Origin of the sequence: Paenibacillus sp. p3-SID867, assembly GCF_025142895.1 — a bacterium.
Classification (GTDB): domain Bacteria; phylum Bacillota; class Bacilli; order Paenibacillales; family Paenibacillaceae; genus Paenibacillus_AQ.
This window is the reverse complement of the sequence record NZ_JAMBDM010000005.1, coordinates 288,164-403,506: the sequence shown is the minus strand read 5'-3', so window position 1 is coordinate 403,506 and position 115,343 is coordinate 288,164. Positions and strand designations below refer to the sequence as shown.

Below are 115,343 nucleotides of genomic sequence, written 5' to 3'. Positions count from 1 at the left end.
GATGGAGAACCAAGAAATCGATCGACTGGCAAACTTCAAAATCGCACTGCATCTGGATCAGTTTCTTAAGGATCAAGGAGAGGCAAATCGCCTCAAATTGCTGGAGGATTTCAGTCTCCTCTATGATGTAGACAAACACTACAGCCGCAAAGAAAATTTGCTGTTTCCTTTTCTTGAGAAATACGGAATTTATGGACCGACCAAGGTGATGTGGGCAGTAGATGACGGTATCCGAATGGGCATAAAAGAAGTGAAATCCAAACTTACTCATTTTGATGGGCATGCCGAGATCGTAGTGGATCTGGCCAGACGCGTCTTAAACGAAGTTACAGAAATGATCTATAAAGAGGAACATATCTTATTACCTATGGCTCTGGAAAAGTTAACGGAGGATGAATGGCTTCAAATTGCTGCCCAAAGCGAAGAGGTCGGTTATTGCTTGATTGCGCCCGATCAACAATGGAATCCTGAAAGAGCAGCTGAGCCTGGCGCAGATCAGGGATTGGCGTCTTCTCCGCTGCAAGAGGGATATATCCGAATGAGTACAGGCATTTTATCGGTCAAACAGATGGAATCCATTTTAAATCATTTACCGGTCGACCTAACCTTTATCGATGAACATGATATCGTTCGATATTTTTCCCAGGGCAAAGAACGAATCTTCGTTCGTACCAAAGCGGTGATCGGCCGAAGTGTTCAGAACTGCCATCCTCCGCAAAGCGTTCACGTCGTCAATCAGCTGCTTGCTGATTTCAAAGCAGGTGTCAAAGATGCAGAGGATTTCTGGATTCCGGTTAAAGATAAATTTGTCTACATTCGCTATTTTGCCGTAAGGGATGAAGAAGGGAACTATTTAGGCACGCTGGAATTCACTCAAAACATTAAACCGATTCAGGAGCTCACCGGTCAAAAACGGATTCTCTCTCCGTAAGTGTATAGAAAACATCTTGACTAACGCGATCCGGCGAATTGTGGTTTCAAGCAGCCACGCTTCGCCATCATACATACTAAAGGGGCTGTCCCGAATGTCATTGTAAATGACGGAGACACGGCCCCTTTTTTCATTTAGTCAAACATAAAGAAACCGCTCTTTGATAAAATGGAGGTACCACCCAACCATAAACCAAAACGAGACGGTTTCTTGGTACATTCATCGCGCCGTTGTACGGTTGGAGCCTTTGTTGGTGATGGCGCAGCTAAAGTGGTCAAAAATAGAGTTCGCTGGATTCGCGGACTATTCAAATAATTTCAGAAAGGCGCTAAATCATGAACGCGATATCTTATCGGAAATCCGTAGCATGGGGCAAAGCACTTGGCAGTTTACTGTTTGTGCTGGCCTGCCTGTTTCTGTTGTACGCGGCTTTTTTTATGGATACTTCCTTTATTCGTAAGTTTTTTTGTATCACATCAGCCATAATAGGGATTCCGTTTTTTGGAGGATATTTGCTTGTCAGCTTGCCAAAGGCACTGAATTCAGACACGCAGCTGCTCACCTACGATCAAAATTCCATTTCAGATGGAATGCGGACCGTGGCCTGGACGGAGATTACAAGTATCAGCTACAGCGGACCATCCATTCGGAAGTGGCTGCTTCCGAAATTTCCTGTGCTTATTTTTCATTTGAAAAACAGAGAGACCTGGACCGTGAATACGTATTATTTGTTAACCGATACTGAAATTCAGTCTGTCATGAAGCGCCTGCGGGGGCTAATCAGCCGTAACGGAAAGGAAACGTAATAGATCGGATCGAATCAGACTAAAAGCGCACCGAATCGGTGTTCTTTTTTGTTTTCCTCACAGACTTACCAAGCATCTTCCAAATCAACCCAGCGATGTCTTATCTTGAACTTTGCGTAGTACTAGAATCTCCTCTATAATAATAGGCTAATCTTAAACTGCATTCAGGAGGAAACAATGGACTTTATCAAAAATCAACTAGACGGATATGGCATGAGCGAACAAACCATTGGATATCTTTCGAATATGATCATGGTCGTATTTATCGCGGTGATCTCCATACTGGCTAATTTCATAGCCAAAAAAATCGTGCTGAAGACGATTATTCATATCGTCAACAACAATCGGTACACGTGGGACAATATCATCGTAGAGAAAAAAGTGTTCCACAAGCTGTCGCATCTCGTACCGGCAATCATTATTTATTTTTCGGCGTCCATCTTTCCGGCTTATCAAGTTTTGATTGAAAAAGCTGCAGCAACGTACATGATTATCGTCACCATCACGGTGTTGAATGCGCTGCTTAATGCTTTTGATGACATTTATCGTTCGTTTGAGGTCTCCAAGATCAGACCGATTAAGGGATACATTCAGGTGGTGAAGATCGTTCTCTTCATCATCGGTGGCATCGTGGTCATCTCGAACCTCATCGGGCAGAATCCTTTGATCATTCTCAGCGGGCTTGGTGCTTTATCGGCTGTTCTGATGTTGGTTTTCAAGGACTCCATATTGGGCCTGGTAGCAGGCGTTCAATTATCATCGAATGATATGGTGCGCGTTGGCGACTGGATTGAGATGCCGAAATATCATGCGGACGGCGACGTCATCGATATTACATTGAATACGGTAAAAGTAATGAATTTTGATAAAACGATCACGATGATTCCAAGCTACGCCCTCATCTCGGACTCGTTCAAGAATTGGAGAGGCATGCAGGTATCCGGCGGCAGAAGAATTAAGCGAAGCTTCTATGTCGATACGAGCAGTATCTGCTTTTGCACCAGGGAAATGATTGAGGAATTTCAGAAGATTCACTATCTTACCGATTATGTCACGACAAGAGTAAATGAAATTAACGCCTACAACATCGAACACCAGATTAATACGGAAAGTAAAGTGAACGGCAGACAGCTTACGAATGTGGGCGTATTCAGGGAATATATCCATCAATATCTGCGGAATCATCCGAAAATTCATAAGGATATGACGCTGATTGTCAGACAATTAGCGCCGGGAGATAACGGACTTCCATTGGAAATCTACGCTTTCAGCAATGACACCAACTGGGGAGTATATGAATCGATTCAAGCAGATATTTTTGATCATATCTTTGCCGTTGCGCCAACCTTCGGGCTTCGTGCCTTCCAGAATCCAACCGGCCATGATATCGTCCATCTCAAAGAAAGCCCGGAGTATTCGCGAGGGTATTAGATCAGCTTTAAGGAATGTATATTACAAATAGGTACCCGTAGTCCGCACCTTTTAAAGTGTTCAGACCATGGGTACCTTTCTAATAAGAGTCCCCTCAGATCAAGTCGTGAAGTCTGCTCGTGTCGACTACTTGAGCAAAGGTATCTTGTAGCGATGCCATAAATGTATCATGGACGGTTTTTGCAGGAATTACTGTATCATTCCATACTAAATCTCGGGTGGTGCACGCATCACTGAGCAATAGAACTTCATAGCCGAGGCGACTTGCCGTTCTCACGGTCGAATCGATACAGATGTGGCTCATCATGCCGCCAATGACCAACCGCGTGACTTCAATGGATTCGAGATATTCTTGCAGTTCCGTTTGAAAAAAGCTGTCTGGCGTGTGCTTAACGATGACTTGTTCGTTGGATTGGGGTTGTACGCCTTCATGAATGTTGATCCCTTCGGTATCGGGGAGAAAAAATGCAGCGTTATCCTCCAGAAGAATACACTGAATGTGGACAATAGGTAAATTCTTTTCCCGGAATAGCGACAATGCTTCTTGAGCATGGGTTAACGCTTGATCGGGATGGAATAATTCATTTCTACCTCCTGGAAAGTAATCATTCTGAATGTCTACTAATAGTAACGCAGTATTCATGGTTCATGGCTCCTTTACTCGTAGTAAAATCGGTTTCTACAAGTATTATAATTTTGGACCCGTAAACGGTGAATTACCCACTTTTTTGTGGGTATGGTGATCATGATTTCATAACTTATAACGAATGCCTTTGCGGTCGAGAAGCTCGGTTTGACCCCGCTCCACCATATATTCAATGCCGATCTCTTGCATAATCAGTACCGCCTCTAACAGCTTCCTCCCGCGTTCCGTAAGATAGTATTCTACGTGTAACGGATACCCTTCCGTTTTGATTTTATCAACGATCCCGCAGGATATAAGTTCTCTTAAATGCTGTAGCAACATCTTTTGGGTGATCTGATCAATATCTCGCTCCAGTTGGGCTAAGGACGTGTTCCCATTTTTTAATTGATATATGATCATGGTTTTCCATTTGCCTTTTATTATGTCATGAGCAATCTCCAATGGGCAGGTACATATCTCTCGAATTATCATCGAACTCACCTCTATGACATCATAACAAAAGTAATAAAATCGTGACACTTGAACATAAAAAAGTAGCATGTACACCATAAGAAAAGCGACCGCTAAGGGTCGCTTTTTTACGTTTTCTCAAGGAATGAGGCTAGTCACTGACGCTCCTAATGATAGTTCTTGGATTCATTTTCTTTGTATTTGTCATCGCTGTTATGCAGCGCTTGTTTCCGGCGATCGTTGCGGGCTTGTTGCTGTTGCTGGGCCTCTTGACTGTTTACAGGTGTTTCTGCCAGTTGTTCCACCGTGTTGACCAGGTTCTTGTCCGGTTGGTTCGTGCTCAATGGAAAGCACCTCCTTGTTTACTTTTTTTCGGTTATGAAGTTTATTATGTGCTGGCATAGGAAGGGCTATTCGTAGGCCGCATAAAGGTATTCACGGTTTCAAACGAACGTTAACGACGGCTGATGGAGGCAGACAGAAGCTTGTCAAAGTGGGGCTGAAATCGGGTTATTATGAGATGAACCTGTTTTATGGTGTGAAGAGCGTGCATGACTGGAATATAACGGCGAGGAAGAGCTAGCGCGAATTACGGAATATGTAAAACAAACGTTTGACAAAGAGCTGCTGGACGTATTTTTCACAGCTATTGAGTGCATGCCGCTGGACGACTAAATCGTGCATGATACATACACCTCCACACGAGGCTTTGACTTGTTGATGAGCTGTGGAATAGTGAAATGATCCCCAAACGACAGGTTTGGGGATTCTTAATAGAGGGGACATATGGTATCGAGGGTGTCTGAGGGCTGAAGGATATGATTCAAGAAAAGACTCATGAAGTTCATGTGTTTATTCACTTATGGCATCTACAACCATGGCCGTTAGCTCGTGCACGGTATGTTCGTTTAATGGACGCTGAATCTGGTACATAGCCATACTCCCGGACATACGCGCTGTGATGTCAAAATGCCACTTCGTTAATCCGCTGCCGGATAAAAGTTGGTTTCGATAGGTATGACGATGCAGCAGCGGCAGCTTCTCTAATTTATCAATCTCACGTATATGTAGTTGACTGCAATCCGTCTTCACGAGCTCAAAAATGCCAGCCAGCGGCAGGGGATTATTGGAGAATTGGGATGTGACGGGGACGGCGTACTTGGTTTCACGCTCGAACAAAGGTCGAAATTGCCTGGAATCCATACCGAAGACTTCAAGGCTTTCCTGCCAAAGCTTTTGTTGAGGATAAGCTGGCGTTGCGTAAGGAATATTTTGTTGGTCCAGCGTCACAGCGATAATGTCATCCGTTAATAATTGGTATCCTTTCTGCAGAAAGGCAGAGGCCAGCGTCGACTTCCCGTGTCCAGAATGGCCGATGAAGGCATAGGCTTTATGGTCAATGACTACCGCACTGCCGTGCAGGGGGAGTATTCTACGCTGCAATAGAAGGGCACCCATACAAGATCCCAGCACGTACAGCCGGATTTTATCCTCCGCTGCCCCCTTCTCTGGAGAGACAGAGATGGTCGACCCGTTCTCTATTGCAAAAACAGCGAGTTCAGGTACTCTGAACATGACCATATCTTCAGTACATACCCATGTTTTATTCGATGTATCAGATCTTCCAAGCCATCTTTCAGTCAGATCAGCATAACGGACGACAATATCGGCATAATCGTCCGGGAGGACGACGGGCTGTAACTCAGGCAGGGGAATGTCACTATGAATGGAAAACCCGAAGGCCTTATATGCGGTTGGCTTAAACGTTTGAAGCATGGTCCTCACTCCAATGATTAATATGCGAATACAAAAAGATAGCCCTTATACCCGATCAGGCGTATAGGGGCTCTTTTTATCAGAAAAAATGATGACTTTATATGTTAGCTGGTGTGAACCATTTCGTCCGGATCGGGTTGCACTCCATCCGGAATTGCACTACCAGGACCAGCCATGGTCATTTTGATGTCAAGAACCTCCAAAGCAGGTACGCTCCATTCCTTTTTCATATAGATTCACCTCCTTTCAAAAGTTTTTTTGAAGAAATCGGTACAGAATGAGGCTGCGCATTAGGAGTTTGATCGAGGAATTATAGGCTTGATTCGGGCTAATTCCCTGGTGGGCTTCCGCTAAGGCCTCGTGTATGACAGGCATGTTGATGATCTGCTGCATTCGGGAATCTCGGTATACATGATCCAGTTCGTTTAAAAACAAAGGCCAGTCATTTAGCATTCGATGGATTGAATCTGCCGCTTGGATTCCTCTCGTTCGATGATTAAGACGGATGGAATCAGGGAGCCAGCCTTTTGTGGAACGGCGGATTAACGCACGGTCCATCCCTTTCTGAACGAATTGTTCCATTGGTGTTGATAGGCAGAAACGAATGACCCTTAGATCATTGGAGGGATCATGGCTCCACAGGGAGTAGCGAAGAGAGAGTTTACAATTACTTGTGCCGGTTGCGCTCCACATGTTGACTCTTTCGTAATGCACTCTTCTCGCTTCTAACGGGTCATCAGGTAAATCGTCAGTAGAACCGATTCCAGTAAATGCAGGGTCATTGAGCTTTTCATAAATACCCACTCGTTTAGCGTAGTCGGAATTAATTAATTGTGGGAAATCGTAGGAAGCGATTGGGGAACCGAACCGTTTCAGTAACGGAATGGCTTTACGGCTGACAATGGAATATAACCGTCTGCGACTCACTCCAACGTTCCTGCTGTATCGTTTGATTTCCTGACTCAATTGAAGCCAATTAAGGTTTTTCATGAGTTTGGTGTAATGTTCGACCGCAGGACCCCAAGAGATGCTGTAATTTCCTCGGGCGCCATTGAGCAGAATACCGATATCTCGTTGTTCAGCATGTTCGTAAATGCCTCGAAGCCAAAACGAATTATCAAAAAACTTATATGGAGACTCCAGGATGTCAAGCCAATCATCGATTTCCGTGAAAGCACTTCTTCCGGAGAAATCCAAATAATGGTCGTTAATGTTCCCCACGAATTGCACCGTTTGCTTAATGAGAGGTCTCTCGTCTGCAAGTCTGTGCTTCGGCGTCCAATCCACAAATCCGGTTTCTGGCACGTAACTGAAGGTATGTAGCGAACGGTTTTCATGCTCTAACGCTCTGGCCGCAAAACTAACCACCGAACCTGAATCCAATCCTCCGCTAAGATGAGCTCCGACATTCCGTTTCGTTCGCCGAAGCCGTGCGGTTACGGCTTTGTTGAATACTTCCCGGAAAGCCTCCTCATACTCTTCTGATGAAGCCAATTGCAAAGGAATGACATCCGAGAGGCTATGGTATCGGCTAACCGATACGTTATCATTCTTAATGATGATTTTATGAGATGGCGGCAGTTGAAGGATGTTTTTGTAAATCGTAGTGGATACGTCCGGCGGTTCAAAAACGCCACTGATTGCCAGAAACTCAGCCAGCCATGTTTCGTTGATCTCTTTATGTACGAAAGGTAATGAAAATAATGGATTGATGGCCGTACAGAAGCAGATCTGCTGCTCATTATGATGGTAATAGAGCGTTCTTGTGCCGGAAAAGTCTCTAGCTCCGAAAAGGAGCTGCTTTCTCTCGTCCCAAATGATGAAAGCAAAGTCCCCGACTAACCGTTCCGGCATTCGTTCGGACCATTTCTCATAGGCAAGGAGCAGAACTTCACTGTCTGTCATATGCTGTCGTGAGTGATGCGGTACTTGCAATTGATCCATTAATTCATCGCGATTGTCGATAATGGCGTCAGCCGTTATGGCAAGCCCCCGGTTCAAATCGTAGGAAGGTAAACGTTCATGGACGGATTGCTCCGTAATCCACTGTGCATGACAACCTAACATGATGTGATTCATGTTCCATAACCTACTTTGGTTGGCCGGATATTGCCTCAAAGCCTCCATGATAAGTCCGCCATGCTCCGACTGGACCACTTCCCCATTAAAACGATAAATACCGGCGATAGCACTCATTTGAATTTCCTCCAATTGGACCAGAACAATCACTACTCGATACCTATTGTATCGTTGTTATTATATAATACGATACAAAACGTATCAATGTTTTTTTTCTTCTTGTTTTGGATGATTTGAATTGGTTGAAATAACAAGATTAGCGTTTCGTTTATGCCTGGAGCTTTTACGGAACAGGATGAGACAGCAAAAATAAGCTAGGAGAACACCGAGGGAGTCGTTAATCACATCATAGATCCGGCCACCCCGGAAGAAGAAGAGCTGGAGGATCTCCGTTAAAGCGGCGTAGATGATACACAAATAAAAAGCCGATTTATATTTCCCGAAATTTGAAGCGAGCAAGGCAAGAATAAAGAAACCGATGAAATGACCTATTTTCCGCAAAATCCAGTCGTTACTAGCCCATTGGAAGTCAAGTTTTAGCAATTCCGACCAATCGGGATTTGGATTGAGCTGGAAATCAATAATATGATATTGGATCAGCAGATTGAAGTTAACGGAGCAAGTGAAGATGAATAGGGCAAGAGCCCAGATAATCGTAAGAACGATACGCATAGAAAAGCTCCTTTTGGATAGCGCTTCATTTATATAGGTATATTAATTTAAAATTTAGGAACCAGAATGGTTATTGATACATAATGTATCTAACCAAGATTGTATATTATAGCAGCTGTAGACATATTTCAAGTTAAAATAAATGGCGTTTGAATGAAAACAGGCATGGAGGAGATCAAAATGACCAACGAACATACGAATTACATGAAGATGAATAAATGGTCTCCAAACGATAAGTTGCTACTGGAAGACCTAAGTTTCAACTTCGAATTGTTAGATGAGGAAATGAAGAGCCGCGGAATTAATGTCAAATGGTTCGGAGCCGTTGGTGATGGTAAGACTGATGACACAATGGCATTCCAGGCAGCGATGGCAATGTGCGATATGCGTTACAAGCTGTTTGTCCCTGCAGGTGCTTATCGAATCAGACAAACGATCGAGAACAATAGCCGCGGGATTTATGGAATTGGCTCTTATGTGGATAGTGGACAAATGGGCACTAGGATCATTTGGGATCCCCTCGACACTACAACAGATTTGCTCCCTTGTATTAGAATCCGAAACGCTGGGGTAAAAGCTGTGTTCGAAGATTTTGGAGTTTACGGAATCGTCCAATATAGTTCTAGAAGACTCTCCACTTGGGTTAACAAGCAACTATTTGAAGAAAGCTTATATGATATGTTTTCTAAGGGGACTGTAGCAATCGAAGTGGCGGGTTCCGCAACACCAATATTCAGGAATATTACAACATCCGGTGTAAAGGTAGGGCAGTTGCTTAACAGTACCCATGGGCATGTATCCTCATATGATTGTTCTTGGAACGGATTAATTGGTGTTTATTGTCGTATAAATTCTGTTGATTACTTTTACCAAGGTGGTGGTATATCTGGAGCGTTTTGCGGGATTATGCTGGGCACTACATTAACAGCAGGCCATCGTGGGGGCTTTGATGCTACTATTCATAGAACACATCTTGGATTTTCACCTTACGCAATTTATCAGTGCATTGATAGTGGACTTGATGATTATAACAAAGCATCTTCAGTTATGGGGTTAGGCGGTATATACACAAATGCACCGTTCGAACAATGTGGAGAAGCAGCAATTAAATTATTGACCAAATCAACCACATCTAACTTGAGGATGTTCGGTTTCGGTTTTACCTGGTCGGCACCTAATTATTCTTCAAATTCCTCTAATTGGGAGTACCCACTTCCAGATGATTTGAAAAGACCAGATGAGAAACAGCAGTTTGCGGTATGGTTTGGAACCATTACAGGTACTACATCATTTAATGATAGTTTAGGTAGATTGAGGAAATCAAATGCTGTGGGCGCGGTCGGAACTGCGTTTATAGAGACTTTAACCGGTGATAAAGAGCCAGATTTGTCTGGATTAACGATTGCAGATACGGTTATTCGCAGGAAAGTCTCACCGTTATACAAATCCATGGATTTACAGGCTCGCATGCAGGAAAGAGAACATAGAACACTTATGCCGGTTTCATCACCGAACTTATTAAGAAATCCAGAGGTGCTATCGAATTGGTCGATACTGAATGGGGGAGGATTAAGTCTCGTGACTGCAAGTCAAGTCCCAATACCCATCACAAATGAGATGAAGCAGGTTATTGGAAGTAATCCAGTTATACTAAAGGTGTCTCCGGATGGGATCAATTCACCAAGTATTAGAATAAAATTTAATGCACAGAATTTACCATATCAAGGGGATGCAAATAGAAACTTGGCGATGCAATATTTCATTCTGGAAACGGAATATGAAAGTTCATCGATATTTAAATCGATGGGAAATATTATAGCGCAGAATGCAGAGTATATTTTTAATGATGCGATAACGTGGACAACGAAAGGCTGGAAACATATTCGGGGGAGAGAGTTAGCAAGTAAAACGGGTCTGTTGCATGAATTCAATATAGGGTTTATACCAAGAGTAGGTGATACCTACATTACAGGAGTGATGGTCACATGGGATCACATTGGCTCCTATTCACCATATTCCCATAGTTTTATGACAAGTACTTTAGAAATCGGTGGATCAGGAAATGGAATAATATTAACCGATCCAGCTACAGGCAGTAGATATCAAATATCTATTCTCAATGGCAATTTGAATATTACACCAGTAATCTGATCGATCAATATTTATAGTTACCAGTAAAAAATCGGAATCATTGATACTTCAATATCAATGATTCCGATTTTTTGCTGGTGCGGTACTTTAAGACTAGAACAGAAATGTAAGCGTTTTTAGCAAATGCGCCATTATTTTTGGGATACAAAACGTCACAAAATCCTTGACATGATACAAATTGTATCGTAGATTATGGAATATGAACTACACAAATCGTAGCACTGATCTTAGATCATGCACATATTTGAATCTAAATATACACTTCAATACTATCCCAGATTTTATGCAGGAGGTTACAAAGCGAAATGGAACTTAAACAAATTTTTAGAATTGTTCAGAAGAAATGGTGGTTGATAGCGACAATAGTAATTATTTCGATTGTAGCGACTGGAGTGAAAAGCTTCTACTTCACAACGCCGATATACGCAGCAAATGCAAAGCTTATAGTAAACCAGTCTTCGGGGGATGGAGGGGCTAGTCTCAATGCAAGCACGATCCAGACAAGTATCTTTCTAATTAACTCATATAAGGAGATCATAAAGTCTTCTGCCATTATGAATAAGGTAGTAGAGGAATATCCTGATCTGGGTTTGAATGCGTGGCAATTGTCAGCGAAGATATCTGTCACATCAGCTAACAATTCACAAGTTATGAATCTGATCTATGAGGATACATCCTATGCCAGAGCTGCCGAAATTGTAAATGCGGTTTCCACAGTGTTCAAGGAGCAAATCCCTCACATTATGAATGTTGACAACATCACGATCTTGAGTGAGGCGGACATGACAGCATCCCCTGTACCAATTAATGTAAACCCCATTATGAACTTGTTAATAAGTTTCGTTGTTTCGCTCATGCTGGCTACCGGACTTGTATTTATCCTCGATTATTTAGATGACACTTTAAAAACAGAAGATCAAGTTTCTGAAACGTTGGATGTTCCGGTACTGGCCGTTGTGGGTACGATCTCGAAAAGTGACCTGAAGAAATCGGCAAGAATGAAGTCTAAAGTAAAAACGAAAGTCGGTGAGAGTCCATATGCGACGATCAATCAATGATAGCAGCCTTATAGCATACACGAATCCTAAATCGCCTATATCAGAAGTGTATCGGCTGCTTCGCACTAAGATTCATTTCTCGTTAAAGGATCAGGAATCGAAGGCGATTGTGGTCACATCTTCTCAAGCAGGAGAAGGCAAAACTACAACGATCAGCAATCTAGCAATCACTTACGCACAAGAAGGTAAAAAGGTGATTCTAATTGATGCGGATCTGCGTAAACCTTCGCTTCACCGTGTTTTCTCCATGCCTAATCACCAAGGCTTAAGTACATTGTTGACCGGACTCACTAATATGCAAGATACGATTCAGGAAACGATTATTAGCCATCTTTCACTGTTGACTTCCGGGCCAATACATTCCAATCCTTCTGACCTTATAGATTCTTCAGTGATGAAGGAATTACTGAAGGATTTAAAGGAACAATATGATGTTATTCTCATCGATACACCATCGGTGCTTGCTGTAACAGACAGTGTTATTGTTAGCGCTTTGTGTGATGGCGTAATTATGGTGGTTGCTTCAGGTAAGGTGAAGAAAGATCATCTAAAGAAAGCTAAAGAACAGTTGGATCATGTGAATGCTCAAATGCTGGGTGTTGTGCTTAATAAGGAAGCTAGATGATCCTTAACCAATGATAGATGGGTTATCAGATTTCAAGCTGCAGAATTAAAGCGAGGGTATAAAGGTAATGTCTACTGCACCTTTTTCACTGTAGACACTCGGTCACGCTGTGGGTCTTATGACCTTAGACATTATTGTCGAGGGTGTGATGTGAGGGTGGGTTGAATGCCCTTATTTGGGAAATCGAGCTATGTATTTTTTCGGGTGAAATAGCACATAGCTGGGTTTTCTATCATCACAAAGCAGTACTAAGAAAAAAACGGATGGGTAGTGAGAGAAGGATGAAAAAAGTAAAAAAGGCAATTATCCCTGCAGCGGGTCTGGGGACTCGTTTTTTACCCGCAACTAAAGCGATGCCAAAAGAGATGCTTCCAATTGTGGATAAGCCAACTATTCAATACATTGTTGAAGAAGCGGTGGCATCAGGCATTGAGGATATTATTATTGTTACTGGGAAAGGCAAGCGCTCAATTGAAGATCATTTTGATCATGCATTTGAGTTGGAAAACAATTTGTTTAGCAAAGGAAAGTTTGATTTACTTGACGAAGTTCGGCGATCTTCTAATGTAGATATTCACTATATACGCCAGAAGGAAGCGAAGGGACTAGGCCATGCAGTATGGTGTGCCCGAAACTTTATTGGAAACGAACCATTCGCTGTTCTTCTTGGGGATGATATTGTGCAATCCCAGACACCTTGCATCGGGCAACTGGCGGATCAATTCAAACAATTACAAAAATCAATAATTGGTGTTCAAGTTGTCCCTTATGACCAAACATCTCGTTATGGCATAATAGCCCCCATGAATAAATCCGGACGAATGTATGAAGTTGAATATCTTAAGGAGAAACCACCTGTAGGTAATGCTCCATCTAGATTAGCCATTATGGGAAGATACATTTTGACTCCGGAGATATTTACATATTTGGAACACCAGGAGGAAGGTGCTGGTGGTGAGATTCAACTGACGGATGCTATACAGAAACTGAATGAGAACCATGGTGTATATGCATATGAATTCGAAGGAATTCGTTATGATGTAGGCGAGAAACTGGGATTTATAATGACTACACTTGATTTCGCATTGCAGAATAAGGAACTTCGAATGCCTCTTCTACAAGGGTTGGAAACCATTCTAGAAAGAGAGCATCTGGGTAAAATTAATAGCTAATGAGGTGAAGGTTAAGTGTCTCTCACACCGCAACGAAATGACGTAGAAGCTGTTCTTGATAAAAATACTATTTATACTAAGTTTGCTCCTGATGAAAAATCTAAATTGGTGTATCTCATGATTAAACGAACAATTGATATCATCTGCGCACTCGTTGGTCTTCTTGTGTTAGCCCCTTTCTTTCTAATTGTAGCTATTCTAATTAAGCTGGAAGACCCGAAAGGGTCTATTTTTTTTTATCAGACACGCATCGGTAAGAACGAAAAACCATTCCGGATGTATAAGTTTCGCTCTATGGTTTCAAATGCCGAAGAACTTCTAGAGAACCTGCTTGATCAAAATGAGATCAGAGGAGCAATGTTTAAGATGAGAGATGATCCTCGGATCACAAGGATTGGTAAATTTATTCGAAAGACGAGTTTTGATGAATTGCCCCAGCTATGGAATGTTATTCGCGGAGAGATGTCGCTTGTAGGACCAAGACCGCCTTTACCAAGAGAAGTTGCGGAATACAGTAACTATGATAAGCTACGGCTGCAGGTTACACCTGGTTGCACTGGATTGTGGCAGGTAAGTGGCCGTAATAACTTAAACTTCGACGAAATGTTGAAATTAGATTTGGAGTATATTGAGCATAGAAGTTTATGGCTTGATATAAAGGTCATGCTTAAAACAGTGAAAATAATGATACTCCCGAATTCAGCATACTAAATCATACTTGCATGATAAAAGGGGAGAAAACGTAAAGTGGAGAAGGTAAACAGAATAAATACCATGAACTCCAGTTTTAGAAATATTATCCCAATTTCCTTAACACTCTCAGGAGCAATAATTTTAGGATTAATAATTGGGGTTTTATGTTCAGTTAGTTCATTACATATGAATCTGCTGCAGTTCACAATTCTGCTCTTTATGATTTTAATTTCGCTTTATCTTAGTATCTATAGACAGAATCAGTTATTGCCTTTTATAGTTTTGGTTTGGGCGCTGAGTCCAGAGGTTAGGCGGATTATCGATTGGTTGTTTAGCACTTATAGTGAAGTTTCAATTATTTCGATTCTTCCCCATTGTGTCAGTTTAACTCTTTTAATTCCAATTATAAAAAATATTAGATCGATAAATAAAAGAGTTAAAGTTATAGCTATTATTATGGGGGTAACACTGGTCTATGGGTTTATCATCGGATTCCCAAGATACGGCATGTCATCCTTGTTTGAATTACTAAACTATGCTGTTCCTTTTCTTACTTTCATTTATATAAGTGTTTGTAATTTAAATATTGATGTGCGCTATAGATGGTTACGAAGCCTATCTTTTATAGGAGTATTTGTATCGGTATACGGAATATATCAATACCTCATTCTTCCTGAGTGGGATCAATTTTGGATGCTAAACGCAGGAATGAAATCTATAGGGGCACCCGAGCCACAAAACTTTCGATTGTTTTCAACAATAAACTCTCCTGGACCAACAGGGGTATTTCTTGGGATTACGTTAGCTATAATGACAGTAAATTCTAGATGGAGAGCGTTTGGTTTAATAGGAACGATGCTAGTTGGCTTTGCATTACTCCTTACTCTGGTTCGTAGTGGTTGGATTGCATATATCGTTATCATTTTAGCCTATTTATTTCGATCGCAATTGAAAAATAAAATGATGTTAATCGCTGTTCTTGCAGTCATTGGCTTGGCTTACCAATTTTTACTCCCGTTATTACCTGGAGCTTCGAGTATAACTTCACGTGTCTCAACATTAAGTTCATTAGAAGACGATCATTCCTTTAATGAACGAATTAGCTTCGCAAGCAACGTCCTTTCTAGTATTAAGGAAAACCCAATTGGGAGGGGATTAGGAAGTACTGGGATTTCATCAAAAATTAGCAACAATTCTGATGCGGTTACTTCCTTTGATAATGGTTTTTTAAACATATTTTATACATTCGGCCTACCCTTAGGCTTAGCATTGATAGTGACCTTGTTTTATTTGGCGGTTTACTTTTTTAAGTTAAGTCGAATTGAAAAAGAATTTTCTTCATTGTCTTTTGCAATTATTGTAGCAATCTTGTTTCTATTAACAGGCAGCAACATTATTCCAGGTATTGCAGGAGTTTTACTTTGGCTTATTATAGGACTTACATTTATTTCAACCACCAAGCTGACAGGAAAACTGAGTTAAGGAGGACTCGTTAATTGAGAATAAGTGTAATTATTCCAACCTATAGAAGGGTTGAAGATCTTAAACGTTGTTTAAGATCTCTAAATGATCAGATTAGAAAAGCAGATGAAATCATTGTGGTGGTTAGAGATATCGATAGAGAAACACAACTATTTCTGGAAAACTTCGAATATATTTATGGTGTCTATAACACCATTATTGTTAATATACCAGGGCAAGTGCATGCTTTAAATCAAGGTATTGAACAAGCGACCGGCGATATTATTTCAATAACGGATGATGATGGCGCTCCATGGCCAGATTGGTTGAAAAATGTTGAGGAACATTTTATTCGAGATGCCCGAGTAGGTGGAGTAGGTGGAAAGGATTGGCTTCACAATAACTTTGTATTAGAAACTGGAAAAAGGGACATAGTGGGCAAGATTCAATGGTTTGGAAGAGTTATTGGGAACCATCATCTCGGTCACGGAACATTTAGAGAAGTTGATTTATTAAAGGGTGTCAACATGAGCTTTCGAGCAAGTGCAATAAAGAACATCAGATTTGACGAAAGGCTTATGGGCAAGGGTGCACAAGTTCATAACGATATGGCTTTCTGTTTAGAAGTAAAAAGAGCGGGTTGGAAATTGATTTATGATCCAAATGTAGCATTGAATCATTATTTAGCGGAACGCCATGATGAAGACAAGAGGAATCAAAGTTTTAATTATGATGCGAACTGTAATGCCGTTCATAACGAAACGCTTGTTTTGCTAGAGCACCTTTCAAAAAACGTAAGGGTGTTTTTTTTAGTATGGGCTGTATTAATTGGTACAAGATCCTCATGGGGTGTGGCTCAACTTGTTCGATTCTATTCGAAGGAGAAAAAGCTTGCTATTATAAAATTTAACTCCAGTATAAAAGGACGGAGGAATGGCTGGAGAACTTGGAAAAACTCCAATATGCTCAATAAGCGAGGTGTGATTTCAGAGAATGTCAATATCAACAATTAAAATCTCTGTCGTAATTATTACTCAAAATGAAGAAGATAAAATAAGAAATGCAATAAATTCTTCAATTAAAATTGCTGATGAAATAGTAGTAATTGACGGAGGCAGTACTGATAACACGATAACAATCGCAAAGGATCTGGGATGTAAAGTATTCTGTAATCCATGGCCCGGTTATGCAAAGCAGCGTAATTTTGGAGCTAATGTGGCTGAGAATAATTGGATATTCTTTATAGATTCAGATGAAGAAATTGATGAAGGGCTGCAAACTTCATTATTAAAATGGAAGAGTACTAATGAAGGTGATGCCAAAGCTTATTCTGTATATCGAATAGGCGATTTCCTAGGAAAATGGATGGGGAACGGCGAGTATTTAGTAAGGCTTTACAAAAAAAGTGAAGTTAGAATTAAAGATGTATTGGTTCATGAAGGTCCAGATGTAGAGGCAAATGAGGTGACTGCCTTAGAAGGGATCCTATGGCATCATGGTTTTAGAAGCATCAATGATCATGTTCAACGCTTTAATAAATATACAGATTTAGAAGCGGAGAAGGATTACATTAATAATAAACGATTTAATATATTTAGATTATTTTTTAGACCGCCAGCGAAGTTAGTATATGTATTATTTATTCGCGGCTTGATAACCAAGGGTATAGCAGGTATTAGTGTGTCCTTCTTTTGGATGTTTTATGAGTTTCTCAGAGAGATAAAGCTTTATGAAATTTCAAAATATAAAAACAATAAAAAGGCCTTGACTAGGAGCTTTCAGGATGGGAAAAGTGTTATCTAGGAGAGATAAATGGACTCGGAATTTTATGCAAACCTTTTCGAGTCAACTGGTTATAATGTGTGTTAATTTGTTGTCGGGTGTCATATTATCTCGTGGGATGGGTGCTGAAGGCAGAGGACAATTCATTTCAATAACAATGTGGTCAAATCTTCTTTACTGGGCGTTGAGCTTTGGAGTTTATCAAGCAGTATTGTACTTCATGAAGCAACACAATGGTCAAAAGAACGACATATTTAGAACTTTCCTGGTCTATACATTAATTACTTGTATAATTGCAATTGCAGTTGCGGAGACAATTATTGTTCCTTTAGTTACTGATGGATACGATACTGGAGTGATAATAGCCGCAAGAATATATTTTATAGGAATTGTTTTTGCTGGATTTGCCGATATTCTCATGGCGACTTTAGCAAGTGAAGAGAAGTTCGGTTACTCCAATATTCTTCGTATGTTGATTCCAGGATTCACAACATTAGTTATGTTAGTTTTATTTTTTTTAGATATTCTTACTTCTCAAACGGCCCTGTATACATCATTCATTACATCAAGTTGTTTATTTCTTGTAAATGTATTTAAGATGATAAATTTGAAGTATATCGGTGGTAAAGTAGACTGGCCACTCATGTGGCAAGCTTTTAAGTATGGGGCTAAATCACATGGGGGCAGTGTGGCCGGATTAGCATCTAATAACTCAAGCCAAATGACTATATCTGTATTCTTGTCTTCTGCGTCACTTGGTTTATATTCAACCGCACAAAGTTCAGTTAGCCCTCTAAATACTATAACTTCGACTATAGGCATAACAGCACAGCCTATGTTAACAGCAGAGGAAAAAAACAAAGTTCATTTGCGAGTCGTTGAGATCATTCGAAAAACAGCCTTTGTAATTGGTATATGCTCATTTGTATTAGCATTACTTCTTCCTCTAGCTATCCCGATCGTCTATGGTCAAGAATTCACAGCCGCTATTATTCCAGCATTAATTATATTACCGAGTGTTATGTTTAATAGTATTTCGAATACATATAGGAATGCCTTGAACGGTGCAGGAATGACATTTATTAATACAAAAGCAGAGATTATCGTTCTGGTTTTCACTGCTGTATTTCTTTTTGTATTTTTGAGCAGTTGGCAGCTGGAAGGAGCAGCAATTGCAACGACTTTATCTAGCGTTGTAAGATGTATTGTTTTCTACAATGAGTATAGGAGGCGTATATATAGTATTTCGGTGTTAGAGATGATACCAACTTGGAAAGATGCGAAAGGTATTTATGCATCGTGGGTTAATCTCTGGAACAAGAGATTAAATAAAGCAACCGCAAGCAAGGGATAATATCAGAGAATTTTTGAGGTGTTAAATGAAAATTCAAATTTCCGTATGTATATGTACTCGCAACCGGCCGGAGGAACTTGTAAAGGCGATTCAATCAATACAGAAATCAACGTACCCAGTGCATGAAATAATTGTTTCGGACGATAGTACAGATTCAAGAACAAAAGATATCCTTGTGGATTTTCCAGATGTTATCTATGTTCAAGGACCGAGAAAAGGCTTGTGCGCTAATCGGAACAATTCGCTGAACCAAGCCACGGGGACTTACGTAATGTTTATGGATGACGATGTAATAATGAGGGAAAATTTTATTGAAAGCATCACTGGTGCGCTATCCCACGACATGCATAATCAAAATCTTATTATCAGTGGAATTGAATTTAATAACGGAGAACATGTGTATCCCAAAGAGCAAACATTTTTAGGTTTTCAACAGAAACCGTACAAAGATGAGGAATTAATGACTATTGTAATAAATAGCACTATATTTCCAAGAACATTATTTAATGTAATAAGATTCGACGAACAATTAATATACGGGTATGATGAAGTGGATTTAACTACTCGAGCCACGGGTTGTGGATTTAAAATAATCCTTTGTAAAGAAGCAGTGAATAATCATTACCCATCTATTCAAAACCGAGACTATTACAAGCCTGTTAAAGAAGCTTCCCGCATTTATGTAACCTATAAACGATACAAGAAAACAGAGAAAGCTAATCTAAAAGCATACACTTTCATTTTGTTTGCAAGCTGCCATGTAATATTAAGTAAATTGAAAGCAAGTGGCTTCAGAGGGTTGAAGGATGCATTCAATACTATTCAGATTTCTCGTCAATACATTCGGAATATGAATAATTTATAATATTGAGTACTGAACGAGGTGATCGATTGAATATTCTCCATATAGCCAATCATGTCAAACAGTCGGGTAACGGAATCGTCAATGTCATGATTGACTTAGCTTGTGAGCAGGCTAAATTAGGTCATAATGTGGCGGTTGCATCGGAAGGCGGGAAGTATGTAGATCTGCTGCAAAAGAATAGTATTCAACACTATAAACTGGATCAGACCAGAAGGCCGGCACAGATGATGCAGGCCTTTTTTAATTTCCGAAAAGTAGTCAAACAATTTAAGCCAGATATTATCCATGCACATATGATGACTGGAGCATTGCTATCACGGGTCGCAAGGGGGTTTCGGAATTATAAAATTGTAACCCATATTCACAATGAATTTCAGAAGAGTGCGGATATTATGAAGGTTGGTGATTCGGTAATAGCAGTAAGCCAGGCGGTTGCGACAGCGATGTTAAACCGTGGTGTTCAGGAGCAGAAACTGCACATCGTACTAAACGGAACTGTCGGAAGTTCCCGAAAGGAAGCAGCCGAAGAGGTATTACTCGAAGGGCTATCTATTGTAACTGTAGCTGGTCTTTACGAACGGAAAGGAATAAATGATTTGCTTGAAGCTTTCGAAATCGTTTCTTCTGGATATCCTGAGGCAAATCTATATCTTCTAGGAGATGGCCCGGACAGATCAAAGTTTGAATTGAAAGCTAAACAATCTATTGCGAGAAATAATATCCACTTCTTGGGATTTAAATCTAATCCGCAAAATTACATGAGGGCTGCTGATATTTTTGTATTGCCTTCGCATAAAGAATCGTTCGGCCTAGTATTAATCGAAGCCCGGGAAGCAGGCTGCGCCATTGTCGCAACGAATGTTGATGGAATTCCAGAAGCTCTTGATTTTGGTGAATCAGGTATGCTGGTGCCACCCAAATCACCAGATAAATTGGCAGAAGCCATCATGACAATGATTCAGGATTCCGGAATGAGAAACCAATACCGCAAGAGAGCAATGACAGGGCTGGAGTATTATTCTGTAGAGAGAGTAGCGAAAGATACATTAAAGATCTACGAAGGAGTACTCATTAGTTAAATCATACAGAAGAAAAGAGAGATAATCATGAATGTGCTATCGACTGGAATGGGCTGGATAGATATCCAGTACGGAGGGCTGAACCGTTATTTTGCCGATTACTCTAGTGCCATGAAAGAACATGGGCATTCTGAACTCGGCTTTATCGTTGCACCACAGGGATCACAATTAAGCACGGATCTCAATATCAAAAATGTTACAAATGAAGTGGAGATAAAGCATTATTTGCCTCGAATGAGATTAATTCAAAAGCATACGAACCAAGCGGTGAGATCTTTTCAACCGGATGTGTTTAATCCTCATTTTGCCTTTTATACTACGATGGTTACGAGGAGAGCAATCCCCCCCCATGTACCAATCGTAACACATTTCCACGGCCCTTGGGCGTTGGAAACAGAAGTACAACAGACGAAGACGGCAACGAACGCCATCAAAGAAACCAAGTTCTGGATCAAAAAGCAAGTAGAGCAATTGACCTACCGCCGTTCCGACAGTTTTATCGTACTTAGTGAGTATTTCCGTGATGTATTGACCGAAACCTACGGCGTAGATGAGCGGAAAATACATATCATACCCGGTGCAGTGGATCATAATCGCTTCCGGCCGCATCCAGATCGTAATGAATTGAGACTGCAATTAGGCATCTCCTCCTATCAACCTTTACTCTTCTGTATCAGAAGATTGGTTCGCAGGATGGGGATCGACCGACTGATTCATGCCATGGTGGATGTGGTCCGAGTATTCCCTGAGGTCCGATTGTTCATTGGCGGAGACGGGCCGATGCGGGCGGAGTATGAAGCGCTGATCCTTCGCCTTGGACTTTCTCCCAATGTGAAACTGCTTGGCAGAATATCCAATGAGGAGCTTGTTGAGTACTATCAGGCTGCGGATATCAGTTTGGTGCCGACACTGACTTTGGAGGGATTCGGCCTTATAACTATTGAGTCGCTCGCTTGTGGCACGCCGGTACTAGGAACTCCTTATGGGGGAACAAAAGAAATCCTGCATCAGATATCGGATGATTTGATGTTTAATGACGGTACTGCTGAATCGATTAGCAACAAAATCATTGATGTTCTGAATAAAGATTCATTCCTTCCTTCGCGGGAAGCGTGCAGGGATCATGTATTGAATCGGTATACATGGAGTCGAGTGGCAGAATCGGTGACCGAAGTATTTACCGAAGAAGTCGAGAAAAGAAAGGTATTCAGAACATGAAAATCGCCTTTTATAACCATACAAGCACGGTAAGCGGGGCGGAAATCAGTCTCCTGTTGACCGCAAAATATTTAACGGAGGCGTATCCGATTATATTTGCCCCGGAAGGGGAGCTGCTGCAGAAGGCACGCCATATAGGGATCGAGGTTGTTGCTCTGCCAAGCTATCGGGCGAGAATGACCAGAAATCCATTTCTGCTTATAGTCTATATGATAGGGATGCTGTGGGCAGGATGGAAGCTTGCTCTTCTCATGAAAAAAAGCCGAGTGGATCTCATCCATGCAAATTCCATAAGAGCAGGTATCATGGCCGGACTATTCAGATGGTACCATCGACTACCCGTTGTATGGCACATTCGAGACATGCCTCCCCAAGGTAATATTGGCAAGCTTATCAAAAGGTTTGCAGGGAGTACGGCTAAAGCGCTGATCTGTATTTCAGAATCTGTCTTACAGAGTATGGAGCATCCTTCCGTAGCTGGGCGTTGTCGCCTTGTGCATAACGGTGTGGAGCTGAAGATTTTTCATAAAGAAGAGAAACAAAGGATTAAAAACCGAATCCGTTCGGAATTACAAACTTCCCAAGAAGCACGAGTGTTGGCCATTATCGGTCAAATTGCTCCCTGGAAGAGGCAAGAAGATGCCATAGAAGCATTCGCCAGTCTTATTCATGAAGAACGGGATGCAGTTTTATGGATCGTCGGGGAAGCCAAGTTCAGGCATGAGAACGAACGTTATCTGGAAAGATTGCAAGAGATGGTTAAGGATTTTGGTCTTGAAGACAAAATCATATTTACCGGGTTCCGGGAAGATGTATTGGAGATCTGCTGTGCTGCGGATCTCCTTTTATTATGTTCGGATCATGAACCTTTCGGCAGAGTCATCATTGAAGCCATGTCACAAGGTACTCCTGTTGTGGGAACCAGAGGCGGCGGTGTGCCTGAGATCATTGAACATGGGATGAGCGGGTTCATGTACGAAATCGGAAACATAGATGAACTCGGTCATTATATCCGTCAAGTACTCGATGATCAGGTCATATGGTCTTTATTTAGTCAAAATGGGCAGGAAAGAGCAAGGGAGATGTTTTCCATTAAGCAGACATCTCATAAAGTTCAACAGATTTATAAGGAGCTCTTGGCGAGACCCGGCGTCGAGTTTATAGAACGCCAGCAGGCGAAGGAGATTGTATAATGCGGAATTTGAAAGTGGCTATCGTACATGATTACCTCAATCAGATGGGAGGAGCCGAACGGGTTGTGGCTGTATTCCACAAGATGTTTCCCGATGCTCCAATTTATACGACGATCGTCGATCAGAATAAACTGCTTCCCGAATTGAAAGACGCTGTGATTCATACCACGTGGATGCAGCGCATACCTGGGATATTGAGCAAATTCAAACTCTTCTTCTGGCTGTATCCTTTCGCGGTTCGATCTATGAACGTAAAAGATTACGATCTTATTCTAAGCTCCAGCAGTGCTTATGCTAAAGGCGTGAGGAAGGGAAATCAGAGTGTGCACGTTTGTTATTGCCATGCTCCCATGCGCTTTGCGTGGAATTTTGAAGCCTATATGGACAGTGTGCAAGTGCCGAATCTTGTGAAGCGAATTGCCAAATGGTTTACCTACCCCCTTCAGGCATGGGATAAGAACAACTCCAAGCAGGTGGATTACCTCATTGCCAACTCCACCATCGTGAAACAGAGGATCAGGCAATGGTATGGATTAAATGCGTCCATTATATTTCCTCCTGTAGAAGTTAGCCGGTTTAGCATCAATGAAGAGAAGCCGGAAGATTATTTCCTGGTTGTTTCCAGACTAGTATCTTACAAAAGAATTGACCTCGCCGTAGAGGCCTGTACCCGGTTGGGCAGACGGCTGCTCGTGGTTGGGGATGGACCGGATCGACAGAGGCTTGAGCAGTTAGCAGGTGATAACATCACTTTTCTCGGCAGAAAAAGTGATGCAGAGGTTGTCCGCTATATGCAGCGTTGCCAAGCGCTCATTTTTCCGGGGATTGAGGATTTCGGGATTACACCGCTTGAAGTGAATGCATGCGGTCGCCCGATCATTGCTTACCATGAGGGTGGAGCTTTGGACACGGTTGTAGCGGAGAAGACGGGGCTGTTTTTCAATGAACAGTCGATAGACTCGCTTTCCGAAATAATTAGACGCTTTGATCAATATGATTGGAATCCGGAATGGATTCGGCAGCATGCTGAGAAATTTAGCGAGGATGTATTCGTCAAACGGCTGCAGTCCAGCATCGACGGCCTGATCAGAGCAAGAGAGATTAACGCTAAGCTTATGGAAGTTGAAGGGAGCTATTAATCATGCATATTGTTCTATTGTCTGGGGGCAGCGGCAACCGATTATGGCCGTTATCCAATGAGACACGTTCCAAGCAGTTTCTGAAAATATTGGACGGGGAGTCGGGACGACGCCAGTCGATGGTTCAGAGAGTATGGAGTCAGTTAGGACAAATGGACCTTCAACAATCCGCGGTTGTGGCAACGGGAAAATCGCAGGTAGAGCTGCTCCAAAATCAGCTCGGTTATGAAGTGGAAATTATCGTTGAACCGGAACGGAGGGATACTTTTCCGGCAATCGCTTTATCGGCGGGCTATTTGTATTCCGTTAAAGGTATCAGTCTTAATGAGGTTGTCGTCGTACTTCCGGTAGATCCGTTCGTTGAGGATCATTTCTTCGAGAAGGTGAAGGCATTAGAAGCGTTAATGCTGGAAACAGATGCTGATCTAGGGCTGATGGGGGTTTCACCTGATCATCCATCTTCCAAGTTTGGTTATATTGTACCTCAATCAGCATCGATTTTAGAGGATGTTACGGAGTTCTACAAGGTAAGCCATTTTGTAGAGAAGCCTAACGCAGAACATGCGCTTCAGCTGTTAGAGCAGAAGGCGCTTTGGAACTGTGGCGTGTTTGCTTTTCGGCTGGAATTTCTCATTCATTATTTAATGGACCATTCGCTTCCTATTCAATACGATGAACTTCTTCATCAATATCGACGCATCGAAAAAACAAGCTTTGATTACGCCGTGGTTGAGAAAGCGAAGGACATTGTTGTTATGCCTTATAAAGGAATGTGGAAGGATTTGGGCACTTGGGATGCGTTGACCGAAGAAATTCATACCCCTTTGATTGGAAAAGGAACCTTAACCGATGATTCCTCCAATACCCATGTCATAAATGAGCTGGATATTCCCATAACGGTCATAGGTGCGCCTAATTTGATTGTTGCCGCTAGTCCCGATGGTATTCTGGTCTCTGAGAAGAGCGCCAGTATGCGAATAAAGGAAGTGCTCCAATTCGGAGAACAACGGCCTATGTATGAAGAGCGCCGCTGGGGACGATATCGCGTACTTGATTATATCAAGTATCCAAACGGTAACGAAGTATTGACAAAACGGATATGCGTTTTAGAAGGGAAGAATTTAAGTTATCAGTATCATTTGCTGCGCAGTGAGGTGTGGACGGTCATTTCCGGTCATGGCGAAATGGTATTAGATGGTAACGTTCGAATGATCGCAAAGGGGGATGTTATCGTCATCTCGGCTGAAGCAAGGCATAGTTTACGCGCGATCACGGATATTGAAATCATTGAAGTACAAACAGGTAGCGAATTGATTGAGGACGATATTGTAAGACTGGCGATGAATTGGGATGAGATCAAGATTAGTGTTTTGAATTAGCATGTAAAATTAATGAAATCCACTCTTAGAGGAGTGAAATAGGATGAAAATCACAGTCATTGGCACTGGGTACGTTGGGCTGGTATCAGGCGTATGCTTTTCAGAGCTTGGAAACGAGGTCATCTGCGTAGATAAAATTGAGGCTAAGATAGAACAGCTTCAGCGTGGAGAGATTCCCATTTACGAGCCTGGCCTCCAGTCATTATTAACGGTTAATATGGAAGCAGGCAATTTAAGTTTTACCACCGATATGACTGCTTCAGTAAAGCAATCAGACATTATCATTATAGCTGTAGGTACACCATCCATGCCGAACGGGCAAGCGAATTTGAGTTATATCGAGATGGCAGCCCAAGAGATCGGGCAGGCGATGAACGGTTATAAGATTATAGTAACGAAGAGTACGGTTCCAGTTGGAACGAATGAGAAAATCAGAGAAATCATTGCACAGCATACGCATGAAACCTTTGATATTGCTTCGGTGCCTGAGTTCCTGCGGGAAGGTACGGCGGTTCAAGACACCATGAATCCTGACCGAATCATTATTGGAACGGACAGCAAGAGAGCAGAGGAGCAGCTTATTGAGTTGCATAAACCTTTGACGGAAAATATGATCATAACGGACGTTCGCAGTGCTGAAATGATTAAATATGCCTCTAATGCTTTTCTTGCTACAAAGATTTCCTTTATCAATGAAATTGCGAATATATGTGAGCGAGTCGGAGCCGATGTGACGAAAGTAGCCCATGGCATGGGTTATGACAAGCGCATTGGCTCTTCTTTTCTGAGAGCGGGTATCGGATACGGCGGTTCCTGCTTCCCTAAGGACACGCAAGCCCTTATTCAAATTGCCGGACAGATGGATTATGATTTTAAGCTTTTGAAATCCGTCGTTGAAGTCAATCGAGACCAACGCCTTAACATTATTCGCAAATTGGTGTCCTTGATGGGTGATCTGGCGAACAGAACGATTGGAATTTGGGGATTGGCTTTTAAGCCTGAAACCGATGATGTCCGTGATTCGCCGGCATACGAAATTATTACGGAACTAATGGAGCGAGGAGCAAAGGTGAAGGTATACGATCCTGTTGCCACTGATAATTTCAAGAGAAATTATGATATCGACGGGATTACTTACTGCCGAAATGCCCGGGAAGCGGTTTGGCAAGCGGATGCTCTTTGTATTTTAACGGAATGGAATGAATTTCAGAAGGTTTCGTTATCCGATATCGAGAGTTGGCTGAAATCGCCGTACCTGATCGACGGCCGCAATATATATAATGAAGAACAATTGGCTAGAACGAAGCTTGTCTATTACTCGATCGGTCGGCCAGGCATGAATAAAGGCGTGAGAGAGCAAGTGCCTGCACTCTTGCTATGATCAATTATTTTGGAGTGAGTGACTTGAATCTTCAAGAGGACGTTAAGCTGGACCTGAGCGATATCTCAAAGGAACTATCTTTTTTACTCTATCTTCTCCGCAATAACGCCTATGATGAAATACTCGTTAAGCAATATGCATCGGATATCGATTGGAAAATGTTCATGAGACTCGCGCTGCACCACCGCGTTTATCCGCTTGTATATCTGCAACTTAAAGGGATGGATGCATCACTAATTCCTCCCGAGATTATGGCATCCCTCCAGCAGCATTATCATAACAACGTGATGAAAATGCTGCATTTAAGCAGGGGAATGAGTCAGCTTTGTGAGGCGCTCAAGGATCATGGGGTGCGTACACTTCTGCTTAAGGGCCCTATACTAGCTACGCAGCTCTACGGGGACTTGGCACACAGGACTTCGAAGGATTTGGATATCTTGGTGGATGCGGATGACGTGGAGAAGGTGGAGCGGGTATTGGTACAGCTTGGGTACGAATTGCAGGATGAACGTATCTTGGAAAATTGGAAAAAAACAAGCCATCACTTGTCCTATGAGCATAAAAACCATTCGACACAGATCGAAGTTCACTGGCGATTAAATCCTCATTATGACAAGTCATTTTCTTTTGATTTATTGTGGGAGCGCAGGAATGATGTAATGCTGTCGCATCAGATTTATCATTATCTGGGCAATGAGGATTTGCTAAGCTATCTGGCCGACCATGGTGCCAGGCATGGTTGGTTCCGGCTGCGTTGGCTGATGGATATTACAAGGCTGCTTCCGATCATAAGCAGCAACGATATGAGAGCTCACTTTGAGCGATATGGGGGACAGCAATATGTAGGGCAGGCTTTCGTTCTCTTGTCGCGATTGTTCTCAGTTGACATTCCGCACGATCTGACTGTGTTGACTATGAACTCAAAGGCCCATCGTCTTGCAGAAAGCGCACTCTACTTTATTAAAAGAATCGTGAAATTGAACCCGGTACCAGAGAAAAGCGTGGCATGGCGCTATAACCGTTACCTTTTCTCATTAATGACGGGTAAACAGAAAGCCCTGTATATATTGAATAAGTTTCTGCCCAATTCGCGGGATGCTTCAGTGCTGCCATTACCCAAATCACTGCATTTTCTGTATTTTCCGCTTCGGCCATTTCTCTGGTTCTGGCGGCGTATGAAACAACCTTCGATTTAAGGGTGCATTATCGCTTTTATCATTGGATCGCAGTCCATTTCGTAAAAGCGGGTATCATCAGAATATTTCTCAAACCAGCTTATATAGCTGAAAAAAGGGGGTTCTATCCATGAGTACGGAATTAATCACGACGGACGCGCTCGTTGTGCAATCCGAAGGTTTCCTGGTCAGTGATATGGATGGCGAAAAGGTGATGCTGAGCATCGAAAACGGCAAGTATTATAATCTGGGGCGGATTGGCGGGCGGATATGGGAACTTATTTCGTCTCCCATCACAATCTCCAATATGGTGGATCAATTGGTATTGGAGTATGAAATCGAACCGGAGCTCTGTGAGCAGCAGGTCCGATTATTCCTCAAGCAGTTAGCCACTGAAGGCCTTGTTCAGGTGGATAAATAGCAATGAGCCTTTACCGGAAAGCACGCCGATTCATGTCTTATCCTGTTAGCATGAAGCTGATGTTGGCAGAAGCTTATGTTTATCTGGCCTGGGGGAGAGTGTTTAAGCTGTTTCCTTTTCAAAAGGTATCTCCTTCTCTGGGAGAACATATGAAGGAGACGCCGTATGTGGGCTATACGGAGCAGGAGCTTTCGCTTGTCCGCCAAATCTCAAGAGCCGTACATACCATGAGCCGTGTCACATGGTGGGAAAGCCAGTGCCTGGTTAAAGCCGTCGCAGCGATGAAGATGCTGGAGCGAAGAGGGATTCCGAGTACGCTTTATTTGGGGAGCGGTCGGGACGATAAAGGAATGATGGTGGCCCATGCCTGGCTCCGCTGCGGCTCTTATATTGTAACGGGGAGAGAAGGGCACGAACGATATGCCGTCGTCGGGATATTCGGTATGGATACGAGGGCCGGAGATTTGAACTTGAAGCGGTCATCCGATAAGGAGTTTTTACATTGAAGGATCTCTTATATTTTATCCGTAAAATGCATGGGATGGCCGGGTTTAAGCTCTACCTCAATATGAGTATGATCCTGGTCATCAGTGTTCTAGACGGCATCGGCATCTATTTGATCGTCCCGCTACTCGGGGTCATTGGCGTATTCGAGACTGATTTGAGCGGGGTGCCGCTCGTCTCAACCTTGATGGACCTTGCAGGTTCATGGTCATTGCAGCTCAATTTGCCGATGGTGCTGGCCCTCTATGTTGTGATTGTTGGCGGGCAGGCCTTGCTGCAGCGCAGCCAGAATCTGTTAAATGCAAAAATACTGCAGCGATTCATTCGCAAACTGCGCATGGAAACGTATCAAGGGCTGCTGCATGCCAAATGGGAATTTTTCCTGCGCCACCGCAGGTCGGATTTCAATCATGTCATGACTAATGAGCTCGGGCGCGTGAATCAGGGCACGTTTCTGTTCTTGCAGATGGTCTCGTCTTTCTTGTTCACGGCTATTCAGATCGGCCTTGCCCTATGGCTGGCTCCGCTGCTGACTCTCATCGTTCTGATGAGCGGAGGGCTACTTGCCCTGTTCGGACGCAGATTCATCCGGCGATCAAAGCGGATCGGCGAGCAGACGACAGAGTTATCAAAATATTATTTTGCAGGCATCAGCGAACATTTCAACGGCATCAAGGATATCAAGAGCAACCGGTTGGAGCCGTTTCATATGAACTGGTTTGACAGGCTGTCGCGAAAGATGGAGCATAACTTCATCCAATTTGGCAAAATCAATTCTTTGTCCCAGCTGATCTATCGGCTCTCGTCCGTCTTGCTGGTTGCCGGATTTGTGTATTTGGCGCTGGAAGTGCTGCGTACGCCTGCCGAGCAGCTGCTGATGATCGTTCTCATCTTTTCGCGCCTATGGCCTAGATTTATCAGCATTCAATCGAGCACAGAGCAGCTCGTGTCCAATTTCCCGGCCTTCCGGGCGATACGTGAGCTGCAAGCGGAATACGAGGCAGACCGAGAGATCGTCGGATCGATTCCAGTTGCAGACGGCGAGCGACTTCAGCTGCAGCATGGAATCGATTGTCATCATGTGGACTACCGGTACGATGCATCTTCCCCCCTCTATGCTTTGCGAGATATCAACTTACATATTCCGGCCAATCGCATGACGGCCATCGTCGGCAAATCAGGCGCGGGCAAGAGCACGCTTATCGATCTTCTTATGGGACTGATCCAACCGGAGAGCGGGCAGGTTCTTGTGGACGGCGTTTCCATGGAGGACGAACGTCAGCTGATGTCGCTCCGAGGGGGGATCGGATATGTGGCGCAGGATCCTTTTCTCTTCAATGAGAGTATCCGGGATAACCTGAAGCTGGTCGCTCCTGATGCCTCGGATAACGAGCTGTGGGTAGCGCTGAGGTTTTCAGCCTCCGATGAATTCGTGCACGGGCTTCCGCTAGGTCTTGATACCGTCATTGGTGATCGCGGTATTCGCCTGTCCGGGGGAGAGCGTCAGCGGATCGTGCTGGCAAGGGCCATCTTGAAGCGGCCTTCGATTCTTGTGCTGGATGAAGCGACAAGCGCGCTCGACAGTGAGAACGAGCAGCGAATTCAGGAAGCGTTGGAGCAGCTGAAAGGGAGCATGACGATCATCGTCATTGCCCACCGACTGTCCACTATCCGCCATGCCGATCAGGTTATTGTGATGGAGCAAGGGCGGGTTATCCAGCAGGGAGGTTATCAGCAACTGTCCCAGGATCACAAAGGCACCTTCCGGCAGCTGCTCAGTTATCAGACAGGTGCTCAGATGTAACCTCTGATGGGACCGCATAACAATGCTGGATTCACAATACGTGTTAGAAGCTGCAATCTTTGGCCATTTCCCGGTATTCTGCCGGGGAATGGCCTTTTTTTGCGTCGACATGTCTCTAGCTAGCAGATTAAACTGACTACCGGCCTTCTCATCAATCTCCCCATTAGCTTGGTAGCGTTTAAGTTTATTTTATCCATGTCTTTTTTTGGATTGCGCCCTTAGAAATAAGACGTTTGCTATTTTAGATCGGTTGGGGTATAATAAGTTTATTGGGATTTTGACCTGAGATTCACATATTGCAGAGGGTTATTATTTTGATTAGGAACCTTGTGCAATATGTGAATTTTTTGTTTTTTAACCAAAAATGAGAAAATCATATAAATTTAGGAGGTGTTTCTATGCAAACAGGAACAGTAAAATGGTTTAACGCAGAAAAAGGCTTTGGTTTCATCGAGGTTGAAGGTGGCGAAGACGTATTCGTACACTTTAGTGCAATCACTGGTGACGGCTTCAAGTCGCTTGATGAAGGACAACGTGTTGAATTTAACGTAGTTCAAGGCAACCGCGGACAGCAAGCTGAGAACGTTGTAAAACTGTAGATTCGTGAAAAGATCCCCAAACGTACCGTTTGGGGTTTTTTTTATAATAGAGCTCAAGCAGCATGAAGGCGTTAAAAATGTAGCTAAAGGGGGAAGTTCATTGTCTTATTCTTGGAATAAACCACTGGAAAATCTGCCGGAAGAGATGACCGCGATCTGGTCTTGTACGAAGGAAGGGTGTAACGGTTGGATTCGAGATAGCTTCTCGTTCAAGGAAGTTCCCATTTGTTCACAGTGCGCGTCGTCCATGGTCAGCAGCAATAAAATTCTACCGATCCTTGTTTCGTCGGATCAGCAGATCAAGCTTTATCGTAAGAATCAGCGCAAGGATACCAAATCGTAGGGAGCAGCTCTTACGGCTCCTTAACCATTTTGTTTTATTCGTTGCGTTAAAGAAAGGTTGAGATCTCATGCAGGTGTTCGAAGATTGGAATTTAAAGGTGAAAAAAACGTTTAATGCAACCAGTAATGAAGAAGTATTAACCGTTTCTGAGGCAGGTCAATTATTAGGTTTGTCCAAAGATCAAATGAAAAGCTATGTCGATCAGAATAAGCTGACCAAAGTTCCAATCATGAGAAGCGTGCATCGATACCTTTTGTTGAAAAGTGAAATCGATCATATTGTGAATAAACGGTAACCTCAGCTGTTTGCTGGTCTTGCAAAAGACGGTGTCGAGGCACTTTCATGACGTATCGACTTTCCTCAGTCTCCCATATATATAATGTGAAGGCACCCCTTAGGGTGCCTTTTTCATGACCCCATGATTCGCCAAAATCCGGGATGCTTGATGCCGGTAGAAACAATACAGTCTAAAGGTCAAAAAAGGTCAAATCGAAAGATCGAAACCCCTTCATTCAAAAAATCGGCTGAAAATACGCTATTTTAGTCCTGATTTCTTCATAATCGGTTTTGGCATTAATGCGTGCAAGGCATATAATAAAGGCGTAAGGTCAAACAAGGTCAAATAAGAAAGGGGAAATCTATGATGTTTGATTTGATGCCATTTGGAAAGCGCAGAGAGGATGCCTTCGGACAGTTGGTGAAGTCATTTCGCGATGTCTTTAACGATGCGTTTCAAGATGAGGCGTTTGCACCGTTCAAAGGTTCGATGATGTCTTTCAAAACAGACGTTAAAGAGACGGAGCACACTTATCTGGTTGAGGCGGAACTTCCAGGCTTTCAAAAGGACGACATCGAAATCAGCTACGCTGACCCTTACTTAACGATCAAAGCCGTTCGCAAGGAGGACCACAGCGTAGAGGATACGAAGCAGCAAATCGTCCGGAAGGAACGCGTCCGGAAGGAACGCCGTTATGGCGAGTATGTGCGCAGATTTTACGTGCAGAACATCGCCGAGGATCAAATTGTCGCTTCCCTGAAGGATGGAGTCCTTAAGCTTGAAATACCGAAGCAGCCGAATCCCGGTAAGAAGCGTATCCAGATTCGGGATGATATCTAATATATACACCCTCCGATCATTGGGTCGGAGGGTATTTTTTTGTTTTTTTCATAGCAATAAATTTACATATATTCCATCGAATTTCGGCAATTGAAACCTTTTGTCGGTATATAGGGTATTATAGTTTAAATGTAAACTTTTCGAGGGGGACACTCATGGTGGGAATCTTATCGAGGTTTAAGGATGTTATGAAGGTGAATGTGATCGCGCTGTTGGATCGGACGGAAGATCCGGAGAAAACAGTTGATACTTATATGCGCAGCTTGAATACGGACTTGGGTAAGGTGAAAGCGGAGACGGCTTCCGTGCTCTCGGATGAGCGAAGAGCGAAGCGGGCGCTTGATGAGTGCAGTAGCGAGATCAAGAAGCTGCAGCGATATGCGGAGAAGGCCGTGGAAGCGGGAAACGAAGGCGATGCCCTGAAGTTCCTGGAACGAAAAGCGGCTCAGGCCGAGAAGCTGAGCGAACTGCAGGCAGCCTACGAATCGGCTTCCGCAAACGCCGTCAGGATGAAACAAATGCAGGATAAACTGGTGTCGGACATGAGTCAGCTGGAAGCTCGCTATGCGGAGTTGAAAGGGAAGATGGCGGCTGCCAAAGTCCAGCAGAATATAAACGCTGGCCATGCATCCTCGGGCGGTGCGAATGCGGCATTCAACACGATGGATGAGAAGGCAAACCGTGCCTTGGATGAAGCGCTGGCCCTGGCCGAGCTTCGCGCCGGAGCGAAGGAAGACGATCTGGACGACCTGATCGCTGAATTGGAGAAGAATATGGAGAAGGAAGGAACTGCTCCAATGGAGACTCCCTCTGCCCAGGATGAACTGGAAGCAATCAAAGACAAGCTGAAAAAGAAAGAATAATCATTTCATTGTTATCGAGGTGAGGAAATGCCGGTTATCGAATACAAATGCCCGAACTGCGGCAGCAGCATGGTTTTTGACGGCGATACAGGAATGTTGTCTTGCCCGAGCTGCGGAAGAAAGGATAATATCGAGGAAATTCCCGACCCGCTGAAAAAGCAGGTTTTCGTCGAGAACGAAGTGAAGGAGTATCACTGCAACAGCTGCGGGGCCATCATCGTGACAGAGCCCGAAACCAGCGCCACGACCTGCAGCTTCTGCGGATCCGCCGTTGTACTCAGCGACCGGCTGAGCGGCGAGTTGGCTCCGGTCATGGTCATCCCGTTTTCGATTACCAAGGAAGAAGCGATGAAGGCTTTCAAGAAATGGTGCAGGAATGGCCTTTTGACGCCAAGCGGATTTATGACAGCGAACCGGATCAAGGAAATTACCGGGATCTATGTGCCCTTTTGGCTATATGAGTTACATAATCGGGTTGAAGTTCATGGCCACGGCACCAAGGTGAGAACCTACACACAAGGTGATTACCAGTACACGGAGACCCAGCATTTCGATATCTACCGGAAGATTCGCTTGAACTATGTGAAGGTGCCGATCGATGCTTCGGAGAAAATGAACGATGAACTGATGGATAAGCTGGAGCCTTTCCCCTACCAGCAGCTGAAGGAATTCAAGACGCCTTATCTTGCCGGGTATATTGCCGAAAAATACAGCCATGATGAAGAGCAGCTGCTTCCGCGGGCCAAGGATAAGATCAGCTCCTACATTGATTCGTATATTTCGTCCGCGGTGTCAGGATATACAACCGTGAATTATACCAACAAGCGAATCGATACCACCTTGAAACAGGCCGATTATGTCCTCCTTCCGGTATGGATGGTGCACTATGATTACAATAAATCGGAGCATACGTTTGCGATGAACGGCCAGACAGGCAAGGTGGTCGGCAAGCCGCCGATCAGCAAAGCGAAGGTGGCCGGGTGGTTCGCGGGCATTTCGGGCGTCTCCTTGCTATCCTTGAAACTGATCTCCTGGGCAATGGGAGGAGGGTTCCTGTGAGAAGACGATATGCGTTATGGACGGTCTTATTTTTACTAACGGTAAATTTGATAGCGCCCTCCGGGATCGTTAAAGCTGCGGATGATAAGCCTTTGATCTTTGATGAAGCGAATCTGCTTAGTCCTGAAGAACGGAATGAGCTGAATGCGATGGCGAATGAGTACGGCGCCGAACGTGAGACGGACTTTATGATCCTAACTGCTAACCGTGTAGAAAATGATGAAGTTGAGGCATGGACGGAAAACTTTTACGATGAGTACGCACCTGGGTATGACAGGCGGCACGGCAATACCGTCATTTTGACCATCGTATTGGATACCCACGATGTGCATTTGGAAGGTTATTATAAGGCTGAGAAGTATCTCGACTCCGGGAGACTGACCAAAATACGCAGCAAAATTACTCCGGATTTGTCGAGCGGCAATTACAAGCAGGCTTTTGAAAAATACATCAAAACCGCTCATCGGTACATGGGCTTTGAGCCGGACGTTAACCCGGATAATATTATATTTAATCTCTGGTTTCAGCTGGGAACTGCCGCTGCCATCGGTGCAATCGCTGTGGGAATCATGGCTTACCGCTCCGGCGGTCGGGTGACGGTCAACAGCCGAACCTATGAGGATGCCAGCACATCGGGGATCTTGAATCAGCAGGACCGATATATTAGAACGACCGTGACAAAGCGGAAAATAGAGCGCAACACGAGCAGCGGCTCGGGTGGCGGAGGCGGCGGCGGCGTCACCGGCGGCGGCCATTCGCACAGCAGCAGCAGCGGGAAATTTTAATGGGAAGGGATGGAAGCAGCAATGGGATTTTTCAAGAACCAATTCTCCAACGTAGTGGAATGGGAAGAGTTTAGAGATGACATGATTTTCTGGAAATGGCGCAATCGGGAGATCAAAAAAGGAAGCAAGCTGGTCATTCGCTCCGGCCAGGATGCGATATTCATCAATAACGGCAAAATCGAAGGGATTTTCGAGGATGAAGGCGTATATAATATCGATTCGGATATCATCCCGTTCCTTTCTACTTTAAAGGGATTTAAATTCGGCTTTAACAGCGGCATGCGCGTGGAAGTGCTGTTCGTGAACACCAAGGAGTTCACCGTCCGATGGGGGACGCAGAACCCGGTTCTGATTCCGACGCCGCAGCTGCCGGGCGGCATGCCGATCCGTGCCAACGGCACGTTTAATTTTAAAGTGAACGATTACGTAACGCTGATCGACAAAATAGCCGGGATGAAAGAAAGCTACTTAGTTGAGGACGTTAAGATCCGGATCACTTCGGTGCTCGATCAATTGTTGATGAAATGGATCAGCCGCGAAGGCAAGGACATGTTCAATCTGCAGGCGAACGCCTCCGATATCGCGAGAGGGATTCAAGAAGACCTTGACATGGAAGTGATGGACAACGGGATCACGATCACCGGCTTCCAGGTGATGAGCTTCAACTATCCGAAGGAAATTCAGGATATGATCACCAAGACGGCTTCCCATGAAATGATCGGCAATCTGCAAAAATACCAGCAGGTGAGCATGACGGATGGGATCGCATCCGGCCAGGTGCAAGGCGGCGGCGCGGCTTCGGATATGGCCGGCATGATGATGGGGATGAACATGGCCAATGAAATGATGAAAAACATGAATCAGAACCAGAATCAAAATAATTCAAACCAGAACAATCAGACCCGGAACAACCCGAATCAAGGCCAACAACATCCGGCCGGGAAGGAGCCGTCCGCGGCGGCATCCTCTTCCTCATCCGAAGGTAACAAGAAGCCCAACTTCTGCCCGAACTGCGGCGCAAAGAATGAGGGGGCGAACTTCTGTCCGAATTGTGGGCAGAAGCTGAGTTGAATTGAGTCCAGCAGCATGAATAGATAGATGCGCAACTTTGGGATTTGACCCATAAAGTTAGACGTCACGGTTAAAATGATGCAAATGGTAGGTTTCTTCTATTGAATGTGAATGACCATCAAGACAGCACCCCTCGCTCATAAAGCGGAGGGTGCTGTTCTGCTATGTGTGCATATGAGTGGACGGCACTTCAAGGCCCAGTTTGTGAGTACCTTATGCGAGTTGGCGGACATCAGATCCCTTATTCCTTGGGTTGAAAAAGTAGGTGCTGCAGCGCGAATCCGGAGAAATAGAACTTGACGGACAAATGAGAACTAGGCAAACGGAAAAGGGGTGCATTATGATAGGACATATTGGTCGTAAGAGAACTCCTAAAGACGAAGGGGGACAAGGGGATACTATGTTCAGATCTACATCCTGGCGCATTTTTGTGATAAGCGGCATCTTTTTTGCAATTACAATCATACCGTTCTCGTTGTTTCTAGCCAACCGATTTTCTCATTTCGCTTACTCCCAGGTGGGGACGTTCAATCAGGACCGCATCGACGAAATGGCAGAGCGGGTCGAGTACATCCTGGCTAAGTTAAAATGGTACAGTCTGACCATGTACGAAGACCGAACCGTGCAGAATTGGATGTATGCTTCCGCCGACAATCTGCTGCAAAATGCCAGCACAATGAGGGTGTTGACGAAATATCTATCTAATGAACCTTATATTGAAACCGCTTACTTATTTAGCTTCCGTAAACATGAGGTGATCGACTCCAAAGTCGGATTGCTTTCGTTCGAGGAATTTGCCGATCAGCCGATGCTGAAGCGGATTAAGCGTACGCCAGGGACCTTCCTTCGTTATTTTGATCATCAGATAGGAAACGACACGTATTTGGCGCTTCAGCTTCCTTCGGCTCCTGTGCAGAAAAACCGTGACGGGTATCTTGTCGTCCTGTTTGACAAGAAAGAGCTGCAGAAGCATTTGATTTCAGGCGACGGAAGGGCGGATACACTGCTTTCCATTGTGGATGATCGAGGAAGGTTGATTCTGGGGGAACGGGATGAGCATCTCGAGGAGACCATGGATAGCATCCAGCCGGGACGGAAGGGGGGGTCATTTGAGCTGAGCCGTACGGGAGGGAAAGCATTCGTCAATTATGCACGGATGGAATCGCCGGAGTGGACCATTATATCTGTCACTGAAATGAAGCAATTCCGCGAAAAGGCCGGGGCGTTCAAAACAGTCATCATCGTCTGCTCGCTCCTGCTGCTCGCGGCGCTGCTTCTGGTCGCCTATTGGAATTCGCGTCGTTTCGTCGGGCCATTTCGCCGGCTGGCGGATCAACTGCAGCGGAAGCTTGGCGTGAAGGGGGAGAATGATTACGGTGTCATTGAGCAGGGCGTTGTTATGCTTCGCGATCATTATCCAGTGATCAAGACCGAATATTTGCGGCAATGGCTGCTGCAGGGCAGGCTGAGCGACGGCGCCAGAGCGGCGGTTGCGCGCGAATCATGCCTGCTTGACTATGAGTGGCTTCGGTTGGCTGTGATCAAGATTGATTCCTATTACGAAATATCCGAGCAGTACGATTTTGTCTCTCGCAAGCTGCTCAAGTATGCAATCGGTAATATCGCAGAGGAGCTGCTCGGCACAGCTGAACGGCCGATCGAGGTGGTCGATTTTGGCACGGACCATCTGGTCGTGCTGGTTGGCACGGCCAGTTCCCTCCCTGATCCCGAGTTGACCAAAGAGCTCAAGGAGCTTAGCCGTCAAGTCAGCCGTTACGTAAAGCTGGACGTGACGATCGCCGAAAGCGAAGCGCGGCGCGTACATGACGATTTACGCAAAGTATACGACGATATGAACGAACTGACATTATTCAAGTTTGTCAGCGGTGATGACAAAATCTACGTCGAACAAGACTTTGAACGGTATGCCGATTTACAGGCGCCGATCGACTCCGCCGTGCATGAAAGCTTGATCCAGACGATTCGCAGCGGCAAAGAGGAGAAGGTGCTGGCCATGCTGGACGAGGTGTTCACGCGCCTGCAGACGATGAAATATACCGAGTGTCAATTCCAACTGAAGCTGCTTCTGTTTGCGATCGTCAAGTCGTTCAGCAAAGTGATGTCTATCCAGAGTGTTGAAGGGATTGAGCGCCACTTGAGGCAGTTCGCCACGCTTACTGATGTTCATGGATGGTTGAAGGAAGAAATCGGGCGGATGATCCGGCAGCTTAGCGATCAAAAGGGATTCAATCGCAAGGAAAAGCTGGTGAGGGAAATCATCGAGTACGTCCGCTACCATACCCATGACCCGATGCTGTCGGTAGACGATATCGCTGACCATATCGCTTTGTCGGCCAAATACGTCCGGCAGCTGTTTCACGAACATCATGGCATGCCTCTATCGAATTTCATCTTGAACGAGCGGCTCGGGAAGGTTAAGGAGCTGCTGGAGCAGACCAGCATGCAGGTCACCGAAATTGCAGAGCAGTCCGGTTTTCAGACGAAAAGCCACTTTTTCACTGCATTTAAAAAAGCGACCGGTATGACGCCAAGCCAATACCGCGATAGCAAGGCGAGCGAGCGGATGGAGCGGACGCGGCAGATAGCCGGGAACTCTGCGAATTAGAAAGGTCAACGGGCGATTGAGAACCGGCCAGACCAATAACAACCGGCCGAACGCTTGCGAATCGGCCGCGCGAGAACCGAATCCGGCCAATGAGAACTAGGCAAGCAGCAGCCGTGAATGCTACGATGGCTCCGTTCGAATCCTGCAAGCCGCACAAGAAAGGAGGGACGTTCTTTGGAGCGACGTAGAAGGTTCGGCGGGTCGTTTGTGCACGAGCTGTCGCGGAACCGGTATTTATACTTGCTGGCGCTGCCCGGCATTGCGTTTCTGGTCGTATTTGCGTATATGCCCATGGCTGGGCATCTGCTCGCCTTCCAGGATTACCGGCTATCCGATGGAATATGGGGGAGCGAATGGGTCGGATTTAAGAACTTTGAGTTTTTCTTCAATGGGAAAGACTGGCTGCGGGTGACGCTGAATACCGTTTTCCTGAATGCACTGTTTCTCGTAACCGGTCTCGGCAGCGCGGTCGTGCTGGCTATCTTTCTGAATGAAATCCGTAATCGACTGTTCAAGCGAATCACGCAATCGTTCATTTTTTTACCGTATTTCATTTCTTGGCTTGTCGTCAGCATGATGACGTTGACGCTATTCAGCACATCCGAGGGGCTCATTAACCGCGCGCTTGCCGCCCTTGGCTACGAGGGAGTGGACTGGTATTTGACGCCTGGCGTATGGCCGTATATCTTAACCGTCATTAGCGCCTGGAAGATTGCCGGCTATAATTCTATTATTTTTTTGGCCGTCATTACGGGCATCTCCTCAGAATATTACGAGAGCGCCCGAATAGAAGGCGCCAGCCGGATGCAGCAGATGCTCTACATAACGCTGCCGTTGATGCGGCCGACCGTGATGATATTGGCGCTGCTTGGCATTGGCCGTATTTTCTACGGTGATTTCGGCATGATTTACGCGATCATCGGAGATAACGGCATACTCTTTCCAACGACAGATGTCATCGATACGTATGCGTTTCGTGCGCTGAGGCAGCTGGGGAATTTCAGCATGTCCGCTGCCGTTGTCGTGTACCAGTCCTGCATGGGGCTTGTCACGATTCTGATCTTCAATGCGATCGCGCGCAAGGTGGACGCGGATTCAAGACTATTCTAAAAGGAAGGTTGGGCGAGTTGGCATGAGGCCGGATTCGGGCTTTTCGATCGCTGTTGTTCCCGAATCGTTATGATCGTATAGGCTCGTTAAGCGGATACGATTCGGGAACAAAGGCGACCACTTGCGTTTCTCCAGCTCCGAACCGACCCTTTGCTTCAGTCCCAGCCAGTTAAGGTGTGATCGAAGTGAGAGAACGGTTGTTTCTTGTTTTGATGTACGCGGTGCTGGGCGCTTTTGCGCTGTTTTGCTTCATTCCGTTCTGGATTGTGTTCATCAACTCGTTCGCCGATGAATCGCTTCTGCAGACGGCGGGGTACCAGTTGCTGCCGAGCAAATTCAGCCTCCATGCGTACAAATTTTTGCTTTCCGGCAAGCAGGTGTTTCTAAGCTACGGCATTACGATGATCGTGACGATCGCCGGCACGGCGCTGGGCGTACTCTTGACAGCTGCCTATGCGTACACGCTAAGCCACCGGAAAGTGAAGTACCGCCATATTTTATCGTTTTTAACCTTTCTGACGATGTTGTTCGGCGCAGGACTTGTCGGCTTTTACATGCTGATCGCCAACTGGCTGCATCTGAAAGACTCGGTTTGGGCGCTCATTTTGCCCTATCTGCTTAATCCGTTCTATGCCTTCATTCTTGTCTCTTACTACCGGACGCTGCCGTATGAATTGAATGAAGCTGCGACTGTGGACGGCGCCAATGATCTCTATATTTTCTTTCGCATCATCTGGCCGATTTCGCTGCCTGTTATTGCCACGGTGAGCCTGTTTTACGCGCTGCAATATTGGAACGACTGGTACTTGTCATTGCTGTTTATCGACAATCACAAAATGCTGCCGCTGCAGATGATGATCCGCCAGCTTATGTCCAATTTGAATGTTATGGCTTATGTGAGCGGGAGCCAGACGCAGTACAACGTCGTCGTGCCGACCTATGGCATGCAGCTGGCGATCGTCTGCGTTACCATCGGCCCGATCGTGTTCGTCTATCCTTTCATCCAGCGCTTCTTTATTAAAGGTTTGACGCTTGGTTCGGTAAAAGGGTAGAGCGGCAAACGTGAAGGCGTTTGGCCGGTTCGAGCTTTCAATCGCTGCAGTTTATGAACCGGCTCATCTGCCTATTTTCTCTATTATTGATTCAGGGGGAATGACTATGAAAAAGCTATTGCCCATCGTGCTCGTGTTGTTGATCGCGCTCATCGCGATTGCAGGTTGTTCGGGCAAGAACGAAGGGGAAGGGAAGACGCCCGGACCGTCGGGTCAAACCGGAGACAGCGCCGGCGGTGACGCCAAACTTGAAGAGGTGACGCTGAAAATCATGATTCCCGGCGATCGGCCGTCGGATATGGATATGGTCATCGCCGAAGCAGAGAAGCGAATGAAGGATACGATCAACGTCAAACTCGACGTCGTCTTCGTACCCTGGTCCGATCTGGCGCAAAAGACACAGGTGACGCTTGCTTCCGGCGAAAACATCGATCTCATCTTCGATGCGCCATGGCTGCATATCAACCAAATGATCGCTAACGGATTCTATGAGCCACTGGACGACCTGTTGGCCCAGTACGGCCAAACGGTGCTCGAGAAACGGCCGCAGCAAATGTGGGATTACAACAAGTACGGCGGCAAAATTATGGCCGTTCCGCTCGGCGTCAGCTACATGTCCGGCAATTCCTACATGGTGCGCAAAGATATTCGTGAGAAGCTCGGCGTACCGCCGATTAAAACCTATGAAGATTTGATCGATTTCGCCTACAAGGTGAAAGAGCAGGAGAAAGGCATCATCCCGATGACCGCAGGCTCCGGCACTTATTCATTTGTCGCTCACCATGCGCTGAACGATTACGAAACCCATGTCAGACCGACCCACGCCCTGGGCAACAGCCTGATGCTCTATTACAAGAACAATGACGGCAAAGTTTACAATTTGCTGGAGGATCGGGAGCCGATCGAAACTTGGCTGGCGAACACGCGCAAATGGTTTACTGACGGCCTGATTTTCAAGGACATTTTGACGACAAAAGATTTTCATCAGCCGATCTCGGCAGGCAAAGTGGCAATCGTCACGAACGGCGCGTTCGGCATCGGCGATTCCCTCAAGAACACGTTAAAGAACAATGTGCCGGACAGCGAGCTGGAGACGGTCACCTTCTTTAATCCGGAGAAGGGCGCGAACATCACCGATTTCAAACAGTGGAACTTTCTGGCCGTTCCGAAGGTGAGCAAGAACAAGGAACGGGCGATTATGTTCCTGAACTGGGCGAATGAGAAGGAGAACTACGACCTGCTTTCTTACGGAATCGAAGGAAAGCACTGGGAAGCGGTAGGCGACGACAAAATGAAAACCCTGGATACATCCGGCTACTCTGCATTCGGCTATGTTTGGCTGTGGAATCCCGTCGATGAGCGGAGTGATGTGAAGGGCGAGAATGAGGAATTGAACGCTGTGCTTAAGGATGCCGACATGTTCACGACCGATATTTTGGCCGGCTTCGAATTTGACAGTACCCCAGTGCAAAACGAGGTTAGCCAGTACAATACGGTTGATGGGCAATACTACACGGCGCTGTTCAACGGGGTTATCGATCCGGACGAGACATTGAAGAAATTTGAAGCGGAAGCCGGCCCGGCCCTCAAAAAAATTCAGCAGGAACTGCAAAAGCAGATTGATGAGTTCCTGGCGGCAAAGGCGAAGTAGACCAGAATCACCTGAATACGGATAAACCGAAGTTTGCTTATCCATGCCTAAGAATCGCCCGAAGTGCGGAGTGTTTGGCAGCGCTGCACTACTGCTGTTGCCCTCTGGAAACTCCGCGCCGCTGGCGGTACTGGACGCGGCGGTGACGGCTTCCTCTTTCGGTGGAAGCCGATCTTATACGCTTTGCTGCTTGCTTATACCAGATTTCGCGAAAGGGGGGATCAAAATTTAGCGTTCAACCGGAACAGAAATAAGGGTTTAAAGGTTCTTGATATTTCTGTACTCGAGAATAAAGAAGAGGAGTTGGCCTTGATGAATTTGAATAAAAAATGGGTATCCGGATTATTGGCAGCCGTATTGCTAATGGCTCCAGTCTCTGCGGTGCAGGCGAAATCGCCTGTTCCGGATGTGACTGTTCTGCAGGCGGTGGATGCAGAACAGATGGAAACAGGGAATGATTCAGGTAATCCACAGGTCGAACTGGATCCATTGACGGATACCGGTGAACCGAAAGCGGAACAGGCACCACAAGCAATAGACGAAAATCAAGCGGCAGCATCATCGGCAGTGAAGGAGGCGCAATTCCGCAATCTCGCGGCAGACCTTCCGTATGAATGGTCTGAAGCTCCGGAAGCTTCGCATCCCGATGACGGATACAAGCTTACGGACGGAAAATACGGCGCATTGGATATGAACGACCCGGCATGGGTAGGACATCTGCGCGGAAAGGCTCGCGAAGTTGTGTTCGATCTCGGTGAGGAAAAGTCAATTGGAAAGATCACGGCTAATTTCTTTCAAGATTTTCCTACGAATTCGATTCTCGTGCCGCTGTCGGTATCGATGTATGTCTCCGACGATAAGGAAAATTGGGGGCTGCTTTCCCATAACGCTACGCAGCTTCTGTGGGGAGAAGGACCGCCCAGACAGGAGACCTTTGAATGGGATGGCAGCCGGGATGGAATCAAAGGCGGGAATACGGAAGGCAAGCTGGCTTATGCCCGTTATGTGAAGGTGACCTTTTATATGCATCCTACACAGTGGGAATATATTGACGAAATCGAAATTATGGGTATGGACGGCAAGATTGAAGGGGCGGTAAAGGTTCCTGCCGAGCAGCCTCGTTTTTTGGAGCCGGGGGAAGCTACGGCCGGGATCCGGAATCTGAATCTGCTGTATAACGGACAATACGCGAATGGTTTGGGCGATTGGAAGAAGGAACGGATTATCCCTAATATCAGTTATGTAAATAAAGACGGCGAGCCGGTCGATTGGCTTTATGACGGCGTTCTATATCTCGGGATTGCTTCGCCTGCCGGTCGCGATTTCGGTCAGGGACAAACGAACCTGGACGATTGGAAATGGTATTTGGATAAAACATTTGCAGCCACGGGCGATATGCAGCAGTTGAATGAGGCTGCCAAGGAAGTTGGGGCCAAGCTGAAACAGCCCGATCATCAAGTCAAGGTTGTGTTAATGATTCCGAATCCAGGGGAATCCTTAACCGATTTTGGCGACATTGACGGTAGCGGTTCCTTAAATTTCAACGACTCCGTCGTAGGCAAAGAAAAAGCGTCTGAAAACAGAGGAAAAGCGGTGCAGTGGTGGCTGGACCAGACCCGGCAAAGATGGCAGGCTGCCAACTACTCGAATCTTGAGCTTGTCGGCATGTACTGGATGCCGGAACAAATCGACATATCCGAATCGGGACCGGACATAGCTCGCATGGTGTCGGATAAAGTGCACGCCATGAACATGAAGGTTTTCTGGATTCCACACTCCTATGCTTACAAAATGTTTATGTGGAAAGACGTAGGGTTCGATGCCGCGGCGCTTCAGCCTAACTATTTCTTTGGCGGAATGGATTCCGACCGTCTGGACGATGCTACGGATACTGCAAAGCGATACGGAATGGGGAACGAAGTTGAATTTGATGACGGAATGCTGAGAGATCCCGTACTTCGTCAGCGTTTTGTCGAATACTTGGACAGCGGCGTCAGATCCGGTCTGATGCAAAATGGCTTCAGAGCTCACTATCAAGGCAATAATGCTGTATACAACTTGGGCGTAAGCAAGGATCCGAATTTGCGTTTAATGTATGACTGGCTGTATCAGTATTTGAACGGAACGTACGCCATCGACAGCAGCCCGGCGCCGGAGACGATGACGGAGCTTGTACAGCGTTATGTCGCGTCGAACGAAATCAATTCGGCTTTTGGCAATGAGTTGTCGTATCGATTGCAGACCATCAAACTTCTTCTGGACGATAACAAGCCTAAGGAAGCCGTGACGTATATGCAGGATTTTCTCGCGCACATTCACGACCCGGCCGTCCAAGCGCAAGGGTTGATTTCGGTCCCGGCCGCAACGGTGCTTGATTCCTACGCGCAAGTTCTCATTCAAACCTGGTCTGACGGAGGGGGACTCAGCAATCTGGTTCTTGGCCAAAGCTATACAATTTCACAGCAGCCTAACAGCAACTATCCCGATTCCGGGAACGAACTTACGGACGGCCGATTCGGCGGGACGGATTACCGCACCGAGCAGTGGCAGGCCCATGCGGGAAGCGATTACCCTGACGAACGAAGCCGCACCATCACATTTGATTTGGGCAGCAACAAATCGATCGGGGCAATTAGAGCCCATTTTCTTCAGGATAAAGGACCTGGCATCTATTTTCCTCAGAACGTCGCTTTTTCCGTTTCATCTGACGGCGAATCCTGGAGCACGCTGGCAACCGTTTCTCCGCCACCGGCACAGGATGCTGCCTCGACCGAGTTCGTGGGTTGGAGCGGAATAACAGATGGTGTGCCGGGGAAAGCGGGATCCGATAAAGTATACGCCCGCTATGTCAAAGTCGAATTCCCGGTCAACGTCTGGGTCTTCCTTGATGAAATCGAAGTTCTCGGCGTTGACGGCCATGCCGGGGGTGGCACTACAATTGACGGCGCAAGAGCCGTGGTGGATGCCGATGCGAAGAAATTGACGATTGACGGGCTGGTCGTGAACGGCAGCCAGTCCCAAGTGAATTTGAAAATACTCGATTCGAAAGGGAAAGTTCGCTACGAAGGCCAGACGACCAGTACAGAAACGGGAAGTTTCGAATTCATGATCAAGCTTACTGGAAATTTAAAGGGAACTTGCGACGCCTATCTGTCTATGGATGGAATGTCGGATCCCGTTAAGATTTCATTCGAATACAATAAGAAGGACTGACGTTTATTTCCCGCACAAGCTCAGATTTCGATGGCATATGGCCTGATTTCCTAGAAGTTGACTTAGGGTGTGGCATTCCATGACCAAATTCTACCGTGCCACATTGATACAAGATAACTAATGTTTCATAAAAAATGCCATGGTCGCAGCGCGAGATTTCCACGTTGTGATCGTGGCTTTTACTTTGAATCGGTATTGATGAGCGCATGAGGAATACGTGACGCATCTCGATGTTAGTGAACACGTCTCATATAGTGAAGTAGTTGCAGGCTATCTGAAAAATTCATACTGCGAAAGTCGAGATTAATGTAAACGCATACTTATTCATGGTATAATGCATCTAATAGATTAGGCGATCTTAGTGGTTTGGGGTTCTTAAAATGCTGTAAATCTGGCCTGGGGGTGTTGCGAGGATGAGAAGGTATAGCGTGTGGCGTCCAATTATGCTAATTGCGGTGGCGCTGCTTACGAACAGCTTGGTTACGAATTTGGCAGGTGTATTTGGCATGACGCCGGAGTCGGCAAGCAGTTTGGGTGTAGTCGCCATGATTATTGCCGGACTAATTACGTATAATCGCATGATGAAATCCCGTCGCAAATGAATAATCATTCATAGCATTCATCGAAATAATCAGCATGTTTGTAAGCACCTTGCCGAGGTGCTTTCTTTCATAAAGCGCTATTATTTTTTTCCAAATGGAAGGGTCTGATCACTTACACGCTTGGCGTATCACACCCGCTGTAACCCCTGTGTTATCTATAAAAACCGTGTTATCAACGCCACGCAATCTGCGGTTTCCTATCTCTACTAGATTTGGAATAAAACATGTCTTAAACGTTTCACCGCGGCACAGATGCAGTTTGACAGATTCACCCAAATTTATGTTGAAAAGGGTCTGTTTTATTAATATATTGTAAATAGCGCGAATCTAGTATTCGGGCATATATACCTAGGAGGGTTATCCTTAATGAAAAAAGGGGTCATATCTTTAATCAGTTTGGCGTTATCTGTCACAATGCTGGCAGGTTGCGGCGACAAACCAGCGTCGGAACCAAGCGGCGGCGCAGGCGGCGACGCACCTAAGGCAAACTTCAAGGTAGGGATGGTTACGGACGCAGGAACGATTGATGACAAGTCGTTTAACCAAGGAACATATGAAGGTATCGTGAAGGCCAACGAGGACTTCAAAATGGAGTATAAATACCTGAAGCCGGCCGGAACGACAGAAGCCGACTATTCAAAAGAGATCGGAAACCTGTATGATGCCGGATTTAAGTTCATTGTAACCCCAGGCTTCAAATTTGAAACAGCCGTGTTTAAAGCACAAGACAAGTATAAAGATGCTAAATTCGTTATTATTGATGGAACGCCTCATTCCGGGGAAGAGGGCGCAACACCGGTAGTTAAGGAAAATACCGTATCCATCTTCTTCGCTGAGCAAGAGTCCGGATTCCTGGCTGGCGTAGCGACTGCGCTTCATGTGAAGGATGGACAAGCTGGATTTATCGGCGGCATGGAAATCCCTCCTGTACAGAAGTTCAACTGGGGCTTCCAGCAGGGTGTAGCTTATGCCAACGAGAATCTCGGCACGAAACTGGTAATTAACAAAGAGAACGTTGTCTACCAAGGATCTTTTGACGATGTTGCAGCAGGCAGCCAATTGGCGGCTCAAATGTATGACCGCGGCGTAAACGTTATCTTCGCAGCAGCAGGCGGCGTGGGCGTTGGTGCGATTAACGAAGCGAAGACTCGCGTACAGAACGGATCCGAAGTATGGATCGTTGGCGTAGACGTTGACCAGTATCAAGATGGCGTTTATGAAGGCGACAAATCCGTTGTCCTGACTTCGGCCGTGAAGAAAATCGACCATGCCGCTTACGATATGATCAAAGCCGAAACCGAAGGCAAGTTCCCGGGCGGACAAACGCTTACGCTGGATGCCACAAATGACGGCGTCGGACTTCCTGAGAAGAACCCGAACTTGAGCGAGGACGTTCTGAAGCAAGTAGACGAGGTGTTTGGCAAGATCAAAGCCGGCGAAATTAAAGTAGCCGCTGAGCAAGGCGATCTGATTAAGTAATCCAAGACACCCAGGTCATCTACAGAAGCGTGGATAGACTTACTTGAAAAGCAGCGATACCGCATGAAAAAAGACGGATTCCCTTCCGTCTTTTTTTAAGGTATTAGAATTTATAAGTTATTTCAGCGATGCGTATGCAATTCTGTAATCGCATTTATATGTTTTGGGGCCCCCGCATAGTATTTGGAACAAGCATCGAAGCATAGGCTCCACTTTGTGGAGCTATTTTAGGTATCAGACCGTATCACCGGCGCAAGCGATTGCATTCTGATATTGAATATGTAGAATTCGATCTATGTAACTGCGTTCTGGCTGTTTGGAAGTGAGTCGATCCGCGTTTTTTAAAGCAATTTATGCATAGGAAGATATTCAACACAAAAGAAGGAGAGGACCCAAAACCATGGACTATGTTGTCGAGATGGTGGGCATCCGCAAGGAATTTCCCGGGATCGTGGCCAATGACGATATTACGATTCGGCTGAAGAAGGGTGAGATTCATGCGCTGCTCGGTGAGAACGGGGCGGGCAAGTCCACCCTGATGAGTATCCTGTTTGGCATGTATCAGCCTGACCGTGGCGTAATCAAAGTCAACGGCAAGGACGTGCGGATCTCGAATCCGAATGTCGCGAACAAACTCGGAATCGGGATGGTGCATCAGCATTTTAAATTAGTCGAGCCGTTTACCGTGACCGAGAATATTATTCTGGGCAGCGAGACGCGCAAGTACTTCTTCGGCTTGGATGTGAGATCGGCTGCCAAACGGGTTGAGGAACTGTCCAAGCGATACGGCCTCAACGTAGACCCTTATGCCAAAATCGAGGATATCTCGGTCGGGATGCAGCAGAGAGTGGAAATTCTCAAAATGCTGTACCGCGACGCGGAAGTGCTCATATTCGACGAGCCGACCGCGGTGCTGACCCCTCAGGAAATCGAAGATTTGCAGGGCATTATGAAAAACCTGGTCAATGAAGGCAAATCGATCATTCTGATCACCCATAAATTGAAAGAAATTAAAGCGGTTGCGGACCGCTGCACCGTCATCCGCCGAGGCAAGACGATCGGCACCGTTGAAGTGGCAGACACGAGCCGGGAGGCTATGGCCGAAATGATGGTGGGCCGCAGCGTCTCCTTTAAGGTGGACAAGCAGGAGAGTCGCCCGGGCAAGACCGTTCTCGAGATTAAATCGCTTACGGTAAAGAACAGCAAGAAAGTCGATGCGCTCAAAGGTTTTAGTCTGGACCTGCATGCCGGGGAGATTGTGGGTATTGCAGGCGTGGATGGTAACGGTCAATCGGAACTGATCGAAGCTATTACCGGACTTCGCGAGGCCGAGAGCGGAACGGTGAGCTTGAATGGTAAAACGCTCAACGGTCTATCTGTCCGTCAACGGAATGAAAGCGGAATCGGCCACATTCCGGAGGACCGCCAAAAGAGGGGACTCGTGCTGGACTATACCATTGAAGAGAATTTGATCCTCGAGGTGTACAACCGCCCACCGTATTCCAAGAACGGGCTGCTGCAGCCAGCAGCGATCCGCAAGCATGCGGAGCATATCATTCAGAGCTTTGATGTGCGTTCCGGAACGGGCGGCCGGTCGATCGTGCGTTCGATGTCCGGCGGTAACCAGCAAAAAGCGATCATCGGCCGCGAGGTAGAGCGCGATCCGGATCTGCTTATTGCCGTTCAACCGACCCGGGGCCTTGACGTAGGCTCGATTGAATATATTCACCGTCGTCTGATCGAACAGCGGGACAAGGGAAAAGCCGTTCTACTGGTTTCCCTGGAGCTTGATGAAGTACTGAATTTGTCGGACCGCATTGCCGTTATCAATAACGGTGAACTGGTAGGTATCGTTAAAACCTCCGAAACGAACGAAAGAGAGCTCGGACTAATGATGGCCGGGTATCAAAAAGAGGAGGCACCACATGAATAACAGCGTAAAATCGTTGCTTGCCGTCCTGTTCGGACTCATTGCGGGGGCACTGCTTATGGCGCTGACCGGACATAATCCGGTAGAAGGGTATAAGTATCTCATCCAGGGTGGACTCAAGAACCCGGAGCGGATCGGAAATACGCTGGCGACGGCGACTCCGCTTATTTTGACCGGTTTGTCCGTGGCATTTGCCTTCCGTACCGGACTGTTTAATATCGGTGCCGCGGGCCAGATGCTGTTCGGTGGCTTTTGCGCAACGGCTGTCGGCCTCTCGCTGGACCTGCCGCGGGCGCTTCTCCTGTTGGTCATGGTGCTGGTCGGGTTTATTGGCGGTGCGCTATGGGCGGTTGTCCCAGGGTTCCTAAAGGCTAAATATAACGTACATGAGGTCGTATCCACGATCATGATGAACTGGACCGCCTACTGGACCGTTTATTATGTCATTCCGGGTTACTTCAAAGGGGCGAGTCTGGAGACGGAATCGCGTCAGCTTCCGCCGGAAGCCATGCTGCATCAGCAGTGGCTTAGTGACATGTTCCAAGGTTCTTATGTCAATCTGGGCTTTTTTATCGCGGTCATTGCTGTTCTGGTCGTCGCTTTCCTTATTAACAAAACAACGCTTGGATACGAATTGAAGGCGGTCGGATTCAACCGTCACGCTTCCGAATATGCGGGTATCGCTGTCAAACGCAGCATCGTACTGTCCATGTTCATCTCCGGCGGCCTCGCGGGCCTCGCGGGAGTTGCACAGTATGCGGGGAATGCCTCCAGCATGCAGATCGGCATTCTCCCGAGCCAGGGATTTGACGGGATTGCCGTAGCTCTGCTCGGAATCAACGCACCTATCGGTGTTTTGGTATCGGCACTGTTCTTCGGGATTCTCTACTCGGGCAGAGGGTTTATGAATGCCATGACGGAGATTCCGCCGGAAATCGCCGATTCGATTATTGCCATCATTATCTATTTTGCGGCAACCAGCATCTTGATCGAACGACTATACCGTAAATTGAAGCTGCGTCGCGCGGCTAATAAAAAGCAGGGGGAGTAAGGACATATGTGGACAACGATTGAACAGATTTTTCCGTATGCCATCGCTTACACGATCCCACTTTTGATTACCGCCCTGGGCGCGCTGTTCAGTGAACGAAGCGGGGTCGTCAATATCGGCCTTGACGGTTTGATGATTGTCGGTTCTTTCATCGGAGCCTTTGTCATATTCAAAATGCAGGCCCAATGGCCCGGCCAATCGTGGGTACTATGGGTAGGACTATTGGCAGCGGCGGCAGCGAGTGCGCTATTCTCGCTATTGCATGCCTTTGCCAGCATTAACCTCAGTGCCAACCAGATTATAAGCGGTACGGCGATCAATATGATCGCGGGTGCCCTGACAATATTCCTTGCCCGTAACATTACGGGGAGCGGCAAGATCAGCATCACGAATGGTTTTGCACCGTTTGATTTTCCGGGTCTGTCCAAGATTCCGATCATCGGGGATTTATTCTTCACGAAAACCTATGCCACGACGTGGTTGGTTCTGATCTTGCTTTTAGTAAGTGCATTTGTACTGTACAAAACGCCGTTCGGTCTGCGACTCCGGTCCTGCGGCGAGCATCCGCACGCGGCCGAAGCAGCAGGTATTAAGGTACAGTCCATGCGGTATGTCGGCGTCATGATCTCGGGTGCTTTTTCCGGACTCGGGGGAGCTGTCATTCTGTTGACGTATTCCGGCGAATTTACGGGGAACGTGGCAGGACTCGGGTTCCTGGCTCTGGCATCCTTGATCTTCGGACAATGGAAGCCGCTCGGCATCCTGCTGGCCACCTTGTTCTTCGGATTTGCCACGACGGTAGCCAACGTATCACAGGTCATTCCGTCTTTGGCGGTAATCCCGCCGGTCATTCTCAAGATTTTCCCTTATGTTGTCACACTGATCGCGCTCGTGATTTTCTCCAAATCCTCGAATGCGCCGAAAGCCGTAGGGGAGCCGTTCGATTCAGGTAAACGGTAACGTATTGCGCAAGTCGATGTAAGACAAATAGAACCTCTGATATGCCTATCCAGCTTTGGGTTTAGGTCTATCGGAGGTTTTTTTACATCTAGCATACTTTAGGTTAGAACTCCCAAAACATATCTGGTATATATAGTAAATAAGGTAAGAAAATTTAATAGAATAGAGGAGTGAAACCTGAATGCGCATTCGATTACATCGGTGCCAAAGGCCGTTAAGCATGCTTCTGGCAATCGTGATGCTTCTGAGTATCATCGTTCCTTTCAGTCCTGTGAAGGTGGCGGAGGCTTCCCCCCGGCATGACCAGGTTGTGATCAGCCAGGTGTACGGTGGAGGCGGGAATAGCGGGGCCACGTATACGCATGATTTTATCGAATTGTTCAATCCGACCGGCAGTCCGATCGACTTGACAGGCTGGAAGGTACGTTATGCAAGCGCAACAGGCACTTTTAACGGCACGACCTCTTTAACTGGTATTATAGAGCCTTATGCTTATTATTTAATCCAACAGCAGAGTAACGGCTCGGTAGGAGCTTCTTTGCCGACAGCTGATGCTGCAGGAACACTGAACTTAAGCGGCTCTAACGGAAAAGTAGATCTGGTAAACGCCGCGGGCGATCGTATTGACCTCATTGGCTATGGATCGGCCTCAGAATCTGAGACGAGTCCAACCGCAGCTTTATCCAACAGCACGGCTGCGATCCGCAAGGAATTGACCGTTGGTCAAAATGATCGCGGCCTCGACACGGATAACAATGTCGCTGATTTTACCGTTACCAAGCCGGAGCCTCGGAACAGCTCGAGCCCGAAGACACCGGTCACTCCTAGTACGGGTTTAGGGCCAGTAACCGCCAATCCGGAGCCTAATGCCTGGCCAGCCGGAACGGAGATCACGCTGAATCCTCCTACGGTGGGCGTTTCCGTTTATGCGGATGTGTATCTGTCCGGTGGGAACGGGTCCGGCTTTCAGCTTGTCAACGGCCCGATCACGCTTAACGAGCCTACGCGGGTGGATGCCTATGCAGTCCAGGATGGTTTACCGGATGGACCGGTCTCCTCGTTCCAATATGATATTTTAACGCAAACGTCCGTTGCTGATGCCCGCAGCAAGGCAAAAGGCGAGCATGTGTGGACGGAAGGCATCATTACGCATATCGAAGGCAGAGAAACCTACATTCAAGATGACACGGCCGGTATCGTGCTCTATGACTACCCGCTTAATGCCAGCGTTGGCGACCGGGTGAGCGTGGCCGGCGTGATGGAGATTTACAACAATCTTCAGGAGATCAAACCGCACGCCTTGCTGCCCCATGACGTAACGGGTGCAAATGCAGGAGTGCCGCAGGCTCTTCAAATCACCGGAGCTGATCTATCTGCAGCTTCGGGAGAGACTTATGAAGCGCGACTTGTCTACCTGGACGATGTTACCATCAAGTCCGAAAACAGACCTGGGGAATATACGGCCGAGCAAGGCGGTCATGAATTCATCATCTATTCCGGATTGTCCAAGCTGAAGACCGTGAAGACCTTCAGCCGCGTCACGGGTGTGGTGAAGCAGTTTGGCAACATCTATGAGCTGATTCCTTTAGGCGAGAATGCCTTAATCGAAGAGATGTTCTCCGTGATTGCAAGTCCGGGTGCCGGACCGATAATCATTGGAGGGACGGTAACGCTGTCCAGCCCTACGCAAGGGGCAAGCATCTATTATACGCTCGACGGGTCAGTCCCGACGAAAGCGAGTACACAGTACAGCTCGCCGATTCAAATAGACCGTGACACGACCATCAAAGCGATTGTTGTCTCGGGGGCGAATGAGAGCAAGGTATACGAATTTGCTTACAAGGCGACACAGCAGCCGCGTATCGCGGATATCCAAGGCGAGGACCATACTTCGCCGTATACCGGACAGACGGTAACCGCTATTGAAGGTGTTGTAACCCAATACGGTTACACGTTCTCTAACGGCAATATCAAGGGATTCTATATCCAGGATCCGAAGCCGGATTCCAATCCGGATACCTCGGATGCGATTTTTGTGTATTCCACGGATCCAAACCGGCCTCAAATCGGAGATCTGGTGAGTGTAACCGGAAAAGTGGCCGAGTATAACGAGGGAAGCTCCAGCAACCTGACCTCCACTCAAATCGAGCTGCAATCCATCAAGAATCTGGGTCAGGGTCAACAACTGCCGGACCCTGTTACCTTAGGTAAAGGCGGGCGTCCGATTCCGGCCGCCATTATCGATAACGACGGCATGACCACGTTCGATCCGGAGGAGGATGCCATCGACTTCTACGAATCTCTGGAAGGCATGCTGGTCAGACTTCCGCAGCCAACGATCATTAGTCCGTATTGGACAAGCGGCGGTACCTACAACATTGCGACCCGTGTCGAGAACGATATCGCGGATGTCATTACGCCAGCCGGCGGACTGGTCCTGAAAGAGCAGGGGAATTTCAACCCGCAGCGTCTCCTGATTGCTTACGGCAATCCGGGACAAGAAGTGGGCACAGGCGATACATTTGCCGATGATGTGATCGGCGTAATCGGTTATAACAGTGGCAATTTCAAGGTGATTCCGGCTAAAGGCGAATTGCCTGCAATCCACAGCAGCTCTTTTAAGCAAGAGGTACCCACGATCGACGTGAAAGACGAACAGCTCAGCGTAGCGACGTATAATATCGAAAATTTCTATCCGGGCGTAAGTTCCGCCAAAATCAATAAGCTGGCGGAGTCGATCGTAAACAACATCAAGTCTCCGGATATTATCGGTCTTGTCGAAGTACAGGATAATAACGGTGAGCAGAACACCGGAACTACAGCGGCAGATCAAAGCTACCAGACCTTGATTAATGCCATCAAGGCAGCCGGCGGACCAACCTATAGCTTTACCGACATTGAGCCGGTGAATAATAACGACGGGGGAGCGCCGGGAGCGAACATTCGGGTCGGATTCCTCTATAACGCAGACCGTGTCCAGTTATCGGACAGCGTTCAGGACAAGAAGGGATCCCCGACGGAATCCGTTGCGTATGATGCGGCGAAGGATCAGTTAACCCTGAATCCGGGCCGGATCGAACCGCAGAATCCTGCTTTCGATGCATCGCGCAAGCCTCTGGCTGCACAGTTCGAATTCCAGGGGGAAAAAGTGATCGTCATTGCGAATCATTTTAACTCGAAATCCGGAGATCAAGGACCTTTCGGCAATACCCAGCCGCCGGTTCTCTCCAGCGAAACGCAGCGCCATCAGATTGCGGCGGTTGTGAACAGATTCGTGAAAAGCGTTGTGTCTGCTAACCCTGACGCTAACGTCGTCGTTCTGGGAGATTTGAATGATTTCCAATTTACCGAGACGGCGAACATTTTGAAAGGCAACGAATTGGATAATCTGATCGACACGCTTCCGCCTGAGGAGAGGTATACCTACACATATGACGGAAACTCGCAGGTGCTGGATCATATTCTCGTCAGCAAGAATTTGACTCGCTCTACGCAAGTCGACATCGTGCATCTGAATGCCGATTTCCCGGCCTCCAAGGGCCGCGTATCGGATCATGATCCGGTCGTCGCCCAGATTGACCTGAAGGAAGAAACCGTGGACGGCTTCCCGCTGACCATTTTGCATACCAATGACACGCATGCCAATCTGGATACCGTAAGCTCGCCGGATAACATTGCACGCAGGGTTACTGCAATCAAGGAAGCCAAAGCGAATGCGGTCAATCCACTGCTCCTGGATGCGGGAGACGTATTCTCCGGCACGCTGTATTTTAATCAATATTTGGGACTCGCCGATCTGGAGTTCATGAATTTGGTTCAATATGATGCCATGACCTTCGGTAACCATGAGTTCGATAAAGGCTCCGAGGTGCTGAACGATTTCATCGAGCATGCGGAATTCCCGTTTGTTTCCTCGAACGTGAATTTTTCGGCCGATGCTTTATTGACCCAGAAATTCAAGAATGAAGTGACCCGGGATGCCAAGGATGCAACCATCTATCCGGCCATCATCATGGAGGTAGACGGGGAGCAGGTTGGCCTCATCGGGCTTACAACCGAAGACACGGCGAACATCGCTTCGCCTGGAGACGTAACATTTGAGAATGCGGTGCAAAAGGCAAAAGACACCGTAGCGATGCTGCAGAAGGAAGGTATCAACAAAATCGTCGTACTGTCGCACCTCGGTTATGACGTGGATGTAAACCTTGCGAAGGAAGTCGAGGGCATCGACATTATCGTGGGCGGTCATAGCCACACCAAGCTGGATGAGGCGGTTGTGGACCGGTCGGACAGCGAACCGAAGCTGATCGTGCAGACGGGTGAAAAAGGCCAATTCTTAGGCCAGCTGGAGGTCGTATTTGACGACGAAGGTGTTCTGCAGGAGTGGAATAGCCAGCTCATTTCGGTTGACGCAAAAGATAGCAATGAGCAGTATGTAATTCAGCCGGATCCCGAAGCCTTGCAAATTCTGAATACCAAATATAAGCCGGGTGTGGAGCAGTTAAAACAAACGGAGGTTGGTACGACAGAAGTGAAGCTGAACGGCGTCCGCGCCGATGTCCGCACGAAGGAAACGAATCTCGGCAATTTGATTGCCGATGGCATGCTGGACGCGGCGCAAGCGGCCGGAACGAATGCGGTCATCGCCCTGCAGAACGGCGGCGGCATCCGCGAATCTATTGAAGCAGGCAAAATCACGATGGGTGACGTCATGACGGTGCTTCCGTTTAACAACGATCTCGTCACGATCACGCTGACGGGCGCCGAGATCAAAGAAGCCATGGAAAACGGGGTTTCCAAGACGCCTGCTGCGGATGGCCGCTTCCCGCATATCGCGGGTATGAAGTTCTATTATGATTCGACCAAACCGGTTGGATCACGTGTCCTTCGCATCGAGGTCAAAGGCAAGAACGGATATGAGCCGATCGACATGAATAAATCGTATGAGGTGGCGACAAACGCATTTACCGCTAAGGGCGGCGACTTCTATGCATCGCTCGAGAAGGCCTATCTGGAAGGTCGAGTGAATCTGCTTTACAAGCCTGACTATGAGGTGTTCTCGAACTATGTGAAAAAAGTAGGCACCATTACGGCCAAGACTTCGGCCGTTGAAGGGCGGATTACGGATTTGAAGGGAACACCGCTTCCGGGAGGACCTAATCCAGGAGGGCCGGGAGAGCCTGGAGCGGGGAACCCTGGGAACCCGGGTACACCTGGAACTCCAGGACCGACAACACCTCCCGTAAACCCATCGAACCCTGGCACCACGCCGCCGGCAGAACCGGGCAAGGTCAAGGTTCCGGTTAAGGTGGAGAACGGTGCGGCTGCAGGCAGCGTGACCGGAGCGACCATGAAGGAAGCCCTGAAACAGCCTGTTGGCGGAAAAGTTACCGTAGAGGTAACAAGCACGCAGCCAATCTCTTCTTCATCCATAACCATCGATAATGAAGCACTACGGGCATGGATTGACCAGACAAACGCGCAGGTGCTGGTGGTAGCAACGCCTTACGGAAGCTATGAGCTTCCGAAGACGGAGATCGATCTTCAAGCGCTGGCAGCCCAAGCCGGCTCGGACATGAACAGCCTTCAATTGGTCATTCAGCTTGCTATCGATAATGATGCCCTTAAATCAGCGGCGTCCAAAGGATATAATGCAATACAAGCTGTGAGCTATACCGTGACGGTGAAGTCCGGTAATGGCAAGACTGCCACGTTGGACGCATTCCAATCGTATGTAAAGCGGTCCCTGAATGTCGACAAGTCGCATGCGTTGACGGATATCGCGGTCGTCCGAGTGGATGGAAACGGCGAATACACGCCAGTACCATTCAAGGTGAACGGCCAACGTATCGATATTTATAGCCGCACGAACAGCACGTACCTGGTGTTGCAGAACCCGGTAACGTTCCAGGACATCGCGTCCCACTGGTCCAAGGGTGAGGTTGAATCGCTTGCGGCCAAAATGATCGTAACCGGGCGCACGGAGCAGACCTTTGTTCCGAACGCACCGGTCACTCGGGCCGAGTTCGCAGCGCTTGTTGTCCGGGCACTGGGACTTTCTGCAGACGCTGCGTCAGGCAGCTTCCAGGATGTGGCTTCATCCGACTGGTACGCCGGAGCAATCCAGGCAGCAGTCGATGCCGATATCATTAACGGCTACACGGACGGCACCTTTAAGCCGAATCGGACGATCACGCGCGAAGAGATGGCCGTGATGGCCTACAACGCACTGGAGTATGCCGGATACAACCCCGTGGACGCGGCAAAAGCTCATTTTGCCGATGCGTCCTCGATCGGTGCTTGGTCTCAGGTGGCGGTGTATGAATTGGCGAAACTTGATATTCTGAACGGAGATCCGAAGCAGCGCTTCCACCCTAAATCGAATGCCACCCGCGGCGAAAGCGCCGCTGTGCTCCATCGTTTGATGCAGGATTTGACGTACGTGAAATAAACAGGTTCTATAGCGGCTGGATGCATATTGAACTAGCAATCTGCGTGAAATAGGCCGAAATATGATAAAGAGGGGGCTTACCTTTAGGGGGAGCCCTTTTTTTACTGTTAATAGTTTCTCTTGGTTGAAGGTATCAATCTTTCTGTAGGAAATTTAACTGCTTTGTATTGAATAAGGATTTTATTGTTTTTGTTATGGAGTTATAGCTTGCTATTAAAAAGTATGTCAGAGTTATGCTGTCATCTACTTGCAATGAACTGTTACCACGTATTTCTAATTAATTATTATTGGTTATTTTGTCGATAAGTAGATGAGGAGCAAACATCTTTGTAATTGAAAGATTTGAAATAAATAACACAGGCTAAAGTTATAGGACTAACAAGGCATTAAAAATCGAGTAGGGAAGTGAACAGTATGAAAGTTGTCATCTTGGCAGGCGGAAGAGGAACACGAATAAGTGAAGAGTCTCATCTTAAGCCTAAACCTATGATTGAAATCGGAGACGCACCAGTATTGTGGCATATCATGAAGACATACTCTCACTATGGATATCATGAATTCATTATTTGTCTTGGTTATAAAGGCTATATCATCAAGGAGTACTTCGCTAATTATTACCGACATATGTCCGAAGCGGTAACCTACGATTTTACTTCTGGCAATACTGTCGAGGTGCATCAGAACACGGTAGAACCATGGAAGGTTACTTTGGTAGAGACGGGTCTAAACACCATGACGGGTAGCCGTATTAAGCGAATTGAGCCTTATGTGGGTAACAATCCTTTTATGCTTACGTATGGGGATGGTTTGGCAGATATAAATATTGATCAGCTTGTTCGCTGCCATAAAGAAAGCAGTAAACTTGCGACCATTACAGCCGTGCAACCGGACGGCCGATTTGGGCGGCTGGAACTGGATGGCGATACGGTTACTGGATTTACTGAAAAGGTTAGAGGTGATGGGGGTTGGATTAATGGAGGGTTCATGGTGTGTGAACCCCAAGTATTCAACTATATCAAAGATAGGGATACAACGATCTTAGAACAGGAGCCTTTGCAAAATTTGGCACGAGATGGTGAGTTAAATGTCTACAGGCATGATAGTTTCTGGCAGCCAATGGATACTCTGCGTGAAAAGATTGTCCTTGATGGGCTTTGGGAAAGTCAAAAGGCACCTTGGAAAATATGGAATACCTAGTATAACCAAAAGTCGAAAATGAGTTGGAAATATTACTATTCTAGGAGTTTATTATGTTTAAACTGACTCTTTCAAAGGAAGATTTGCAAAATTATGTGTTTCATCAGGTGAGTCATTTTTTTCCGGATAATCGTTTGTCTCCCAAGGACACATTATTTAACCGGTCATTTAATCTAGCCTTGGAGCGCTCGGAGTTTTGTTTTCAACATATCGCTTTAAGGTCGTTTCATCATGAAGGAACTACCTATTTTTCACATCTCCATTCCGATCAATACACATTATTCCTGTGGTTTTTGTCTAATTCGACATGGAGGGAGTTTGAGACTGAGGAGATCGCGTCCAAATTCTTTTACTTAAATAAGGCGTTAAACGGTGTTGTATGTATGTATGATGCGGGAATGCCTGATATCTTTCTTGTTGTACATGGTGGTGGTGTAGTGTTAGGTAAGGCGGTTTATAGTGATTTTTTTGTATGTTATCAGGGATGCACCGTAGGCGCAATAAATGGTGTTTATCCTGTTATCGGCAAGGGGGTGGCCATGGCCCCGCAATCAGCAATCGTTGGTGACTGCTGTATCGGCGACCATGTGACGATCGGAAATCAAGCCTTATTACGTAACACCAACTTGAACAACGGATCATTATACTATCGTCATACAGATACTGGTCAGCATATAACACAGCAAACGGATAAACCCTGGGCACAGTCTTTTTTTAATGTACCCATTCTGCAAAATGGAGGAAGTTCATGAAATCAAAAACCATATTGATTAGCGGTGCTAATGGTTATATAGGGCTTCATATGGCCCAGTATTTAAGAACGCATCATTATAATGTTATGACTGCTACGAGAGATGGAGAAGGAGATCTTAGAATGGACTTCTCCAAACCGAATGAAGTGGCATCGTTGATTAGTAATGGAATCGATACAATGATCCATACGGTTTCACTAAACGAAATGCTTTATAAAACAGATCCTTACCGAGCTTTGTCTGAAAATGTAACTGGAATCCGAGCAGCTCTTGATTTCTGTAAAAATAATAATATTAAGAATTTTATATATTTTTCGAGTTTTCATGTTTTTGGTGTACAGGAAGGGAAATTGACAGAGAGCACTCCTGTCGCTCCAAGTAACGACTATGGATTGGCACATTATACAGCTGAACAAACTGTTAGGATGTACGATAGAACTAATCTGCTAAATGCATGGATAGTCAGGCCCTCTAATCTATTTGGAGTCCCCGTAAACCTTAATACATTTAAACGTTGGAATTTGATTCCGTTTTTATTTTGCAGGGAAGCTGTAGAGAATAACACGATAACGCTTTTGACTCCAGGGAGCCAACTTCGTAATTTTGTAGGTGTGTCGGATGTATGTAAGAAAGTGATGTGGATATTGGAACAAAGACCAAAAGAGCGGTTATTTCATGCTTACGGAAATGAGACGATGAGTGTTTTACAGTTCGCCTTATTAGTTCAAAAGGTCGCATTAGAGACTTTCGGAATGCCCGTACGAATCATTCGCCCCGAGGGAAACAACCAAGTTGCTGACTTTGACTTTACTAGTGTAAACGAACAAAAGGGCTTGGAACCAAATGATAAGGTGGAGACTTTTGTCATCGAACTATTCAAAGCCCTTCTCACCAGGTAACGAAAGGATTGATTAACATCATCTGTAATATTTGTGGTCAAACATGTGCTTTTGAGGAGAGATATACTCGAGCACCTCATAGTTTAATGAGTGTATATAACTCGAATAAACTGATTTTACGCGATCTGGAGATTTATCACTGTGATTCATGCGGGCATACTCAGATTCCGGTGCACATTGCTGAAGAGTATTACCAAGATTATTCCATGGGCTCCTTTTGGGGAGCTAGCTTCAAGCGCATCCGGGAACGTCAACTTGAGCGCATAGCGATGCTGGCGCCGGCACGTGGACGATTCTTAGATATTGGCTGTGGTGTCGGACATTATTTAACACTAGCTAGGAACCATTTTGAAGAACTATTTGGGGTTGAGCCATCCATTACTAGTGCTATGAAAGCACGGCAACAAGGATTTACAGTCATAAACGACTATTTCCATGAAAAGTTAACCTTTGAGTCGGGATTTGATGCAATAAGTATAATTGAAGTGCTTGAGCACCTTGAGCAGCCTGCAGTTCTGTTTGCTCAAGCAGCCCAACTATTGAATGAAAATGGCATTCTTCTAGTGGAGGTTCCCAATGGACAACGTATCGTGGAAAAGCGCCTATATTATAATTTATGTACCGACCACATCCAATATTTCTCTGTTACTAGCCTGACAGCAATGGCACATAGAGCAGGATTGACAGTAGTTTGCGTGCAAGAGTCAGCAGACCCGAATTTGCTAGAATTATATGTGAAAAAGGCCCCCAAACCCCGCTTCACTTTTAGTAGTAAACGACAATTAGGGCTCGATCAGCTTGTTTCAAAACTTTCAGCAAATGCGAGAGTAGCGGCATGGGGTGCAGGAGCGGAGTCGACTTGTTTTCTTGCAATGCTGGAGGAGAAAGTTCATATTGAATGCCTGTTTGACAGCGACCTTACTAAACAGGGACACCATATTGCGGGTATTCCCATCATTAAGCCAACTTCCGAATATGTTTGTTTATTTGACACCATTATTCTTTTTGCAAATGCACATAAACAGCAAATCCAAGATCAACTTATACAGCTAGGGTTCACTGGAACACTATCAACTTTTGATGTAGGTTAATTTTGGCTACCTATAAAAATGTTTAAAAGTTCAGGCGGAATTTCAGGTTATAAGGGGGAGCAGCATGTTAGTTCATACTACACCGCTTAAAAAAGCGGCAGTAATCGAAATGGAGCCCATTCAGGACAGTCGTGGTTTTTTTGCTAGAAGTTTTTGTAAAAAAACGTTGGCTGAGCATGGAGTTTCTTTTGAAGGAGTTCAATCGAATGTGGCGTTTAACCATCAAGCAGGGACGCTAAGGGGGATGCATTTCCAGGTACCTCCTTTTTGTGAGCAAAAGATCATCTCTTGCCATCAAGGAGCCATCTATGATGTTATCATTGACCTAAATCGGGATAGTCCTACATTTGGGAAATGGTTCGGGCTTACGTTATCTGCCGAGAACCATTTATCTCTATATGTACCCAAGGGATTTGCCCATGGATACCAAACGCTGACCGAAAATGCGAGCATTCATTATATGGTCAGTGAGTACTACGCTCCTACTCATGAATCTGGAGTTCGTTGGAACGATCCTGCTTTTGAGATAGAGTGGCCTCATGTGGAAGATCTCATTATTTCACAGAAAGACAAGCAGTGGAGAGACTTTGATTTTAATACAGATGGCATGATTTTGTCTGAAGGAGAAGGACATGGATAATAATATAGCAGCGCACATTCTTGGTAATTTAGAGGTTGGACATGAAGGTATCTGTTATTTAGAAAATTGCATCCAACAAGGTGAGCTAAGCCTATCCGATTTAGCCGTGTTGGATACAATGGTTGAGCTGCTGGATGTAATTGAAAACGTGACAATGGAAGTGTCTGTTCCTAATCGGATAAAAGATATCAATGCTAATATTCTATTTTATATAGAACAGCTCAAACAGAATGCAATAGATGAAAATATCGAATCTTTTTTATATGATTTTCGTTTTCACTTTCGCTCTCTTTTTCGGATATTGGAGTTCGAAATTGCCTATATCTTGGAGAATTTTGTCTCTAAGAAGGACTATCCGCGTTTTTATCCAGAGGTAGGCATCATCGATCATGATGATATCAGGGCAAAGGGCGAAAAGGCACATTGCAAAGTAAGTGTCATTCTGCTCGCTTACAATAATTTGGTTTATACACGGGATTGTGTTGAAAGCATTTTGAGGAATACGGATGATGTGGAATACGAATTGATATTGGTAGATAACGGCTCTACGGACGGAACAAAGGAATATTTTGATTCCGTACCTGGCGCAAAGGTTATTCATCTGAAGTATAACATCCATCTTGTGAAGGGCTTCAATATTGGTTTGATGGCGGCGGAAGGAAAGTATTGCGCTGCTGTATGTAACGATTTTATTTTTACGCCGAATTGGTTGAGAAATCTGATGATCTGCATTGAATCGGATCCTGGTATTGGGTTTGTGTCCCCGGGGGCTACCTCCATTTCTAATATGCAGCAAATTTCAATTCCATTTAACTCAAAAGATGATTTTCAGGAAAAGGCCAGAGAATACAATGTAAGTGACCCTTCAAAATGGGAAGAACGTGTGGTGTTGCTGCCCAATGTTTTATGTTGCCCCACGGCATTATTGGATCGGATCGGATATTATGACACCCGCTTTTTTCGTGGCGAATTTTTAGATGACGACATTAGCTTCCGAATTAGACGAGCAGGATACAAGCTTGTTTATTGTGCGGATACGGTGACTCATCATTACGGTAGCCTAACAACCGCCAGTGATCATCAGACGAATTCTATGGAAGAAGGAAGGAAAACTTTTGCGGAGAAATACGGTTTGGATGCATGGATGGATGCGCGAATGAATCTTGCTCATCTGAGGATAGATTTCAGTCAGCTATCAGCTGTTGAAACAATACTTGGAATTGATGTAAAATGCGGTGCTACTCTGCTTCAAATTAAGAACCGCATTTGGTCCAATCATGGTATTAAGCCACGTGTATCTGTCTGTGCAACGGAACACCAATATGAAATGGATGTACGTTCTATTGCGGAAAAGGTATTTCTGCTTGATCATATCTATCAGTTACCGGAAGAATTGAATGGGACAATCGATTTGGTTTACATTGAGAAACCCTTGGATTGTTACTCTGAAGATTTGGATTCCATCTTCAGCGCTATTTCAAAGGTCATGAGTGTTAACGGAAAAGTAATTTTTATGGTTAACAATAGTGCGAGTATAGAAACATTATATGAAATGCTTTCTTCTTCGCATACCGTACACAATCGCAAAATCTATATACGTGACGTACTTTGTTTGCAGGCAAAAGCACACGGGTTTGAGCAATCTTCAATTATTAGTTTCGTACCGGAGCGGAGCTCGCAAAGCAAACAGGTTATTAAGGACTTCGCAATGTTTCTTGCTGGAGGACGGCAAGCGGATATGAATTATTTGGAGTCGTTATTGGAATCCAATGTTGGAATGTACCAAATGAACTACCAGCCGGCGGAGCAATCGGTTTAATTCTTGCAGAAACTAAATTTAAATCAGGAGTGCCTATATGATGAAATTAGGTATGGTGGAGCATACTTTCTGGGCGGGCAAGAAGGTGTTCCTTACAGGACATACTGGCTTTAAAGGAAGTTGGCTTAGCATTTGGCTTCATAGTATGGGAGCCGAGGTGACAGGGTATTCATTATCAGCCCCTACCTCCCCGTCTTTGTTTGAATTGGGAAATGTTGAGGAAGTTTTAGTAGAGTCAGTTATTGGTGATGTTACTAATTTAGAGATGCTGAGGCGTTCCATGCAAAAGGCAGACCCGGAAATCGTTATACATATGGCCGCGCAGCCACTAGTAAGGAAATCTTATGAAGATCCTGTCCAGACTTATCAAACGAATGTGATGGGCACAGTAAATCTAATGGAGGCCGCGCGTACTTGTAGTTCGGTGCGTGTAATCCTCAACGTAACAACGGATAAATGTTATGAGAACCATGAGTGGCATTGGGGGTACCGTGAGAACGAGCAGCTGGGAGGGTATGATCCATATTCAAGTAGTAAAGCATGCTCAGAACTAATAACCTCAGCGTACCGTCGTTCTTTTTTGGAATCAACAATGGTCAGGGTGGCCACTGCAAGAGCCGGCAATGTAATAGGAGGGGGCGACTGGGCAGAAGATCGGTTGATTCCTGACCTGATAAGAGCATTGACAAACGGAGAGCTCATCCAAATCCGGAATCCCGAGGCGGTTCGACCTTGGCAACATGTACTTGAACCGTTATCTGGATATCTAATGCTTTGCCAGCAGCTGTACTTGGATGGTGAGGAGTATGCGCAGGCTTGGAATTTTGGACCTCAGGATCGTGATGCCAGGTCTGTTCAATGGATTGTCACTCAAATGTTAAGTAAGTGGCCGCATCAACATCCTGGCTATCAGGTGGTTAATCTGAATTCTAAACATGAAGCAAATTTGCTTAAGTTGGACTGTTCAAAAGCATCACATGAGCTCAATTGGAACCCTAGGTGGACATTGGATCGGGCATTGGATGCTACTATCCAATGGTTTGAGGAATATTTGCAAGGTAAGGATGTAAGAGAACTGTGTAAGCGTCAGATTACTGAATACGAGCGTGAGGGTTTATCCTAGACTTTAGGACTTTATAGAGGGCTTATAAAAACACTCAATGAGCGAGAAGGGCTCCCCCTTGGGGTAGCCCTTTTAAATTCGAAAAAATCCGTAAACAAAATGTGACCGATCCACGTCCATAACTGTGTTAAGGGTAAAAGGAGGTCTAGGCGATGCAGATCGATTCGCTCCGGCCGGGCGGAGATATTACGGAAACTTATGAATTATATGGCGATATGCTTTTTAAAATAGCGATGGTGTACCTTGGGAACAAACAGGATGTCGAAGAAGCCATTCAAGAGACGTTCATTAAACTGATATATAAAGCGCCTGACTTCAGCGACCAGGAGCATAAGAAAGCCTGGCTCATTCGGGTGATTACGAACCACTGCAAGAATATGCAAGGGAGCCTGTGGCGCAAGCGGGTAACCAAGATGGAGCATATGAACGATTATTTTGTCGAACCGTCGGAACGGACGCTGATGGATAACGTCATGAGTTTGCCGTTCAAGTATAAGTCGGTCATCCATCTGTTTTATTACGAGGATTATTCCGTTAAGGAAATCGCCGGGATTTTGCAGATTAACGAGTCTGCGGTCAAGATGCGTCTTCAGCGCGGCAGGAAGCTGCTGCGCATGGACTTGGAAGGAGAGGACGATTGATGAATCGGAAGGACTACAAATCATTGATAGATCGAATCGGACCTGACAAAGGATTGGAGGAGCGGATTATGAAAGGAATGAAACAAAATCAGCGTCAAACGACCAGAATGAGCCGAATGGGGGTCGCCGGCGTCACTGCGGCCGTTATGTTGGGGCTGGTGGTAGTAGCTTCGCTAGTATTGAATCTTGAGAACGAGCCAGCGAACAGCGATATCCCGGTGGTTCAACAAGGGACTGGGGAGAATACCCCGCCGACCGCGAAGGTTGGTCATGATCCGGTAACCATTCCGAAAATCGAGCTTCCGGACGAGAGCAACGTCAAAGCCGACATGATCGGTTTGGTTGTATACCAGGGCAATATCTACACCCAAACCGGTACGCAAATCACGCCGGACATCGCCAAACAGCTGCGGGGCGACAAGCTCGGACGGTCGAAGTCGGGGATTACGGAATGGAGCTCCTCTGATGATTACACGGAGCTTGCTTCGACGATCGGCGAAATGGATATTTTCACGGTTAAGGGATATGACGCCGATTTTAGAATCATGTCCTACATGGAGCACGACGGGGAAGTCTACGCCGAATTGTATGAGCACCTCAACGGGATTACGGTGGCCAAGGGCGAGGATATCATCGGCAAGCTGAATTTAATGGGGAACATGACTTCGGTTAAATGGCAGGATTTCGACAGCTGGAACATGGGCGAGAGTAAGCTGCGCGAGCTTGCCGACGATACGGCGGTGCAAGCCTTCGTTGAGGCTTTAAATGAGGCAAAGCCGGTAGCGGCGGACGCTTTGTTTGAGCAAGGGATCTACGAGACCGGGCCTAGCCAGCAGAAATTTCTGTATATCCAGCTGCAGGACGGGACGGAAGTCCAGTTAAGACTGTTCAAAGGCGGCCAATATGTGCGATATGCCAATACGCCTGTGTTCTTTCAATTGGAAGGCGAGGCCTTTACCACGCTGTGGGGGCTGATGGAGGAATAGGTTGTCCTGACGTTTGTAGCAACGAAAAAAGATAATGTAAAGAGACCAGAGGCTATCCCTAACGGATGGCCTCTTTTCGTTGCTGTAGGATCGATAACGGCGATCCCTTTATCGTATGGCGGTTCCTTGTTATTCGCTTGTTCTCGAAGATGGGCGGTTCGCTTTCACGAATGCGCTCGGCGTCATTCCGAAATACCGGGTAAAGGCGCGGGAGAACGTAAACAAATCCGAATAACCCAGGGATAAAGCGGTCTGCGTGATGCTGGTTCCCTCGGCGGATAACAAACGGGTCGCTTTCTCCATGATCAACTGCTGCATGTAGCGGGACGGAGAAATGCCGTATCGGCGGGTAAACGCGCGGGTGAAGTGACTTCGATGCACGCCGGCCCAGGCGGCAAGTTCCTCCACGGACAGGTTCTCCGTGCAGTGAAGTCCCATATATCCGGAGACGGACTCGAGCCAGTCCGAAGCAGCCGAAGCAGCGGGAAGGTGCTGGTCCCGGTTGGGATCGATGCTGTGGATCAACTGGAATCCCAGCGACATCAGCTGAAGGCTATGGTCCTGCTGGGGCTGTCGGAGCAATCGCTGAATGTCCTTGATGACAGCCAAGGCATCGTCCCTGAAGGCATTTTGACGATAAGGCCGTTCCGGACATAAATCGACATGCTTCAATATGGACGGCATCAACTCGCCCATAAAGGCCGTCCAGGTGATCATGGTAGACGGCTCGTCGCAGTCCTTGACATACGTATAGACCGAGCCGGGGAAGAGGCAGAAGAGATCGCCTTCCGAGAGGGAGACGCTGCTGCCGTCCCATCCGAACCGCACCTTGCCGCTGGCAACGAAATGTATACTATAAAATTCGACGGACCGGGGACCGACTTTTTCGGTGAAAAAGGGGTGGGATCCGGATTTGAATATCCATAATCCCAGTTGTGTCTCAAAGTGAGCCGGGTTGTTAAAGTATTCTTCTCGGGATGGCCGCTGATTCACTGTTAAACTCATGTGTCCTCCTTCCACATATACCGATCAATTCTTTTGTTACTACTATGATGCAACATATTGTATAACGATTGCAAAGATGGAGCATTCCGTATTCGTCCGCCAAAAGGTACGATGATGAGGAACAAGTCGAGCATAGTAGAGGTGAATGGAGATATGAAACAACCGAATTTTATCGTGATTTATTGCGATGACTTAGGGTATGGAGATCTTGGATGCTACGGTTCGGACACCGTGATAACCCCGCATTTGGACGGGTTGGCTGACGAAGGCATTCGTTTTACGAATTGGTATTCGAATTCCCCGGTCTGCTCTCCGTCACGAGCCTCATTATTGACGGGCAAGTACCCGGCCCGAGCGGGAGTCGGCGAGATTCTGGGGGCGAAGCGCGATTCGCATGGACTGCCTGCCGACGAGGTGACGTTGGCCAAGGCGCTCAAGCCTGCCGGGTACAGGACGGCGCTGTATGGAAAATGGCATTTGGGCTTGTCTGAGGAAACCAGCCCGAATGCGCATGGATTTGATGAGTTTTTCGGATTCAAGGCAGGCTGCGTCGATTTTTACTCGCACATTTTTTACTGGGGCCAAGCCCATGGCGTCAACCCCCTGCATGACCTATGGGAGAACGAAACGGAGGTTTGGGAGAACGGCAGGTACATGACCGAGCTGATCACGGAACGATCGGTAGATTTCATTCAGCGGTCGCGGGAGCAGGAGGCTCCGTTCTTCTTGTTTGCGTCGTACAATGCGCCGCATTACCCGATGCATGCCCCGCAGGAATACATGGACCGGTTTGCGCATTTGCCTTGGGATCGGCAGGTCATGGCCGCCATGATTGCCGCGGTGGACGACGGCGTCGGGGAGATCGTGAAGGCGCTGAAGGAAGCCGGCTGTTACGAGGATACGGTCATTTTCTTCTCCAGCGATAACGGACCGTCCTCCGAGAGCCGGAACTGGCTGGACGGAACGGAAGACGTGTATTACGGGGGAAGCGCGGGGATCTTCAGGGGGCATAAAGCAAGCCTGTTCGAAGGCGGAATCCGCGAGCCTGCCATATTGAGCTGGCCGAACGGATGGGAAGGCAGACAAGTGCGGGATGAAGTGGCGGCTATGATGGACATCGCACCGACCTTTTTGGATCTGGCCGGCGTCGATCCGGCGGCAGGACCGCTTCAAGGCGTTGCGCTGGACGGAAGCAGCCTGAAGGAGATGCTGCAAATGCGCGAGCCGTCGCCGCATAAGCAATTGTTCTGGGAGTATCAAGGCCAACTGGCTGTCCGGGAAGGGGATTGGAAGCTGGTGCTGAACGGGAAGCTCGATTTTGACCGCGTGGTACCGGACCAGGTTCACCTGTCCGATCTGTCCAGGGATCCCGGGGAGCGCTCCAACCTGGCGGACCGTTACCAGGAGATCGTGGAACGGCTTAGCCGGGATGTGCGAGACTGGTATGAGGAAGTGCAGCGTCTCGGATCCTGAGCGTGAATAGAGCATACCATCTATGCCTCAGCGATAAAATGCAAAAAAAGCCCCGTCAACCGGGGCATTTTTTTATGCTTTTGTGATTGGTATGAGCTGATAAAGGCCAGCCGGAATCCTTAAAAAGGATTCAGCACATGGTAGAACACATTCGGCGAAGCCATGCGGTAATAATGGCTGCACCAGCCGACGCCCTTATGATTGTCGCGGTTGGTCGTGCTGAACACTAGCCGTTCCTGTTCCAGCTCTTCAATCCGTGCCGTCCGTCCCTCCACGTATTCCATAATGCGGAACGATGCAGTGTCCAGGCGGGTGATGACGCCGCCATAGCGGATGTCGATGACCTCCCAGCCGAAGGGCTTGAACATCCGGTGCCACTGCGTGCGGTGGGCAATGCGCAGCTCTTGCACGGCTTTGGAGATGGTAGGGAGCACGTTCTTGGCCATATGCCTTAAGGTATCGGCGTCCTTGGCATCATAGGCTTGCTTCAGCAGAATGCCGATTTCGCTCTTGCGTTTGAGGACGGCGCTCAGCTTCTCCGGCATCTCGAACAGATAGTCCAGCTCGGCCGTGCTATCGCGCTTCGCGCGCAGGTTTTGCTCCAGCTCGGCATAGTGGTTGGAGAGGTCCAGGCCTTCGATTTGTTTGTCGAACATCCCGAGGAGCACGTCCTGATACAGTAAAAATTTTGACGGGTTGCTCTGCTTGGCGTTGTTCGGCTCTTGGCCGGGAATCTCATCCAGATCCTTCAGCAGGAGGAACGCCTCCATGTCGATGCCCGTACAGAATTTCACCCGTTCCGCCAACTGAGCCGGGGAAGGCTCCTGTTCCGAGTAGGCATGCTCGGCATAAAGCTGCAGACCGAGCAGCGCCGCGAACGGATTTCCTTCATTGCCGTCGTCGCCCCACATCGTGGCGTATACCTCGCGGATTCCTTCCTGCTTGCACACTTGAAGCGCAACATTCGAAGCGTTCAGGGACAACCCGTAGTTGACGCCGAATGTGTTAAAGATCCAGACGGCTCCGGCAAATACGAGGTTGCAGCCCAGCGGGCGGTGATTGGCGATCAGCTTCTCATAGTCCTCCGGCTCCATGTGGTTGTAGTCCCAGTACACCATATCCACATCCTTCGGGATGCGGCGGGCCATATCCTCCGGGATCGAGGTGTCCTTGTCGTAATACGCCGCATCGCCGCCTCCGCCGGCAGCGAGCTTCAGGAACATGTCGCTCCACATCATCGGCTTCAGGCCGCGCTTGCGGACGGCAGCCAGGACTTTGTCCAGATGGGCGATCATAATGTCGAAACGGCTCACATAACCGTTGTGATCCAAATATTTACCTCGTCCGAGTTCCTCCGCTTCGTCCATCCCGATATGAATCTTGTTGCTGCGGAACGGAGCGCTGGCAGCCTCGATCATCCGTTCAATCAGGGAATCGGTCTGCTCGCTGCCGACGAGCAGGGCACCCTTCGTATCGCGGTAATGCTTGATGGGCTCCCACTTCAGAAACTCCTCCAGGTGCGCCAAGGTTTGGATGCTTGGAAAAGCCTCGATGCCGAATTGATCGGCATAATCGTCCATCTCTTTCAGCTCCGCCTGCGTGTAGCGACCGCGCATATAACCGAAATACGGCTCGCCTTCGATCTGGTAGGTGTCCTCCATGTACAGCATCACGCTGTTCATTCCCATCAGGGCCATTTTATTCAGCATGAGCTTGAAGCTGTCCACGGTCAGCACCGCGTTGCGGGACAGGTCGAACATCGGGCCGATTTGGTCAAATTGCTGGCGTTCGTGAAGGTGGAACGTATCGCTTTGGCGGCTATGTTGAACCAGCAAGCCGAGTCCCCGGAAAAATTGATGTTTTCGTCCGTAACGAATATAGGCGTGATCCCGGTCCCTGCCGACCTCCAGTTCGCCATCGGACAAGGCTACCTTAACGGGGCAGCCATTTTCCCCAAGCTCGACGCCAAGCTCATCCAGCAGCAGCTCAATGCCTGACATGACATCCGTAACAGCGCCCTCGAAACGAAATTTCATACGAAATCCCCCTGCATCATGATTTTGCGAACATTAAACATTATATCATTATAATGTTTAATGTTATGGTAATCACCGCTGGAAATCAATCCTTTGTTTGCAAAGTTAGAGGAGTTATCTCGACCTAATTCAAACGTACACCGGTTCGTGGACGAGCTAGTCATTTACGAATTCATTAAAAAAGAACAAAAAAACAGGATTGACACTGCCGATAACCCGGTGTATTTTATATACAAATCGTTTTTGCAAAAACGTTTTGTATCATGAGTACATTAATCATTGCGTCATTCGGTGATTCGTTCTTCAACGGATAGCGCCGTAATCGGCTAATATCTGATAGCGTTTACATATGGTGATTTGAACTCTGCAGTTTTACAGCCCCTGCATTTATAGTCTAATCAAATGTTTTCCTATAATTTTGGATAAGGATGATCATGATGGCAGCAACCATAAAAGACGTCGCCCGGGAGGCCGGCGTAGCGGTTTGTACCGTGTCGTTTGCGGTCAATGGCTCCGCGCATGTAGCGGAAGCGACCAAGAAGCGGATATTCGATGCAATCGAGAAGCTGAATTACCGGCCGAACCAATCCGCGCGCGGATTGGTTACGAAGAAAACGAACAACATCGGCTTGGTGGTCGAGGATACGGTGGACGGATTGGAGAATACCATTCTCCTCGACGTCGTCAAGGGGCTTGGGGAGGCGACGGGAGACAACAATTACGATTTGCTGTTGTCCTTTCAGAAGCCGAGTACGAATAAATTGGCGGATCACCTGCTGGACGTCTACCGCAAGCAATCGGCGGATGGACTGATCCTGATGGGAGCTGCAATTAACCAGCCGTATGGGGAGCTGATCAAGAACCGGTTTCCTTTTGTCCTGCTCGGGAGGCCAGCGATGCCCGGCGTGTGTCACAGCGTCAATGCGGATAACGAGCAGGGAGCCTATGAAGCCGTTAAATATCTGATCGGCAAAGGTCATCGCCGGATTGCGCTCATCACCCCATGCTCGCTGGAAGTGGATGCCTCGCTGGACCGGTATAACGGCTACCGCCAGGCCATGGAGGAATTAGGCGACGGGTTCGACGAGCGGTTGGTGGAGATCGGTTCCTTCGAAGAAGACAGCGGGTATACGGAAACGGAAAAACTGCTGAACGGAGTCGAGCGTCCTACCGCCATCATCGCCGGACGCGACGTGATCGCTTCCCGCGTCGTCGAGAAGGCTCAAGAGCTGGGTTACAAGGTGCCGGAGGACCTGGCGGTGATCGGATTCGATAACACGGCCGTGTCCCAGTTGGCCCGGCCATCCATTACATCGATCGAGCTGCCCATGCGGCAGATGGGCCTGGAAGCAGCGAAGCTGTTAATGCAGCTGATTGACGGCGAAATTCGTTTTGACGATATTCAGACGATCGTTTTGCCGTGTACCGTCATTGAAAGAGAATCGACCTGAAAACGGATATTTTCGTTGGACGATTCTTTTTTTTGAAGGGTGCAAAAACGTTTTTGCACCCTGTTATCCTTGAAGGGAGTGATGCGGGTCCAATTTAGACATCTAAGACTTCACATAAATGTAAGCGAATTCATTAAACGCTTAGGGGAGTGAACGTCATGATCCATTTTAGAAAGATCGTAAGCCTCATTTTGATTTCCTCACTAATGATCATCATCGCAGCGGGCTGTACCAGCAGCGGACCCAATACCGCCAGCCCGTCACCATCCGAACAGCCTACCCCAACGGATAACAAAACACCAGCCGAACCAGCCGGAGAAGATACGGAAAAACCTAAAAGCGGCACGATCCAAATATCCTTGCGCGGTGCCTCAGCCGAGGTTTGGGGCAAGGTAGCCGACGCTTACATGGCTAAGCATCCGGACGTGAAGGTCGTCGTGGATATCAAGCCGGCCGAGGGCTACCGCGAATGGCTGCAGGCCCAGTTTGCCGCCGGAGAGCCGGAAGCCGATTTTGTGAACACGAATGAAAACAGCGACCTGAACGAAGACCAGAAATTCGTGGACTTCAAGCCTTGGCTGGAGACGGAGAACCCCTATACCGGAAAGCTCTGGAAGGAAAGTTTCAACCTGGACGGCATGGGCGTCAATCTGGATGACCCTAACCTGCAAACTTTGCAAGCGCTTAACTTTGAATCGGTTCAAATCCTCTGGATGTACAACAAAGAGATGTTCGAGAAAGCGGGGATTACCGATACCCCTAAAACATTCGATGAACTCATCGCGACCTACGACAAACTGAAGGCGGCGGGTTATATCCCGTTCACGATCGGCGGAAACGCGCTCTCCCTGTGGAGCGGTCAGGCGGGCTGGCTCATGCGCATTTATCCGGACCAGTACTTCCGCGATTACGTGGAGCTGATCAAATCAAAGCCGGAAGATTATACGTACATGCCAAACATCGACGATAACTGGAAGTTCGACCTGAGCGACCCGTACAACGATTCCCGTTCCAAAGTATCGACGAACGAGCTGCGGATGTACCAGGCGATCAAAAATAAAGTCGGCCCGTATAAAGTCGAGGGCAATCCGGCCTGGCGCGAAGTCATGACAAATCTGAAAACCTTGTTCGGTTATGCGCCGGACGGTTTTATGGGCATGTCCGAGGAGCAGGCCTACAAGCTCTTCCTGACAGGCAAGGCCGCAACCATGGTCGCGCTTCCGTCCTCCTATTGGCAGCTTCCGAAGGATTTTGCCGATGCGGAAAAAACGGGAGAGAGCGGCGGCGTGAAATCCTTCGACTTCGGATTCTTTAACATGCCTTCCATGGAAGGGGAGCTCGTCCAGGCTCCGGCAAGAACGATCCACATCTACACCGGCTTCTACGGCTTCGTGAAGAAGAATGCGGAGCAAACCGCCCTGAACGTCGATTTCATGATGTATTTGACCAGCCCGGAAGGGTATAAAGTGTACCTGGAAGCCGTCCAAAATTCCAAAGACGCCTCCTTGAACGGCGCGCCGCTGCTTAACGACATCGAGCTGCCGGAAGAAATGAAGAAGACGTTTGAATCGTTTGACGCGATCGGGAACACGGAAGGGCTGAACAGCCCGGGCAACGTGTTGGCCCGCGGTCTCCATGACTATCAGCCGTCCGTGCAGAGCTATATCGGCCTGATCTCCAAATACTTTAACAATGAAATCGATGTGGATCAGCTGCTGAAGCAGTACCAGGCGGATATTGACGCCAAATTCGAAGCCATGCTCAAGGAACGCAAAAAAGAACTCTCCGATATCGAGAATCCGGAGCGTCAGCCGCCTGTCAGACAGTAGCATTGAAGGCTGAAAGGCGCAGGACTTCGCCTTCATCGCCGGAGTCCTGCGGGTTCACTTGGCATGGAAGGGAGTGTGAACACGAAGGTGATAAGAACAATATATTCCTGCCTGCTGGCTTCGCTGCTGCTATTTCTATTTGCCCAGCCGATCCATGCCTCTGAGCCGATCTGGACGATGGAGCAGGGCCTTACGATCAAAGCTTTGTCCATATCGGAAGACGGCGAGCTGGTGGCGGTCGGTACGCAGAATGCGAGTGCCATTCTTCTTCAGCGCGACGGCACCCAGCGATTCGAATTCATGGCAAACAACGTCGTGACCGGTGTCGCCCTCCTGAATGACGGCCGCATGCTCGTCACTTCCGATGACCGGCATCTTTATATGCTGAGTGCTGACGGCAAGGAGCTGTGGAAGCGGGATTTTAAGAAAATGATCAAGAATCTGTCGGCAACGCCCGACGGCAAGCTGGTTATCGTGACGCTTCATAACGAAAGTTTGGTGCATGTTCTGGACGAACAAGGACAGACGCTGCGTGAAATTTCGATCGGCATCGCGGTGAAGAGCGCCGCGGTATCCCCGAACGGGCAATGGCTGGCAGCCGGAGCCGCGAACCAGTATGCCTATTTGTTCAATCCTGCCGGCGAGCTGCAATTCCAGACGCCGCTGGAGGGCGACATTCTTCATGCTTCCGTTGCGGATAACGGAACGATGGTGGTCGGAACGTCCAGCAATAAAGCGGTCCTCTATTCGGCGGAGGGCAGCAGGCTTGGCGAATTGTTGACCAAGGATAAAGTAACCTCCGTTCATGTCACCCATGACGGGGAGTTTATCGGGGTAGCGGACTACTCTGGCAATTATTACGTGGCCAATCAAGGCGGCGAATTGTTGTGGAGCACGAAGGAGGCCGGAGCCGGCCAGCAAATCCGGTTCAGCAAAGACGGTACGCGGCTCTTCGCAGGCTCGGACAAAGGAGCCGTCTTCCAATATGAAGTCGGGGCCGTGCTGGAGCAAGGCAAACAGGCAGCGATGGTCAAAACCGTGGTACAGATTGCGGCCGTGATCGTATTCGTTCTGTTGGCGGCACTGTTATTTTTCTGGTTATGGCGCAAAAAGCCCTACATTCTTCACCGGTTGTGGAAGAGCAAACTGGCGTATGCCATGCTGCTCCCCAGCTTTACGCTCATAATTATATTCCTGTATATCCCGGCGTTCTCCGGCTTGATTCATTCCTTGTACGACTGGAATCCCGGGGCAAGAAGCGAGTTTATCGGGCTGGACAATTTCAGGCGAATGGCGAATGATCCGTACGTCACCAAAGGCGTGGGCAATCTGCTCATCCTCATCGTCACCGGATTGTTCAAGGCCCTGATTCCGCCGCTGATCGTGGCGGAGCTGATCTATCATCTGAGAAGCAAAAGGTCCCAGTATGTATTCCGCACGTTTTTCGTCATTTCCATGGTCATTCCATCCGTTGGCATGCTGCTGGTCTGGCAGGACATGTACGATCCGAACATTGGCCTTGTGAACCAGCTGCTGCGCATGATCGGACTCGGCTCGCTTAGCCATCCTTGGCTGGGAGACCCGAATACGGCGCTGTGGGCCATCATAATGATGGGCTTCCCGTTCGTCGGCATCCTGCAGCTGCTGGTGATGTACTCGGGGCTGATTGCCATTCCGGAAGAAGTGATCGAAGCGGCGAGAATCGACGGCGCCAAATCCTTCCGCATTATCCGGGCGATTCACCTGCCGCTGCTGGCAGGGCAATTCAAGCTGCTGATCGTGCTCGCGCTGATCGGCATCATTCAGGACTTCGGCTCCATCCTGATCGTGACCGGCGGGGGGCCTGCCGATTCGACCTACGTGCCGGCGCTGCAGATGTATTTTGCCGCAACGAAATTCAATGACCTGGGCTATGCGTCGGCGCTTGGCGTCAGCATGTTTGCCATCATCATGGTGATTACGGTCATCAATATGAAATTCATCAAAACCAATACGGATTAGGAGAGAAACGGCATGAATGCTAAGGCTAGACTCGTTCAGCAGTCGGCGCTTTATGTGCTGCTAATCGTTTTTGTTGCGTTGACCCTCGCCCCCATCGCTTTCACCCTGATTTCATCCTTCAAAAATAACGCGCAGATTCTGGGAGGCATCTGGACGATGCCCATCCCGGCGCAGACCGCGAATTATGCGGAAGCCTTCGCGGCGATCTGGCGGTACACCTTGAATACGGTGCTCTATGCGGCGGTGGGCGGCACGCTGGTCGTGGCTCTGTCCGCTGTTGCGGGCTATACCTTTGCCAAGAAGGACTTTCTCGGCAAGGAGGTGCTGTTCATGCTGATGCTGGCCATCATGATGATACCGGGCGTCATGACGCTGATCCCTTCTTACGTGCTGTATGCGAATCTGGGGCTGGTGAATACGCCGTGGGTCATCATTATCAGCGCGGCCGCGGGCGGACAGATTTTCGGCACGTTTTTGTGCAGGAGCTTCATGGCGGGCATTTCCAACGAGCTGTTTGATGCCGCCAAAATCGACGGTGCGGGAGAGTTCGTGGTGTTCACGAGAATGGTGCTGCCTCTGTCCGTTCCCGTTCTCATGACCTTAATGATCATGCAGTCCGTCGGGATCTATAACGATTACATCTGGCCGCTTTTGACCATTAAATCGAACAGCATCCAGATGATTGGCGTCGGGCTTACGCAATTCACGAACCAGTTCGGCATCTCCAACATGGGCGTGGAATTCGCGGCGTACATCATATCGGCGATTCCGCTGGTGCTGCTGTTCAGCTTCGGGATGAAGTATTACATCCAGGGCGTTACGCAAGGGGCTTTAAAAATATAAAACGACGGACCAAATGGAGAGAGATGGATGAATATACACAGACAAGCGGAGAAGATACCCAGCTGGATCTGGCACAGGGAACGCGAGGGCCGGCGGCATGTCGTACTGGAAAAATCCTTTGTTCTGCATGCCGCGGTTGAGCAGCTTGAGATGAGAATCGCCTGTACGGGAGAAGCCGAGATCAGGCTGAACGACGCCGTGATCGGCCATTTCCCGGAGCATGCCAGGCACACGTCCGCATTTTATCCGGTAGCGGGGCTCCCCGGCGGTTTGGAGCCTGGAGCCTATACGCTCCGAATCGAGCTCCGAAATACGGAGCCGATGCCGATGCATCCCATCAATATGCATCTGCATGACCGCTCGGTGGGATGCATCGCCTACTTGAGCGGAAGCGAAGGCTTATGGCTGGCAACGGACGATACCTGGGAGGCGGGGGACGGCCCGGCGGAGGTGGTATGCGTTTGGGGCGAGGAGCCTTTTGGAGACCTGGATCATGCGCCTCCTTGGTTTATTGCCGGAGGATACGGCGATATCGCGGTCGAGCCTGTCCAAGGCATAAGAGTCATGTCCGCGGCCGGAGTGGAAGCGGTCAGCGGCATAGATGGTGTAATTCAGATGAATGGAACGGCCGGAGGGCGAATCGTCCTAGGCGAAGTGGAGTCCCGGAATGAACGGCATATTTTTTATCATCTTCTGAAGCAGGGGGAATGGAAGGAACGCAGGACTCAACAGAAAGGGCTGGATTTAGGCCGGATGCCGAAGCTGCTGCTGGAATTGCCCCATGAGCTCAATGTGAGGATGCAGGTGACCAACCACGGCGATTCCGAGATCGGTTTGCTGTGGAATGGCGCTGAATCCTTGCAGGAGTTGCGGCATTATGACGGATGCATGACCGAGTGGTTGGCGATTCCGCCGGGGAGCCTGTCGGCAACGAATCCCCAGGGCATGCGGTACGTGCAAATTTACGTAAGCGGGGACGATGGAGGAACATTCCATCTCGAGCTCCGATTGGAGGCAGCCGGCGCCGCGCTGAACCAAGCGGGGCAGCTGCAGACGGACAACGACCTTATGCAGCGCATCTACGACGTGTCGGTGCATACCAGCCGGGTCTGCCATCAAATCGGATTGTGGGACGGCATCAAACGGGATCGCCTGAATTGGGCTTACGATATTTACCTGGCCGCCAAAACCGAATACTCGCTCTGGGACGATTATTCGGTATTGAAGCGATCGCTCCGGGAGCTGGGGCGGACCCCTTACGGCTATTGGATGAACAATCTCCCCTCCTATACGCTGTGGTGGCTCAGCAGCATATGGGATTACTACTTCGAGACGGGAGACCGCGAATTCGTATGGGAAATCCGGGAGGATCTGCAGCGGCATATCGCATGGGTGAAGGCGAATACGGATCCGTGCAGCGGGATCTTCATGCCGGATGCCAGAGAGGCGCATTCCTTTATCGAATGGTCGCCCATGGGGGCGTCTGAATCGTGGGCGTGCCTGAACGCGATTTACGGCATGACGAAGAGCCAAATGAAACAGCTGGCGGATCACATGCCGGAGCTCGGGCTCCAGTGGGATGAACCGCAAGCGGAGCTTAAGGAGGAGCAGTTCATCGGGCCGTCATACGCGCTGCTCACCTCGGTCATCGGCATTAAGAGCGGGTATGTGGGAGAAGACAGCGCACGCAGATTTCTCCTCGACTATCGGCTGGGGGACCCGCTCACGCCATTGTCCGCCTACTGGCTGGCGGAATGCTATTCGGAGTACGGCATGCATGAACGGGCGTGGGCGGTTATCGCTACGGTCTGGGGAACGATGCTGGATGCGGGAGCAACCACTTTCTGGGAGGGGATCAGGCTGACGCCGAGCAGCGATATTCACCATGCCCTGACCACGTATACCGCGTACGATTCCTACCGGATGAGCCTGTGCCACAGCTGGTCGAGCACGCCGGTGGTCTGGATTGCCAGGTATGTCCTGGGGATTCGCGCGCTGGAGCCCGGTTATGCCCGCATCGCTTTTGAGCCTCATGCGATCGGAGGGCTCACGGCTGCACGGGGCGTGATACCAAGTCCCAGGGGTTTGATTAAGGTGGAATGGAAGCTGGAGCATGGCCGCATGATCAAATCAGCTCGCATCGGGGAAGCCGAGCTGGCAGGGAGGGCATGATGAAAGAGCACTGGCAAGCGAGCTGGATTTGGGGAGATTTCCCCCCGAATACGGCCAACGTGTATCTGGAAGCGAGAAGCAGCTTTGACTTGCAGGAAGCGCCGATGGCGGGCCGAGTGTACGTGTCAGCCAACCAGGAGTACCTGCTATATGTCAATGGCGCAGTGGTCGGAAGGGGCCCCTCGCCTGCCGATCAGCAGTGGAAATATTACGACGAGATCGATGTAACTCCGCTGTTGACGGTGGGTAGGAATGTGCTGGCCATCGTCGCCTACAATTTCGGTTCGACCGATATCGTGACAGGCCAGATGCAAGGGCCGGGGGGATTGATTGCCGAGCTTGAGATCGAGCGCGAGAACGGAGTGTTCTCCGTGGCAGCCACGGATGCGGATTGGAAGGTCCGGCGATCGCCAAGATGGATGGCCCAGGTGTCGCGCCAGCATCAGTGGAACGGATTCCGCGAAATTTATCTCGCGGAGCAGGAGGACGGATGGGAGGAATCCGCCTACGACGATTCCTCCTGGAGCGGGGCGGTGGTTATCGCCAAAGCATTGGATCCGGATTCGCCATGGCCGCGACTGCTTCCGCGGGAGATTCCTCCGCTGCACAGGGAATGGGTTAGTCCGGCCGCGATCGTACGGACCGAAGCCAATTTCGGCGTCAGCCTGGTGGAGTCCGGCATGCTTCGGAATCGTGGGGGCAGCACGGAGGCGTTCGGTTCGCCGGAGCGTGCCCCTCGGGGTCATGAGGCGCTTGGCTTGCAAGAGGACTCGGCGGAAACAGAAAGAGATCCAGGTCGGTTAGCGGCAGGCACAACAGGCTGGACACTTGATGCCAGCATGCCCGGCTCGCTGCCGGGTGTTGTATATGACTTTGCTAGCGAAATCGTGGGGTATCCCGAGCTGGAGCTGGACGCGCCCGCGGGCGGCGTGATCCAGCTGTCGTACGGAGAATCGCTGGAGCTGCAATTGTACGATACCTTCATCCTGCGCAAAGGGCGAAATCGGCTAAAGCCCTTTGGCCGCCGGGCTTTCCGTTTCCTTCAGGTTACGGCACAGGCGACGCCGGCCGCGCTGACGATATCGCGCTTCGGCATCGAATCCGTCCACTATCCGTTTGACGAATCCGGCTTTTTTCGCTGCAGCGATGATCGTCTGAACCGGATTTGGGAGGTCGGGGCGTATACGACGCTGGTGAACAGCCAGGACCATTTGGAGGATTGCCCGCTGCGCGAGAAGGCGCTCTGGGTAGCCGATGCCGTGGTCATGGGCAAAGTCATCTACCACGCGTTCGGAGACGATCGGCTGCTGCGCAAATGTCTCTTGCAAGGGGCGCGGATTCAGAATGACGACGGCTCCATACCCGGTACCGGCCCGGAACGAAACTCGTTCCTGCTGCCCGATTTCTGCGCGCATTGGTTGTTTGGCGTGCATTCCCACTGGATGTATACGAAGGACCGCGATTTCCTGGAAGAAATCTGGCCGGCCATTACACGGTTGATGGCGTGGTTCGCGCTGCAGGAGGATCGGGATGGCCTGTTTGCCGGCGCCGACCGGCCTGGCTGGTGGTGCTTTATCGACTGGGCCGATTACATCGACCGGCGCGACCGGGTGACGGCCGTCTCCTGCTTCTATTACAAGGCGCTCGGGTTGGCGGCGGAGCTGGCGCAAGAGACCGGACGCGACGAGCTGGCAGGGCAGTGGAAGGACCAGGCGGTCCGGCTTCGCACTGCCATAAGGGAGCAGATGCGGCCCCCCGGCGAGATCGTGTTTGCGGATTGCATCGGATCGGACGGATTATCGAAGCAGATCACGGCTCAGACCAACTTTGCGGCGATATGGTCCGGCCTGATGGACCCGGCGGAAGAGGACCGCTTCCTGGACGAATGGTACGACGGCGGAAAGCTGCCGCCGTTAAAAGGCGCTTTTTTCTATCATGTGGTTCTGGAGACGCTGATGAGCAAAGGACGCGTAGACCGCGCTCTGGAAATCATAAGAAGCTATTGGGGCGGCATGCTGGACCGGGGAGCGACGACCTGGTGGGAGACGTATGATCCGTCAACGCCGGCCTGTACCGTGCCGAGCGCTTATCAAGGCAATACGCCAACTTATTTAGTTGATCATATTCCCGTGAGCTTTAGTCACGGCTGGGGCGCATCGCCGAGTTATATTTTGACGCAATCCGTGTTGGGCCTTGATTTAAGCAGACTCGGCGATCAGGAGGTATATCTTGCCCCGCATGCCGGTGATCTCGATTGGGCGGAAGGCGCTGTGCCGACGCGCTTTGGCATGATGGAAGCAAGCTGGAAGAGACAGAAGGGAGGGAAGCTGAAATACGAGCTCACGATTCCGGAGGGAATTACCGTGAAAGCGATCGACGGGACGGAGCTTGTGCTTAGAATCAGAGATTAAGGCGATCGGCTTGGAGACGAGCGAATAGGGGGTTGGAAGGGGGGTGAATGGCGTCAAACTTCGGTAATCGTATCAACAGAATCCATTTTGAGGAGGAACAAGCGTAATGAAGTTGAAGGGGTTTAAAAGGCTGCTGCTGTATTCCGTCCTGCTGGCGCTCACCCTGCAAGCGTATCCCGCCGGGATCGTGTTTGCGGGCACGTATGATCCGGATTTAAAGGCATCACCCCATGTGCTGAACGTGACGGGTTACACGCCTTCGATTGTCATTGACGATTTTAACGAGCCCGATGCGGTAAACCAGCCGGGAAAATGGACCAGCGGAGCGGGGGCGGAGAAAGTCACCTACGCCGACCGTTATGCCAACGGCCCGAATTCTCCATATGAGGGAAGCCACGTGCTCGAGGTATGGTCGGATGAAGTCAAGGCTTATGAATGGAGAACGGTATCCAGGGATTTCGATCAGCCGCTCGACTTGTCAGACGTGAACTATCTGACGTTTGCGGCCAATTGCTATGGGTGGCAGACGGAGGACTATCTGATCAGGGTGACCCTGTTCAGCGGCGAAGATTCCTATGAGAGCGTTGCCCAAATCAATCCGAACAGCTGGAGCAAAGTTGCGGTGTCCGTCAAGGACTGGGCCCAGCGGGACCACGTCAACAAGATCGAATTCGCGTTTATGCTCAACTTCGATCACGGCGGATTGAAGCCGGGCGATCCGGGATACGAATTCTGGGGCGGCAATTACCAGATCGATTATCTCAGCGGATCGAACGCCATCGGCATGGATTTTAACGTGGACGGGGAAACGGAAGGGTTTACTGCCCAAGGTGCCGAGGTAGACGCAGCCGGCGGTGAGCTCCGATTGACACCGGCGGGTGCCGCTCCCGTATTGCAATCTCCGGTGATCATCCAGGATATCGATCATTACAATACATTAAGCGTCAAATGGAGGAACGAGTCACCATTCAACAAAGTGAAAATCGAATGGATTACGGAGGAAAGCCCCGATTGGGATGAAACGAAGTCGGAGGTGTTCGACATCGAAGCGAATAACAGCCAGTCCGTTGAACAGGAATTTAATCTGTCGCTGCATCCGGAGTGGAGCGGCAGCCTGAAGCAGTTCCGGTTGACATTCCTGAGCGGCGGAGGGGCAAGCACGGGAGAAGTCGGCATCGATCAGATCCGGTTCAAGCAGCTGGCTCCGATCGAGGTTTTTCCCGGAGAGCTCACGAGGCATGAAATTGCGGCTTCCCGGGATCGGATCGTGATTGAGGGAGCATTAAAGCCAGGGGAAGCGGAGAATTTTGATGGTGGAGTACTTCAGTTATTTGAGCTGCAGCCTTATGAATCGGATAGGGATCTGGCGAACAGAGAACCGATTGCCGAGCAAGGGATTCAAGATCAATTTAGGTTTGAGCTGGACCTTGTAGGAGCAGAGGGCCGTACCCGGCAGCAATCCAAATTCGCGGTCGCGGCCCTGCTTCCGGACGGATCGCTGGAGCTCGTGGACCGCGCCAAATACGTGAGCAACCCCGAGGTGCTTGCACCGAATACGTATCCGTTCCCTGTGGCGAAGAGCAAGAAGGGGCTGCAGGTGCAGATGGTCGGCGATGCGGAGGACCTCGGCATCAGCCATGCGGCGCTGAACGTGGATTACAATAACGCCCTGTACATGAACGGGGCCGTCAATCCGGCCAATACGTTCGAATATTCCTACGAAGGGGAAACCTTCTACTTCAAGAAGGATTGGATCGAGGAGCGGGATAATTCCATCAAGAGTTTGTCCGACAACGGGGTGACGGTATCCCTGATCCTCCTCATGTATAAGGGGGGAATGGACGATACCACGCCTAACCGGTATTTGCTCCATCCGGATGCCACCGAAGGCATCGTCTACGCATTTAATACGACGGATGAGCTAGGGACGAAGTATTATAAAGCCATCACCGCCTTCCTGGCGGAGCGTTACTCGCGCGAGGACGAGAAATACGGCAGAGCCGTCAATTACATCGTTGGCAACGAGGTGGACGCCGGGGAGACCTGGTACAATATGGGCAACGATAAAACGGTCAGGGAATTCGTTCAGGACTATGCCCGGACCGTGAGAATAACGAATACCGTCGTAAAAAGCTTTTACAGCAACGCCAGAGTGTATATTTCGCTGACGCATAACTGGGATCAGCAGCTGCCGTCCACGCAGATCGGCTCGTTCGACGGCCGATCGATCATCGATACGCTTCAGGCGGAGATCGCCGCAGAGGGAGACATTCCATGGCATATCGCTTATCATCCTTACCCGGAAAATCTGTTCGATCCAAGAGCATGGGTTGCGCCGCAGTCGCTTGAGCAGTTCGATACGCCGAAAATTACGTTCAAAAACCTGCATGTCCTCGTTGATTACATGAAGCAGCCGAAGTTTATGTACGGCGATGAGGCGCGCCGGATTATCCTGTCGGAGCAGGGCTTCCACAGCGGCGACAATTCGCCCGAAGGCCAGCAGCTGCAGGCGGCAGCCTATGCGTATGCCTATTACATTACGGACTTCCTGGACGGCATCGACTCCTTCATTCTGCACCGGCATGTGGACCATGCCGAAGAGTATGGCTTGAATCTCGGATTATGGACGCATGATCCGGATACGAGCAGGGGCGCCAACACTCCTGCGGAGCATAAGCTGGTGTACGATGTCTTTAAGTATATCGATACGGAACGTTCGCTGGAGGTGACGGAATTCGCGAAGCCGATCATTGGCATCGCCGACTGGCAGGATATCGCGCCATCCTTCGATGCCGATAAGCTGGCCCGGCGGGACATACCGGACACGGCGCCAGCGGCTGTCCTTTCTCCGGAGCAGCTGGAGGGCGCGGAAATGCTGTTTGATTTTGAGAACGGCGATGAGGGATGGACCCATGCAGAGTATGTATCGGGCGTCGAAACCGATGCTTCCGTCACCTGGAGCGGCAGTCAAACGCTCAAGGCCACGGTGATGACCAGAGAGCAGTTGGGCGACAGCAAAGGTATCGCCAAGCGGTTCGACGAGCCGCTGAATGCCGAGGGCAAACCCTACCTGTTCTTTGGCATCAATCCTTCGAACGGGCCAGCGGCCGAATCCTATACCGTTCGGGTTAAGGTGTACAGCGATCAGCATGTGCTGGAAGCAGAGGGGAATGTTCCGTCGAAGCAGTGGAGCAACCTGGCGGTTAACCTTGGGGATTGGGCCTTTAAGGACCGGATCACCAAAATTAAAATCGGGCTTGTGCCGGCAAGCCGGGTGCATTGGCAAGGAGGATATTTCCATGTGGACGGCATCGGTTTGGCCGACGGCATGGAGGCGGCAGAGCTTACCGCCGCTTTGACGCCGGAGCAGCCGGATGGCAACGACGGCTGGTACCGAAGCCCGGTAACCGTGAAGCTCGGGGCAGCGAATGGCTTGCCGGACGGCTACGGCATTCAGTTTCGCGTGAATGACGGAGAATGGCAGACGTACGGTTCCGAAATGATCATGGATACGGACGGGATTCATGAACTGGACTATCGCACGATGAGTCCAGCCGGAGAACCGGGTTCCATCAAGTCGTTGACTTTGAAGATCGACCAGACCGCGCCCGTGGCGACCGTAACGGCGGACCCGGTCAAGTTGTGGCCGCCTAACCAGAGGCTGGTCCAGGTCACGGCTTCCGTTGACGCCAGCGATTCGGGCTCGGATATCGGTTCCGTGGTGCTGTCCTCCATTACAAGTAATGAGCAGCTGCAGGCGGAGGATATTCAGGGTGCAGAGCTGGGCACGATGGATACCTCATTCAGCTTGCGCGCGGCAAGATCGGGTGCAGGCTCCGGCAGGATCTACACGATCACGTATACGGTCACGGATCAAGCCGGCAATGAAACCGCGGCCGTGACCCAGGTGAACGTGCCGCATGATCAATCGAATCCATGATGATGGATTCTAACGCCCGATAGACAGTCTGGAAGGGGAGAAGCAGCGTGCTTACGATACAAAAACCGCTTGTGCATGGTCTGGAGAATCCATTGGGGCTGGATGTGTCTTCTCCCCGTTTTTCCTGGCTGCTGGAGAGCGATCGGCGCGGAGAGTCTTGCGCGGCGTACAGGGTAAGGGTGTCCCTTTCCGCGGAGGGTCTCTCTAACAGGGATTTGGTGTGGGACAGCGGCAGGCGGAGTGGCCAAAGCCTAAGCCTTCTGTATGACGGTCCGCCGCTGCAGAGCAATACGCGTTACTGGTGGCGGGTTACGGTCTGGGACCGTCAGGGTAAGGAAAGCGAAAGCGTACCGGCATATTGGGATACGGGCTTGTTTCCCGGCGATTGGAGTGCTGAATGGATCTGGCGGTCCGAGGAGATGAAGCTTAATGATTTTGCCTATTTCCGCAAATCCTTTGATCTCCGGGGAGCCATTGCGCGGGCCAAAATATTCGTATCCGCCCACCATGTATTCCAATTGTTCGTTAACGGACAACGGGTTGGAGGCTATGGTTCACCCGCTCCGACGGGGGTGCCACACCGCAAATATTATTTGGCTTATGATGTGGCCCCCCTCTTGTTGAGCGGTGCCAACTGCATCGGCATTGCCGCTCATTATTTGGGCGGGAGCGGCCAGAACTATGTGAACGGTGTGCCGGGAATGCTGCTCCAGCTGCACGTGGAGCATGAGGACGGGACGGAGCAGCTGGTTGTATCGGATCTGACATGGCAGGCCTTAAGGCAGATTCCGCATCGCATCGGGTCTCCTTATCAGCAGAACCGCCGCTTATCGGCCATAGAGGACTATGACGCGGCTCTTCTGGAACCGAACTGGCTGCAACCCGATTTTGGGGAGGAACACTGTACTTCGGTTGTTCTTGCTCATCCATCCGTACAGCCATGGTCACTCCATTGGCAGCGGCTCCCCGAGGCGGAAGAGCTGGAGTCCATCATTCCATCCGTGGCAGCGGAGCCGTCGTTCGTAAATGGGGAAGAGGGGCTCATTCAGGTATTCGACGCTGGCAAAATCATATCGGGCTGGCCGCAATTGGCCTTGCCCGGTATGGCAGGCGTCATAGTACGGCTGCGGTATGCCGAAACGCTCGATGGCAGCGGGCGGGTTGTCCATCAAGTATGCAACGAGACTTCGCATCATTATTACGACCTGTATACGATGCATGGACGCGGAGGGATTGAATATTGGCAGCCGGATTTCAGCTTTAAAGCCTTTCGCTATGTGGAGGTTACCGGCTATCCGCTGCCAATTGAGGAAGGGCAGCTGCGAATTTGCTCAGCGGGTACGGCCATGGCACGGACGGGGCATTTTCGGTGTTCGTCCGAATTCTTGAACAAGCTGTACGACGTTTGCTTGCAAACGCAGCGCAACAATGTGCTGGGTCAGGTGGTCGACTGCCCGCATCGGGAACAGGCCCAGTATCTCGCGGATACCGATCTCCAAGCCGAGACGCTGCTCTATAACTTTGATGCCTATCCGGTACTGGATAAGACGCTGCAGGATTTTGCGGACGGCCAATTGGAGGATGGAACCTTTCCGTTTGTGTTTCCTTCGAACTACGAGCATCCCGATTTCTTTATTCAAATCCCGGAGTGGGATCTGCATTATGCAACTTTGCTTTGGAAGCTTTACCAGTTTAGTGGTGATACGCAGGTGCTCTCTCGCTATTATGAGCCGATGCGAGCTATGGTTGATGCTTATCTGTCGCTTATATCGCCAGTAACAGGCCTGATTCCGGTCGGCCGCGGATGGCATATTAGCGATTGGCCCTACCCGACGGTTGAGCATGAAGGCGAACATCTGACCGTGCAGCAGATCAAGGCATGGCAGGCGTTGCGCATTCTGTCCGAAGCCGCTGCCTTGCTGAACCGGGCAGATGACAGTGCAGCGTATGCTGCCCATGCCCAGAAGCTGCAAGTCAGCGTCCTGAATGGGCTGTACGATGGTTCCGGCAAGCTGCTGCATGACAGCTCGGGATCGACTGCCACCCATCAAGGCGTTAATGCGTTGGCATTATATGCAGGGCTGCTGCCGACGAAAGACCGGGAGGCTGCATTGAAGGCCGTGGCAGGCAAACCGTGGGAGAGCAAGACGGTATTGTCGCTCCCGCTGCTCCGTCTTTTATTCGAGGAGGGATTGCAGGATCAGGCCTACCATTTGCTGAGTAAACCGGATTATCCGGGGTGGGGCTACATGATTGCACAAGGAGCCGAGACCATGTGGGAAGGCTGGGATGATATCGAGTCCCATTGCCATGCATGGAACGGTTATCCCGCCCGCTTGCTGCAGGAGTATGTCTGCGGGATTCAGAGCGGAGCTCCCGGGTTCGCGACGGCACGAATTCGCCCCTTTTTCGCGCTGGATCTGGACTTTGCCGAGGCTTCCGTTTCGACCGTAAGAGGCAAGATCGCCGTACGCTGGGAGCGGGTCAGCGAAGCCGGCATTCGGATGCGGCTTGAGCTGCCCTGCACGATGAGCGCTACCGCTGCATTGGCATCACCGAGCTCCCGCCCCATTACCAGTCTTCTGGTCGATGGTGTAGAGATATGGGGAGGATCAGCTTCAAGCTGTATGCCGGACGGCATCGTCCGCTGCGAACGGGATGATAGCATGCTTGAACTTGAGCTGCTGTCCGGGCGTTATGAGTTAACGGTTCGCTATTAGGCAGCGTTGTGCTTGCGGCCGACCAGCTTCAGCAATTCCAAGCCCTATTTACAGGCAACGGCCATACCATACACGTAAACCTTAGTAGGGGAATCCGTCATCTGGATGACGGATTCCCTTTATTTGTTAGAGCTAGATGCTGCTGGAGAAAACCCGCTTGAGCCGCAAAATTCATGATGAAAACAGGTCAAAATGTGGTTGACGAGAAGGAGACTCGATACTACAATAAATGATGCAAACGTTTCCATTGTAATCGCTTTCATCTATATTTGTTTCATTCTATATTTCGAACATATTCTCTAACTCTTGTCAGTAATTGTCGTACTTTACTTGATGGAAGCTCAAACCTGTTTATGCAAGCGTTTGCGCAGTGATTGGCATCAACATCGTATCAGTTGTACCTAATCCAAGAACAGAAGGAGGCTATTTGTTTCATGAGAATGACGGTTTCAAGCAAACGAACCTGGTCCATCATCATGATTGTTTCGCTGATTTTCTCCATGCTCGGCATTCCGCCATCAACGGCCGATGCCAATAGCGCGCCAAGCCAGGTTACGCTGGTGGGGACTCTGCAATCCGAATTAGGCCATAGCGCGGATTGGGATCCGGCTGCCGCCGCGACAACCATGAACGATATGGGGAACGGAGAATACAGGTTTACCGGCAGCTTGCCCGCGGGATCGTACGAATACAAGATTGCGATCGACGGCAAGTGGGACGAGAATTACGGCTCCGCCCATTATTCCAATCCGAGCGGAGCAAACAAGGATGGCAACATCCTCATAACGCTCGCTCAAGATTCCCAGGTTACCTTTTATTACAATCATGGGACTCACCGGATCGCGGATTCTACATACTACGCTCCGATCGAGGCGGATAAGCTTCCCCGAGTGATCGGCAGCTTCCAATCGGGCATCGGCGAAGCGGCCGACTGGTCGCCTGCTGATGCGAGATTAATCATGCAGGATTCCGATTATGACCATGTATACACGGTGACGGCCGACGTGTACGAAGGGGATCATCAGTACCAAATCGCTTTGGGCAGCGATGCGGCAAGTCCGGTTCACCCCGCTAATCGGGAGTCGCTTCAGCTGCCAGAGGACGTTAAGGTTACGTTCAGCTACGATGCGGCCAATCACGGCGTTGCCGCTCATTTCACGGTACCCGCTGATCCGGAAACGCCGGTGCCGGCTAACCATCTGCGCGTCCATTACAACCGGGCTGACGCGAATTATGACAGCATCGGACTGTGGATATTCGATGACGTCGCATCCCCGTCCGCCAACTGGCCGACTGGCGCAACGCCATTCCCTGGCGGGCAGCAGGACGCCTACGGGGCCTTCGTCGACATTCCGCTCAAGGACGGCGCCCAAAAAGTCGGCATCGTCGTTGTCGATCGTTTCAGCGGCAATAAAGACGGCGGCGACAAGAAATTCACCCTAGCCTCGCCGGACATGAACGAAGTATGGCTCAAGGAAGGCTCCGATACGGTATACAGCTTTGAGCCTGTTGACCTGCCGGCGGATACCGTGCGCATCCACTATCAACGGCAGGATCAGAACTATGATCCGTACGGTTTGTGGATATGGGGCGACGATGTCGCTGCGCCTTCGAAAGACTGGCCGACGGGGGCTACCATGTTCCCTTCAGGCCAAACCGACCGATATGGCGCTTATGTGGACATTCCAATGAAGCCGGGGGCCCAGAAGATTAACTTCCTCGTGCTCGATCCAGCCAAAGGAGACGCCGGCAAAGACGGAGGCGACAAAGGCTTCACCCTGGTGGATCGATACCAGCATTTGTTCATTCAAGAAGGCGACAACACCGTCTACACATCCCCGTATGGGGAAGTGCCTACCGGGTTGGTCTCGGCCGAGGTATTGGCTCCCGGAAAGCTCCAGCTCGGATTTACCATGACTTATGGTTTGGAAGCGGATACTCTGAAGAATGAGCTGCAGATTAAGAATAAGGACGGCCATCCGGTTGCCATTCAAAACGTGAAGATTACCGGAAACACGACCATCGAAGTATCGGCATCATTTCAGCTGGATCAGATACCGCTAAGCGTAACTTACGCCGGAAAAACCGTATCTGCCTCCACCGGCTGGAGAATGCTGGATGAGATGTACGCTTACGACGGCGATGACCTCGGGGCGACTTATCAGGCTGGAGGAGTCGAGCTTAAGCTGTGGGCACCGACGGCGACCGACGTCACCGCAAATGTGTACAGCAAGGATGATGCCACGCAGTTTATCGGCAATGCCGCTCTCCAAAAGGGTGATAAAGGGGTATGGTCGGTTCAATTGAAGCCGGGAGACCTCGGCATACAAGATTTTAGGGGATATTTTTATCAATACGAAGTGACCAACAACGGCGTGACGAAAACCGTGCTGGATCCATATGCCAAATCCATGGCGCAATTCAGAGTGAACACCAAGGGCGAAGTTGGACCGGACGGCGATACCGTCGGCAAAGCCGCGATCGTCGATTTGAGTCAAACGGATCCCGCCGGCTTGGATTTTGCGGACATTCCGGGCTATGAGCAGCGGGAAGACGCCATCATCTGGGAGATTCACGTCCGGGATTTCACGTCGGATCCGACGATTGAGAATGACCTGCATAACGCGACTTGGGGATCCTACGACGCGTTCAAAGAGAAGCTCGAATACATCAAGTCCCTGGGCGTCACCCATGTTCAGCTGCTGCCCGTGATGGCTTGGTATTACGGTGACGAAGCGGCCATGAAAAACAGGGAGCTGGATTATTCGGCCAAAGACAATGAGTACAACTGGGGATATGACCCGCACGGCTATTTCTCCCCTGACGGTGCTTACTCCGAGGATCCAACGGATCCCGAGCTTCGCATCAAAGAATTGAAGGCGATGATCAATGCCATTCACGAGGCGGACATGGGCGTCGTATTGGACGTGGTCTACACCCATATGGCCAAGGCCGATTTCTTGAATGATATCGTGCCGAACTATTATGCTTTCCAGGATGCCAACGGCAATTTCATCGGCGGCTTCGGCAACAATCTGGCGACCAACCACAAGATGGCCGAGAAGCTGATGGTGGACTCGGTGAAATATTGGTTCGACGAATACAAAATCGACGGCATGCGCTGGGACATGATGGGCGATGCCACCTATGAAGCCGTGCAGAACGCCTATGATGCCGCTGCAGCCATCAACCCGAAAGCGCTGTTTATCGGCGAAGGCTGGGTCACGTTCGGCGGTCATTTGTCGGATCCCTCCCTGGCAGGCAAGGGGGCGGACCAGAATTGGATGGACAAAACGGACGACGTCGGCGTTTTCTCCGATGAGTTCCGCAACGAGTTGAAATCCGGCTTCGGCAATGAAGGCGAGCCGCGATTCATTACGGGCGGCGCGCGCGACATCCAAACCATTTTCAACAATATCAAAGCGCAGCCGAGCAACACGAAGGAAGACGATCCGGGTGACATGGTTCAATACATCGAAGCCCATGACAATTTGCCGCTGTACGACATTATTGCGCAGTCCATCAAAAAGGACCCGTCGATTGCAGCGAATGATCTGGAGATCCATAAGCGCATTCGCCTGGGCAACCTGCTCACCTTGACCTCTCAAGGAACGGCGTTCCTCCATGCAGGACAGGAGTACGGGCGGACCAAGCAATGGCTGGGCCCAGGGGTTCCCGAGCAGAAATACCATGAATTAGAGGACGAGGCAGGAAACCGCTTCGGTTATTTCATCCATGATTCCTACGACTCCTCCGACGCCATCAACATGTTCGATTGGGAGAAAGCGACGGATGAAGCCAAATATCCGGAAAATAACAAGACGCGGGAATATACGACCGGACTGATCGAGTTAAGAAAATCGTCCGACGCTTTCCGCCTTGGCGATCAGTCGATGGTGAATTCGAACGTAACGCTGCTGCAGATTCCCGAAGTAAAGGCGCAGGATCTGGTCATTGCATATAAGAATAAAGCGACGGACGGAACCGGCCATTATTATGTGTTCGTTAATGCGGATAACCAGTCGAGAACGTTGACGCTAAGCGAAGATCTGAGCTCCGGCACGGTGGTGGTCGATAACGATGAAGCCGGCACGACCGGCGTCAAAGCGAAGTCCGGCTTCGCGTTAACCTCCGGCTCGATCACGCTGGAGCCTCTGACGGCCGTTGTGATTAAAATGAATGCTAAGATCGATGACGGCGGCAACGGCAGCAACCCCGGCAGTGGAAACGGAGGCGGGGGAACAGGCGGCAATCCGCCTGCCGATCCGGGAACGAAGCCAAATCAAGGTCAGCGGATTGTTAACGAAGAATCGCTGCGCGGCGGGCAAGAAAAAGTGACGATTCAGCTCGGTGCCGAGGATATCGAAGTTCTCCTGCCGCTGACGGCAGGGGACATCCTGGGGACGAAGCCGCTGGAACTGAAGCAGGACGGCGTGATGGTACAGCTTCCGTCTGCACTGCTCAAAGCGCTGCGCCAGCTCGTACCGGCCGAGCAGGCTAAGGATGCAGTCATTTCGTTTAAGCTGGATGAGGTTGGATCGCAGACAGCTGCCTCTCTCGTAGCCAAAGCAGCTGCTGTCGAGAAGGCTAAACTGAAGCAGGGCAGCAAGATGTACGAATTGGATCTTAACGTCCGTACAAAAGACGGCAAGGCATATAAGCTGGAGCATTTCGTAGCACCTGTATCGATTGCTTTTCCTGTCGACAGCACCATTCATGGCGAGCTGGCCGGCATCTATCACATCTCGGATACGGGTCTATTGAAATATGCCGGCGGCAAGCCGGTAAACAGGCAGCTGACGGCTGAGGTCAGTCAATTGAGTTACTATGCCGTGCTGGAATACGGCAAATCGTTTGCCGACCTTGCCGGCCATTGGGCGGAGCAAGCGGTAAAAGAGCTGGCAGCCAAGCATATTGTGAATGGCACCGGCGATACGAAATTCAATCCGCATCAGCCGCTGACACGCGCGCAGTTCGCTGCGATGCTCGTTCGTGCCCTGGGCCTTGAAAGCACGCAAGGTGCGGCCTTCACGGATGTGGACGGCGATGCATGGTATGCTTCGGCGGTTGCGGCGGCTTCCCAACACGGGCTGGTGAACGGCAGAGGCAAGGAGACGTTCGCACCGAACGCGGCGATCACCCGCGAGGAGCTGGCTGTCATGCTCTATCGTGCTTACCAGACTAAGGGAGACGCTTCTTCTTTAGAGGGAGCGCCGGACCTGAAAGATAAGCAGCAAATTTCTCCATGGGCACTCCAAGAGGTGAATGAAGCCCTGGCTCTTGGCTTGATGAAGGGGCATGCGAATGGCATGTTTACGCCTCAAGCCAAGACCACCCGTGCGGAAAGCGCGCAAGCCATGCTGAATCTGTTGGACCGGCTGCAGTAATTCCGCCCATCCCGCCGATTCGCGCAACGCTGGAATGGGGTTAGAGGGCCGGTTGCGGCGGGAATGACATGGGATCGAGTCGCAATATAACAATCTTTCGGAAACGCAAGGAGCCTGGACATGGATACATGCCCAGGCTCCTTTTTCGTCCATGAATGTACATGGATAATACTCAGTGGGGGTGCCTTTTGAACTTTGGAGCAGTTTCAACCTTTACCTAGATGACGGCAGAGGGGGATTGGAGCCGGATGATCTCCTTCATGAGCTTTTTCAGCATGACGGATGCTTTGACCTTAATGGGCAGGCTGTCCGAGACATGAAGCTGGTAAGCGCCTTGCATAATGGCACTTTTAAGCTCGTCGGCGGACTCGCAAGGCATTTGCAGCTCATTATAGACGCTTCCGAATTGGAGGCATTGATGCGTATCGCTTCCCGCCGTAACAGGTTTGCCGAGATCGGCAGCGAAACGTTGAACCTGATCTTGATTGGCTTCGCTGCCATATTGATACATATCCTTGGCATTGAGATCGAAGGCGTCCAGGCGGCTCAACTGACTGCGGGTGAGATGGTGGAGCGGCGTGCTCTCCCGGAACGGATGGGCACCGATCTTGAGCAGCGGGAAGGCTTCGGCCAAGTCCATCAGATCATCAAAGGGAATGAAGGAGCCCTTCTCTGTATATCCATCCAGCTGGCGGCGGGTCTCCAGAATATACTCCTTCCGGCCAATTAGCAGAATGTGACCGGTCTCCCGAATATCCACTTCCATGCCCGGAAAGATTTTCAATCCGTCTGCATCGTAATATTCGCCATTGTAGGGAAACATCCGGTCAAGCTGCTGGTACACTTCTTCAAAATGGCGCGTATTGAAATGCTCGGTCAGAGCGAGCGCATCAAGGCCGTTGTCCAGCGCCTCCCGAATCATCTCTTCATAATAAACTTTTGAGAAATCGGACGCTTTGGACAATTTGGCATGGGTATGAAGATCAATTTTCATATTCGAACACTCCTCGTATAAGTCAGTGGTAAGGTCAGCCGATCCAGAACAATAATGCGGTATATGCTGCCGTCCCGGACAGGAACAGCACATCCCTCGCGGACAGGGTCAGGTGGGACAGCTTCAGCTTCTTGGCGGCCGGATTCTTCATGCCGTAGGAGAACCCGCGGGTCTCCAGCGCTTCTACTGTTGTGCGGGAACGTTTGGCAGTTGCCAGCATCAAGGGGAAGAAGGATAGCACCAGCAGCTTTATATAATAGGCTGCGAGCCGCCAGTAGAGGAAACCCGGGCGTTCCGGCGCTTTTCCCCGCAATCGGTAAGAGAGCATTACATTGCGGAATTCTTCGAACAATACGGGGAGAATCCGATAACCGTATGATAAGCTGAACGAGAAGGCGGCAGGCATACCGAGCGCAAGCAGGCCGTCGCTGATTTTCTCGGGATCCATGCCGGAGAAGACTGTAATACTCGCAAGCGATACAACCGACAGCTTTAAGGTGAGCTTCAGCAGCGGTAGCGCGGAACTGATGTCCCCGCCGAAAAAGAGGGACACAATAAACAGCCAGCCGACCTGGCCGATCAAGCCCAGGCATAGTACGACGATAATAAACGGCGTTACCCGCGACAGAACGGTGGTAACTACCATCATCAGAAACAATCCGGCCAGCACGGTGATGCTGGAGATGAACCAGGGAGCGATAGCGAAAAACAGGTACCAGATCAACATGCATCGAGGGTCCAACCGGGAAAGGGAGGCATGGCCGCTTCCGTAGGCGGTATTCATCAACTCGAGTTGAATCCGTTCAATCGTAATCTTGTTAAACCAGTTGCGGACTAGCTGCATGGCAGTGAAGCTCCTTTCCACTCAGAATGCCGTACATATGCTGCGCAAACTCGGCCGGCGAGCTGGTCACGGGCACGACCCCCAGCCGTATAGATAAATCCATCATCTGGGTCGGTGCGAGACCGGCCCGGGAAATAAGCTCGGAATCGGCGAAGATCTCGGAGACGGTGCCGTCGCCGGCCACGACGCCTTGATTTAACACGATCACTCTGGTCGCCCATTCGTGAACCAGCTGCATGTCATGGGTGGCGATGATAACTGTCCGGACATGGCCCTCCAGCTCTTGCAGCGTATCCAGCAGCTCCTCGCGAGTGGACATGTCCAGATTGGCCGTGGGCTCATCGAGCAGAATCAGCCGGGGCATCATGGCGGCTCCTATGGCCAAGGATACTCGGCGCTGCTGTCCTCCGCTTAGGAGACGGGCGTCCCGATCCTTAAGGGGCTCAAGCCGGAAATGGGTCAGCATGCGATGAACCCTGTCCTCAGCTTCCGGGAGGCGGCGGCTCTTTAAGCCATAGGCCACTTCTTTATACACATTATCTTCAATGAACATATCCTCTGGATTCTGGAAGACGTAAGCCACGTTAGCGGATATTTGCTCCATTGATAAATCCTTGGTATTCCTACCCATAATCGAGACGGAGCCGTCGGAAGGCTTGGCGATGCCGGCAATCAGCTTCAGAAGAGATGATTTGCCCGCGCCGTTGTTGCCAACAAGCGCGATGCGTTCCCCTTCATACAGGCGAAGATCAATGCCCCGGAGCACTTCATGCTCTGCTTTATGAATCGTTCGGTAGCGCAGTACGGATCGGTTAAAATGTACGAGCGTGCTATGCTCCATTTGCCGTTCTGTTTCAAACTCCTGTCGAGGACTGTGCTGGTCGGAATCCGGGTTCTTAACGGTTGTGTCAGCCGGTGAAGCATCGTCAGCTCTCGCGCCGGTTGGTGTATGATCAAGCAGCAACGGGGTATTCGTGTGCCTGTGCAGAAGCTCTCCAAAATAGACTTCTGCTGCCTCAGCCGTAATAGGGTAAGGCTGCTTCAGCCGATATCCGGACAATCTCATAGAATGAGAGCCGGAGCCGACCGTTATCGAGTGTCCATCCTGCGGGCTGCGGGGAGCCATACCGCCATTCAGCAGAATCGCAGACAGCTGTACCGCTGCTTTGGTCACCTGGGGCGGCTGGATGCCCAGCCGCTCCAGATCTTCAAGGCTGTTCAGCGCTTCGATGACCGGGCGCTGCCACAGCACCTTCCCCTGCTCCATCAGGCACACTTCCTCACAGTAGTCGGCAATAAACTCCGTATGATGCTCAATCACGATAATGGTTTTTCCATGAACCTGATTCAATTGGCGCAGCACATCATACACCTGCCTGGCGTGTTGGGGATCGAGCTGGGATACCGGCTCATCCACCACGAGGATGTCCGGTTCCAGCGAGAGGGCTCCCGCCAAGGCGAGCAGATGCTTCTGCCCGCCGCTCAGCTCCCAGATATAGCGCTCCTTCAGATGGGTTAATCCGCACATATCGAGTGCCCTCGAGCCCATGGCCCGGTAGTCCGGGAGTCCGTAATTGAGCGGAGCGAAGTTGGCTTCATCCATGACCGTCGGACGGACAAGCTGGTTATCAAAATCCTGATAGACATACCCTACCATCCGCGACAACTCGGAGACTGTCCGGTTCTCGGCGGAAACCCCGCAGATTTCAACGATTCCCGTGAAGTCGCCTGCATAATAGTGGGGAATCAATCCGTTGAACAGCTTGCAGAGCGTGGATTTGCCGCAGCCGTTTCCTCCGATGATCGCCGTAAAGCTGCCGCGGCGAATATGCAGGGACGCCTCATTTAGCACGGGCTGCTCCGAACCGGGATAGACGAAGGTGACGCCTGCGATTCGGATTGCCGGGTTGTCATGAACGAACGGTTTAGACATAAGGCGGGTTCTCCGACATTTTCTCTTCTTGAAGACCGCGGTTTCTCCTGGCCCGCATGAACGTCAAGGCCGCAATGGCAACGATGGCGGCTGCACCGATGCTGGTCCAGATTGCGCCGATGCCGAACCGGTCTGCAAATCCGCTGTCCCACTCGCCGAAGTTCCAGTCCGTTTCCGAAAGGGATTCCGCTCCGAAGGCAACCAGCGCCAAAGCGATTCCAGCCAGGACCAGCCTGGGCGAGATGATGCCGGCGGCTTCGTATTTCGTAAGCTTCTGGCGGGGTTTAATGCCGAGCAGTGGTTCGATTTTTCCATACAACCTTGGAACCAGATATAATGTAGGCAGAAGAGCGAACAGAATGCCGGAGAACAGCACATCGTTCAGGAAACCGATGCCTTCGACAAGCACCACGCTTTGTGCAAGCCCGGGTACGGCTTCGAATTCCTCGACGCCGATCCAGACCTTGCCGATGTCTACCAGAGAGCTGCACAGCTGATGGATGATGACGCCCGACATGGCGGCGATGCCTACCTGGGCGCGATTGAGGGGATTTTGGACCATACGGCCGGCAACGTACATGGCGAAGGAGAAGGTAAGAAACTTCTCCAGCTCGCCGAGGCCGCCGAATTGTCCGAGCATGAGTTCACCGAAGATGACCTCGCCGAGCGCTGCCCCCACAGCCGCGTAAAAAGGATGGAACAGCATGCAGAGCGTCAAGGGGATGAACGCAAAATATTCGACGGACAGCTCGATCGGACCCAGGCGGAACGCGGGGATGAGCTCAGTGAACATGTTGGATAGGCCGTACAGCGACATGGACAACACAAAAATCATCATTTTCTGCGAAGACGTTAGGGTATAGACCCGTGAATTGCTTGCCATTAAAAAGAAGCCTCCTTGGGAATGGATTTGTTATCAGTATAGGAGGCGATTATTAAAATGAACGGAGTACTATGTCAACGCATTGTAATATTTTTTACATAGATGTGATAATGAAATAAAATTTACATAACAATCACGGCGTATGATGAGTTCATACCGAACGCTGAAGACTGATCGTAGAAGGAGTGCAGCAATGAAAAATTGGTTTCCCGATAAATCCGGATTTTCGCCGAGTCAGCTCAAAATTGCCGATTTTATCGAACGTTATCCTGAGGAGATGCTGTTCATGACTGAGCAGGAAATCGCCGATCGGCTTGGCACCAGCATCGCGACCGTATCCCGGTTTTGGCGTGCCGTCGGTTACGACAATGCCAAGGCGTTTAAGCTCAAGCTGCGGGAGTCCTCGGATTCGACGCCTGCGGTGAAACTGGAAAAGACGATATCCCGGCTGGACGCGTCCAGTTTGCCGGTGAAAATGCTGGAGCAGGCGAAGCAACATCTGCAGGATACGATAGAGCGGATCCATCCCGATGAGCTGGAGGAAGCAGCCGGGCTGATGGCTTCGGCAAGACGCGTCTATATCTATGCACCAGGTCCATCCCTGTCGCTGGGCGAGCTGTTATCGTACCGCTTATCCCGGTTCGGCATGTCGGTGCGGATCATGGCCGGGAGCGGCCATGAACTGCTGGAATCGCTGGCACACATGGAAAGCGAGGATGTCGTACTGATCTTCAGCTTCACCCGGATGCTCCCGGAAACGGAGGTCATTCTGGACTGCGTAAGCCGCGTGCAGAATGCGGCGATCATGATCACTGACCGGGAGGACTTTCGTTATGGAACACCGGCGCGAATCTCGTTCTATGCCAGTCGGGGGGATATGGGCGAGTTTCATTCCATGGTGACGCCGCTATTGCTGATCGAGCAGCTCATTCTGAGCATCGGCATGCTGAATAAGGAGAAGGTGCTGCGCAAGCTGGATTATTTAGGTGAACTGCGGACTAGGTATGCGGATAAGCTGCCGCGAGGCAAAGCTTAAAGTCTGCTCGAAGGTGCCCTTTCTATTAATAGCAGAAGTCTTTCAGGTAATCCCTGAAGGACTTTTTTTGTGCCTTTTGTCGCAGAACCATTGGATTATTTATGTGATTTTGTTATAGTTACCCTGATCTAGCTTGCCTCAGCTCGACCTCCTGTTCTTCCTGCAACTCTCTGCGTCTGCACCTGGCGTTCAAGGCACAGGACGAAAATGTGAACGTCATCTTGACCAGGCGAGGATCTGATACAAAAATGGAGTGAATTGTGAATCGGCTGGCCTATTGCGCGAGGAAAATGCATCTAACTTCGAATTGAGACGTAGTATGTGTTATATCCTTATGTATCTATGTTTTACGGATGTTTCAAAAGGCGGTTATAGGTCGAATCAGTCATCGCTCTATAGGAGTAGGGGAGGTGTTAATTCTTGAATGGCTCGAAATCCGTGAAGCTGCTCCTGCTTATGGCGGTTATCGCGATCGTGAATATTGTCCTGGTTTCACCCGGGTTCCTCGGATTTCAGATCGGCGGCGATAGCGCCTTCCAGTCGGCATTGGTCATCACCGTATGGGTTGTCAGTGTTCTTGCACTCTTTTATGGCAGTTATGTCTTGTTATTCAAGCCTCCGGCTGCGAAGGCGATCCAAACGATTCAGACCCGTGAGGATTACATAGACGCGCTTCACCATTATCGCAATGTGAAAGTGCTGAAGAATGATATCGCCCTTGCCCTGGACCAATTGGAGCGAATCGAGAAAAAGAGGAATGCGCTGCTGAATGTCCTGGGTCAGCGTTTTGAACAAACAGAGCTCAGTTACAAGAAATTCATGGCGGTTATCGATGAGGTGGAGAAGCTGTTTTATCTCAATATCCGAGGAATTCTGAACAAGCTGGGTGTCTTCGCCGCATCTGATTTCAACCGCATGGGTGATCAGCCCAAAGCCTCCCAGCTATCCGGCAAGGTGGCGCAGAAAAAAACGGCGTTATACCAAGAGTATCTGTCTTACGTGACCGGTTATCTGGAAGCGAATGAGGAGATCATGCTCAAGCTTGATAAACTGCTGCTGGAGATTTCCTTGCTTGGCAGCACCGATTACCGGGATGTGGAAGAGATGCCCTGCATGAAGGAAATCGATATGTTAATCAAACAAACCAAATTATATAAGCAATAAGAGAGGGAGATGATTATGCGAAGCAAGGGTAGTGCTTTTGTTGTATTAGTGGCCATTGCAGTGGTCGTGTTTGTTCTGGTGTACGCGGGAATCACGTTAACCTCGAACCTGGGCAAGAGCGAAGCCGAGGTCGATTCGGAAGGCGCGGCTAAGAAAATCAACAAAATCTACAAGGACATTGTGGTCACGACGGCGGACCCGATAAAAGGTCAAGTCGATCTGGACCCGGTGGCCGTAGCAGACTCCCTGCCTGATATATCCAAATTCCCAATCTCGGTTGAGAATACAACGGACTTATACGTCGAAATTTTCTCTTCTCCCGAGAAAGCAGGGCCGGGCATTGACGGATGGCTGAATGAAGTGGCAGAGGAATTCAACAAATCCAAGCCGGTAGTGAACGGCCAGCCGGTATCCGTGAAGATCCGCAATATTGCTTCGGGAACCGCAACCGATTACATAACATCCGGGAAGTACGTGCCGGACGCTTTTACCCCTTCCAATGAGCTGTGGGGGGAGATGGTTAAGGAATATGGCGTCAAAGCCGAGCTAGTATCCAAGCGTCTCACGGGGAACGTGACCGGCGTTGTTACCCGAAAGGCCAAATATGACGAGCTGGTAGAGAAGTACGGCTCCTTGAACGTCAAAACGCTGACGGATGCGATAGCGAATAATGAGTTGGCGATGGGGTATACGGATCCTTTTGCCAGCTCGACGGGTCTTAACTTTCTGATCACGGCCCTTGAAACGTTTGACAGCTCGGATCTGCTTAGTGAAAAAGCGGTACAGGGCTTCGAAAAATTCCAGGCGAACGTCCCTTTCACGGCTTCGACCACGATCCAGATGCGCGATGCGGCGAAGTCCGGCATGCTGGATGCCTTTGTCCTGGAGTATCAGACCTATGTCAATGCGGCGGATATGAAGAGTGGTTACGTCTTTACCCCGTTTGGCGTAAGGCATGACAGTCCTTTGTATGCGCTCGGGAAATTGCCGAAGGAGAAGCTGGAGATCATTAAGAAATTCGCGGCGTTTGTCGAGCAGGACAAATATCAGAAGATGGCCGACAAAAAAGGGTTCAACGGTTTGAATGATTACCAATCCGAGCTTGAAGTTGTTGACAGCAGCCTGCTGCCGTCCGCCCAAAAGCTGTGGAAGGAGAAGAAGGACGGCAACAAGCCGGTTGCGGCCGTGTTTGTGGCGGATGTGTCGGGGAGCATGGACGGTGAGCCGTTAAACCGCCTCAAGGAATCGCTGTTGACTGGGCAGAAATATTTGGGCCGGGACAACAGCATCGGCTTCGTATCGTATTCCACGGATGTCACGATTAATCTGCCGATCGGCAAGTACGACTTGAATCAGCAGTCGATGTTTGTCGGGGCGATCAACAGCCTTGAAGCCAGCGGGAATACCGCGACCTTTGACGGCATTGTGGTGGCGATGAAGATGCTTCAGGACGAGATGGCGGCAAATCCGGACGTGAAACCTCTGATTTTTGTGCTGAGTGACGGAGAGACGAACGTTGGCCACTCCCTCGACGATATTCGGGAACTGATCCAGGCCTACAAAATCCCGGTGTACACGATTGGCTATAATGCCAACATCCAGGCGCTTCAAAGCATCTCCAGCATCAATGAAGCTGCCAGCATCAACGCCGATACCGATGATGTCGTATACAAAATCAGCCAGCTGCTGAATGTGCAGATGTAGCATCATTACAAGCGATATAAGAGTTCACAGAAACTTGTAGGAGGGGTTATATTGTCATTTACGATGGAAGTCATAAGTCCCGAGGAGATCAAGACGGCGATTGAGGAGCAGGTGAAGCCTGAGCCGGAAGAAGTCACGCAGCTGAAGGAGCTGGCGGCTAACAATGTGCAGGCCATCATGGAGCTGGATATTGAATCGCTCGAGAAGCGAAGACAGGTGCTGCAATCCATTGAAAGCTTTGGCATCAGCACGATGAGATCCTCCTCGGAGAAGAATGCGCTCCTGCAGGTTCAGGTGGGGAGATTATCGAAAACCGGGGATGAAGGCGGTCAAGTGGCTAAAGGGTTAACGGAGCTGCAGCTGCAGCTGAAGGATCTGGATCCGAGCGTTGTGGATTTTGCGAAAAGCGGTCTTCTGGGCATGGTATTTAACCCGCTGCGCCGATATTTTGCCAAGTTTCAAAAGGCGGATGCCGTCATTTCGGACATCATCATTTCTCTTGATAAAGGAAAAACCGTACTAAAGAATGACAACACCACGCTGGAGATTGAACAGCAAACCCTCCGCGAGCTCACCAAAAAGCTGCAAAAGGAAATTCAGCTGGGCATGCTCATGGACGCAGAGATCGAATCCCAGGTCGAGGCGGCTAAAATACGGCAGGAGTCGGAGGATAAAATCCGGTTTATTACTGAAGAGGTGCTGTTTCCGCTGCGCCAGCGCGTGATGGACCTGCAGCAGATGCTGGTCGTGAACCAGCAGGGGATCATGGCTATTGAAGTGGTCATCCGGAACAACAAAGAATTAATTCGCGGCGTGGATCGGGCGAGAAACGTAACGGTAACGGCGCTGAAAATCTCGGTCACGGTGGCTAGTGCCCTGTACAACCAGAAGATTGTCCTGAAGAAAATCGAGCTGCTGAACGAAACCACGAACAACCTGATCAGCGCCACTTCCAAAATGCTGAAGGATCAGGGCGCGGCGATTCACAAGCAATCGCTGGAAACGAGCATTTCCGTCGATACCTTGAAGCAAGCGTTCACGGATGTGCTGTCAGCGCTTGATTCCATCAGCACATATAAGCAGGAGGCTCTCCCGCGGATGCGTGAGACGATCCACCAGTTCAGTGAGCTGGCGGTAACGGGCGAGCAGCAGATCCAGCGCTTGGAGCGGGGGCAGAAGCTGGGACTGTAGCGTAGGCGGGGACATCATCAAATAAAGAGTGTGCGGTTACGAGACTGCACACTCTTTATATTTGGATAAAGCCTTAGGCTCGCAAATAATTAAGCAGGATCCGCTTGAGAATCGCCAGGGGTCGCTTTTTATTACGTTATTTCAATGGAGTATTCTTTAATAAGGGACGTAAGTTCTTGAAAGGTGAATTTGTGATTAACCATATCGACCGTGAAGTTCTCTGCTTTTTTGATCCATGATAAATCGATATCCGTTATAGCGTAAAAACAGGAGAAGAGCCGTGAAGGCGGTTCTTTTATTGGCGTTTTGAAATGGGTGATTTTGTCCTAGTGATTCAAACAATGCAGCTGACTTTTCCCAGATAGATAAATAGGCGTCCTCTCCAAAAGCTGACGATTGAGGCGGATGGAGGGCCGACTCAAGCAAATGCGGACTCTTTACACCGATATGCTCGCCGACACTATATTTCTGTATCATAGCGACGTTAATGGCGATAACCTCTTGGGAGGTTAGATAACGTATAGGGTTCATCGATCTTTTAACCCTTTTAGGGTCTGGTCGTATTCGCTCATAATCTCAGACAAAGTATCTAAGAAATCAGGGCTGATGCCGTCAGGTAGGGAGACTTTGTTAGCTTTTTTAATGATGATCTCACCATCGGTTTGATTAACATCTATTTGTACCGTATCGCCTAGTTCTAGACCAATCAGTTTGAGGGCATCCGTCATTGTAATTCCCAGGCTGTTGCCAAACTTAGTGACTTTCCGTTCCATTTCGTTCACCCTGCTCATATAAAGTTTTCCTTCTTAATTATATTATTCAACTGGTATAACAATTTTACATTGACTGAGAAATAAGATAAATACTCTTGTAGTAGCGGTTAAATGCAGGAGCAGGCTATCCATATGCAGAAATCAATGATTATTGAATGCTTGATCACCCGGATGGTGAAGGGAGGCGATGCAAATGGAACGAAGAAGGGAACTTATGGCCGCCGCTGTAAGCAGGTTCGGACTCTTGGAGCGGGATAGACTTCAGACGCATTTTTCCGAACACAGCCTTGTCTGTTCTTATCGTAAGGGTGCGGAGACCGTGTATGTACGCTTGACCGACGAGTCCCATAAACCGTATGCAAAGATTGCAGGCGAGGTGCAGTGGGTGGAGTTTCTCGGGAGAAACGGCGTTTGCGTTGCGAGGCCGCGCTACTCGGCGGCAGGAAATCTTGCGGAGCGGATTCGGACGGAGGATCATGACTATACGGCGGTCTGTTATGAGGAAGCCAAGGGGCGCCCGGTCGGGGAGAACGATGCCAATGAGAGCTTACACAGGCGAATGGGCCAATTCATGGGTCGCATGCACGACATCGCCAAGAGGTACATCCATCTGGATCCCGTTACAAGACGGCCCGATTGGTCGGATGAGGCGGAAAAAGTTCGACGTATTGATTTACCGCCATCCGAGAAAGAGATCACCCTTCGTTATCAGGCATTGCTCCATTATATATCGGAGCTTCCGATCGCTGAGGACGCTTATGGACTGATCCATGCGGATTTTCATTTCGGCAATTTTTTCGTGCATGAGGATTCATTGTGTCTGATTGATTTTGATGCGAGCCGATATTCATGGTTCGTGGATGACATTGCGGTGGCCGCGTTTTTCTCAGGTTTAACCGAAGGAGCCGATTCGGACCCGGACAGGTTTCTGATCCCGTTCATGGAAGGATACCGTCTGGAGCATCATCTGGAGGAGAAATGGCTTCGAGAAATCCCGTATTTCATGAAGCTGAGAGAAATGGGGCGGTATATCAAGCTGTTCCATGCCTGCGGCGGAGCATTCGACAAACTCCATCCGTGGGGACAGTGGTATATGAAAGGGCGTAAGGAAAAGATTTTACGAAGCTTTCCGGCCATTTAATAAACGCAGCCTTGGTTCGAAAGACGGAACCAAGGCTTTTTTAATTTGTGTAAAAACCCGCCGCGGTTGATTCCATCGTGAAGGCGAAGCTCTTGAAAGAAGGAACAATGTGCATGCACGATCGGCAGTCTAAAAAAGGCCCGGAATTCAGTTATGAAGAAGCATTAAATAAGACGCATGAAGGACTAGCCGTTGCCAGTGGAGAATGCAACGAGATGACCAAGGTAGATTATGGTTCGGAGAATTGAATGTAGAGTTATTTTATCAGTGGTTGATGCAGACTATATTTCACCGATTCTGCTGATGTATCAAAATGGCATGAGGTCGAACGATCAGTAGTACATAAAAAAATCGACCTCACTTGAGGTCGATTTTTTTATGATTTTTAAATTAGGCTCTGCTTCTATTATAAAGCAATCATTTCACGCTCACTCCAGAATCGGCATAATGCAATCCCAGCTGATAAGCTCGTTCGAGCAAACTCTCCATATGCTCCGGTCTGGCCTCTAGCGTATCATAGAAGAATTCCACTCGGGAATTCTTGATTCCGGAGTAGTCGGCCATTCCAATATTGAGGGAAAGGGATAACATCTGATCATAGTCCCGCTTGGCAAAATGATCCTCCGAAGCCCCTGCTAACGCAAGCCATAACACCTGTTGGTGATGAAGCTTTGAGCCGCCGCCGTAAGCGAAGCCATGATTCCAGACACGGTCGATATACCCTTTCAGCATGGCAGGGACTCCGTACCACCATACCGGGAAGATATAGGCCAGCGCGTCGTGCTCCTTCATCCGTGCGATTTCGGCCTCAACCTCAGGAGAATAGATCTTCGAAGGATCAGACCAATCGGGTTCGTCTGCCTCCCACAGGACCGGATCGAAACCGATGCGGTGGAGGTCCAGAATTTCCGTTTCATGCCCGGCGTCCCTAAGCCCTTGTACAAACTTATCGGTAACTGCAAAAGTAAAGGAATTTTCACGTGGATGTGTAACAACTGTTAATACCTTCATGAGGGTTCACCTTCTCTTTCTTCTCTTCGAATTTGAATGCCAAATTGTTCAATACGTGCCATTGCAGTTTCAAGAGAAACCAGCGTTTCCGGTAGATAGAAGCCTCCGGGAGCAGGAGGCGAGCCATCCCAGCCCAGAATGCGCTCAATGGACAGGAGAATGCCGAGGGCCGTAAAATGCGCCTGTCCCTTCGGATCGGTCAACGTGATTCTCCGTTTCGCGTAACGGCCGTCAAGAAGTACGCCTTCAAGGTCAATGTAGAGGTCCTGGGAGGCCCTTCCTCCAGCCCGTGTTCCTATGGAGTCATGGATGGCAAAGTCGAATCGAATATTAGGCCCTCCCGTAACAGCCGCGAGGCTTGGAACATCCAATAAACTCATGGGATGGCCTTCTACCCGGAGACCATTTGAAAGACTTATGCTTCTCGGATACTTTGCAGCCTCAACCCATTTCCATATCCCGTTTTCCCGGATAAGGGCACGGTTGATAAACCCTTCGGTATCTTCCAGCGTCATAGGGCCCATCGGATCGCGTTCATCATAATGACCAGCCAAGCCGATCGATTGGACGCTTTGGAAAGACTTCGCCTCCTGATATACGACCAAGGTCGGAATCCCTGCTTGCGAATGTCCCAGAGGGACAATGGGTGCTTGAGGGGGATGACTTTGCATGGCGAATAGCATAGGTGTCAGCTCGTCGGCAAGCTTCGTGATTCCGATATGTGCAATTCCTTTTGCAAGGGCTGCTTGAATGAGGAAGTCGGCCGGATCCTGAATCGTAGAAACGATGAGGTCGGCTTGATCCAGCTCCCCTGGAGCCAGACCCTGGCGGATATCTAAAAAAGCGGTGCGGGCGTTTCCTAGCTCCTGTACCAATAAGCTCCCCTTCTCGGGATTCCTTCCGGCGAGAATAATCTCGGTTTCTTGATTGATCGTTCGGATATGCCGGGCAACGGCACTCCCGATTACGCCATAACCTCCGGCAATGTAAATACGCTGCATGTTATTTCACCCCCATGTTTTTATGATGCAGTACTGGTATAAGGGGATTATGTAACATATAATGACGGAAAGGAAGTACGCACTTAATTGTTCTATAAGCACCTAAAAGTATCATTAGTACCCTAAAGTGCCTGTTGTAAGAGATATGCCACTTACGTTCAAAAAGGAGAGAAGTTCTTATGAATGGGGAGCGACAATACAATATTCCGTCTGAGGCGACCATGGACGTCATCGGCGGCAAGTGGAAGGTCATTGTGCTGTGTCACTTAAGTTATGGCCCCAAGCGAACGAGTGAAATTAAGAAGCAGATGCCGGATATTACGCAGAAAATGTTAACCCAGACGCTGCGGGAGCTGGAGGAGGACGGGATTATCACGCGAACGGTCTTTAATCAAGTGCCGCCTAAGGTCGTGTACGAGCTGAGTGAAATGGGCGTTTCGCTGCAACCGATCCTTGATCAAATCTGTGAATGGGGCGAGATGTACTTGAATGGGAAAGCGAAGGTAGTTACACCTTGAGGACAGACAAAATAAAAGCTGCTGACCTAATAAAGGCCCTGCAGCTTTTTTATTTTCCAAATAGAGTGTTGTCGCTCATCATTTCTCATAGGGCAGAGGATAAGTCGAGATACCCGCAGAATAATTTAGTGCTTTAGACTCATCTCAATTCGGGAGCGTTCGAACATTTCTCTGTTTGTCGAGAAATTGAATAGTTACTAAAGATATAATATGGATATGGTGCAGGGCTGGGAAGCCGCGGAAATAAACATTGCTTTTTCTGATATGAACCGGGCGAGTCACCGTGAATTAATAGAAACGTTATCCGCTAGTTAAACGTATGATCTTCATAGGACTTAAGAATTACTCACAAAAGGGGTGTGTACAGCTCAGATGGACGGCAATTATAACTATTATATTGTTGGGCTCTCAATTGCGATTGCTATACTTGCTTCATACTCGGCTTTAAATATTACGTCGAAAATTTCGGATGCGAACGGCAAATCCAAGTTTTTTTGGCTATTCGGCGGGGCCATGGTCATGGGAAGCGGCATTTGGTCCATGCATTTTGTCGGCATGCTGGCGATGCACATGAATATGAATGTGAGATACGATGTCTTTCTGACCATCATGTCGATGCTCGTCAGCGTGGTTTCCTCCTTCATCGCGTTTTATATTACGATGCCCAGAAATATTAACTGGTTCAAAATCGCCATTGGCGGCTTCATTATGGGAAGCGGCATCGTTGCCATGCATTACATGGGAATGGAGGCCATGGTCATACATGCCGAAATTAGTTATGATCCCGGCATTTGGGTACTGTCCGCCATCATTGCATTGGTAGCCTCCTATGCGGCTTTATTATTGTTTCTCCGTTTTCGGAATCATCCCAAATCCAGCTTTCTCAAGTGGGGTTCGGCGGTTGTCATGGGCTTCGCCGTATGCGGAATGCATTATACAGGAATGAAAGCTGCACGGTTTGAGGCTCATGCCGGTATGCTTACGCAGCAACCGCAGTCTGTGGATTTTCTGCTTCTGTATGGTGTAACGGTCGCGATTTTTGCCATCCTGCTGATCTCCTGGGGGGCGATGTTCTTTGATCGGCATGTGCTGGAAAAGCTGGCCTATCAGGATACGATCACGGGATTGCCTAATCGCAATGAAATGAATCGATTCTTCGAGACGAATTCCGAGACAGAGCAGATTACGATTCTGTTTCTGGATTTGGACCAATTTAAGGCGATCAACGATACGCTGGGTCACAATGTTGGGGATTTGCTGGTCCAAGAAGTAGGTAAGCGACTGCGTCAATTCATTGGAAACGGCCAGCAGGTATTCCGGATCGGTGGGGACGAATTTCTGATTATTCTAAAGCAAAGCGACCCCGTTTACGCCCAGCATTTAGCTGACGATATACTCCAACAAATAAAAAACGTGTACTATATTGACGGTAACGAGTTGTATGTGACGGTGAGTATCGGAATCAGCATCGGCTCCGTCCATAGCTCTGACCGTACGACGCTGCTCAAGAATGCGGATACCGCCATGTATAAAGCGAAGGGACTCGGCAAGAATCAACAGTGCCTCTATGACGAGGAGATGGGTCTTCAAGAGGTTCGCAAAATGGAATTGGAGAAGGACCTGCAACGAGCGCTTGAACTGAAGGAGTTCTTCATTGTGTATCAGCCCAAATGGAATGTGCAAAGTGATCGCTTGGTCGGATTCGAGGCGCTGCTCCGCTGGAAGCACCCCCGCTTAGGCGTGATATCCCCGCTTGAATTCATTCCGATTGCCGAAGAGACGGGGCTCATTATACCGATGACCCGATGGACGCTTGAGGAAGCGTGCAAACAGTGCAGAATTTGGCAGGAGAGAGGGATTGTCCAGCCGGTCTCGGTGAATTTATCGGTTCGTTTATTCCATGGCGACAATCTGCTGGAGCTTATTCAGAACGTGCTGGATAAGGCGAATCTGGAACCTCGCTTATTAGAGCTTGAGATAGCGGAGTCCATGGTGCTGCACGATGTCAATGATATTATCCGCCAGCTTGGGAATATTAGGTCCCTGGGGGTTAAGGTCTCCATGGATGATTTCGGAACCGGCTATTCCTCGATTGGGCTCCTGGACCGGATTCCAATTGATGCTTTAAAGCTGGACCGACAGTTTACCAATGATTTGGACACGCCCAGCAAGCGTGCCATCGTTAACGCCATCGTTCTTATGGCAGAGAATTTGAATCTGGATGTCATTGCGGAAGGTGTAGAGAACAAGGAGCATATCGACTCTTTGACCGGACTTGGCTGCCATGTCATGCAGGGTTATTATTACGGAAAGCCGATGGATATCAATGAGATTAAGGTTTGGATGTACGAGCAAGATCACAAGAACGAAGAGATCGTGACCCTGCGATGAAAAATAGATACAGATCATATGAATAACGGGCACCGTGAGGTGTCCGTTATGTTGTTGAAGGAACATAATAAACCCTGCCTCGGGCCCCTCAAGTTTCTCTCATTAAACAAAATAGGCAATTTTCGCAAAAGGAAAATATTCTCTGATCCCCCTCTCGAACAACTGCTAGAAAACCCCGACGGTTTCGGCCTTATAAACATATTTGAACTTTCCGTATCTCCCCCATTTTAACTGCCGATCTTCCTTGTCCATATTCAGTATGGTTTTGGGGTAACGCTTTAAAATCGTGCTTTTGGCCGTTTTGGTAAAGCGGTGCTGAATGAGCTCGAACGTCAGATCTTTGACCTCCACATGGCTCAATCGCGCATGAGGCTTCTGTAACAAATGCCAATATCCCTCTTGCCATCCGTCATATTTGACGATTGGGGCAATGATGAAACCTAACGGATACCCGGCTTCGGCAATTTTGCCCGCTGCTTCAATTCGTTCATCGAAGGAAGAGGTACCCGGTTCAAAATAACGGATCACGTAATCGGCAATCATGCATTGTCGAAGGAAGCAAAAGGCTTGACGGCTGCGCAGTCTTAAACATGAATTTGAAAGCCCTTTCTTAAAACTGTGATATACTACGACAAAACAGGTATACCATTATAACAACCTATATTTCCCTATATCAGCCCCATACTTTCACCAGCAAAGGAGATTGTCTGATGTTTAATGTTCTTATTGTTGACGATGAGTCCATTCAAAGAGAAGGCATTAAAGATTTGATCTTTCAGTACCGCTTCCCCTTTCAGGTATTGGAAGCCGAGAACGGAATGAGTGCAAAGCGAATTCTGCTGCAAAACGCGATTGACATCCTGATCACCGACGTCAGAATGCCTCTTATGGACGGACTGGAACTGAGCAAGCAAGCCCGAAAGACCCAGCAGGATTTAAAAATTGTCATCTGCAGCGGGTATGACGAATTTGAGTATGCCCGCAGCGCTATCCGATTGGGCGTGGTAAATTACTTGCTCAAACCGCTTGTCAGGGAAGAGTTTCTGCAGGTGATGGAGGATATTACACAGATCAGTCCTTATGGCGGGGAGCTTGAACAGGTTACGATCGAATCGAAGGTCATCCGTCAGGTTAAAGATTATGTGAAGGATCATCACCAGCGGGATATTTCGTTGTCGGATGCCGCCGAGGATGTGTACCTGTCTCCGGGGTATTTGAGTATTTTATTTAAAAAAGAAACCGGGGAGAACTTCTCGAAGTATTTGACCGACTACCGCCTGCGGAGGGCAAGCTATCTACTGAAACACTCAAATATGAAAGTCAATGATATTGCAGGAGCGGTGGGTATCGACAACCACTCTTATTTTGCCAAGCTGTTCAAGAGCAAGTTCGGCGTAAGTCCATTACAATACAGAGAGTGCGGGGTGCTCCATGATCGGATGGATAAAGAGCAAGTTCAATGATATCCGGTTCCGCAACAAGCTGCTGTTGTCCCATCTCATCATTGCACTCATTCCGATTCTATTGCTAGGACTGCTCTCCTTCATCCAGTCCTACCGCATTCAGATGAAGGAATTACGGAGCGAAGCGGAAGCGAGCCTAGAACAGGTGGCCAACATAATGGACTATAAGATCAACCGGTACAATACGCTGAGCGAGTTCATGGTACTGAACCGGGAGTTATCGCAAATTTTCATTAAGGACTATGAAGAGAACTATTTTAACATGTACCTGGATTTCCGGGACATTCTGGAGCCATTGATCTCGAACATTCGGCTAATGGATGATGATATTGAGGCCATTACCTTTTATACATCCGGAGAACTGCTCGGGATTCGCGATAATATTTTGCCCATCGGGGAACTCAAGAGCAAGTCTTGGTACGATGGATTTCGCGGAAGGCGCTGGATTGTGGACGGGGAGAAGTTGTATCTCGTCCAGGAATTGATCAGCAATCCCAAGGACAGCAATTTCATGGTGATTTCCATTCAGCATGACAGCATCTTTGCTGATATGGACAAACTGTCGGAGCATGTAGCGGTTCATATCGAGGATGCTGAGCAGCGTGTGATTTTCAAGGAAAGGAAGGAGTCCGATGCTTCAGCCGATTTGGAGAGTGGGGAGACGGGCGGTCTGAACCTAAGCCGGTCGCTCGCGAATAATGGATGGACGATTCACTATAATCTGCTGAATACGAATGCATATGCAAATGCACTGGGTATTTTTCAAATTACGTTGTTTGTCATGATCCTCAGCTTGATCATTACATTTCTGCTCATTTATGTGATCTCCAACAACTTTACACGCCGAATTATCCATATCAAGAACAAGGTAGACAAGGTGGAGCAGAATAACCTCGAGGTGATTATCCAGAGCTCATCTCGGGACGAGTTCGGCGAGTTGACCAATGGCATCGGCAAAATGCTGAAACGGATTAACAGTCTAATCTCCCAGGTGTATCAAGCGGAAATCGCCAAGAGGGAAAGCGAATATAACAAGCTGATTAATCAGATTAATCCGCACTTCCTATACAACACCCTCTCCTTTATTCGGTGGAGGGCCGAGAAGAAAGCGGATATCGAAACGAGTTATATGGTATCGGCATTGGCCCGGTTCTATAGAACGACGCTGAATCAGGGGAGACAGTTGGCTACGATCAAGGATGAGGTGCAGCACATCAAGGCTTATCTGGATTTGCAGCTTATCATGAACGATGGCCGATTTGACGTGGATTACCATATCGATGAAGAAGTATTAGATACCGAGATCATTCATTTTATTCTGCAGCCGATCGTGGAGAATGCCATCAAGCACGGTTTTGTGGAGACTGGAGGGGCAGATTACCACATTCATATTGGGGTTAGCCGGGTCGAAGGGGGCATGAAACTTATCGTCAGCGATAACGGGGTGGGCATGACTCCCGCGCAGGCGGCGAGGCTGCTGGCCGGGGAGAGCGGCGGCTGCGGCGTTCGGAACGTGAACGACCGGATCAAGCTGTATTACGGACTGGATTACGGACTCGATATTCATAGCGAACCAGGCAGCGGAACGGAAGTATCCATGGTTATTCCGGCCTGCTGAACAGCGAGCGTTATTCCATCCATTATCCATCGTGTTGATAATGAAAGCGGTGTGC

General features: G+C 48.8%; 88 protein-coding genes and 1 pseudogene (1 of these 89 cut by a window edge). 71 read left to right on the top strand and 18 right to left on the bottom strand.

What is annotated here, in order from left to right; genetic code table 11:
• The 3 genes from M4D81_RS13470 to M4D81_RS13460 form a co-directional block, all read left to right on the top strand.
• A protein-coding gene (locus tag M4D81_RS13470) for a DUF438 domain-containing protein (RefSeq protein WP_194540484.1) crosses the window boundary here: on the top strand, positions 1 to 931 show its 3' portion. It extends 326 nt beyond the left edge of the window; the window shows 931 of its 1,257 coding nt (coding positions 327–1,257); the start codon falls outside the window, past its left edge; it ends in the stop codon at positions 929 to 931.
• 335 nt (positions 932 to 1,266) lie between these two features.
• Positions 1,267 to 1,737, top strand: a complete 471-nt coding sequence (locus M4D81_RS13465) for a YfjD family protein (RefSeq protein WP_260066868.1) — start codon at positions 1,267 to 1,269, stop codon at positions 1,735 to 1,737.
• Between the two features lie 177 nt (positions 1,738 to 1,914).
• On the top strand, positions 1,915 to 3,168 hold the full coding sequence (locus M4D81_RS13460) for a mechanosensitive ion channel family protein (protein ID WP_260066867.1): 1,254 nt from the start codon (positions 1,915 to 1,917) through the stop codon (positions 3,166 to 3,168).
• A 94-nt stretch (positions 3,169 to 3,262) separates the two neighbouring features.
• Here M4D81_RS13460 and M4D81_RS13455 read toward each other — a convergent pair whose 3' ends face one another.
• The 7 genes from M4D81_RS13455 to M4D81_RS13425 all read right to left on the bottom strand — a co-directional run bounded on the left by M4D81_RS13455 (position 3,263) and on the right by M4D81_RS13425 (position 8,791).
• Complete coding sequence (locus tag M4D81_RS13455) at positions 3,263 to 3,811, bottom strand: cysteine hydrolase family protein (protein WP_260066866.1); 549 nt, start codon at positions 3,809 to 3,811, stop codon at positions 3,263 to 3,265.
• A 108-nt stretch (positions 3,812 to 3,919) separates the two neighbouring features.
• The gene (locus M4D81_RS13450) at positions 3,920 to 4,285 is read right to left on the bottom strand and encodes a winged helix-turn-helix transcriptional regulator (protein WP_071219257.1); all 366 of its coding nucleotides are present in this window, start codon (positions 4,283 to 4,285) and stop codon (positions 3,920 to 3,922) included.
• A 146-nt stretch (positions 4,286 to 4,431) separates the two neighbouring features.
• Positions 4,432 to 4,608, bottom strand: coding sequence for a hypothetical protein (locus M4D81_RS13445; RefSeq protein WP_260066865.1), 177 nt, complete (start codon positions 4,606 to 4,608; stop codon positions 4,432 to 4,434).
• 508 nt (positions 4,609 to 5,116) lie between these two features.
• Positions 5,117 to 6,040, bottom strand: coding sequence for an aldolase (locus tag M4D81_RS13440; protein ID WP_260066864.1), 924 nt, complete (start codon positions 6,038 to 6,040; stop codon positions 5,117 to 5,119).
• A 104-nt stretch (positions 6,041 to 6,144) separates the two neighbouring features.
• Positions 6,145 to 6,270, bottom strand: a complete 126-nt coding sequence (locus M4D81_RS13435) for a paeninodin family lasso peptide (protein ID WP_106426994.1) — start codon at positions 6,268 to 6,270, stop codon at positions 6,145 to 6,147.
• A 16-nt stretch (positions 6,271 to 6,286) separates the two neighbouring features.
• Positions 6,287 to 8,236, bottom strand: a complete 1,950-nt coding sequence (locus M4D81_RS13430; protein ID WP_260066863.1) for an asparagine synthase-related protein — start codon at positions 8,234 to 8,236, stop codon at positions 6,287 to 6,289.
• Positions 8,237 to 8,320: 84 nt separating this feature from the next.
• The gene (locus tag M4D81_RS13425; RefSeq protein WP_260066862.1) at positions 8,321 to 8,791 is read right to left on the bottom strand and encodes a VanZ family protein; all 471 of its coding nucleotides are present in this window, start codon (positions 8,789 to 8,791) and stop codon (positions 8,321 to 8,323) included.
• A gap of 180 nt (positions 8,792 to 8,971) precedes the next feature.
• Here M4D81_RS13425 and M4D81_RS34950 point away from each other — a divergent pair, with 180 nt between their 5' ends.
• The 48 genes from M4D81_RS34950 (at position 8,972) to M4D81_RS13185 (ending at position 68,355) form a co-directional block, all read left to right on the top strand.
• A complete protein-coding gene (locus M4D81_RS34950; protein ID WP_260066861.1) occupies positions 8,972 to 10,942 on the top strand; it encodes a glycosyl hydrolase family 28-related protein in 1,971 nt (656 codons plus the stop codon).
• A gap of 305 nt (positions 10,943 to 11,247) precedes the next feature.
• Positions 11,248 to 12,000 carry a YveK family protein gene (locus M4D81_RS13415; protein ID WP_216535010.1) on the top strand — a complete coding sequence of 251 codons (753 nt, stop codon included), beginning with the start codon at positions 11,248 to 11,250 and terminating at the stop codon, positions 11,998 to 12,000.
• Entirely contained in the window at positions 11,981 to 12,625 is a 645-nt protein-coding gene (locus tag M4D81_RS13410) for a CpsD/CapB family tyrosine-protein kinase (protein WP_216535009.1), read from the top strand. Before M4D81_RS13415 ends, M4D81_RS13410 begins: the two co-directional genes overlap by 20 nt.
• A gap of 281 nt (positions 12,626 to 12,906) precedes the next feature.
• Positions 12,907 to 13,797, top strand: coding sequence for a UTP--glucose-1-phosphate uridylyltransferase GalU (gene galU, locus M4D81_RS13405; RefSeq protein WP_260066860.1), 891 nt, complete (start codon positions 12,907 to 12,909; stop codon positions 13,795 to 13,797).
• 15 nt (positions 13,798 to 13,812) lie between these two features.
• A complete protein-coding gene (locus M4D81_RS13400) occupies positions 13,813 to 14,508 on the top strand; it encodes a sugar transferase (RefSeq protein ID WP_397376686.1) in 696 nt (231 codons plus the stop codon).
• A 36-nt stretch (positions 14,509 to 14,544) separates the two neighbouring features.
• Positions 14,545 to 15,972: an O-antigen ligase family protein gene (locus M4D81_RS13395; protein ID WP_260066859.1), complete on the top strand. Its 1,428-nt coding sequence runs from the start codon at positions 14,545 to 14,547 to the stop codon at positions 15,970 to 15,972.
• Positions 15,973 to 15,986: 14 nt separating this feature from the next.
• Entirely contained in the window at positions 15,987 to 16,964 is a 978-nt protein-coding gene (locus M4D81_RS13390; protein ID WP_260066858.1) for a glycosyltransferase family 2 protein, read from the top strand.
• Complete coding sequence (locus tag M4D81_RS13385) at positions 16,945 to 17,754, top strand: glycosyltransferase family 2 protein (protein WP_260066857.1); 810 nt, start codon at positions 16,945 to 16,947, stop codon at positions 17,752 to 17,754. Before M4D81_RS13390 ends, M4D81_RS13385 begins: the two co-directional genes overlap by 20 nt.
• Positions 17,735 to 19,087, top strand: coding sequence for a lipopolysaccharide biosynthesis protein (locus M4D81_RS13380; protein ID WP_260066856.1), 1,353 nt, complete (start codon positions 17,735 to 17,737; stop codon positions 19,085 to 19,087). The genes M4D81_RS13385 and M4D81_RS13380 overlap by 20 nt, the downstream gene beginning before the upstream one ends.
• Positions 19,088 to 19,112: 25 nt before the next feature.
• Positions 19,113 to 19,952, top strand: a complete 840-nt coding sequence (locus tag M4D81_RS13375) for a glycosyltransferase family 2 protein (RefSeq protein ID WP_260066855.1) — start codon at positions 19,113 to 19,115, stop codon at positions 19,950 to 19,952.
• 26 nt (positions 19,953 to 19,978) lie between these two features.
• Positions 19,979 to 21,031 (top strand): glycosyltransferase, encoded by a 1,053-nt coding sequence (locus M4D81_RS13370; RefSeq protein WP_260066854.1) that lies wholly within the window; start codon positions 19,979 to 19,981, stop codon positions 21,029 to 21,031.
• Between the two features lie 27 nt (positions 21,032 to 21,058).
• Entirely contained in the window at positions 21,059 to 22,249 is a 1,191-nt protein-coding gene (locus M4D81_RS13365; RefSeq protein ID WP_260066853.1) for a glycosyltransferase family 4 protein, read from the top strand.
• A complete protein-coding gene (locus M4D81_RS13360) occupies positions 22,246 to 23,442 on the top strand; it encodes a glycosyltransferase family 4 protein (RefSeq protein WP_260066852.1) in 1,197 nt (398 codons plus the stop codon). Before M4D81_RS13365 ends, M4D81_RS13360 begins: the two co-directional genes overlap by 4 nt.
• The gene (locus M4D81_RS13355; protein ID WP_260066851.1) at positions 23,442 to 24,581 is read left to right on the top strand and encodes a glycosyltransferase; all 1,140 of its coding nucleotides are present in this window, start codon (positions 23,442 to 23,444) and stop codon (positions 24,579 to 24,581) included. The genes M4D81_RS13360 and M4D81_RS13355 overlap by 1 nt, the downstream gene beginning before the upstream one ends.
• Before the next feature lie 2 nt (positions 24,582 to 24,583).
• Positions 24,584 to 25,960, top strand: a complete 1,377-nt coding sequence (locus tag M4D81_RS13350; RefSeq protein ID WP_071219240.1) for a sugar phosphate nucleotidyltransferase — start codon at positions 24,584 to 24,586, stop codon at positions 25,958 to 25,960.
• Between the two features lie 43 nt (positions 25,961 to 26,003).
• Entirely contained in the window at positions 26,004 to 27,341 is a 1,338-nt protein-coding gene (locus tag M4D81_RS13345) for a UDP-glucose dehydrogenase family protein (protein WP_260066850.1), read from the top strand.
• 23 nt (positions 27,342 to 27,364) lie between these two features.
• Positions 27,365 to 28,537 (top strand): nucleotidyltransferase domain-containing protein, encoded by a 1,173-nt coding sequence (locus M4D81_RS13340; protein WP_260066849.1) that lies wholly within the window; start codon positions 27,365 to 27,367, stop codon positions 28,535 to 28,537.
• 109 nt (positions 28,538 to 28,646) lie between these two features.
• Positions 28,647 to 28,937, top strand: a complete 291-nt coding sequence (locus tag M4D81_RS13335) for a lasso peptide biosynthesis PqqD family chaperone (RefSeq protein WP_260066848.1) — start codon at positions 28,647 to 28,649, stop codon at positions 28,935 to 28,937.
• A 2-nt stretch (positions 28,938 to 28,939) separates the two neighbouring features.
• Positions 28,940 to 29,443, top strand: coding sequence for a lasso peptide biosynthesis B2 protein (locus M4D81_RS13330; RefSeq protein WP_260066847.1), 504 nt, complete (start codon positions 28,940 to 28,942; stop codon positions 29,441 to 29,443).
• The gene (locus M4D81_RS13325; RefSeq protein WP_260066846.1) at positions 29,440 to 31,245 is read left to right on the top strand and encodes an ABC transporter ATP-binding protein; all 1,806 of its coding nucleotides are present in this window, start codon (positions 29,440 to 29,442) and stop codon (positions 31,243 to 31,245) included. The genes M4D81_RS13330 and M4D81_RS13325 overlap by 4 nt, the downstream gene beginning before the upstream one ends.
• A gap of 398 nt (positions 31,246 to 31,643) precedes the next feature.
• Complete coding sequence (locus M4D81_RS13320) at positions 31,644 to 31,844, top strand: cold-shock protein (protein WP_006207692.1); 201 nt, start codon at positions 31,644 to 31,646, stop codon at positions 31,842 to 31,844.
• Between the two features lie 100 nt (positions 31,845 to 31,944).
• Complete coding sequence (locus M4D81_RS13315) at positions 31,945 to 32,187, top strand: cold-shock protein (protein WP_071219234.1); 243 nt, start codon at positions 31,945 to 31,947, stop codon at positions 32,185 to 32,187.
• 67 nt (positions 32,188 to 32,254) lie between these two features.
• Entirely contained in the window at positions 32,255 to 32,482 is a 228-nt protein-coding gene (locus M4D81_RS13310) for a helix-turn-helix domain-containing protein (protein ID WP_071219233.1), read from the top strand.
• 348 nt (positions 32,483 to 32,830) lie between these two features.
• Positions 32,831 to 33,304, top strand: a complete 474-nt coding sequence (locus tag M4D81_RS13305; protein ID WP_260066894.1) for an Hsp20 family protein — start codon at positions 32,831 to 32,833, stop codon at positions 33,302 to 33,304.
• Positions 33,305 to 33,462: 158 nt separating this feature from the next.
• Positions 33,463 to 34,167 (top strand): PspA/IM30 family protein, encoded by a 705-nt coding sequence (locus M4D81_RS13300; protein WP_260066893.1) that lies wholly within the window; start codon positions 33,463 to 33,465, stop codon positions 34,165 to 34,167.
• Between the two features lie 27 nt (positions 34,168 to 34,194).
• On the top strand, positions 34,195 to 35,226 hold the full coding sequence (locus M4D81_RS13295; RefSeq protein WP_260066845.1) for a TFIIB-type zinc ribbon-containing protein: 1,032 nt from the start codon (positions 34,195 to 34,197) through the stop codon (positions 35,224 to 35,226).
• The gene (locus M4D81_RS13290) at positions 35,223 to 36,011 is read left to right on the top strand and encodes a TPM domain-containing protein (protein ID WP_260066844.1); all 789 of its coding nucleotides are present in this window, start codon (positions 35,223 to 35,225) and stop codon (positions 36,009 to 36,011) included. Before M4D81_RS13295 ends, M4D81_RS13290 begins: the two co-directional genes overlap by 4 nt.
• A gap of 21 nt (positions 36,012 to 36,032) precedes the next feature.
• Positions 36,033 to 37,082, top strand: a complete 1,050-nt coding sequence (locus tag M4D81_RS13285) for an SPFH domain-containing protein (RefSeq protein ID WP_260066843.1) — start codon at positions 36,033 to 36,035, stop codon at positions 37,080 to 37,082.
• Positions 37,083 to 37,482: 400 nt separating this feature from the next.
• The gene (locus M4D81_RS13280) at positions 37,483 to 39,708 is read left to right on the top strand and encodes an AraC family transcriptional regulator (protein ID WP_260066842.1); all 2,226 of its coding nucleotides are present in this window, start codon (positions 37,483 to 37,485) and stop codon (positions 39,706 to 39,708) included.
• A 174-nt stretch (positions 39,709 to 39,882) separates the two neighbouring features.
• Entirely contained in the window at positions 39,883 to 40,818 is a 936-nt protein-coding gene (locus M4D81_RS13275; protein ID WP_071219226.1) for an ABC transporter permease, read from the top strand.
• A gap of 185 nt (positions 40,819 to 41,003) precedes the next feature.
• Positions 41,004 to 41,870 (top strand): carbohydrate ABC transporter permease, encoded by an 867-nt coding sequence (locus M4D81_RS13270; protein ID WP_260066841.1) that lies wholly within the window; start codon positions 41,004 to 41,006, stop codon positions 41,868 to 41,870.
• 106 nt (positions 41,871 to 41,976) lie between these two features.
• Positions 41,977 to 43,521: an extracellular solute-binding protein gene (locus M4D81_RS13265; RefSeq protein WP_260066840.1), complete on the top strand. Its 1,545-nt coding sequence runs from the start codon at positions 41,977 to 41,979 to the stop codon at positions 43,519 to 43,521.
• Positions 43,522 to 43,833: 312 nt separating this feature from the next.
• Entirely contained in the window at positions 43,834 to 46,734 is a 2,901-nt protein-coding gene (locus tag M4D81_RS13260; RefSeq protein WP_260066839.1) for a DUF4855 domain-containing protein, read from the top strand.
• Positions 46,735 to 47,147: 413 nt separating this feature from the next.
• Positions 47,148 to 47,336 carry a hypothetical protein gene (locus M4D81_RS13255; protein WP_076322526.1) on the top strand — a complete coding sequence of 63 codons (189 nt, stop codon included), beginning with the start codon at positions 47,148 to 47,150 and terminating at the stop codon, positions 47,334 to 47,336.
• A 366-nt stretch (positions 47,337 to 47,702) separates the two neighbouring features.
• The gene (locus tag M4D81_RS13250) at positions 47,703 to 48,815 is read left to right on the top strand and encodes a BMP family lipoprotein (protein ID WP_071219222.1); all 1,113 of its coding nucleotides are present in this window, start codon (positions 47,703 to 47,705) and stop codon (positions 48,813 to 48,815) included.
• A 400-nt stretch (positions 48,816 to 49,215) separates the two neighbouring features.
• Positions 49,216 to 50,748: an ABC transporter ATP-binding protein gene (locus M4D81_RS13245; protein ID WP_260066836.1), complete on the top strand. Its 1,533-nt coding sequence runs from the start codon at positions 49,216 to 49,218 to the stop codon at positions 50,746 to 50,748.
• The gene (locus tag M4D81_RS13240) at positions 50,741 to 51,796 is read left to right on the top strand and encodes an ABC transporter permease (RefSeq protein ID WP_071219220.1); all 1,056 of its coding nucleotides are present in this window, start codon (positions 50,741 to 50,743) and stop codon (positions 51,794 to 51,796) included. Before M4D81_RS13245 ends, M4D81_RS13240 begins: the two co-directional genes overlap by 8 nt.
• 6 nt (positions 51,797 to 51,802) lie before the next feature.
• Positions 51,803 to 52,756: an ABC transporter permease gene (locus M4D81_RS13235; protein WP_071219219.1), complete on the top strand. Its 954-nt coding sequence runs from the start codon at positions 51,803 to 51,805 to the stop codon at positions 52,754 to 52,756.
• Between the two features lie 181 nt (positions 52,757 to 52,937).
• Positions 52,938 to 59,207 (top strand): 5'-nucleotidase C-terminal domain-containing protein, encoded by a 6,270-nt coding sequence (locus tag M4D81_RS13230; protein WP_260066833.1) that lies wholly within the window; start codon positions 52,938 to 52,940, stop codon positions 59,205 to 59,207.
• Positions 59,208 to 59,621: 414 nt separating this feature from the next.
• Positions 59,622 to 60,404 carry a glucose-1-phosphate cytidylyltransferase gene (rfbF, locus tag M4D81_RS13225; protein ID WP_071219217.1) on the top strand — a complete coding sequence of 261 codons (783 nt, stop codon included), beginning with the start codon at positions 59,622 to 59,624 and terminating at the stop codon, positions 60,402 to 60,404.
• Positions 60,405 to 60,457: 53 nt separating this feature from the next.
• A complete protein-coding gene (locus M4D81_RS13220) occupies positions 60,458 to 61,156 on the top strand; it encodes an LbetaH domain-containing protein (protein ID WP_071219216.1) in 699 nt (232 codons plus the stop codon).
• Complete coding sequence (locus M4D81_RS13215; RefSeq protein ID WP_071219215.1) at positions 61,153 to 62,055, top strand: NAD-dependent epimerase/dehydratase family protein; 903 nt, start codon at positions 61,153 to 61,155, stop codon at positions 62,053 to 62,055. The genes M4D81_RS13220 and M4D81_RS13215 overlap by 4 nt, the downstream gene beginning before the upstream one ends.
• Positions 62,056 to 62,063: 8 nt before the next feature.
• Positions 62,064 to 63,146 carry a class I SAM-dependent methyltransferase gene (locus tag M4D81_RS13210; protein ID WP_162487546.1) on the top strand — a complete coding sequence of 361 codons (1,083 nt, stop codon included), beginning with the start codon at positions 62,064 to 62,066 and terminating at the stop codon, positions 63,144 to 63,146.
• Between the two features lie 64 nt (positions 63,147 to 63,210).
• Positions 63,211 to 63,786, top strand: a complete 576-nt coding sequence (gene rfbC / locus M4D81_RS13205) for a dTDP-4-dehydrorhamnose 3,5-epimerase (protein ID WP_071219213.1) — start codon at positions 63,211 to 63,213, stop codon at positions 63,784 to 63,786.
• Positions 63,779 to 65,605 (top strand): glycosyltransferase family 2 protein, encoded by a 1,827-nt coding sequence (locus M4D81_RS13200; protein ID WP_071219212.1) that lies wholly within the window; start codon positions 63,779 to 63,781, stop codon positions 65,603 to 65,605. Before rfbC ends, M4D81_RS13200 begins: the two co-directional genes overlap by 8 nt.
• Positions 65,606 to 65,642: 37 nt before the next feature.
• A complete protein-coding gene (gene rfbG / locus M4D81_RS13195) occupies positions 65,643 to 66,728 on the top strand; it encodes a CDP-glucose 4,6-dehydratase (protein WP_235613033.1) in 1,086 nt (361 codons plus the stop codon).
• 152 nt (positions 66,729 to 66,880) lie between these two features.
• Positions 66,881 to 67,369 (top strand): RNA polymerase sigma factor, encoded by a 489-nt coding sequence (locus M4D81_RS13190; protein WP_071219211.1) that lies wholly within the window; start codon positions 66,881 to 66,883, stop codon positions 67,367 to 67,369.
• Positions 67,369 to 68,355, top strand: a complete 987-nt coding sequence (locus M4D81_RS13185; protein WP_260066817.1) for a hypothetical protein — start codon at positions 67,369 to 67,371, stop codon at positions 68,353 to 68,355. Before M4D81_RS13190 ends, M4D81_RS13185 begins: the two co-directional genes overlap by 1 nt.
• Before the next feature lie 129 nt (positions 68,356 to 68,484).
• Here the strand turns inward: M4D81_RS13185 and M4D81_RS13180 are convergent, their stop codons facing one another.
• Positions 68,485 to 69,360: an AraC family transcriptional regulator gene (locus M4D81_RS13180; RefSeq protein WP_260066815.1), complete on the bottom strand. Its 876-nt coding sequence runs from the start codon at positions 69,358 to 69,360 to the stop codon at positions 68,485 to 68,487.
• A gap of 153 nt (positions 69,361 to 69,513) precedes the next feature.
• Here M4D81_RS13180 and M4D81_RS13175 point away from each other — a divergent pair, with 153 nt between their 5' ends.
• Positions 69,514 to 70,833: a sulfatase-like hydrolase/transferase gene (locus tag M4D81_RS13175; protein ID WP_260066813.1), complete on the top strand. Its 1,320-nt coding sequence runs from the start codon at positions 69,514 to 69,516 to the stop codon at positions 70,831 to 70,833.
• A gap of 119 nt (positions 70,834 to 70,952) precedes the next feature.
• Here the strand turns inward: M4D81_RS13175 and M4D81_RS13170 are convergent, their stop codons facing one another.
• The gene (locus M4D81_RS13170; protein ID WP_260066811.1) at positions 70,953 to 72,869 is read right to left on the bottom strand and encodes a beta-N-acetylhexosaminidase; all 1,917 of its coding nucleotides are present in this window, start codon (positions 72,867 to 72,869) and stop codon (positions 70,953 to 70,955) included.
• A 434-nt stretch (positions 72,870 to 73,303) separates the two neighbouring features.
• Between M4D81_RS13170 and M4D81_RS13165 the strand changes: the two genes are divergently transcribed.
• The 9 genes from M4D81_RS13165 to M4D81_RS13125 all read left to right on the top strand — a co-directional run bounded on the left by M4D81_RS13165 (position 73,304) and on the right by M4D81_RS13125 (position 95,623).
• Positions 73,304 to 74,320, top strand: coding sequence for a LacI family DNA-binding transcriptional regulator (locus M4D81_RS13165; protein WP_260066808.1), 1,017 nt, complete (start codon positions 73,304 to 73,306; stop codon positions 74,318 to 74,320).
• 158 nt (positions 74,321 to 74,478) lie between these two features.
• Positions 74,479 to 76,149 (top strand): ABC transporter substrate-binding protein, encoded by a 1,671-nt coding sequence (locus M4D81_RS13160; protein WP_260066806.1) that lies wholly within the window; start codon positions 74,479 to 74,481, stop codon positions 76,147 to 76,149.
• Between the two features lie 87 nt (positions 76,150 to 76,236).
• Positions 76,237 to 78,150: an ABC transporter permease subunit gene (locus M4D81_RS13155; RefSeq protein ID WP_260066804.1), complete on the top strand. Its 1,914-nt coding sequence runs from the start codon at positions 76,237 to 76,239 to the stop codon at positions 78,148 to 78,150.
• Between the two features lie 12 nt (positions 78,151 to 78,162).
• Positions 78,163 to 78,993, top strand: a complete 831-nt coding sequence (locus M4D81_RS13150; protein ID WP_119850413.1) for a carbohydrate ABC transporter permease — start codon at positions 78,163 to 78,165, stop codon at positions 78,991 to 78,993.
• Between the two features lie 27 nt (positions 78,994 to 79,020).
• Positions 79,021 to 81,165, top strand: a complete 2,145-nt coding sequence (locus M4D81_RS13145; RefSeq protein ID WP_260066798.1) for an alpha-L-rhamnosidase C-terminal domain-containing protein — start codon at positions 79,021 to 79,023, stop codon at positions 81,163 to 81,165.
• Positions 81,093 to 83,576, top strand: coding sequence for an alpha-L-rhamnosidase-related protein (locus tag M4D81_RS13140; RefSeq protein WP_260066796.1), 2,484 nt, complete (start codon positions 81,093 to 81,095; stop codon positions 83,574 to 83,576). Before M4D81_RS13145 ends, M4D81_RS13140 begins: the two co-directional genes overlap by 73 nt.
• Positions 83,577 to 83,682: 106 nt before the next feature.
• On the top strand, positions 83,683 to 87,516 hold the full coding sequence (locus tag M4D81_RS13135; RefSeq protein ID WP_260066794.1) for a DUF5722 domain-containing protein: 3,834 nt from the start codon (positions 83,683 to 83,685) through the stop codon (positions 87,514 to 87,516).
• A 47-nt stretch (positions 87,517 to 87,563) separates the two neighbouring features.
• A complete protein-coding gene (locus M4D81_RS13130; RefSeq protein WP_260066792.1) occupies positions 87,564 to 90,236 on the top strand; it encodes a glycoside hydrolase family 78 protein in 2,673 nt (890 codons plus the stop codon).
• Between the two features lie 434 nt (positions 90,237 to 90,670).
• Positions 90,671 to 95,623, top strand: a complete 4,953-nt coding sequence (locus tag M4D81_RS13125; protein ID WP_260066790.1) for a pullulanase — start codon at positions 90,671 to 90,673, stop codon at positions 95,621 to 95,623.
• A 217-nt stretch (positions 95,624 to 95,840) separates the two neighbouring features.
• Here the strand turns inward: M4D81_RS13125 and M4D81_RS13120 are convergent, their stop codons facing one another.
• Genes M4D81_RS13120 through M4D81_RS13105 form a run of 4 tightly spaced genes read right to left on the bottom strand, consistent with a single transcriptional unit; the run spans position 95,841 to position 100,277 of the window.
• Positions 95,841 to 96,617: a PHP domain-containing protein gene (locus tag M4D81_RS13120; protein ID WP_071219197.1), complete on the bottom strand. Its 777-nt coding sequence runs from the start codon at positions 96,615 to 96,617 to the stop codon at positions 95,841 to 95,843.
• 34 nt (positions 96,618 to 96,651) lie between these two features.
• On the bottom strand, positions 96,652 to 97,461 hold the full coding sequence (locus M4D81_RS13115; protein WP_260066787.1) for an energy-coupling factor transporter transmembrane component T family protein: 810 nt from the start codon (positions 97,459 to 97,461) through the stop codon (positions 96,652 to 96,654).
• Entirely contained in the window at positions 97,436 to 99,394 is a 1,959-nt protein-coding gene (locus M4D81_RS13110) for an ABC transporter ATP-binding protein (protein WP_260066785.1), read from the bottom strand. The genes M4D81_RS13115 and M4D81_RS13110 overlap by 26 nt, the downstream gene beginning before the upstream one ends.
• On the bottom strand, positions 99,387 to 100,277 hold the full coding sequence (locus tag M4D81_RS13105) for a DUF8171 family membrane protein (RefSeq protein WP_260066783.1): 891 nt from the start codon (positions 100,275 to 100,277) through the stop codon (positions 99,387 to 99,389). The genes M4D81_RS13110 and M4D81_RS13105 overlap by 8 nt, the downstream gene beginning before the upstream one ends.
• Positions 100,278 to 100,470: 193 nt before the next feature.
• Between M4D81_RS13105 and M4D81_RS13100 the strand changes: the two genes are divergently transcribed.
• The 4 genes from M4D81_RS13100 to M4D81_RS13085 all read left to right on the top strand — a co-directional run bounded on the left by M4D81_RS13100 (position 100,471) and on the right by M4D81_RS13085 (position 105,372).
• Positions 100,471 to 101,313, top strand: coding sequence for a MurR/RpiR family transcriptional regulator (locus tag M4D81_RS13100; protein ID WP_071219194.1), 843 nt, complete (start codon positions 100,471 to 100,473; stop codon positions 101,311 to 101,313).
• Positions 101,314 to 101,733: 420 nt separating this feature from the next.
• Entirely contained in the window at positions 101,734 to 102,477 is a 744-nt protein-coding gene (locus M4D81_RS13095) for a hypothetical protein (RefSeq protein ID WP_260066780.1), read from the top strand.
• A 15-nt stretch (positions 102,478 to 102,492) separates the two neighbouring features.
• Positions 102,493 to 104,181, top strand: a complete 1,689-nt coding sequence (locus M4D81_RS13090) for a vWA domain-containing protein (protein WP_071219192.1) — start codon at positions 102,493 to 102,495, stop codon at positions 104,179 to 104,181.
• Between the two features lie 51 nt (positions 104,182 to 104,232).
• Positions 104,233 to 105,372, top strand: coding sequence for a toxic anion resistance protein (locus M4D81_RS13085; RefSeq protein ID WP_194540536.1), 1,140 nt, complete (start codon positions 104,233 to 104,235; stop codon positions 105,370 to 105,372).
• Between the two features lie 131 nt (positions 105,373 to 105,503).
• Here M4D81_RS13085 and M4D81_RS13080 read toward each other — a convergent pair.
• Positions 105,504 to 105,903, bottom strand: a pseudogene (locus tag M4D81_RS13080) (type II toxin-antitoxin system death-on-curing family toxin).
• Positions 105,900 to 106,145 carry an AbrB/MazE/SpoVT family DNA-binding domain-containing protein gene (locus M4D81_RS13075; RefSeq protein ID WP_397376685.1) on the bottom strand — a complete coding sequence of 82 codons (246 nt, stop codon included), beginning with the start codon at positions 106,143 to 106,145 and terminating at the stop codon, positions 105,900 to 105,902. The pseudogene M4D81_RS13080 and the gene M4D81_RS13075 overlap by 4 nt, the downstream one beginning before the upstream one ends.
• 193 nt (positions 106,146 to 106,338) lie before the next feature.
• Here M4D81_RS13075 and M4D81_RS13070 point away from each other — a divergent pair, with 193 nt between their 5' ends.
• Complete coding sequence (locus M4D81_RS13070) at positions 106,339 to 107,286, top strand: phosphotransferase enzyme family protein (RefSeq protein WP_260066774.1); 948 nt, start codon at positions 106,339 to 106,341, stop codon at positions 107,284 to 107,286.
• 113 nt (positions 107,287 to 107,399) lie between these two features.
• Entirely contained in the window at positions 107,400 to 107,534 is a 135-nt protein-coding gene (locus tag M4D81_RS13065) for a hypothetical protein (protein ID WP_260066772.1), read from the top strand.
• 169 nt (positions 107,535 to 107,703) lie between these two features.
• On the opposite strand, the gene M4D81_RS13060 is transcribed toward M4D81_RS13065, so the two are convergent.
• A complete protein-coding gene (locus M4D81_RS13060; RefSeq protein WP_260066770.1) occupies positions 107,704 to 108,297 on the bottom strand; it encodes an NAD(P)H oxidoreductase in 594 nt (197 codons plus the stop codon).
• A complete protein-coding gene (locus M4D81_RS13055) occupies positions 108,294 to 109,298 on the bottom strand; it encodes a Rossmann-fold NAD(P)-binding domain-containing protein (protein ID WP_260066760.1) in 1,005 nt (334 codons plus the stop codon). The genes M4D81_RS13060 and M4D81_RS13055 overlap by 4 nt, the downstream gene beginning before the upstream one ends.
• Before the next feature lie 179 nt (positions 109,299 to 109,477).
• Here M4D81_RS13055 and M4D81_RS13050 point away from each other — a divergent pair, with 179 nt between their 5' ends.
• Entirely contained in the window at positions 109,478 to 109,816 is a 339-nt protein-coding gene (locus M4D81_RS13050; protein WP_216532872.1) for a winged helix-turn-helix transcriptional regulator, read from the top strand.
• Between the two features lie 372 nt (positions 109,817 to 110,188).
• Positions 110,189 to 112,207 (top strand): bifunctional diguanylate cyclase/phosphodiesterase, encoded by a 2,019-nt coding sequence (locus M4D81_RS13045; protein WP_260066758.1) that lies wholly within the window; start codon positions 110,189 to 110,191, stop codon positions 112,205 to 112,207.
• Between the two features lie 165 nt (positions 112,208 to 112,372).
• Here the strand turns inward: M4D81_RS13045 and M4D81_RS13040 are convergent, their stop codons facing one another.
• The gene (locus M4D81_RS13040; RefSeq protein ID WP_397376684.1) at positions 112,373 to 112,750 is read right to left on the bottom strand and encodes a spore photoproduct lyase family protein; all 378 of its coding nucleotides are present in this window, start codon (positions 112,748 to 112,750) and stop codon (positions 112,373 to 112,375) included.
• Between the two features lie 167 nt (positions 112,751 to 112,917).
• On the opposite strand from M4D81_RS13040, the gene M4D81_RS13035 reads away from it, so the two are divergent.
• Together M4D81_RS13035 and M4D81_RS13030 are read left to right on the top strand one after the other, a co-directional pair.
• A complete protein-coding gene (locus M4D81_RS13035) occupies positions 112,918 to 113,670 on the top strand; it encodes a response regulator transcription factor (protein ID WP_194540549.1) in 753 nt (250 codons plus the stop codon).
• On the top strand, positions 113,639 to 115,288 hold the full coding sequence (locus M4D81_RS13030; RefSeq protein WP_071219182.1) for a sensor histidine kinase: 1,650 nt from the start codon (positions 113,639 to 113,641) through the stop codon (positions 115,286 to 115,288). Before M4D81_RS13035 ends, M4D81_RS13030 begins: the two co-directional genes overlap by 32 nt.
• Positions 115,289 to 115,343 lie beyond the last annotated feature (55 nt).

Excerpts from the sequence above, each read along its gene's own strand:
- M4D81_RS13465 (WP_260066868.1), top strand. The coding sequence starts at position 1,267 with ATGAACGCGATATCTTATCGGAAATCCGTAGCATGGGGCAAAGCACTT.
- M4D81_RS13460 (WP_260066867.1), top strand. The coding sequence starts at position 1,915 with ATGGACTTTATCAAAAATCAACTAGACGGATATGGCATGAGCGAACAA.
- M4D81_RS13455 (WP_260066866.1), bottom strand. The coding sequence starts at position 3,811 with ATGAATACTGCGTTACTATTAGTAGACATTCAGAATGATTACTTTCCA.
- M4D81_RS13450 (WP_071219257.1), bottom strand. The coding sequence starts at position 4,285 with ATGATAATTCGAGAGATATGTACCTGCCCATTGGAGATTGCTCATGAC.
- M4D81_RS13440 (WP_260066864.1), bottom strand. The coding sequence starts at position 6,040 with ATGCTTCAAACGTTTAAGCCAACCGCATATAAGGCCTTCGGGTTTTCC.
- M4D81_RS13435 (WP_106426994.1), bottom strand. The coding sequence starts at position 6,270 with ATGAAAAAGGAATGGAGCGTACCTGCTTTGGAGGTTCTTGACATCAAA.
- M4D81_RS13430 (WP_260066863.1), bottom strand. The coding sequence starts at position 8,236 with ATGAGTGCTATCGCCGGTATTTATCGTTTTAATGGGGAAGTGGTCCAG.
- M4D81_RS13425 (WP_260066862.1), bottom strand. The coding sequence starts at position 8,791 with ATGCGTATCGTTCTTACGATTATCTGGGCTCTTGCCCTATTCATCTTC.
- M4D81_RS34950 (WP_260066861.1), top strand. The coding sequence starts at position 8,972 with ATGACCAACGAACATACGAATTACATGAAGATGAATAAATGGTCTCCA.
- M4D81_RS13415 (WP_216535010.1), top strand. The coding sequence starts at position 11,248 with ATGGAACTTAAACAAATTTTTAGAATTGTTCAGAAGAAATGGTGGTTG.
- M4D81_RS13410 (WP_216535009.1), top strand. The coding sequence starts at position 11,981 with ATGCGACGATCAATCAATGATAGCAGCCTTATAGCATACACGAATCCT.
- galU (WP_260066860.1), top strand. The coding sequence starts at position 12,907 with ATGAAAAAAGTAAAAAAGGCAATTATCCCTGCAGCGGGTCTGGGGACT.
- M4D81_RS13385 (WP_260066857.1), top strand. The coding sequence starts at position 16,945 with ATGTCAATATCAACAATTAAAATCTCTGTCGTAATTATTACTCAAAAT.
- M4D81_RS13380 (WP_260066856.1), top strand. The coding sequence starts at position 17,735 with ATGGGAAAAGTGTTATCTAGGAGAGATAAATGGACTCGGAATTTTATG.
- M4D81_RS13375 (WP_260066855.1), top strand. The coding sequence starts at position 19,113 with ATGAAAATTCAAATTTCCGTATGTATATGTACTCGCAACCGGCCGGAG.
- M4D81_RS13365 (WP_260066853.1), top strand. The coding sequence starts at position 21,059 with ATGAATGTGCTATCGACTGGAATGGGCTGGATAGATATCCAGTACGGA.
- M4D81_RS13360 (WP_260066852.1), top strand. The coding sequence starts at position 22,246 with ATGAAAATCGCCTTTTATAACCATACAAGCACGGTAAGCGGGGCGGAA.
- M4D81_RS13355 (WP_260066851.1), top strand. The coding sequence starts at position 23,442 with ATGCGGAATTTGAAAGTGGCTATCGTACATGATTACCTCAATCAGATG.
- M4D81_RS13350 (WP_071219240.1), top strand. The coding sequence starts at position 24,584 with ATGCATATTGTTCTATTGTCTGGGGGCAGCGGCAACCGATTATGGCCG.
- M4D81_RS13345 (WP_260066850.1), top strand. The coding sequence starts at position 26,004 with ATGAAAATCACAGTCATTGGCACTGGGTACGTTGGGCTGGTATCAGGC.
- M4D81_RS13335 (WP_260066848.1), top strand. The coding sequence starts at position 28,647 with ATGAGTACGGAATTAATCACGACGGACGCGCTCGTTGTGCAATCCGAA.
- M4D81_RS13330 (WP_260066847.1), top strand. The coding sequence starts at position 28,940 with ATGAGCCTTTACCGGAAAGCACGCCGATTCATGTCTTATCCTGTTAGC.
- M4D81_RS13320 (WP_006207692.1), top strand. The coding sequence starts at position 31,644 with ATGCAAACAGGAACAGTAAAATGGTTTAACGCAGAAAAAGGCTTTGGT.
- M4D81_RS13310 (WP_071219233.1), top strand. The coding sequence starts at position 32,255 with ATGCAGGTGTTCGAAGATTGGAATTTAAAGGTGAAAAAAACGTTTAAT.
- M4D81_RS13305 (WP_260066894.1), top strand. The coding sequence starts at position 32,831 with ATGTTTGATTTGATGCCATTTGGAAAGCGCAGAGAGGATGCCTTCGGA.
- M4D81_RS13295 (WP_260066845.1), top strand. The coding sequence starts at position 34,195 with ATGCCGGTTATCGAATACAAATGCCCGAACTGCGGCAGCAGCATGGTT.
- M4D81_RS13285 (WP_260066843.1), top strand. The coding sequence starts at position 36,033 with ATGGGATTTTTCAAGAACCAATTCTCCAACGTAGTGGAATGGGAAGAG.
- M4D81_RS13280 (WP_260066842.1), top strand. The coding sequence starts at position 37,483 with ATGTTCAGATCTACATCCTGGCGCATTTTTGTGATAAGCGGCATCTTT.
- M4D81_RS13265 (WP_260066840.1), top strand. The coding sequence starts at position 41,977 with ATGAAAAAGCTATTGCCCATCGTGCTCGTGTTGTTGATCGCGCTCATC.
- M4D81_RS13260 (WP_260066839.1), top strand. The coding sequence starts at position 43,834 with ATGAATTTGAATAAAAAATGGGTATCCGGATTATTGGCAGCCGTATTG.
- M4D81_RS13255 (WP_076322526.1), top strand. The coding sequence starts at position 47,148 with ATGAGAAGGTATAGCGTGTGGCGTCCAATTATGCTAATTGCGGTGGCG.
- M4D81_RS13250 (WP_071219222.1), top strand. The coding sequence starts at position 47,703 with ATGAAAAAAGGGGTCATATCTTTAATCAGTTTGGCGTTATCTGTCACA.
- M4D81_RS13245 (WP_260066836.1), top strand. The coding sequence starts at position 49,216 with ATGGACTATGTTGTCGAGATGGTGGGCATCCGCAAGGAATTTCCCGGG.
- M4D81_RS13240 (WP_071219220.1), top strand. The coding sequence starts at position 50,741 with ATGAATAACAGCGTAAAATCGTTGCTTGCCGTCCTGTTCGGACTCATT.
- M4D81_RS13235 (WP_071219219.1), top strand. The coding sequence starts at position 51,803 with ATGTGGACAACGATTGAACAGATTTTTCCGTATGCCATCGCTTACACG.
- M4D81_RS13230 (WP_260066833.1), top strand. The coding sequence starts at position 52,938 with ATGCGCATTCGATTACATCGGTGCCAAAGGCCGTTAAGCATGCTTCTG.
- rfbF (WP_071219217.1), top strand. The coding sequence starts at position 59,622 with ATGAAAGTTGTCATCTTGGCAGGCGGAAGAGGAACACGAATAAGTGAA.
- M4D81_RS13220 (WP_071219216.1), top strand. The coding sequence starts at position 60,458 with ATGTTTAAACTGACTCTTTCAAAGGAAGATTTGCAAAATTATGTGTTT.
- M4D81_RS13215 (WP_071219215.1), top strand. The coding sequence starts at position 61,153 with ATGAAATCAAAAACCATATTGATTAGCGGTGCTAATGGTTATATAGGG.
- rfbC (WP_071219213.1), top strand. The coding sequence starts at position 63,211 with ATGTTAGTTCATACTACACCGCTTAAAAAAGCGGCAGTAATCGAAATG.
- M4D81_RS13200 (WP_071219212.1), top strand. The coding sequence starts at position 63,779 with ATGGATAATAATATAGCAGCGCACATTCTTGGTAATTTAGAGGTTGGA.
- rfbG (WP_235613033.1), top strand. The coding sequence starts at position 65,643 with ATGATGAAATTAGGTATGGTGGAGCATACTTTCTGGGCGGGCAAGAAG.
- M4D81_RS13190 (WP_071219211.1), top strand. The coding sequence starts at position 66,881 with ATGCAGATCGATTCGCTCCGGCCGGGCGGAGATATTACGGAAACTTAT.
- M4D81_RS13185 (WP_260066817.1), top strand. The coding sequence starts at position 67,369 with ATGAATCGGAAGGACTACAAATCATTGATAGATCGAATCGGACCTGAC.
- M4D81_RS13180 (WP_260066815.1), bottom strand. The coding sequence starts at position 69,360 with ATGAGTTTAACAGTGAATCAGCGGCCATCCCGAGAAGAATACTTTAAC.
- M4D81_RS13175 (WP_260066813.1), top strand. The coding sequence starts at position 69,514 with ATGAAACAACCGAATTTTATCGTGATTTATTGCGATGACTTAGGGTAT.
- M4D81_RS13170 (WP_260066811.1), bottom strand. The coding sequence starts at position 72,869 with ATGAAATTTCGTTTCGAGGGCGCTGTTACGGATGTCATGTCAGGCATT.
- M4D81_RS13165 (WP_260066808.1), top strand. The coding sequence starts at position 73,304 with ATGATGGCAGCAACCATAAAAGACGTCGCCCGGGAGGCCGGCGTAGCG.
- M4D81_RS13160 (WP_260066806.1), top strand. The coding sequence starts at position 74,479 with ATGATCCATTTTAGAAAGATCGTAAGCCTCATTTTGATTTCCTCACTA.
- M4D81_RS13150 (WP_119850413.1), top strand. The coding sequence starts at position 78,163 with ATGAATGCTAAGGCTAGACTCGTTCAGCAGTCGGCGCTTTATGTGCTG.
- M4D81_RS13145 (WP_260066798.1), top strand. The coding sequence starts at position 79,021 with ATGAATATACACAGACAAGCGGAGAAGATACCCAGCTGGATCTGGCAC.
- M4D81_RS13140 (WP_260066796.1), top strand. The coding sequence starts at position 81,093 with ATGGAAGCTGGAGCATGGCCGCATGATCAAATCAGCTCGCATCGGGGA.
- M4D81_RS13135 (WP_260066794.1), top strand. The coding sequence starts at position 83,683 with ATGAAGTTGAAGGGGTTTAAAAGGCTGCTGCTGTATTCCGTCCTGCTG.
- M4D81_RS13125 (WP_260066790.1), top strand. The coding sequence starts at position 90,671 with ATGAGAATGACGGTTTCAAGCAAACGAACCTGGTCCATCATCATGATT.
- M4D81_RS13120 (WP_071219197.1), bottom strand. The coding sequence starts at position 96,617 with ATGAAAATTGATCTTCATACCCATGCCAAATTGTCCAAAGCGTCCGAT.
- M4D81_RS13115 (WP_260066787.1), bottom strand. The coding sequence starts at position 97,461 with ATGCAGCTAGTCCGCAACTGGTTTAACAAGATTACGATTGAACGGATT.
- M4D81_RS13110 (WP_260066785.1), bottom strand. The coding sequence starts at position 99,394 with ATGTCTAAACCGTTCGTTCATGACAACCCGGCAATCCGAATCGCAGGC.
- M4D81_RS13105 (WP_260066783.1), bottom strand. The coding sequence starts at position 100,277 with ATGGCAAGCAATTCACGGGTCTATACCCTAACGTCTTCGCAGAAAATG.
- M4D81_RS13100 (WP_071219194.1), top strand. The coding sequence starts at position 100,471 with ATGAAAAATTGGTTTCCCGATAAATCCGGATTTTCGCCGAGTCAGCTC.
- M4D81_RS13090 (WP_071219192.1), top strand. The coding sequence starts at position 102,493 with ATGCGAAGCAAGGGTAGTGCTTTTGTTGTATTAGTGGCCATTGCAGTG.
- M4D81_RS13075 (WP_397376685.1), bottom strand. The coding sequence starts at position 106,145 with ATGGAACGGAAAGTCACTAAGTTTGGCAACAGCCTGGGAATTACAATG.
- M4D81_RS13070 (WP_260066774.1), top strand. The coding sequence starts at position 106,339 with ATGGAACGAAGAAGGGAACTTATGGCCGCCGCTGTAAGCAGGTTCGGA.
- M4D81_RS13065 (WP_260066772.1), top strand. The coding sequence starts at position 107,400 with ATGCACGATCGGCAGTCTAAAAAAGGCCCGGAATTCAGTTATGAAGAA.
- M4D81_RS13060 (WP_260066770.1), bottom strand. The coding sequence starts at position 108,297 with ATGAAGGTATTAACAGTTGTTACACATCCACGTGAAAATTCCTTTACT.
- M4D81_RS13055 (WP_260066760.1), bottom strand. The coding sequence starts at position 109,298 with ATGCAGCGTATTTACATTGCCGGAGGTTATGGCGTAATCGGGAGTGCC.
- M4D81_RS13050 (WP_216532872.1), top strand. The coding sequence starts at position 109,478 with ATGAATGGGGAGCGACAATACAATATTCCGTCTGAGGCGACCATGGAC.
- M4D81_RS13045 (WP_260066758.1), top strand. The coding sequence starts at position 110,189 with ATGGACGGCAATTATAACTATTATATTGTTGGGCTCTCAATTGCGATT.
- M4D81_RS13040 (WP_397376684.1), bottom strand. The coding sequence starts at position 112,750 with ATGATTGCCGATTACGTGATCCGTTATTTTGAACCGGGTACCTCTTCC.
- M4D81_RS13035 (WP_194540549.1), top strand. The coding sequence starts at position 112,918 with ATGTTTAATGTTCTTATTGTTGACGATGAGTCCATTCAAAGAGAAGGC.
- M4D81_RS13030 (WP_071219182.1), top strand. The coding sequence starts at position 113,639 with ATGATCGGATGGATAAAGAGCAAGTTCAATGATATCCGGTTCCGCAAC.